Below are 113,151 nucleotides of genomic sequence, written 5' to 3'. Positions count from 1 at the left end.
TCACGGTGTTCGTATAACGAACACATGGCCAATATACGAACAGAAAAGCTCAGTCTGCAGAGCGATGTCAAGACTCCCGAGTCGCGCAATCTGCGCCCGCGTGCTCCGGAGGGCATGGCGGGGCTGGCCAAGGGGCTGGCTGTGATCGAGACGTTCGGGCAGTCGTATTCGCAGCTCACGGTCTCGGAGGCGGCCCGTGCCACGGGTCTGAGCCGGGCCACGGCGCGACGCTGCCTGCTCACGCTGACCGAACTCGGCTTTCTGGCGCACGACGGTAAGCACTTCCGGCCGACCCCCCGGATGGTGCGGCTTGGCGGCTCGTACGCACGGACCGATCCGCTGCCGCGACTCGCCCAGCCCATTCTGCTGTCGGCCCGTCAACAGCTTGGGGAGTCCGTATCGTTGGCGGTGTTCGAGGATGGCGCGGCGGTGTTCGTGGCTCGGGCGGAGACCGAGCGAATCGTGTCGGCGGGGGTGCGTGTCGGCATCCGGCTGCCCGCGTGCAGCTCGGCCACGGGTCGGGTACTGCTGGCGGCGCTGCCCGACGAGGAGCTGGACGCGTACCTGGCGGGCTGCCGGCCCGAGGCCCGTACGGAGAAGTCGCTCGTCGATATCGAGGAGATCAGCCGGCGCATCGTGGAGGCACGCACGCAGGAGGTTGCGTTCACGGACGAAGAGCTGGAACTTGGCATGCGGTCGATGGCCACACCGGTGAAGGACTCACGGGGTGCCACCCGGGCCGCGCTCAGCGTCAGTGCGTTCACCGCCCGCATCGGTCTGGAGGACATGCGCGAGCGGTTCCTGCCCGTGCTCAAGGAACACGCGGACAGGATCGGCCGCATGCTGTGAGGCCCGGGCGGGCGCGCAGGCCCGCCCGCCCGGGCACGGTGGCCGACCGGTCACGCGGTCGCGTGCCTGGCGGGCTCAAATATAGGATCCGGCCTCTGATCTGCCAATGCCGGTGACTTGAGGCGTTTCCGCAGGTAGGGGCCGGTGTTTGGTGACTCTGAACGTGTAGTGGACGTTACTGGGAGTGCGCGGCTGGTCTCGCCTCTTGATCGCGAACTTGTTCTTCGGTGGCTTCTTGACGCGTTCGCAGCGTCGGTCCCGGCGGCTGGGGAGAAGATCGTCGAGGAGTTCGGTCGCGACCTCTTCCAGCGTCCAGCGGAGTCGGGTGGATACACGCCCTAGATTATTTCGGCTCCTTAGGTTCAAGAGCTGGACCGTTAGGGCCTGACTGGAGTTGTGATCACGTGGCGGAAAAAAGGGGTGGGCGGGATCGCGGTCGGGCTGGTAGCTTTCAGTCGACCGCGACACCGTCCGAGGAGGTGAGACCCATGAACGCTGTATCCATGTGGGTGCTCTCCCTCTCGTCACGGTCAGGCGATTGACGCAGGTGTCGCCGGGAGCGCCTCGATAACAAGGCACTCCCGAAAGGCACCACCTATGCACTCTCTGCAGTACACCGCCGAGTCGTCATCGAACGGCATGCTCGAACGCGACTTCACCGTGGGCGACGTCCCCGGCGTCCTGTGGTCGCCGGCCTCCAATACGGCCGATCGCGCGCCCCTGATCCTGATGGCCCACGGCGGCGGCAACCACAAGAAGCACCCGGCGATGTCCGGCCGCGCCCAGCGCGTCGTGACCGGCTGCGGCTTCCACGTCGCCGTCATCGACGCGCCCGGTCACGGCGACCGGCCGCGCACGGCGCACGACGAGGCGGAAATCGCCGAGCTGTTCCGGGCGAGGGCGGCGGGCGAACCGGAAGGCCCGATCGTCGTGCGCTACAACGACCACCTGGCGGAGCTCGCCGTGCCCGAGTATCAGGCGACCCTGGACGCCCTCCAGGAACTCCCGGAGATCGGCACCGACGGGCTAGTTGGCTTCTGGGGCATCAACATGGGCACGGCGATCGGCGTGCCGCTTGTGGCGATCGAACCCAGGATCACCGCCGCGGTCTTCGGTCAGCACTGGCCCGATGTCCTGGCCGACAAGGCGAAGCAGATCACCATCCCGATCGAGTTCGACATGCAGTGGGACGACGAGCACATCTCGCGCGAGGAGGGTCTCGCGCTGTTCGACGCCTTCGCCTCGAAGGAGAAGTCGTTGCACGTGAACTCGGGCAAGCACAAGGAGCTGCCCCGGTTCGAGGTCGACAGCGCGGTCCGGTTCTTCGACCGGCACCTCGGCGGAGCAGTCACCGCGTCGGCCTGACCTGAGCGGTTGCGGCGCCCGGCTGGCAAGCCGGGCGCCGCAACCGCGGGTTCGGGTTGAGGCTGCGCATTGGCAAGTGCTCCACCAACTCCCGCAGCACCAGCCCGTATCCGTACCCGGTGAACAGCCACATCGTCAAAATGAAGTACACCGTCAGCCGGGACGGCAGCGACCGGGTCCGCTCCTCCCGCGCCCCCGCCTCGTCGACCACGAAGTCGACCAACTCCGGGGGAAAGGTCCGCGACAGCAGCCCCATCCGGATCCGCTCCGGGTACGTCTCACCAGCTATGTGATCCTTCGGCACAAGATCGAGATCATAGACAATCTCGGACTAGCCGAGCGACGTTGGGCCAAGGCGTACGACTGGAGAGGATCTGGACGAGCAATGTGCTCTGCCGAAGACTCGTCGAGGTCAACCGGAGTAACCCGCTTGGGGGTATCAATGTGCGGCATCCTGGGGCTTGGAATAAGAATGGGTCAGGGCTCATTTGGAGCTCGTTCCAACGGCTTTCTCGTTGTGTCGCAGCCAGCGGCAACGGTTCCCAGAACCCGTCTCTTCGGGTGTCTGAGTCTAGGCGAGTTCATGCCGCTTAGCGGACCTGCCGAACGGAAAACCCGGGGTCTGCCAGCGAGGCAGAGACGCGAGACAACGTCACTGAAAGGAAAAAGGAATGGGACGCCCTACACGCTTCGCTTCCGTCGCGATGACTGTTCTGGCAGTCGCAGGAGGAGCTGCCGGCCCCGCAGTTGCCGCTGAAACCGACGTCAGTAAAGGCGACACCACGTTCGCCCAAACCATGAACATGGTGAATCTGACGGAAATAGTCGCGGGCGAGTACGCTCAGAGCAGTGCTACCACCGAATGCATCAAGCAGGTCGGTGCGGTGCTCGTCCACGATCACAGACAGCTCGAAGCGGAGGTCAGGCCCGTCGCGTATGCTGCGCGTATCCCGCTGGCCAAGGCAGACAAGGTTGAGGCGACGGCGCAGAAGGCGATGGCCTCCCTGGCCAAGGCACACACCGCGGCGTACGACAAGGCGTGGCTGAACATGATGTTCGCCGGCCACAAGCAGGCATTGAGCCTGATCGACAAGGAGATCAAGCAGGGGATCAACACCCAAGCCAAGCAGTATGCGCAGATCGCCCGGCCGGTAATCTACAAGCACTTGCGGATGGTCTACGGGGGGAAGTGCCATGGCCAGGTAGGGACGAACAAAATCCCCGCAGGTGAGTCCGGGAAGGCGGCCGAGGCCGCGAGCGGCGGTTCGGTTCCGGCCACCGGGATGGCTCTCTCAGCCGGAGGAGCCGTACTTGCCTCAGCGGGAACCGCTGCGGGAATCGTACTCCTGAGACGGCGCCGGGCATACTCCAGGTGAGCAGAGGCAGACTCCGGTGGCGGCCGCGGCTCGCCATAGTCATCCTCGTTATGACTACGGGACTTGCAACGGCCAGCACTGGAATTTCCATGATGCTGACCCGACATCCCGGAGTTGTCACGGACGCTGGCACGCTGCCTGCACGCTATCCGACATCGAAGCGGTCCCACGCGGACGGATTTTCCATCCCGGTAGCCATTTCGGTCCGCGGCTACCTACGGGCGCCCGTGGACCCGATGGACGCGGACGGCAACGGTACGCTGCGGGTTCCGGAACCAGCTTCCCACGTAGGGTGGTGGGTGCTTGGCGCGCGTCCAGGAGCACCAACCGGAACAGTCCTGCTCACCGGGCATGTGGATTCCTGGACCAGCGGGTTGGGAGTCTTCGCCCAGTTGAGCCGGATCCCGCTGGGATCAGTAGTGGACATCGAGGACTCGAATGGCCGCGACCATTCCTATGTGATCAGGGCCCGCCGCACCTACGAAAAACAGAAACTTCCCCATGACTTGTTCACCGATTCGGGAGTTCCCCGCCTTGCACTAGTCACCTGCACAGGCCCATACGACCGTACCCGCCAAACATATACTAGAAATCTTGTTCTCTATGCAGAACCGCAGACAGGGCCGGGGTCAATGGCCAAGACTTATTGAACTGAAACTGATGGGTTTCCTACTGGATCGTGTAACGGACGCGGCCGGCGGCGAAGTAGCCGCAGAGGATGTGGGATTGGCTCTGTCTGCGCCGCAAGAACCGTCGCGTTTCGTGAGCGAGGTCGTCGACCGAGGTGGCGCGGGCCGGGTGGACGTGGGGAACCGCACCTGGGGGAAAGGACCGGGCCGGCCGCCGTTGGCGGCACGGGTGTAGGCGGCGTCGTTCGCCTTGCTGCCGGGCACGTCGAACAAGGAGCCGTCCATCGAGACCAGCCGCAGGCCGCGCCAGAACGCCCCCGGCGTGGCCGCGGTCCCGCTCGCTCCGGCGACCCGTCCTGGTCCAAGATGGCCGACTTCTACGCCCGGTACCCGGAGTGGCTGAGGGACACCTGGCCCAGCCATGACCAGCGGCCCGTCCGAACAGCCGAAGAGGCCGGGACCGGCGCCGGGCCGAGAGGTGTTGCCCGTGGTCCGTCACCCGGAAGTGTGGCAACCCAGCACTGCTGCTAAGCCCGATGCGCGGCCTGCATCCTGGCTGACCCGCGTATGACGTAACCGGTACCGCGCGCCCCAGGCGCCGGTAAGTCGGGACGGGTGGTGGATGACCAGGGACCGGCGCTCCGGGCGACACCTACCAAGGACTGTGAAGTAAGGACTAAAACCTCACCCCACCTGGCCTCTCCCCAAAGAGTCACCCATATGGGGGACTTGGGCGCGCGCGGGTGGAAGGTGGGGGTATCGTCGCGGCAAACAACCTCACACAGACGAACGGCCCCGGCAGGGACGCCAATCCCGACCGAGGCCTGACCACCCAGGAAGAGTTGACCTTCCCAATGGCTGAGCCGCAGTCTAACGCGCCCTCGCGCGCATCCGCCGAGCCTGTGACGGCCGGTGTCGTCCACGTACGACGCCGTCTCACGGCGAACTTCACCATCCTGTCCAACCGCCTCGCGCAGCGTCCCGGAAGCGCCGTGACCGTCGGCGTCGGGGCGTACCTGATGTCCGTGCCGGACGGCGTACCCGTCAGCATCGAGGCGCTGCGGACGCACTTCAGCGAAGGCGAGACCCGGCTGGCCCGGGCCCTGAACGAACTGGAGGCGGAGGGCTTCCTGGAACGGGTGCCGGTGCGCGTGGCCAACGGGCAGGTCCGTACCCGTACGTACGTCTACGACGACCCCTCCCCCGCCGCACAGGCAACCGACCGCGCCCGGCCCACCCCGCAGAGCGCACCCCGACCCGACGCCTCGCCCCCACCGGAGCCGGAGCCCCGACCGCAGCCCGAGCCGCAGCCGAAGCCCGAGCCGGAGCTGAAGCCGCAGCCCACACCCGCGCCCTCATCGGAGCCCGCGCCCCGGCCCGCCCCAAGGCCAGCACCGGCAGCGGCACCACCCGCAACCGGCCTACCGCCCGCACCCGAGGCCGTCGCCGTGCTCGCCGCGCTCCGGCTCCGGGATCCGCGACTGCTGCTCTCCGAGCGGGATATCGACCGGCTCGCGCCCGCCGTGGACGACTGGCTGCAGCGCGGGATCGGCCCCCACCAGATCGTGGAGACGGTCAGCGCCAACCTCCCCGGGCCGATCCTACGAAGGCCTGCCGGAATGATCGCGTACCGGCTGGAACACCTCAAACCGGTGAACGCGACACCGCTACGCTCCCCTCAGGCCCAGCACCCCAACGTCGCCCCCATGCAGAACTGCGACGCCTGCGACCGCGGCTACCGATCCGAACACCCGGGGCTGTGCCGAGACTGCGCCACGGCCTCCTCCGCCGCCGCCTGACCGCTCCACAAGGGGCATCACTCTGTGTGCGCGCATGACCTTATGCTGTGATGGACGGGACGCCGAGGACGCGGCGGGCCGTGGGTGAGCGAGCTGAACGGGGCGGTGGGTGTATTGGCAGGCGGTACGGGGTCGTTGTCCTCCTCCGGGGCTGGTGAGCGGCCCGAGCCGGCACCGGACGAGGAGGACGGCGGACCGGAACTCTTCCGGGCGCTGGGGCGGCAGGTGCGCGTCCTCCGGGAGCGGGCCGGGCTGACCCAGCGGGAGTTGGGCGACCGGCTGGGGTACGGGGAAGACCTGGTGTCCTCGCTGGAGCGGGGACGGCGAACCCCGCAACCGGAGTTCCTGGACGCGGCCGATGACCTCTTGGGCGCGGGTGGGGTGTTGCGGGCGGCCACGGAGGAGGTCGCCCGTGCGAAGGCCCGGGCGCGGGTCCGGCATCCGGCGTGGTTCCGCGACTACGCGCGGCTGGAGCGCGAGGCGGAAGAGATCAGCTTCTTTGGCACCCTCACCATTCCCGGCCTCCTCCAGACCGAGGAGTATGCACGCGTCACCTTCTCTGTACGGCAACCCTTGTTACCGGAGGAGACCGTCGAGCAGCGCGTCGCCGCAAGGCTCGGACGACAGGACATACTGACTCGCTGGCCCACTCCCATGGTGACCGCGGTGATCGACGAGTCGGTTCTCCGCCGTGAAATCGGGGGCCGAAGTGTCCAGCGGGGGCAGTTGAAGCACCTTCTGGAGGTCGGACGACTGCGGAGCACGACAGTCCAGGTGCTTCCTCTGGATTGCCATGAATACGCTGGCGTAGATGGCCCGTTCATCCTCCTCACTCCGAAGAGCAAGCCCCAGGTCGGCTACTTGGAGGTGCAAGGCGTTGGCCATCTGGTCACCGACCCAGTGGAGGTCCGTATGCTGGCCGCGCGCTACGGAAGCATTCGAGGCCAGGCTCTCAGTCCCCGGGAGTCCTTGGCCTTGATCGAGAAGCTGGTAGGAGAGCGATGAGCATCAAGACACCCGCGTCAGCCGAGTCGACTGGCCTCGTCTGGATCAAGAGCAGTTACAGCGGAGGCGAAGGGGGCGAGTGCGTAGAGGTGGCCCACTCTCCAGCCGCCGTCCACGTGCGCGACTCCAAGAACGTGCGGCGTCCCCACCTCGCCGTCGGGCGGGACGGCTGGGCACGGTTCGTGCGGTACGCGGCCGGGTCCTGAGCCCTCGGACTACCCCGCTCAGCAGGGCCCGTACTCGCGAAGCCGAGCAGGGACCTTCCCCGGTGGGGCGGTCAGTGAGGGGCGGGGTGGCGAGGGCCTTGGCCGGGCGGCAGGGTGAGGAAACTGGTGAAGTTCTCGCCATCGACGAGCGGGGTGTCGACGGAGACTCCGGCGGCGGCCATGCGGTCGTACTCGGTGAGGACCAGGGCCTTGGTGCGGTAGTGGCCGTATTTGGCGATCTCGTTGTTTTTGAGCCCGCCGCCCGAGTCGGACTGGAAGGTCTCCAGTATGTAGTCGGCATCCTCGCGTGAGATCCCGTAGAGGTGGAGGAAGTAGGCATCGAGCTCAGCACGGGTCTGGGCACGGCGGGCCTCGTCCCACTGGAAGGCAGTTCCGGTGTCGCCGAGGTCGCTGGCGAGGGGGGTCATGTCGTGTGCGGTGTAGACAAGTTCGAGGACGCGGGGGATGAGGAAGGGGGTGTGGGGCTCCAGCATCGCCGGGGTCGGGACAGGGAGCTGCTTCCAGATGAAAAGCTTCATATGAGCGTCGCTGACCTTCTGACGACTCACGAAGTCGAACACCAATGAACTCTGGGCGGCGATGAGGGCCGCGGTGAGGACGGGGGAGACGCGCGGCAGCATCAAGGGGTATGTGTGCCCGACTGCGGCGCGCGGGAGGAAGGCGGGGATGGCCGTGCGCTCATCGGTTGTGCGACACACGTCCCGCCAGCCGCAGAGCCAGTCCCGGTCCCAGTGCACGTCCTCCAGGCGCATCGTGACGCCTGGGATCTCGGCCGCCCTTTTCGTCCTGACCGTCGGGATAGCCCCCTCATTGGCGATCCAGTAGCGAGGGTCGGCCGCCGCTGAGGGGTCCTGCTTCTCCGCGAGGCTCAGACGGCGGCGGTCCTCGTTGCCCGTGCCGTGGTACGAGTTCCAGCGATGGTCGAAGTGGTGGGCCATCTTGCCCTCATACAGCGGCAGCATCCGCTCCCCGCCCCTCATGAACACGTTCCCGTGGAGCTCCCAACCCTCGGCCTCCAGCACCTCCCGCTTACGGAAGAGATCAGAGTCGTCGGTCATGTTGAAGAGGTTTTTGAAGCTGATGCCCCAGGGGTTGCCCTGCTTCTCGGTCTCGTTCCACAGGACCGGGATGCGGCGGTAGATCGCGGCGGTGAGGTCGGCGTCGCGGCGGGTGCGGAAGATGGGGAGGGTGCCGGTGTTGGGGTTGATGAGCGCGATCTCGCCGGGACTGAGCGCGAAGACTCGGTCGACGTCGTCGAGGTTGATGGTGTCCTCAAGGAAAAACGCGAACCTCGCGGCGTGTTCACGCAGATTCCGGCCGGTCAGAGAGAGCAGACAGAACTTGTAGCTGGAGTGCACCCCGACGAAGAGCGGCTTGCGGTTCTCAAAGTCGTACAGAGAGGAGATGACGCCGCGCCGGGTGAAGTCGCTGAAGAGGTGCTGAGCACCCGCTCCGGTCGCGATGGCGGTCGGAATGATGCACCCAAAGCGGCCCTGGGGTGCCACGACAGAAGCGAACCGCTCGGCGAAGAGCTGGTCAGTCTGGAGCGAATTGACGCCCTTGACCGTGAGGCCCTTCCCACACAGCGGGTATGCGCCAGAACTGCCCGCGAAAAGGAACGTGGACTTCACCTTGCGGCGCTCAGCCCGGTAGCGCTTGCCCGCCTCCGGGTTCTCCTCGGCCCACTCGACGATGCGGGTGCGCCGCGCCGTCCCGGAGATCTCGGCAATCGACGGTTCGACGACGCTGAAGTACTTCTTGTCCTCGAAGTCGACCTTGTCCCACGGCGGGTTGCCGACAACGCAGGAGAAGCCGCCCGCCCAGCCGGTAGCCGGATCCACGCCTGAGTCGGAGCTGTCCTCGGGCACGGTGAAAACCTCGGGGAACCGCAGGTGCCAGTGGAAGAAGTGGTACTCCTCTTCGCTCAGCCGCACGATCTCCTCGTGGACCGCCTTCGTGGCGGCTGCGGCGTCCGGGTCCTGGAGGGCGTGGAACAGCTCGTGGGTGATGGCTGGCGGGGCGTCCTTCGACTTGTGCCACATGAACGCCGCGCACCAAGCGTCGGCCACGTGCAGAGCGTGGAGGTAGGCGGCGGAGGTCTCCCAGTCGCGGTAGGCGGAGGCCTGGAGGCGGACGTCGCCGAGAGTGTCTGAGGGGGCCGCTGTGATGCGGCGCAGGCCCGACGCGAAGGCGATGTTCGCCACCTTCGTCTCCGCCACCAGGTCGAAAAGGCCGCCCTGGCCCTTGCGCTCCTCGTTGTTCTGTTTCTCCAGGAAGGCGGCGTACTTTGGGTCGTCGCCCTCGACTGCCTTGAACGCCTTGTTCGGGATGCCGTCGCGCAGCAGCACCGGCGTCGCCCCGATCAGGCCGTTGCCGAGTTTGATGTGCGCGTCGAGGAAGCCGAGCGGCTTGCCCGGCTCCAGGGCCTCCAGCCACAGGGAGACCTTGGCCAGCTCGACGGCCATCGGGTTGAGGTCGACACCGTAAACGCAGCGCGCGATAACCTCGTGCAGGGCGTGCCGGACTGCGCCGGAGGTGGGCTCCGGGTTGCTCTCCCGTACGGCCGCGACCCGTTTGGCGATCCGGCGGGCGGCGGCCACGAGGAAGTGCCCGGACCCGCATGCCGGGTCGCAGACGGTCAGGGACAGCAGCTCACCGACGATCCCCTCGGTGCTGTCGGGTTGGCCGGCCGCCGACGCCTTCTGCTCTCCGCGTTTCTGGGCGTCGTCGATGACCGGGTCGAGGGTGGAGTCGAGCAGGGTCTCGATGAGCGAGCTGGGCGTGTAGTACGAGCCGGTCTTCTTACGGTCGTTGCCGAGGCGGTTGACCAGCTCGAAGGTGCTTTCGGTGGCGCTGTGCTTGGGGACCAGCTCCAGCAACGACTCGTAGATGGAGCCGAGTTCTTCGGAACCCATGTTGCGGTAGTCGACCGGGCGCCAGCGGGCCGAGTTCTCATCGCGGATGCGGGAGAGATGGCGCACGGCCTCCAGCAGATACGCGTTGGAGAGGGATAGACCGCGCAGCGGAGCGTCCGTGTCGGTGTCATCGAAAAGACCACCGAGGCCCGGCAGACCCAGTTCCGGGCGTCCGCTCTCGTCGCCGAGGGCGTCAAGGACGATCCGCAGGGCCTGGTACAGGTCGGCATGCCCGGTGCCGCGACGGCGGCCTGCCTGGCGGCGCAGCCGGTCGGAGGAGAAGTAGGCCGCGTAACGTCGACGGGCGTCCTCCGTCGCCGTGAACGGGTGGAGAGCGTCCCGGTCCTCGGCGACGAAGAGGAAGATCAGGCGGTAGGCGAGGCGCAGCAGAGCGGTATGGAAGGCGTGGACGTCCAGGTCTTTGCGCAGGGCCGCGTTGGCCCGGTGCTTGAGGAACCCGGTGCCGAGGGTGGTGATGGCCTGCTGGACGCCGTCGCGGTGGTGGTCCAGGGCCCGTGTCCCCGAGGCGATGGCCTCCGTGCGCCACTTCTCCAGCCAGCACGCCGACTGCGTCGCGCCCTCCGCGACCTCGAAGCGCGAGACATGCAGCAGCCGGTAGAGCAGCACGAACTCGCTGAACAGCTCGCCGTCGAATATGGCCTCAAGGTCGAACTCGACGTACGAGGCGGTGGCGAGGGCGCTGGAGTCGCGCAGCAGCCGGAGCTGGCGGCCGTTGGTGAGGGCGCCCCACACGTGGGCCTCGGTGCGGTTGAGGCACTCCTGGACCATCGACTGGGGCGGGACGGTGCCCGCGCCGCCGGGGCGCTTGTCCAGGTCGGCGTTCCACGCGGTCATGTGGATGAGCGTGTGCTGCCAGCGGTGGCTGACCGGGAACGTCTTGCCGGCGTCGCCGTCGGCGGGGATGCCGGCCGGGCCCACGGAGGTGAGACGGCCGAAGCCCAGTTCGGCGAAGAGCGGCTCCAGCCACTGGGCGACGGCGAGGCCGGTGGGGTCGGCGGCGGGCGCCCCTGTCTCTTTGTCCTCGGGGAGGCGGACGCGCAGTTCGCGCCAGACCGCCTTGAGGTAGTCCCAGCGGCGTTCGGCGTCGTCCCGCACCGAGCGGGAGCCGATGACGCCGTAGTCGGCGGGCTTGGAGCCCGGGACGTCCTTGCCCTCCTTGCTCTCCGATATTCGGACGAGCATGTCGGCGGGTATGAGGCCGCCGATGGTGTGGACGGCGGAGAAGACCTGATTGCGTGCGGTGGCGGACATCAGACGGCGGTCTCTCCGGTGGTGGCGGGCAGGTAGACATAGGCGCCGAGGATGTCGGCGGGCCTCTGCGCACGCACGCGCAGGCCTCGGACGATCTCGTCTACGGACTTGCGGACGCGGCGGTGGGAGTCGTCGAGTTCGGCGGCGAGCTGGTCGCCGTGTGCTTCCAGGTGGCCGCTTATGTCAGCGAGTTGGCCGAGTATGCGGGTCATGGTGCGTTCGCCGAAGTGCGGGTCGGTGTTGCCGGAGGCCTGGGCCGCGAGCAGAGCGGCCGCCTGCTCCTGGGGCAGCCAGACGGCGTTCTTCGGGGAGCCCTGGAAGGCCAGGAGTCGGACGTCCTCGGCGACGAGCTGCTTTTCGCCGGTGCGGGAGGGCAGCGTGAGGTGGAAGCGGTAGCGGACCAGAAGGAGGGTGGTCCGGGACTGGACGGCGTCGGTTGTGATGACGCCGCAGCGGCGGGCCGGGCGGTTGCCTTGGGCCTGGGCGTCGAGGGCCGCGTTGAGGATATGGGTGGCAAGTGCGCCGACGACCGGGTCGGTGCGGACGAGGGCTGCCTCGCCGCGCGCCACCGCGGGGTCGGTGCGGAACGGGACCGGTTTGCCGGTCTCGACGGCGTCGCTGCCGACGACCGGGGCGAGGGCGTCGCGCAGGCCGGCCGGGGTGCCGCTCACCTCGGCGGTGAAGTCCCCGTCAAGGCCACCGCCGTCCCGCAGGACCGCGCCGAGGGCGTTCAGGGAGTCTCGTACGAAGGTGCGGACCTCGCCCGCGCTACCCAGGGTGTCGCGGATGGCCGCGACCTCGCGGGCGACCTCCTGCGGGTGGATGGAGCGCTGGGCGAACCGGGAGCGGGAGGCCTTCTCGCGCTCGGCGGCGGAGTTCCAGTCGCTCTCCAGCTCGGCGGCCCTGGTGTCCAGGACCTCGTCGACCGCGAAGAGGCCGTCCGGCTCTGTCCCCCCCTTGCCCCGCATCAGCAGCCACTCGACGATGGCGTCCGTCACGCCGGTGGACATCTCGTCGGGCACGGAGACGGAGATGCCGAGGTCCTTGCGGATCTGGCGGTGCTTCTTGATGAGGACTTCGAGGACCTTGCCGTCTATGCCGTTGTCTGCGCCGTACAGCGTGATGACGCGGACCTCGTCCCTCTTCTGGCCGTAGCGGTCGACGCGGCCCTCGCGCTGGTCGTGGCGGGTCGGGTTCCAGGCGAGGTCGTAGTGGACGACGGCGTCGAAGAGGTGCTGGAGGTTGACGCCCTCGGAGAGGCAGTCGGTGGCGATCAGCACCCGTCGGGCAGCCTTGTGGTCACCGGCCTCCTCGGCGAGCTGCTCGATGCGCTCGATGCGCTGCTGCGGGGAGAGCGTGCCCGTGACGGCAGCGATCTTCGTCCTGGCACCGAGCTTGCCCTGCAGCTGATCGGCCACGTACTCCGCGGTCGGGATGTAGCGGCAGAAGACGATCGGGCTGTAGCCGTCGGCGAGCAGCGCCTTCAGGTGCCTGGTGAGGTCCTTGAGCTTGAGGTCCTCCCCCGGGCCCTCAAGTGCTGTGGCGCGCTGGGCGAGTGCGGCCAGGCGGGAGCCAGCGCCGTCCGTCTCCGCGCCGGGGGCGACGTCCATGCCTTCCAGCACGTCACTGTCGGCGGAGTCGCTGTTGAGCGGCGCACCGAGCTTGTCGGCCTCCGCCGCGTTCGCGGCCACTGCCGCGGCCGAGCGGGTGGTCAGCGTCTGCGCGGCGGCGCGGGGCGAGGAGACCAGCGAGCGCAGCAGGGCGATCGCGGACCACCAGGCGATACGGGCCTCACGCTTGCCCTGCGAACCGGCGGCCTCGACGCGCTCGCTGGCGTAGCCGATGGCGTCGTCCAGCAGCGCGCGGTAGGCCGGGGACAGCTTGTATGTCTCGTCCTTGAAGAAGCGGTCCGAGGGGAACGCGGTCTTCTCGGCGAGGCTGTCGTCGGCCAGGCCGTCCTTCTTGGTGAGGTACTGGCGGATGTCGGCCCGCTTGCGCTGCACGAAGTGCTGGGCGAGGAGTACGCGGCCCGCCTCGCTGTCCAGGTCAACCTTGGCCAGCTCGGGCCTGACCAGGCCGAGCAGGTTGCGGAAGGCCGACTCCTTGCCGCTGTGCGGGGTCGCGGTCACCAGCAGCAGATGCCGCTCGGGATCTTCGGCGACGCGGCGCAGCAGCTCGTAGCGGAGCTGGTTCTGCGAGGTTTTCGAGGACACGGTGGCGTCCTCGACGGCCACGCAGGTGTGGGCCTCGTCGACGATGACCAGGCCTGGGCAGTGTCGTACGAAGTCGTCGCGGTGGCGGGGGGACTTGATGAAGTCCGTGGAGACGACGACGTTGGGGTGCTTGTCGAAGAGCGACTGGCCGAGGTCCAGGCGGCGCTCAAGGCGGGAGACGGTGGAGGCGAGGACGAGCTCCGCGTCGATGCCGAACTTGGTACGCAGTTCCCCCTGCCACTGTTCGGCCAGCGCGGGCGAGCAGAGCACGGCGAGGCCCTTCGTCTCGCCCTGGGCGAGGAGTTCGCTCGCGATCAGGCCCGCCTCGATGGTCTTGCCGATGCCGACGTCGTCGGAGATCAGCATGCGGACGGTCTTCTGGCGCAGGGCCATGAGGAGGGGGACGAGCTGGTACGCGCGCGGCTCGACGGCGATTCCGGCGAGGGAGCGGAAGGGGCCCGCGCCGGAGCGGAAGCCGATGCGCAGGGCCGAGCGGAGCAGGCCTGCGGCGCGCTGGTCGCCGAGGTCGGTGGGTGAGGGGGCGGCGAACTCGGCGCCCTTGACGTCCTCGAAGGCGGGGAAGACGGCGGCGATGTCGTCGTCGGAGCCGCCGAGGGGACGCAGCACGAGCATGTCGGGGGTGCTGTCGGGCAGCACGACCCATTCACGGTCGCGGGCGGACACCAGGGAACCGGCGGAGTAGGTGAGTGTCATCGGGGTCCTCGTCGGGTTGTTCGTCGGTTCCGTCGGTCAGCTGGTGGGGTGGGCGGTGCCGAAGTAGCCGGCGTGGCGGGCGGCGATGGCGTCCCAGTCGCCGTTGTGAGGGAACCGGACGACGTCCCAGCTGGCGTCGTACAGGCGGTCCTCGGCTTCCTCGTCGCGCAGGGTGGTCGCCTCCGTGTCGGGATGGTCGACGAAGACCGCGAGGTTCACGCCGGGCATCCGGTAGACGAAGTCGGGCATGGCGTTCGCCTCGGTGAGCAGGATCTGCGTCTGGTCGGGGAGCCGCAGGCCGTGTTCCTTGAGCCAGGCGAGGAAGTTTCGCTCCAGGGGCGTCGCCGCCCGGCCGGTCCGGTGGGCCTGGCCGCTTTCGGTGAGTTGCGTGGTCCCGGTGGCCTGCGCGGTGGGCCCGGACGGGGCGGCCGACTCGGCCTGAGCGGCGACCAGCCGCCGGAACTGCTCCGAGCGGGACTCGCCGCGCGCTGCCCGCCGCGTCGTCGCGGACGCGAGCCGCAGCAGCAGGCCACTGATCGTGTGCCGGTCGATGGCGGTGTGGTTGAGCTGGTTGCCGTAGGTCAGCAGGCACTCGTAGCAGCCGCGTCCGCACGGCCGGTCCTTGTGGGCGCCACCCAGGTCCTCGCCGTCCTCGTCGAAGTGGCAGATCGCCAGGGCCTGACGGGCGGCCTTGGCGAGCGCGTCCGGCTCGGACTGGAGGCGGCGCAGCACACCCGCGCCACCCTCGGCGGCCTCGGTGAACAACAGGCGGTCGCGGGGGCCGTCGTTCGGCGGGAGGAGTTCGCTGCTGAGCTCGGAGTCCTCCAGTTCGAAGGCGGCCTCGATGCCGCGCTCCAGGGCGTACATCAAGGAGAGCGCGACCGGCTCGGGCAGCGGCTCGTCGAGCTTGAGGACGAGGATGTTGCGGCGGTCCTCCACGTACGGGATGACACGCTTCTTGCGGCGCTTCTCGTTGCCGTCGGCGTCGACCACGGGCAGCTCGCTGGAGTCGCCGGAGGCGTCGGAGGCGTCGCGGTCGTTCATCCAGCGGCCGTCGCCGGGGTCGAGCCAGTAGCCGGCCGGGTCGTCCCTCTTGGCGCGCAGCCGGCCCACGTTGGTGATGCGGACGGTCGCCGAGTCGCCGTACGCCAGCTCCGCGAGCGGCCCGGAGCCGTCGGAGACGGCAGCGTCCAGGCGGCCCTTGCGGGTGCCGTGGTCCTGGAAGCGGTAGGAGGTCTCCAGCTTGAAGCCGGCCCTGCGCCGCTCCTCCTCGTCGGAGGAGATCCGCTCGCGGCGCTGGGTGTAGACGGTGTGCAGCTGGAGCAGGTTGTGGGTGCCCGCGCCCAGCGGCTCGTCGCACATCTCGCAGCGGTCGGCCCGGTCGCGCGGGGCGTGGTGGTAGCCGCAGTGCTCGCAGCGGCGGGCCTCGCTGGTGGTGACGTCACCGGAGGCGTCCGGCGGCAGCTGGATGCGGGTGACCTGGTAGCGGGCGCCCTCGTGGTAGATGAGCGCGCCGGGGCCGAACTCGCGGATGGCGAGGAAGCGGGGGCGCTGCAGGTAGTCGCCATTGCCCTTGCGGCGACCGGTCGTCGGGATGTACGCGGCGAGCGGCAGCCGCGGGAAGGAGTAGCCGGGCAGGAAGCCCTCGCTGGCGAGGTAGCGGTACGGGTTGAAGTCGGAGAGGACGGATTTGCTGTCCGCGCTCTCGTTCTTGAGCAGCCTGAGCTGGGTCTCGGCCTCCCACCGGCGGCCCACCGCGCGCTGGCGGTCGCCCTCGGTGAGGCTGTGGTCCAGGACGCGCTTGTTCTGGACGTACTGGTCGTCGAGGGCGTCACGGTACAGCTGGCGCCAGCGTTCGAAGGCCTCGTTGAACCGCTCCGGGGCGGTGTGCACCCGGTCCTCTATCCACCGCTCGTCCCACCAGGTGGTCTTGGCGAACTCGGGCAGCAGCGGGCCGAGCACCCGGAACACAGCCGCGATCGTCCGCGTCCGGGCATCGGCGTCCCACGAGGCGGCGTAGATGTCGGGGAGCAGTTCCAGGGCGGGGTCGGGGCGGTCGCCGGTCGCCGGGTAGGAGATGTCGAGGACCTCGGGGAGGGCCCGTCCGAGCGTCAGTCCGGCCTCGGCGATCCAGATGCCCTGGACGTGGGAGAGGACCAGGTCCTCGTTGGCGAGGTCGAGGCGCGGCGGAGTGACGGCGCCCGCGACCATGCGCTCGGAGTTGCGGAAGTAGTACTGGTCGTGGCTGTTGCCGGTCGCGCAGTACGTGGTGACGAGGGCGGGCTGGCCGCTGCGGCCCGCGCGGCCGGAACGCTGGGCGTAGTTGGCGGGCGTCGGCGGGACGTTGCGCATCATCACGGCGTTGAGCGAGGCGATGTCGACGCCCAGCTCCAGCGTCGGCGAGCAGTACAGCAGCTTCAACTCGGCCTTGCGGAATGCCTCCTCGCGCTTCTCCCGCTCGCCGGGGTCCACCTGGGCGGTGTGCTCGCGGGCGAACAGGCCGGCCAGCGCTCCGGCGGCGTTGGTGTAGAGGTCGCGGAAGAAGGTGTTGACGCGGGGGCCGTCACCGCTGGCGTAGGTGCGGGTGAGCGGGTCGTGGGCACCGCGCTCGCCCTTGCCCGCGCGCCAGATGAGGGACTGGGCGGCGACCCGGTAGCCGGTCGCGGTGGGCCCGGAGGCGTGGCGGAAGCGGCCGGAGCGCTGCGGGGCCTCGGAGACCTCCTTGACCAGGCCGGCCTTCGCCAGGACCTTGAGCAGCTCCTCGATGACGAGCTGGAGGTCGTCGTTGTCGAGCTTGTCGAACGCGTCGTCCGTGCGGCGCAGGTACTTGCCGAACTTTCCGCGCGCGGACAGGAACAGCCCGGAGCGGTCCATGCCGGGGCGGGAGGGCTGGGGATAGGCGGTGCCGACCTTAGGGCTGTCGGTCTTCGTCAGCACCCACGGGTCCATGAGGCGTTCCTCGCTGGCCCGTTGCAGGGAGTCGAAGTCGTCGCGGAAGTACTGGACGTCGACGGCGAGGGACCGGCGCATCTCGTTGAGGAGCGTCTTGACGATCTCGGCGCGCAGGGCCGGGTCCGCTTCGCGCAGCGTCCGGTGGGTGCGGTCCCAGCGCTCCTTGTGCTCGGCGACCCACTGCAGGTCCTCGTAGTCGATCTCCAGCAGGCCGGTCTGCTCCAGGTTGGGCATGGTGATGCGCCAGCCGCGCTCCAGGTCGAGGTAGAGCCGGAAGGCGATGACGTCGCGCAGCGTCTTGGCGGCGTTCCGGGCCAGGGACGGCGGCAGGTCCGCCTCGCCGGTGTAGTCGGCGGGGTCCAGCGCGAGGGCGTTCGCGACCGCGGAGGCCAGTTCCTCGTGGTGGACACCGTCCTCGCCCGCGTCGACGGCCGCCCGGTAGAGGGCGCCGCGCAGCTGGGTGATCTGGACGAAGTCGTTGAAGTGGCCGGCCTGGAGGGAGGCGTCCTGACGGTTGTCGACAAAGGTGAGGAGCTTGCGTGCCTCCTTGGCGAGGGCCTCCTCAGGCACCGACTTCAGTGAGCGGACCACAGAGGCGGAGATCAGCGAGGTCGCCGAGGACCGGCCCTCCCGGTCGAGGGTGGCGAGCTTGGCGAAGTCCTTGCCGCGGGTCTGCTCGTAGGCGACACCGCAGTGCAGGCAGAACAGGAACGGCGACGGGATGAACGCGGCCTGCAGCTCGCCCTGGCCCTCGGTGCCGAACGGGTCGACGGTGATGGCGCGCGGCACCCGGTCGCGGTAGGACTTCTTGACGACCTCCTGGCCCTTGTCGTCGATCTCCAGCCAGGACTCGGGGAGCCGGCGGTCGGCGATGGCGACTCCGGGGTTCAGCGGCCAGGGGCGGTCGTGCTCGACGTAGAGGTAGCCGTCGCCCTGGCGGCCGCCGGTGGCGGAGGTGTCGCGGCGCGCCTCGTAGCGCATCTCGCCGTCCTTCTCCGTGCGCCATACCGTCAGGTACTCCTGGCCGCACTCGCGACAGAAGGCGAGCGGCATCAGCAACTTGCCGCCGGACCCGGGCTGTTCGAGCTGGTAGGCGCGGGTGAGGTGGCGGGAGAGCTTGTCCTCCAGGGTGACGTAGACGGTGTCGCCCTTGGAGAGGAACTGGTGCAGCCGGAAGGCGAACAGGGGCCGCTCGGTGACCGGGTGGCGGGCCTGCGAGCCGGCCTCCAGGGTGGCGCGGATCGCGGCGGTGCACTGCTCGGCGGGCACGCCGCTGCGCTCGGCCAGTTCCTCGGCGGCTTCTTCGATCTTGGCGGGCCGCTGGCGGACGAGACGACCGGTGGCCTCGTCGGTGGCCAGGCCGAAGCGGGTCTCGATCCAGCGGGTAAGGGGATCGCGGACCAGATCGGCGTACGCGCGCGGGGCGGCCGGCGCCCTCAGACGCTCGGCCGAGACGGTCTGCGGGGCGTCGTCGGTGGCGCGGACCAGGGTCTCGCCGATGACGTGGTCGGGACGGACCTTCGTACCGAAGAGGGTGGAGGCGACGCCCGCGACGACCTTCTTCTGGTCCTCGAACGTGCCCTCGGTGGACATGGTCGCCGAGGTGCCCACGCACTGGAGCTTGTCCGCCTGGCAGGCCTCGCGGACGCGGCGAATGAGCAGGGCGACATCGGCGCCCTGGCGGCCGCGGTAGGTGTGCAGCTCGTCGAAGACCAGGAACTCCAGGCCCCTGGCCATCGTGATGAGGCTCCTGCGGTCGTCGGGCCGCGTCAGCATCAGCTCCAGCATCACGTAGTTGGTGAGGAGGATGTCCGGCGGGTTGTCGCGGATCTCCTTACGGCGGGCGGCGTCCTCCTGGCCGGTGTAGCGGGCGAAGGAGACGGGCTCGCGGCCCGCCCCGTAACCGTCGCGCAGGTACTTCTCCAACTCCTTGAGCTGGCTGTTGGCGAGGGCGTTCATCGGGTAGACGATGATCGCGCGGACGCGCTTGACGGGCTTGGCAGCCTTGGGGTCTTCGGCCTCGCGGTCCCTCAGGACCTTGTCGACGATCGGCACGATGTAAGCGAGGGACTTGCCGGAGCCGGTGCCGGTGGTCAGCACATACGAGTCACCCGACCGGGCGGCCTCCACAGCCTCGCGCTGGTGCTGGTGCAGGGTGAGCGGACGGCCGTCGCAGACCGTGCCGCCCTCGGTCTTGTTGGCCTGGAAGATGCGCGCGCACTCCTCGTGCAGCACACCCTGGCCGGCGAGTTCCAGGACGGTGCCGCCCCCGGCGAAGAACGGGTTCAGCGACAGCCAGGGGTCGGGCCACTGCGACTTGGCGTTCAGGTCCTCCTCGACGAACGCTGCGACGCGGTCATCACGGACGACGGTTCCGCCCTCGGTGAAGGAGCGGTAGTCCTCGATGAGCTTGCTGTGGACGCCGAACACGTCCATGCCGGTGGTGGTGGAACCGGGGCGGACCAGCTCGGCGGCGGACGGCTCGGAGGCCGCAACGGGGGCGGGCCGGGAGGTGCGCAAGGCACGCACGGGGTCGAACGCGTCCCAGACCGGGAGTCGCGGGGCGTCACCATCGAGGCCGGCCAGCGGGAGAAGGGCATCGCGGACAGCGATCGCGTCGGCGGGGCGTTCCGCCGGGTTCTTGGCCAGGAGGCGGTCAATGAGGCGGGCCAACTCGGTCGGAATGTCGGGCCGTATGAGGCGGACCGGGGTCGGAGCCTCATAGAGGTGCTTGTGCCCGAGTTCCTGGCGCACCTCGCTGACGAACGGCGGAACGCTGGTCAGCATCTCGTACAGCACGCACCCCAGCGCGTACAGGTCCGCGGCCTGTGTGACCGGCTTGGCCTCGAACTGCTCCGGCGCCATGTAGCGGGCGGTCCCGACGGCGACACCGGTGCTGGTGAGGCCCGCCTCCTCCGGGTCATCGACGATGCGGCCCATGCCGAAGTCGAGGATCTTGACGGTGCCGCCGCGGGTCAGCATCACATTGGCGGGCTTCAGATCGCGGTGCACGATGTCGGCGGCGTGCGCGGCCGACAGGCCGTCGGCGATCTGGGCACCAATGGCGGCGGCCCAGGAGAGGGGCAACTGCTGCTCCTCCGCGATGAGATCGCGAAGGGTCTCACCGTCGAGGTACTCCATCGCGAGGTAGGGCAGCCCGCCGTTGGACTCGTCCACGCCGCCGTCGATGAGACGGGTGAGGTGACGGTGATCCAGGCGCCGCATGATGCGCACCTCGCGGGCGAAGCGCTCGACGGCCTTGGTGTCGGCCCGGGTGTCCACCGGTGCACCAGAGCGGCGGCGGAGGATCGTCTTCACGGCGACGATGCGCTCAGAAGTTCCAGCAAGCGCCATAAGGTCCTCTGCCTTGCTGACTTCCCCCATGTTTCCAGCGCCGATGGCCCCCATGAGACGGAACCGATCGCCGATCAACTCCAGGCCCACTACCCCTCCTCAGCACTCCGTCCGCAGCCCGCTTTCGGACACACGGCCCCCACCCCAGGTGCCGCAGCCCCGTCCCGACGGAGCGAAAGAAGCGGCGACAGAGATCGTACACGAGAAGCTGACGATTCACCAGAGCAATTAGTCGTTGACATCGTCAACACACTATCTCTAAGGTGATCGCCTACCGCGGCGTGCAGCTCACCTGCACTGGCCACCCAAGGCCCTGACGCCTCGCCATCGCCACGTGAAAGTGGGCCGTACCGCGGCGCGACTTCCGGGAGGCAACCGACCTCGCTCGGGTGAGCGAGGTCGACCGCCTGCGGCTGGCTGAGGAGCTCGGCCGTCTGAACCTGCAGGTCGGCAAGCCTATGCACGCCAGGAAAGCTCACTCACAGGCACAGGAAAAGGTTGTGCTGCCGCGTGTGAATGTGGCTCGCGGACCTCTGGAGCGCTTCGCCGACACGGAGGGGAGGGTCACCAGCAGGGCAACGGAAGCAGTTGTCCGGCTGACGGGCCTCTCTGCGCACGAAGCAAGCGAACCGAGGGCTGCTGTGCCGGCACTGCAGTCGGCCGACACTCCGCCTCGTGACCATGAGTGCTCGGCATCATCACAACCCTGCCGCAGCGATTAGCAACCTGTGTTGACTATCTCCATTAGTCAACTATGGTTGCTTGTATGCCCGCCGCTGAGAATCCCGTTCCCCCAGAGCCCGCTGACGCCCTGGCGGCTGTCGTGGCGCTGCGACGCCTTGCTGATCAACTGGAGGACGCCGCAGTCGAGCAGGCCATGCGAGCGGGCTGGAGCTGGCCGCAGGCCGCCGAGGCGCTCGGTGTCACGCGCCAAGCCGTCCACAAGAAGCATGCCAAGCGGCTCATCACCGCCGGAGTCAAGCTGAGGAGGCGCGGCGATGACCGCGTTTGACAAGTACCTGCACGCGGTCATCGTGCGGGCGACGCACGAAGCCCGCGACGATGGGTCAGCGACGGTCGAGGCACACCATCTCCTGTTGTCGATCGCCGCCGAGCGGGAGGCCATCGCGCATCAGGTCCTGACCTCGGCCGGGCTCGATCACAGAGCTGTCCGCGACGCACTGGACCGGGAGTTCGAGCACAGCCTGCGCACAATCGGAGTGTCTCCGGCCGCCTTTGACCTTCCCCGGCCGAGCCGTGCTTCCGAGCAACCCAGGATGGGCGCGTCCGCCAGGCTCGCGCTGGAGCGGAGCTTCTCCTCCGTTGTCCGCAAGAAGGAACTGCGGCCGGCGCATCTGCTGCTCGGGATCCTGCAGGCTCAGGTCGGCACCGTGCCCCGCGCTCTCGCCCTGGCCGGCGTCGACCAGGCCGAATTGGTGGACCGCGTACGGCAGACACTCAGCAACGAGGATGAGTGACCACCGGAGACCTCTGACACCGTCTATCTCCCGAACGCCGGCCGTGGCCGCTCCCCCGCTCTGCGATGTGAGGCGAGTCCTTTATGCACGATGAATCGGCGCTGCGCTGGGCCCCGAGCGCCTGACGAGAGCTTCGACAGGCCGATGAATCTCGGCGTGAAGAGCTGGCAGCGCGGCCATGTACGGCTCACCCCACCCGACAAGGAGAGATCCACATGCACCAACGTGCCGCTCACACAGACAGCGGCCAGCCGACCGCCTCAGCGGCCAACGCTGTGGGCGCCGTGTCGACACCCGCGCCGACCTCAGCGGTTGACGGTCACGCGGCGATCCAGCACGTACTCAACCAGGCCGTGACTCAGGGCGGCCTTCCCGGCATCCTTGCCGAGATCCGCGACGGCGACCAGCGGTGGTTCGGCACGGCAGGGGTGGCCGACACCGCAACCGGCCGCAAGCGCTCACCGCAGGACCAGTTCCGCATCGGCAGCATCAGCAAGACGTTCGTGGCCACCGTGATGCTGCAACTGGCGGCCGAAGGCCGGCTGAGCCTGGACGACACAGTGGAACAGTGGCTGCCCGCAGTGGTCCGCGGCCACAACCACGACGGCGACAGGGTGGCCATCAGGATGCTGCTCAACCACACCAGCGGGATCTTCAACTACACCGATGACAAGGAAGCACTGAACCGTTACGAGACCCACACCCCCCAGTTGCTGGTGCAGATTGCCATGTCCCATCCGGTCACCTTCACACCGGGTTCGGGCTGGGCATACTCCAACACCAACTACATCCTCGCAGGCATGATCATCGAACGGGCCACCGGTCGGGCGCTTGCCGACGACATCACCGAGCGGATCACCCGCCCGCTCGACCTGACCGGGACGTACCTGCCGCACGGCAGTGACCCGACGATCCGCGGGCCACACTCCCGGCACTATACGAAGCTGTTCCAAACCGACCCCGGCGCCCCGGTCCACGACGCGACCGAGTTCGACTCATCCATGTTCTGGGCGGCCGGCGGCATGATCTCCACCGCCGAGGATCTCAACCAGTTCTTCGGCGCCCTGCTGGGCGGCCGCATACTGCCACCGGATCAGCAACGCGACATGTTCACCACGCTGCCGACCCACGGCTGGATTTCCAACGCCGCCTACGGTCTCGGCGTCTCCTCAGTGACGCTGCCCTGCGGGGAAACGGTCTGGGGCATGGGGGGTGCGCTCTTCGGTTCGTGGTCCTACACCTACGGCGCCCGCGACGGCGTACACATGGTCACCGTCAACGCCAGCGGCGACTGGGTCAACAGTGGCTGGGACGACCCCATCGGCATCTTCACTGATCTGCTCCAGACAAAGTTCGCACACCCGAGCGATACTTGAACATCGAAGTCACGGTGCCGATCGCGTGGTCCGCGCCGCGTCGTCCGCGGCCCGGCGGGGACCCGGCACGACCATGGGGAGTAGGTCCAGCCGTTTGTCCATGTCGAGATGGAAGGTGCCGTACGGGTTGATGTTCGACCAGAACATGGCGGTCAGGCCGCGCCGGTCCTCCGCGCTGAGCCTCGATGCCCAGGCCGGTTCGGCGAGGACCTGTTGCAGCAGGGTGTTGATATGTTCTCTGAACTAGCTGTTGCGGGACGTACGTTGTTGATGGGACATCACGTCTGAGTTGCGGCAGCGAGGACGGCAGTGAGCGCGGCGGTAGCGTCGAGGAGGGCATGGGAGCGAGCCGTGATGCTCGTGTCTCGGGCCGCCAGCGCGGCTCGGATGTCTTCCGATCGGTGCCCGTGCCGCAGGCCCGGCATCAGGGCCCGGAGTGGGTCGATGCGGTACCCGGCGCTGCGTAGCTGGTGGACGATCCGGGCATCCCGAGCTTGGGCCGGTGAGTATCGTCGCGTTCCTCGTGGGGGGACCCGGTCGGGAACAACGAGCCCCTCGGCGTCCCAGTGCCGCAATGTCGATGGGCGCACTCCGAGCGCGGCGGCGAGTTCGGAGACGCTCATCGAGTCCGATGGGCGTACGTCTTCGATGGGCTCGGCAGAGATCGCCTCTGCCGCCTCCTTGGCAAGCTTGAGGTCCGTACGCTCCCGGTCGAGTCGGGCGTGTGCCGCGTCGAGAAGTGCAAGTACCTCCGAGGTCGGGCACTGATGTGCGACACGGACGATCCGCTTGGCCTCAACCGGACCCGTGCCGACTGCGAGGGCTCGGTAGGCCAGCGCGGAATGCAAGTGAATCTCTCCGTAAATCCGGTAGCCCGCAGTTGTGCGCGTCGCCGGCGGCAGCACACCGTCGCGCTCGAGATTACGCACCTGCTGAACCGAGTATCCGGCACGTCGCGCGACATCGACTGTGCGCATGGCCGACGACTTGAGAGCTGACACCCGTTCCCCCTTTGTCTTTCGGCTCGAAGTCTCCACAAGCACCTTAATGAAACGCTTGAGCACATGACCATCGACGAGATCATCGACTTCATGCAGGACCTCGATGGAGTCCTGGCCATCAGGCCGGGACCCGACGACGGCTCACCAGAGATCAGCTGGGGGGATACGTTCTTCTACTACTCTCCTGACGGTGTCGCACCCAGAGCGACTCAACCGTTCGCGACGATCGTCACGAAGAACTACCCGGGCGACGAGAGATCGCGCCTGGACCGCCCGGATACGTTCCGCGTCAATATCGCCGCTGGGAAGGAAGCCTTCGTCAACCGGACCGGCCACGCGCCGCGCGAACCAGCCATCGACGACGACCCCGGCGTCACCGATGCCGTGATGGCACACCCCGTCTACGGCTCTGTCGGCTGGCTCGCGGTGGTGAATCCGGGCCCGCGGACCGATACGGCAACCTGCGAGCTGCTCCGCAATGCCTATCACCTCGCACGTTCGCGCTATGAGCGACGTACTGGGTGATGGCTGGGCGCGTTCTCTGATCTTCACTATGACCCGGTTCAAGCCCTTGGCTGCTCGCCCGCGGTGACCGTGCGGCCGGCGGCTTCGCGGAAGGTCGGCAGGCCGAGATCGACAGTGGACCGCTCGTCGACCTGGGCGAGCTTTTGCTCCGCTCCGGCGAGGCTGACCTCGAGACCCTCGACCTCGCCGCGCCAGCCCTCGCGTTCGGCTTCCGCGATTCGGTCGAGCAGGTTGTCGCGGATCTGCACGATCCGGTCGCGTTGGGCGGGGTCAGGCCGCAGGAGACTGCATCTGAGGCAACTGTGCTCATGGACGCAACCGGTCCCGTAGGCTCGGCCGCAGTCGCCCGAGGCGACCCGGCGGCGTTCGAAGTGACCGAGGAACTCTTCCCATTCCTCGTCGACCGGGGTTCGGTATTCGTCGCTGGGGCGGGTGGTGCGGCGCCGGGCGATGAACGCTCGGTGGCCGTTGATGACCTCCTCGGGATAGACCGCCTTGTATCCCATGGTGGTGTTGATGTCGCGGACTCCCCGGGCCTGCTGCGGCCGCCTGGATCGACCTCGCCGAGGCCATCCGCACCCTGCCCATGAACCCCCAGGACCGCGAACCCATCGCGGAGGCCGCCGCAGCCCTCCTTACCAGCAGCCCTGACTTCCACGCCCCTCGATTCCTCCACCACGCCCTGTCCACCGACCCCCACAACAGCACCTACACCATTGAGGTCTCCCCCCTCTGACCGCGCTGAACCTGCGCAATGCGGTGACGTGGAGTTCACCGTCGCCCTGCCCGCCGGCTGACGGAGCAGGTCGCGGTCGTCGGGCAGAGCAACCCCCAGGGAGACGATGAGGACCCCAGGTGGTCGTCCTCCATCCGGACACGACCGAGTCGTCGCCGGTGCATGACAGCAGACGCCAGGAGTCGGGAGTCCACGCGAAGACGGCGTCTTGACCGAAACGCCGGCCCAGTTCACTCGCCGCAGCATCACTGAGGCCGACCACCGCGACACTCTTCTCGATGTGCACGCCATGAGTGTCGCCTCCTGCTGCGGGCCACCAGGCCAGAGCGCGGCTGCCGATCTCGTCCAGCAGCACGGCTTGGGCACGGTCGTTGTCCTCGGCGAGAACCGTACGGCCACCGGGGTTGAATCCCGTGACCACGTGAATGGTCCTGCCGGACGGTTCCGGGAAGGAGCCCGTGGTTGTGCCCCGTGGGTCGGGCGTCACCCGCAGGGTGCGGTCTGCGAGTTGGATGTCCACCACTGCCTGCTGATAATTCGCCCACTGCTCGGGTTCGCCCAGCGTGACGTCGTCGTGCATGAGGTCTCCTACGAAGGGGACCCCCTTACCTGCTTGGCAGGGAGATCCGCGCTTACCCCCACTGGGCTGTGAGGGCCCGGTCTTCCCTGGAGGGCACCTTGCGCGGGATGCGAGGTTGCCAGCCGATGATCGTCCAGGGGCGCGATCGGCTTCGTGACCAAGTCGGATATTGACACAGTTCACAGCCAGAAGTCCAGCATGAAAATCAGCACGTTGCCGACGCCCGAACGGGGGTGCTAGCTTCGCGCCAGGTCACGAGCTCCAGCGTCAAGCCCCGGCTTGCTGGACGGCATCCCGCCCGCTGCGGGTGCCCCGGGTGACGACCAGCCCCGCACGAAGTGTGCAGGGAACCGCGGATCACCGGGCCGAGTGCCACCGGGGTCCCCAAGACTCCGAGAGGCCCTTCATGAACACTCATGTGCGAACGCACGACTGCACACGTCTCGGATCAGGGCACCACACGTTCTGGCTGCCGGTCTTTCGCTCGTCGAAGGACCCAGGACCGGTGTTCGAGGACCTCGTCCTCGATCCCGACATCGTCCAGGACGACGGCTGGATCAGCTTCTCGGTCCACGACAGTAGGGGAACGTCCACGCGCGTGCGCGGGTGGACCCACGACCCCGAGCGGGCGCTCCGACTGATCCGCGACGATCCCGCCGGTCAATGGCAGCCAAATTACCGATTCCTGTGGATCTGCCGCGAGGACAGCCGTACTCCGATCTCCCTCAACCCCGACGGACCCACGCCGTGCCAGATCCCGGGTAACCCCCAGCGCCCCTATGCACGCCCGGACCTGCGGCATCCCTCGGGGCGTCGCAAGCTCGCCACCCACCGACTTGGAGACCTCAACAACAAAGACTCGTGACCTGGCACCGAGTCAGCACCCTGTCCGGGCGTCAGCAATGTGGTGATCTTCATGCTGGACTTGCGGCTGTGAACTGTGTCAATATCCAACTTGGTCACGAAGCCGATCGCGCCCCTGGGCGATCAACGCCTGGCAACCTCGCAACCCGCGCAAGGTGCCTTCCAGGGAATACCGGGCCCCCACAGCCCAGTGCGGGTAAGCGCGGATTTCCCTGCCAGGCAGGCAAGGGGGCCCTCTTGGAGGAGCGCCCCTCGGCCCCTGGCTGGGCACCGATTACATCCCCGGGCCCACCCTCCAGCAGTACACCGCCAGACACGGCCCGCCCGTCCGAGAAGAGATGACGCCATGACCATGGGGATAGGCCGCCTCGTCAAGCAGTACCAGGTCCACGTCGCTGCCCAGCCCGAGCGGTTCCGCACGGCTGTGTCGGCATCGCTGGACGACCTGTGCGCACGACTGGGCGAGGAAGTGCACGGTACGGAACAGCTGGTGGTCGATGATCCGGACATCGTCCAGAGCGAGCTGCACCGATCGCTGAGGGAACTCGCCGACCGGCTCGCCTGGCAGGACCGGCACGACGACGAGTTGCTCGCGCGCCGCATCGTCCTCGACCTCTGCGAGACGCGCGACGAGCTGCGGCACGCACGGGCCTTGAGCGACCTCGCGGTGCCACTCACGGTGCTGGGCCGGCTGGAGGAGGCCGTCGCCGTACGCCGCCAGGCCTTCCGTGTGCTGTGCGAACTGGCCGGGAAGGACGTCAGCAAGTGGCTTGACGTCGCCTTGGAGGCCGAGCCGTGCAGCGACCTGCTGGTCCGGACCGGCGACGCGGCCCTGGCGACCGAGGTCTGCAGGCAGACAGTCCAGGGACTGGCGCCGCTCGCGGAGTCGGGCCTGTTCTGGGCGCAGGAGCCCTTCGCCCGCTGCTTGCTACGCCTTGCCGAGCGGGTGGCCGAGGACGGCGACCCGGAGGAGGGGGTCCGCCTGGCGCAGGAGTCTGCCGAGCAGTTCGGGGCTCTCGGCGGCGGCCGCAATCTCGCCCGCGTCCTCGATGCGCTGAGCGGCATCAAGGCGCACGCGGGTGACCTGCCCGGGGCCCTCGAGGCCGCCCTCGATGCCCTGGTACAGGTCAGAAGCCTCTCCGACCGGGATCGGATGGCCCTCGCGGCGGCCCTGCAGACTGTGGGCCTGCGGCACGCGGACCTCGGGCAGTGGGAGCAGGCCCACGAGAACCTGGTCGAGGCCGGGGAACTGTTCGCCGAGCTGTCCGACGAGGACCCCTCGGTGGCTCCGCGGTACGCCGCGCTGCTCACGGAACTCTCTGAGGTTCAGGCCAGGTTCGGCCGCGCCGAGGCTGCGGTGGAGAGTGCGGAGAGGGCCACGCTTCTCCACCGCGACCTCGCCCGGCAGGACCCCGCCGCCTACCAGAAGGAGCTCGCCCTCGGCCTGGTCAACCTCAGCCGCCGCCTGGCCGGGACGGGCCAGCACGCGAAGGCTGTGTACGCGCTCCGGGAGTCGGTCAAGCACTACCGCCGGCTGCGCGAGACGAGCCAGGAGTGGACCCCCGATCTCGCCCGCTCCCACCACTACCTCGGGGAGCAGCTGGCGGAGCTCGGCCGGCACGAGCCCGCGCTGGAGGAGACGCGGACGGCCGTCGGCCTCTACCGAGAGTGCGCGAGCCCCGACCTCGGCTTCGCTCTCAAGGAGCTCGGCACCCGGCTGCACAATCTGGGGCGCGCCGAGGAGTCAACGGCGGCCACTGGCGAGGCGATCGAGGTCTTCCGTGCGTCCGGAGACCTTCCTGGGCTCGCGAACGCGTTGTACAACCTGACAGTCACGCACAACGTCGCCGACCAGATCGACGACGCCGTGCGGTCGGGCACCGAGGCCGTCGAGGTGTACCAGCGCATGTACGACGAGGACAGCGACTGGGCTGCCGCACTCGCCAACGCGCTGGGCCTGCTCGGTGCCGCCCGCGAGGGCGCCGGCCAGGTCGCCCACGCGATCACTTCCGTCGAACGCGCGGTCAGCCTTCTCGAACGTCTCCACACACCCGGCGACGACGAGTTCGGTCCCGGCCTCGCGCGGGCGCTGCACAACCTGAGCCGCCACCTGGAGAAGGAGGGGCGCCTGGAGCGTTCGCTGGAGCACATGCGGCGATCGGTGGCCCTGTACGGTGAACTGACCCAGCGGGACCCCGACCGCTTCCGCCGACGGCTGGCCAGTTCCTGGCTCTCGCTCGGCATATACCTGAGCCGGCTCGGCGAGGCGGAGGAAGCACGGTCCGCCACCGCGTTGGCCGTGGACCTCAACAGGCAAGCCGGGGCACGGGAGAACCTGGCGCTCGCCCTGTTCCAGCTCAGCAGCCGGGATGCCGCTCTCGGCCGGACCGACGAATGCCTCGCGTCCCTCGTCGCGGCGACCGAGATCTACGAAGAGCTCGCCCTTGCCCAGCCCGACCCGTACCTCGCCAACCTGGCCATGTCACTGGAGAAACTCGCCGCATGCCACTCGGAGCAGGACGACCACGCGCGGGCGCTGCCCATGCTGGAGCGCGCGGCGGACATACGGGAGCCGCTGGGCGACAAGGACTCTCTCACCGGGAACCTGCGTCAGCGGCTCTTCGTCCAGTCCTGCCTCGAACACGATGTTGAGGAGACAGTGGAGCGGCTCATCGACATCCAGCACGACCTCGTGCGCACCGTCCGCACGCTGGACGGCGTCGTCCAAGAGCTGATCGGCGTCGAACTCCTCGACGTGGCGCAGCAGCTCCTGGACCGGGCCTCGGGCCTGTGGGAGATCCACCGGTTCCAGCAGCCGGACGCCGAACCGCTGCCCAACATCAGCCTGCTGGACTCCCACGCCACCATCCTGTCCCGCAACGGGCAGTACGAGGAGGCCGCCGCGGCCCAACGCCAGGCGGTGGAGCTGCTCGAGTCGCTCGCTCAGGAGGAGCCCGACGGCTACCTGGACGGGCTGGCGGTCTTCCGGGCCAGGCTGTCCCGCTACCTGCGCGCCGCCGACCGGCACGCGGAGGCCCTCGACCACCAGCGCCAGGCGGTCGAGACCTACGAGAAGCTGGCCGCCTTCGATCCCGGGACCTACCGACCGGCCCTGGTCTCCTCCCTGACCGACCTCGGCCGACTGCTGCGGGACCTGGGCAGCAGCGAGGCCGATGTGGCGCTCGCCCGCGCGGAGACCCTCCGTCTCACCCTCCCGGACGACGAGTGAGAGGTTGGTTGATGCTTAACACCGCTCACCTCGGCTCGGCTGTACGCGAACCCAGCGGGCCATCACCCGGCAGACTCTGCTCGGCGACTCCGACCGCACCGAGTTGCAGCGCATCGCCGACCTGACCGGCGGACGGCTCTTCGACGCGGTCACCGGGTCGCTGGACGGCGCCTTCGAGGAGATCCGTGGCTACCAGTAGGCCCAATCGGCGCGGCTTCACGGGGTTCCTCGAGTCGCGCAAGAACCTGACCGGCAGCGCACTGGCGATCGGCGGCCTGGCGCTGCACTTCGCCGGACTGGCCGGCTCGTACTGGCCGGTGGTCGTCGGCGGCCTCTACGGTGCGGGCGCGCTCATCGCACCGCCCGAGCGGCCCGCGGCCCCGGACTTCCCGGCCCCCGAGGAGCAGCTCTCGGCACTGCGCGCCGACCTGACCGCGCTGCGGAGCTACCTCGCGGAGGCGGGCGCGGACGCCCGGCTCGGCGGCCTGATGGAACTGCTGACCGCGCTGCTCGACCCCGCCCAGGGCGACGAAGTCCTGGCCGCCGACCCGGAGGCCCTTTACGCCCTGTCGCGAATCGTCCGGCAGGACGTGCCCGAAACCGTCGGCACGTATCTGCGTACCCGGTGGTGGAACCGGCTCACGCCGGGCGCCGAGGCACCCGAGCGGCATCTGGACCGACAGGCGGCGCTGCTGACCGATGAGGCCGCACAGCTCGTCGCCGCGCTCCACGACGCGGAAGCGCGCCGCCAGCACACCCACACCCACTACCTGGAGCAGCGCCGTCCGGGGACCGCTCAGGACACGCCAGCTTGGGGTACTTACCCTTCCGGGCGTCACGAGGGCCGCCAGCCGGCGGGCGGCGAGCAGGCCGCCGATGCCGGGCAGCAGGGCGACGGGTTTCGCCGCCCTCGCGGCACCTTCGGCACCGAGGGTGGTGATGACGACGAAGGCAGCGGGGGTGCCGCGGTGGGCCTCCGGTGGTCCGGAGCAGCGCTACTCCGGTGTGACGGCGCCGGAGGCGAGTACGTCGAAGAGTGACCGCAGCAGTTGCTCGCCGGTGTCTGCGGCCCGGGTGAGGGAGTGTTCGAATGCGTCGAGGCGGCGGAAGGTCTCGGCGTAGCGTTGCTGCTCGGTGAGGGGCAGGCGTGGGACCTGTACGCGGCGGATGTCGATGCGGGAGGTGGTGGAGGCGTGCGTACCGGCCTGGCGGGCGTTGGCGGAGCTGCGCAGGCAGCCGGCCAGGAACCACGGGTCAAGGGCTTCCGGGTCCGGGCGCAGCAGGTGCACCTGGGGTCCGATGACGGCGGGGGTGTCGCCGGCGACCTGCGCGGTCGCGCTGTGCGGTGCGGTGGCGACGATGACATCCCCGGGGCGGGTGAGGGTCCAGGTGAGATCGAGTTCCGCTGTGGGGATCCAGCCCGAGGGGTGACCGCCGCTGAACATGTCGGTGGAGGTCAGGACTACGGCCGCGTCGGGCGGGGCCTCGCCGTCGCGGGTGACGGTTTGGTGGCTGCTCGAGCCCGAGTGGAGGGTGAGGTGGCCGCTGCGCAGCAGGTCGCCGATGGCCACCGTGGGGCGTTCGGCAGCAGGTTCACGGTGCGGTGCCGCGCCGAGGTCGCGGAGCAGTGGTGAGAGTTCGTCGATCTGCCGGAGGGCGGTTGCGAGGTCGTCCCAGCGTTCGGCGAGGTCAGTACCGAGCGCGGCACTGGTGCCTTGGGGGATGTAGCGGGCGGGGGTGAGGTCGACCTCGTCGTCGAGCAGGTCCATGATCCGTACGGCTCGGCACAGGCCGGGGCGGTCCTCGACGGCTGCGCCTTGGCGCTCGAAGTCGCGCCAGGATTGGAGCGCGGCCTGGTGCACGGCCGGCCAGTCGATGCCGGACTTGGTGTCGGCGGGGTTCTGGGCGGAGGCGGAGGCGGCATCGACGAGGAGCAGCGCGTCGGCCGGTGTGCCTGCCTCCGGAGCGCGCAGGATCCACAGGTGCAGCGCCACGCCGTGCGGTGGGGCCGCGCCCGGCGGCAGGGCGACGACCGCGCGCAGCGCGCCGTTTTTGAGCAGGTTGCTGCGGATGCGGCGGCCGGCTCGGCGGGACGCGACGGCGGGGGGCATGAGCAGGACGGCGGTGCCGCCGGGGCGCAGCCGTGCGACGGCGTGCAGGATCCAGGCGAGCTCGGATTCAGTGCGCGGCGGAGTGCCGTACTGCCAGCGGGAGTCGTCCCACGCGAGGTCGTCGTGGCCCCAGTTGCGTTCGTTGAAGGGTGGGTTGCAGATCACCGCGTCGGCCCGGGTGTCCGGGTAGGCGTCGTGCAACAGGGTGTCACCGGTATGGATGCGGGGTGCGGCGTCGCGGGACTCGAAGGCGAGGCGTACGGCGGCGAGTACGGCGAGGGTGGGATCGATCTCCTGGCCGAGGAGGGTGGAGGGGGTGGCGGCTGCGGGTTGCCGGCGCAGCGCCGCGGACAGCAGGCTGCCGATACCGCAGGCTGGGTCGAGCACGGTGAGGTGTTCGGCAGCCCCGCGCCCCGGGGCGGGGAGGGCGAGCGCGACCATGAGGTCGGCGAGTGGCGGAGGAGTGGCGCTGATCTGCCGTACGTGTGTGTCCAGCCAGCGGCTGCGTAGGAACTCGTATGTCTCGTAGGCCCCTGCGGCCTCGGCGATCTGTACAGCGCGGGCGACCAGAGCGGCGTCGGCGGGATCGGCCGGTACGTCGGGGAGGTCTGGGGCCGGAGTCCCGGTCTTGCGTGAGCGCGACAGGCAGGTGGCGCCCACGGCGGCGATCGCGCGTCCCATCCGGTCGCGCTCGCCGACGGCTTCGAAGTGCGGCCACAGCCAGTCGCGCTGCGAAGTCTCGCCGAGTTTGCCCTGCTTGCGCAGCCAGTCCTCTACCTCGGCCAGGTCGAAGAGCGGGCTGGCATCGCTGCCGCCCGCTGGGGCGGGGAAGTCGTCGTGTCGGCGCCGCCAGTTGCTGACCGCGGCCCGGCCGACACCGGCAAGCCGAGAGATCTCGGCAGCGCTCACGGTGACTCTCTGGGACACGGGGCTCTCCGTCGCTCGGGGTGGCCTGTCTGTGAATATACCGACTCCACCGAGAAATGTTGACCGAGCTCACAACACCCATGCGAGATCCACGCAGCGATCTCACTTGTCCGCAAATATGCTAGCTTGACTCAGTTCACAGACTCATTGCATGGTTTCGTTGCAGCTGCTCGCGGCGGCCGCCCCTGGCCGCGATGCCGGCCAGGGCGGGCACGGCGTCCACCACTTGCCGAGCTCCGTGTGGTGCACATTGCACATTGCCGCTGTTGTGCCGCAGAAAGCGGGCCCGTTCCGCGGCCGACCGGCCGGAGAGCACGCCCTGAGCGGTTCCTTCCCTGCGAGCCTTCGGAGGGAGTCATAAGCTGCAGCCATGGGCGTAGGAGCAGGTGAGTACAGGGTCGGGTCGGATACCGGCCGGCTGGTGGTGCGGACCTACCGCCAGGGGGTGGCCTCCAAGGCAGGACACGACCTGGTGATCGAGGCGACCGAGTGGGAAGGGCGCGTCACCGTGCCTGCGGACGCCTGCGAGCAGCCGAGCGTGTCGGTGCGCGTGAATCTGCGCGGGCTCACGGTCGTGGAAGGCACCGGCGGGATCAGGCCGCTCAACGCCGGCGACAAACACCAGATCCAGCAGACCATGCGCGAGGCGCTCCAGGTCGACCGCCACCCGCAGGCGACCTTTACATCCACGGCCGCCGGTGTCCAGGGCGACAGCGCGACCGTGGAGGGCGAGCTGACGCTGGCCGGACAGATGCACCCGCTGCGCCTGCGGGTCCGGCGGCAGGACGACGCCACCGTCGCCGGCGCGACGAGCGTGGTCCAATCCCAGTGGGGCATCAAGCCGTACTCGGGCCTCTTCGGGGCGCTCAAGCTGCGCGATGCGGTGGACGTGGAGTTCACCGTCGCCCTGCCCGCCCGCTGACCGGCGGCGCGGCCTCTGACTGCCTTTACTGGGGTAGCTCGATGCCGTACTCGCGGATCTTCCGGTAGATCGTGGCGCGGGAGACGCCGAGCGCTCGCGCGGCTTCGTTCTTGTTGCCCTGGGCGTCGAGCAGGCTCCCGACGATCGCGTCGCGTTCCATGGACTCCAGCGGGTTGAGCACCCGGCGGGCGACCGAGCGGCATTCCGGGGGGAGGTCGCCGGGCTCGATCACGCCGCTTCTGCGGCGCCGCACCACCTTGCGCAGGACCTCGCGCAGCTGCGCGATGTTGCCGGGCCATGTTGCGCGCGTCAGCAGCCGCATCGCGGCGGGAGAGCAGGTCAGCGTTCCCGCCGAGGCCAGCTTCACCAGGAGGTGCGGGACGAGTTCGCGGACGTCCTCGATGTGGTGGCGCAGCGGTGGGACCTCCACCGATCCGGGGAAGTTTCGCAGCAGACCGGCGAGGTTGTCGTCGTGGTCGAGGGGGCGGTGGGTCGCCACGACCCACCGGCGCCGCCCGGTCCGGCCGGCCGTCTTGCGTTGCTGGTGCAGCAGGACGGCCAGGGCCTGGGCGCTCGCCGGAGGCAGCCGGTCGATGTGCCTGAGCACCAGAGTGCCGTCGTTGTCCTCGGCCAGCTCCTGGCGGACGCGGTCGAGAAACCCGGCGGAGCCGGAGCCGGAGTCGGCCGGTTCGGCCGCTTCGGCCGCTTCGGCCGGTTCGGCCGGTTCGGCCGGTTCGGCCGCGTCCAGGACGTGGAAGTGGCCGGCGGGGTCGTGGCGGCGGTGCACGGCGTGCAGCAGCGCCACCTTCCCGGTGCCGTCCTCACCCCGTACGGTGATCCACTCGCCGGCCTGGTAGTGCGCGTGGACCTCGTCGCACGCACGCTGCCACAGTGCGCCCGAGCCGGCGATGCCGGGCAGCAGGGGGTGGGAGGCCGGCCTGTCGGGCAGCAGCCCTTGGGGCGATTCGACGATCCGTGCCCGGACCACGCCGCCGGCCGGACCGGAGTCGGTGTGCACCGGGGCGCAGAAGATCCGGGCTTTCGCACCGCTGGGCAGGTCCACGTCCAGGGCGGTGCGCTTGCTGCCGGACATCGCCTCGGCCGCGGCGCCGAGCAAGGCGGACTGGTCCTGGGGCGCGAGGGCCTGGCGGGCGTGGTCGTTCATCATGACGATGTCGTTGTTGAGCGCGAACACGATGCCGTTGCTGTGCCGGCAGGCCCGTACGTACTCCTGGAACAGCGCGAACTCGCGCAGCCCGCTCAGCGTCGTCAGTTCGCGCTCGATGTGCCCGGCCGTGGTCTTGGCCAGCGCGAGCAGCAGGGGGCCGGCGTCGCGGCTCCAGCAGGTCAGGTTGAGCACACCGAGCAGGTGGCCGGAGACGGGGTGGTGCACCGGCACTGCGGCGCAGCCGAGGTCTTCGAGGTCCTCCGCGTAGTGTTCGTGTCCGAACACACCGGTAGCCCGGCCTCCCTCCAGAGCCGTGCCGATGCCGTTGGTTCCCACGAATCGCTCCGCGTAGCTGAAGCCGGGGGCGAGCTGCACCTGGTCGAGGCGGCGCTCGAACCGGCGGTCGCCGGTGCGCCGGTCCAGGACCACGCCGGCCGCGTCGGTGAGGATGATGCTCACCGCGTCGTCGCTCATCTGCTCACGCAGCCGCTGGAGGACCGGTGCGGCGCCGTTCACCAGCGGCGACTCGAGGTTCGGGTTCTTGTCGTAGGCGAGCTCGACGTGATTGGTCCGGACGTTCCAGGTCCTCGACCTCCGCCACGAGGCCGCGATCGTCTCGCGCACCGTGTCCGAGTCGACGGTGCCGGCCGTGAGGAATCGCTCCCGCGCGGCCGCGAGCGCATTTGGCCGTACCGAGCGCACGTGCGGAACGTCGGAGTCTGTCAACGGTGCTACGTCTTCCTGGCGTGGCTGGCTCGTGATGGCACGTTTCCATGATGCTGCGCGCAGGGTGAGTCTGCGAGTCGTCTCATATTGAGACGGCAGCAGTCTGCCGCATGCCTTGTGATTCGTCATATCAGGGATACGAGGAATACCAGGACGTCATCGCGGGAGCCCCGGCGACCGCGACGGGTAGATCCGGCGCGCACGGACGGTCCGGGGATTGCGAGCACGGGGCCGGCCGCCACGCAGCATTCCCCGGACCGGAAATTCCCGCGCCTGTGCTCATCAGGAATCGAGATAGGCATGTACACCAAGGACGGCGAGAGCTACTACATCGTCGACAGCCATGTGGCTCTCTGGGACGGCAGCCCGGAAAACCAGGCCAACCGGTACGGCAAGGGCTTTATCGAGTGCTTCTACGACTACCACCGCAATCTCAGCCCCCAGGAGTGGGTGTGGCCGCTGGACAAGTTCTCGAAGTACTCGGAGGCCGACCTGCTCCATGACCTCTTCGAGATCGGCTACGTGGACCGGGCGATCTTCCAGCCCGCGTACCTGGGCGACTTCTACACCCGCGGATTCCACCGCAGGGACGCGGCGGTCGCGCTGCGCGAGCAGCACCCGGACAAGCTCGTACTCAACGAGGCATGGGACCCGCGCGACGGTCAGGCCGGACTGGACAGGCTGGAGGATCTGGCCGAGGCCGGGAACATCCAGGGCGCCAAGCTCTACACCGCCGAATGGAAGGGCGACTCCAAGGGCTGGAAGCTCACCGACGACTGGTCCTACCGGTATCTGGCCAAGTGCGAGCAGCTGGGGATAAGGAACATCCACATCCACAAGGGTCCGACGGTCTACCCGCTCAACCGGGACGCCTTCGACGTGGCCGATGTGGACGAGGTGGCGACCGAGTTCCCCCAGCTGAACTTCATCGTCGAGCACCTCGGGCTTCCCCGGCTGGAGGACTTCTGCTGGATCGCCACGCAGGAGCCCAACGTCTACGGCGGGCTCGCCGTGGCGATCCCGCTCATGCACACCAGGCCGCGCTACTTCGCCCAGATCATCGGCGAGCTGCTGTACTGGCTGGACGAGAACCGGATCCTGTTCGGCAGCGACTATGCCATCTGGCACCCGAAGTGGCTGGTGGAGCAGTTCGTCGACTTCCAGATCCCGCAGGACATGCAATCCGAGTACGGCGTGCTGACCCCGGACATCAAGCGCAAGATCCTCGGCCTGAACGCCGCGAAGCTCTACGGCCTCGAGGTGCCGGCACCGGTCCCGGCGCAGGGGCCGGTGCCGTCGGTGGCGAACAGCGCGGTGCCGGCATGACGACCGCTACACGGACCCCGCTGGAAGCGCGCGTGTGGGACGCACTGGGCACGGTGTGCGACCCGGAGCTGGACCAGCCGATCACCGATCTGGGCTTCGTGGCCGAGGCGAGTGTGCGCGGGGAGGGCTCGCCGGAATGCACCGTCCTGGTCCGGCTCCGGCTGCCGACGTACTTCTGCGCGCCGAATTTCGCCTACCTGATGGTGGCCGACGCGCACGACGCGGTCCGCGCGGCTCCGGGGGTGTCCGCGGTCGAGGTCAGGCTGGAGGACCATTTCGCCGCCGAGGAGATCAACGCCGGGGTGTCGTCGCAGGCGGGCTTCGCGGGGGCGTTTCCGCGGCACGCCGGCGGGGAGCTCGCCGAGCTGCGGCTGATCTTCCGGCGCAAGGCGCATCTCGCCTGCCTGGAACGGGCCTGCCGCCGTCTCCTCGTGGACGGCTGGCAGATCGAGGCCCTGGCGCAGGCGCAGCTGTCCGACCTCCCCGACTCGCCTGAGCGGGAGAGCCTGCTGCGCCGCCGTTCCGGCCTCGGCCTGCCGACGGACCCCGGCGCCCATCTGTTCGTGGACGACCACGGCGAGCCGGTGCCCGCAGAGGATCTGCCCGCCCGCCTGCGCTTCGCCCAGGCCGTCCGCGTGAGCGTGGACGGCAACGCGCACTACTGCCGGGGTCTGCTGGAGACCCGCTACGGAACACGAATCCCCGAGAAGGACGGACCATGAAGGCAGTTCGACTCAGCAAGTACAACACCACGCCGGAACTGGTCGAGGTGCCCGACCCGGAAGCCACCTCCCCGCTGGACGTGGTCGTCCGGATCGGCGGAGCCGGGGTGTGCCGCACCGACCTGCACATCATCGAAGGGCAGTGGCAGGAGAAGTCCGGGGTCGAACTGCCCTACACCCTCGGGCACGAGAACGCCGGCTGGGTGCACCAGGTGGGATCCGCGGTCACCGGCGTCGCGGTCGGCGACCCCGTCATCCTGCATCCGCTGGCCACCTGCGGCCTGTGCCGAGCCTGCCGGGACGGCGACGACGTGCACTGCGTCCAATCGACGTTCCCCGGGATCGACACCGACGGCGGATACGCCGAGCTGCTCAAGACCAATGTGCGCGCGGTGGTCAAGCTCGACGCGTCGCTGCAGCCTGCCGGCGTGGCAGCGCTGGCCGACGCGGGACTGACCGCCTACCACGCCGTCCGCAAAGCGGCCAAGCTACTGCGGCCGGGCGAGAAGGTCGTCGTCATCGGTGCCGGCGGCCTCGGCCACATCGGCGTCCAGGTGCTGCGCGCGCTGAGCTCCGCCGAGATCATCGTCGTCGACCGGTCCCCGGACGCGCTCGCCCTGGCCGAGGAGCTGGGCGCAGAGCACATCGTCCGTGCGGACGGTACGCAGGTGCACGCGGTGCTCGACCTCACCGGCGGCCACGGTGCCGAGGCGGTCATCGACTTCGTCGGCGAGGGCGGCGCGGTCCAGGACGGTGTCTCGATGCTGCGCCGGGCGGGCAACTACTACGTGGTCGGCTACGGCGGCACGCTGCAGGTGCCCACGATCGACATGGTCACCGCCGAGATCAATTTCGTCGGCAACCTGGTCGGCTCCTACAACGACCTCGCCGAGCTCATGGTCCTGGCCGCGCAGGGCAAGGTCGCCCTGCACACCACGACGTATCCGCTCGGCGAATTCGCCGAGGCGCTGGAAGACCTCGACCAGGGGAACGTCCGCGGCCGGGCGATCCTCGTCCCCTGACCCGGCGACCTGCGCCCCCGGCCGGGTGTGACTGAGGCCACAGAGAGCGCGGGAACGTATGGCCCGGCTCGTACGACTAACGAATCACGGAAATGGGCGGGTCTGCCCCGTCCCGCACCCTGTGTGACTACCGGAAGTCCAGGAGCAACCCCATGACCCACCGCTACCTCCGCCCTCGCCTGATGCAGCCGGTCCCGTGGAGGATCTGACCAGGTTCGCCGTGGCCGCCCGGCGCGGCGACCCGCAGGCGATGAGGGAGTTCATCCAAGCCAGCCAGCAGGAGGTGTGGGCGCTCTGCGCGCACCTGGTGGACCCCCAGTCCGCCGACGACCTGGCACAGGAGACCTACCTGCGGGTCTTCCGTGCGCTGAAATCCTTCAGACGGGAGTCCTCCGCACGGACCTGGCTGCTGTCCATCGCCCGGCGCGCCTGCATGGACGAGTTGCGTTCACGCATACGGCAGCGACGTCGCGACGCTCAGCTGGTGGACCTGCACCGCGAACAGGCCGTGGCACACGACGTCGCCGAACAGGTCGAGGCCGAGGCACTGCTTTCCCACCTCGACACCGATCGGCGCAGCTCGTTCGTCCTCACGCAGTTGCTCGGCCTGTCCTACGAGGAGGCGGCGCAGGTGTGTGGCTGCCCCGTCGGGACGATCCGGTCCCGTGTCGCGCGGGCACGAGCCGAGCTCATTGAGGCGCTGGGTGCGGATCCTGCGGCTCCGCCCAGGCCGGCGCGGGCCTCTGCCGGACGCGCCACGTCCGGTGATGTGGTACGCCTGACCTATCCCGAACATCCGTCCAATTCTGCCTCCCGGGGCCGGACGCCAAAGAAGTGGTGAAAGATATGGCGACGAAGGGACCCAGCACCGGGGACCGGAATGGTTCCGCCGGAATGGACTGCGGCACCGCCCGGGAGGCGCTGTCCGCCCTCCTCGACGGCGAGGCGGCCCCGTGCACCCGGGAGCACTTGCACACCCATCTGGCCACCTGCCGCGAGTGCCGGCAGTGGCGGGAAGCCGCCCACCTGGTGACCCGTCGTGCCCGGCTCACCGCAGCGCCGTCGGTGCCCGACAGCACCGAGCGCATCCTGACGGCCGTCCTGGCGGACCGGTCTCCCGGAAGAGGCAGCCGCTCTGTGCGGCTGATCCGGTCCGGCCTGGCGGCGGTGGCGCTCGCACACAGTGCGATCATCGTCCCCGCGTTGGCCGGCTGGGGAGGCGCCGGGCTTCCGATGCAGGCATCACGGGAACTCGGAACCTTCAACCTCACGCTCGCGGTAGCACTGCTGGCCGCGGCGGTGCGTCCGGCCCGGGCCCGGGCGATGCTGCCCGTGGTGGGGGTGGCCGTCGGGTTCCTGACGGTGCTCGCCTTCGTCGGCACCGCGAGCGGCTACACCACCCTGCGCGCCGAAGCGCCGCACCTGATCACCGTCGTGGGGGCCGTGCTCCTGGCGATGCTGACCAGGGCCTTCGACGGGGACACCGATGACCCGGCTCGGCCGCCGCTACGCTGGCAGGCCCTGTTGCGCACGTTCCGGCAGCGCCGTCTGCCGGCGGGCCTGGCCGCGTTCGTACGGTCTCCGGCACGCGGGGTGGCCCGGGCGGCCGCCCACCGCTCGGCGCCGGTGCACACGGCGGCCACGCCTGCGGACTCCGGCGCGGTCAGCACCGAGGACGGCGGCCCCGGCCTCCGCGTCGCCTGAATCCGTGATGCCGCCGCGGCGGCATCACGACAACCAGGAGCCCCGCGCTCGCGCGGGGCTCCTCGTTGTCGTCGATGTCGTCGATCGCCGTCCACGACAACGAGCGCATCCCGGCGCTGCCGCCCTGATTGGCCTCGTCCACACACACGAGGTCCACACACACGAGGTCCACACACATGACGTCGGATCACACGAGGGGCTGGGTCCCGAACAGCCCCGCACACCGTGCCGTGACGCACGTCACAACAACTGGCCGGGAACTGGGGGCCCATGACGGACGACTACCTGGGGTGTACGCCGCCAACCCGGATAAACCGGGCAAGCAGGCTGCGAATAGCCATGGAAACGGAAGGAATTGAGATGTCCGTCACCGCCCAAGACGCCAGGCAGTTCGTCACCCCCCAGGAAACCCCGAAGGTCGTCACTGCCCCCCGGGCAGGTAAGAAGTACGCCGTCGAGCTGATCGGTACGTTCTTCCTCGTCTTCACCGTCGGCGCCAGCGTATACAGCGGCAGTCCGCTTGCCCCGCTGGCCATCGGCTCATCCCTCATGGTCATGGTCTACGCCGGTGGGCACGTCTCCGGCGGCCACTACAACCCCGCCGTGACCATGGCGGCGCTGGTGCGGGGCCGGATCGGCACACGGGATGCGGTCGGGTACTGGATCACACAGCTCGCTGCCGGCGCGCTCGCCGCGGGGGTCGTCCGGGGCGTTGTCACCCCGGCGGCGGCGGTCAAGACCGTGGCCCCCGCCGGTCACGCTCTGATGGCCGCCGTCGTGGTCGAGATGCTGTTCACCTTCGCCCTGTGCTACGTCGTGCTCAACGTCGCCACCAGCAAGGACCACCCCAACAACTCCTTCTACGGTCTGGCGATCGGTTTCACCGTCATGACGGGCGCCTTCGCGGTCGGCGGGATCTCCGGTGGGGCGTTCAACCCGGCTGTTGCCTTCGGTGGCGCTGTGATGCGCGTGTTCGCCTGGCAGACGCTGTGGGTCTACCTGTTGGCCGAGCTCGTCGCCGCCGCCGTCGCCGGATTCACCTTCCGCGCGCTCAACCCCGACGACAAGTGATCCGGCCGGTAGAGGCGAGCGCCGTGGTCGCGCTCCATATCGCGCCTGAAGTAATGCAGCTCCCGTTAACACTGCCGTTGCGTTGAGCGCCTTCTCACGCAACACATGGCTTGTACATACAGCCCTGAAGACGTCTTCGGCGGCCCGCCCTTTCCGGCGGGCCGCCGACCATGGAAAGAGCTGTATGCAGCACCTGGTACTCCTGAACGCGCGCACCGCCGATGACAGCGGACTCGTCGACATCGTGGTGCGCGGCGGACTGATCGCCTCCATCGCCCCTGCCCCTGCCCCCGCCGAGGTGACTGCGGGCGCCGAAGTGCTCGACTGCGGCGGGCGCGTGGTCATCCCCGGTCTGATCGAATCTCATCTCCACTTGGACAAGGCCCTGCTCGACCGGGAGAAACCCAACCTGGAAGGCTCCCTCGCCGGAGCGATCGCCGTCACAGGGGAGCTGAAACGCTCCTTCACCCCGAAGGCGGTACGCGAACGGGCCCGCGCCGTGCTGGAGTCCGCGGTCGTCAACGGGACGACCGTCATCCGGGCGCACCCGGACGTCGACCCGATCATCGGGCTGTTGGCGCTGGACGTCATGCTGGAACTCAAGGAGGAGTACCGGGAGGTCGTCGAACTCCAGGTCGTCGCCTTCCCCCAGGAAGGCATCATCAAGGCGCCGGGAACGCTCGACCTGCTGCGCGAGGGGCTGCGGCGCGGCGCCGACGTCATCGGCGGCTGCTCCTACAACGAGGCGGACCTGGACGACTGCCGGCGCCACGTGGACCTGGTCTTCGAACTGGCCGCGGAGTTCGGCGTCCCCGCCGACCTGCACGCCGACTTCGGCGACGACGCCGCCGACCCGCGCTTCGCGATGGCCGAGTACATCGCCGAGACCACCGCGCACTACGGGATGGGCGGCCGGGTCGCCCTGGGCCATATGACCTCGCTGGCCGGCCGACCGCCGGCCGAGCGGCGCGCCGTGCTGGCGAAGCTCGCCGCAGCGGGCGTCGCCGTCGTCCCGCTGCCGGCCACCGACATGCACCTGGGCGGGCGGCGCGACGAGGTGAACACCCGGCGCGGCATCGCTCCGGTGCGCGAACTGTGGGACGCGGGAGTGACCACCGCCTTCTCGTCCAACAACGTACGCAACGCCTTCACCCCGTACGGCAACGCCGACCTGCTCGACATCGGGCTCTTCCTCGCCCAGACCGGCCATCTGTCCAGCCCCGAAGACCTCGCCCGGGTCCTGGCGATGGCCACGACCGAGGCCGCCCGGGTGGTCGGCGTCGCGGAGCGCTACGGACTGCGGCCCGGCGCCCAGGCGGACCTGGTCGTGCTGGACACCTTGCGCGTCGCCGACGCACTGCTGGACCGGCCGGTGCGTACCGCTGTCATCAAGGCCGGGCGTGTCGTCGCCCGTACCACGCGCCACACCGAGCTGCGCTTCCTCGCCAACTGATGAGCGGTGGGGGCTGGGCTCGGCGGTGAGCGCTCCGCAGCCCGGGACGACTGGATCCATCTGCCCGACGTGGGCAGCCCGCGTCGGCAAGGACGGCCTTAAAAAGGGGCCTTCCCGTTCCCAGGCCGTGTCCGGCCGGTCATGAGCGGCACCTGCGCCGTGTCCGGCCTGGCATGACCTGACACGGCTTGGATCGAATTCAGGATCCCCGTTTCCCCGCGCCGCTGGCAGATCCTCTCCGCCATCGAGCACGCGCTGGACGCGATCGACCTGCAGGACGTCGGCGGCACCGCCGCGGCCGCCCGCGCCGCGCTCACCGGCGTACTGGCCGCGCCCGCGCACGCCAGCGCGCACCGGATCTCCGCGGTCGGCCACGCCCACATCGACACCGCCTGGCTGTGGCCGCTGCGCGAGACCGTGCGCAAGGTGGCCCGTACGGTCTCCAACGTCACCCAGCTCATGGATGAGCACCCTGAGTTTCAATTCGTGATGTCCCAGGCGCAACAGCTCGCCTGGCTCAAGGAGCACCGCCCCGAGGTCTACGCCCGGGCCCAGGAGAAGGCGAAGACCGGCCAGTTCCTGCCGACCGGCAGCCTGTGGGTGGAGCCGGACACCAACATCACCGGCGGCGAGTCGCTGGCCCGGCAGTTCGTCCACGGCAAGCGCTTCTATCTTGAGGAGTTCGGCGTCGAGACAGAGGAGATGTGGCTGCCGGACACCTTCGGGTACAACGCGGCGCTGCCGCAGCTGATGAAGCTGGCCGGGGTGAAGTGGTTCCTGACGCAGAAGATGTCCTGGAACACCACCAACAAGTTCCCGCACCACACCTTCTGGTGGGAGGGCATCGACGGCACCCGGATCTTCAGCCACTTCCCGCCCGTCGACACCTACAACAGCGACATGTCCGGCGCCGACGTCGCCCGCAGCGTACGGAACTTCCAGGACAAGGCCGCCGCCAACCGCTCGTTGATCCCGTTCGGTTACGGCGACGGCGGTGGCGGCCCCACCCGCGAGATGATCGCCCGGGCCGCCCGTCTGGCGGACCTGGAGGGCTCGGCGAAGGTCGTCGTCGAGCCGCCCGCGGCCTTCTTCGAGCAGGCGCGCTCCGAGTACGCCGACGCCCCGGTCTGGGTCGGCGAGCTGTATCTGGAGTTCCACCGCGGCACGCTGACCAGCCAGCTCGCCACCAAGCAGGGCAACCGGCGCAGCGAGCACCTGCTGCGTGAGGCCGAGCTGTGGGCTGCCACGGCAGCGGTGCGGCACGGCGCGCCGTATCCGTACGAGGAGCTGGACCGGCTGTGGAAGACGGTGCTGCTGCACCAGTTCCACGACATCCTGCCGGGCTCCTCGATCGGCTGGGTGCACCGGGAGGCGGAGGAGACGTACGCGGAGGTGGCGCGCGAGCTGAACGGCCTCGTCGGCACCGCGCTCACCGCGCTGGCTGGGCCGGCATCCGGCAGCACGGTGGTCTTCAACGCGGCCCCGCACGCCCGCGACGGCGTCCCCGCGTTCGGCGCCGCGCCCGCGCGCGAGACCCCCGCCCCGGCAGGGGCCGTGGTCGCCGGCGACAGCTTCGTCCTGGACAACGGTCTGCTGCGGGTCACCGTCGATGCCCGGGGCCTGATCACCTCGGCGTACGACCTGTCGGCCGGCCGCGAGGCGCTGGCCCCCGGCAGTACCGCCAACCTCCTCCAGCTGCACCAGGACTTCCCCAACGAGTGGGACGCCTGGGACATCGAGGCCTTCTACCGCAACACGGTCCGGGACCTCACGGAACCCGACGAGGTGGCGCTCGCCGAAGGTGGCGTACGCGTCGTCCGTACCTTCGGCGCGTCGCGGATCGAGCAGCTGCTCACGCTGCCGGCGGGCGTCGCCCGTATCGACATCGACACCAAGGTCGACTGGCACGAGCGGGAGAAGCTGCTCAAGGCGGCCTTCCCGCTCGATGTACGGGCCGAGTACACCTCCGCCGAGGTGCCGTACGGCCACGTCAACCGGCCCACTCACACCAACACCAGCTGGGACGCGGCCAAGTTCGAGGTCTGCGCCCATCGCTTCCTGCATATCGGTGAGCGCGGCTGGGGAGCGGCGCTGGTCAACGACTCCACGTACGGCCACGATGTGACGCGCGACGTCCGCGAGGACGGCGGCACCACCACCACGGTCCGCCTCTCGCTGCTGCGCGCCCCGCGCTTCCCCGACCCCGAGGCCGACCAGGGCAGCCACCGGCTGCGCTACTCGCTGGTCGTCGGTGCGGACATCGCCGACGCCGTACGGGAGGGCTACCGCCTCAATCTGCCCGAGCGGTCGGTAGCCGGCTCGGCGGAGGTCGCCCCGCTGGTGACCGCCGACCACCCGGCGGTCGTCATCGAGGCGGTCAAGCTGGCGGACGACCGCTCCGGCGACGTCGTGGTCCGCCTCTACGAGTCCCACGGCGGCCGCGCCGAAGCGGTGCTGACGGCGGGCTTCCCGCTGGCGGCCGTCGAGGAGACCGACCTCCTTGAGCGGCGCCTGCCGGAGGCGGGCGAGCACGTGGTGGCAGATGACGGGGTGCGGCTCACCCTCCGCCCCTTCCAGATCCTGACTCTCCGCCTGTCCCGCTAGCCCCGCGGACCGGGGCGGCCGACTGAGGCCGCTTTCGCCGACTGGACCGGCGAGAGCGGCCTCAACGGAAGCAGAGGGTCCGTTTTCGCCCAGGCATGGGCGTCGGCTGACGGTTTTCTGTCGGGAGACGATCGACAATTCCCCGGAAATTCAGGCAGGCTGAGGCCTGTTCCGGCATTTGGCAGGCCGGCGGACAAAGGGGAACCCATGGTCAGCGGTCAGCAGACGCCCCGGGCGGAAGAGCTCGACTTCCACAGCGCCCAGAGCGTTTTCAGCGCCCCGGGCGACGGCTCATTCTTCGCGGGCCTTCCGACCGAACCACGCGAACTCGCCTCCATCGTACGGAGCCTCCTCATCCACCGGGAGGAAACAGAGCTCTTCGGCTATCGGCTCCCCGAGGACCGGAGGAATGAAGCCGAGACGCGCTACGTCTGCGACATCCTCGACGCCGTCCGTGCCATGAACGACGCGCCGCTCACGGCCGTGCGCCACCCTCAGGAACAATTCGCGGGGACCTGCCGGGACTTCGCGTTGCTGCTGTGCGCCCTGTTACGGAACTCGGGCGTGCCGGCCCGGATCCGGTGCGGCTTTGCCACGTACTTCGTGCCGGGCTTTCATGAGGACCACTGGGTGACCGAGTACTGGCAGCCGGGCCCCGGGTGGAAACTCATCGATGCCCAGATGCTGGCCCCTGAGACAATGGAGGCGTACAAGATCTCCTTTGACCCGACGGATGTCCCCCGGGACCGATTCCTCGTGGCGGGCGACGCCTGGCAGGCGTGCCGGACCGGACGGGCCGATCGTGAGAGCTTTGGGGTGGGCGTCATCAACTTCACGGGGATGTGGGCCGTCCAGGGCAATGTCGTGCGGGATCTGGCGGCGCTGAACAGGGTCGAGGCGTTGCCTTGGGACGGCTGGGGGTTGGTGGAGACACCGTACGAGGAGCTGAGCGGCAGTGAGACGGAGTTGCTGGACACCGTTGCCGCGGCGACAGTCCGCGGTGGCCCGTTCACGGAACTCCGCCGCCTCTTCCGGGAGAACCCGGGACTGCGGACACCCACCTCGATCCGGTCGCACACCACATACGGCGGCGAGCGCACAGTCACCCTCCAACTGGCTGAAAGCGGCAGGGGAGCGCGGCTGGAGGGCGGCTGTGCGCGACCGGTCGGCGGCCACTGATGCCGGTCGGCCACCGGCGGATGCGTCAGTCGCTGCCTGTGGCCGAGGCGGGGGACAGCGCCGCCGTGGCGGGCGGCGCGGCGGAGCGCCTGGCGTCGAGGCGGTCCCAGAGCGTCAGCAGGGGCGTGGTCATCAGGGTGGTCACCAGGGCGACGAGGACCAGTACGGTGAACATGGGCGTCGATACGATGCCCGCCGCGAGGCCGATGTTGATCGCGATGAGCTGCATCAAGCCGCGCGCGTTCATCAACGTACCCACCCGGAGGGCGGCTTCGGGCGTTTCGCCGATGAACCGGGCGGCCGCCCAGCAGGCGCCGAGCTTGCCGATGACGGCCGCGACCACACAGGCGGCCGCGAAGAGCAGCAGTGCGGGGTCCGACAGCAGGCCGAAATCGGTGTTGAGGCCGGAGTAGGTGAAGAACAGCGGCAGGAGGACGATCCGGCTGAACGGGGTGAACCGTTCGACCGCCTGGTCCACCGGCGCCGAGCGCGGGAGGCATACGCCCAGGGCGAAGGCACCGAAGACCGAGTAGAGGCCGATGCGGTCGGTGTACCAGGACGCCAGGAACAGCATGCCCGCCGTGAGCAGCAGCAGATGGTCGGCGGAGACCCGCTCGGCCAGGGCCTGGACCCGCTCGCGCGCCCGGGGCAGCAGGATCAGGGCGACCGCCATCGCCGCCGCGCCGCCCAGCGCGCGTGCGAACGGCCCGCCACTGCCCCCGGCCAGGCTGAGCACCCCGGCCAGCAGCACCCAGGCGGTGGCGTCGTCGAGGGCGCCGGAGGCGAGCGAGATGGACCCGAAGCGGCTGCCGGTCAGGCCGCGTTCGGTGATGATGCGGGCCATCATCGGGAAGGCGGTCACCGACAGGGTCACCCCGACGAACAGTGCGGACACCGTCGTCGAGGTGCCCGCCGGGGAGATGTCGATCGAGCCGTGCGCGGCCCAGGTGAGCCCGGCGCCCAGAGCGAGCGGTGCCAGGATCCCGGCGCCGGAGATCGCGGCGGCCGGTCCGGCGACCTGCCGGATCCGGTCGGTACGGAACTCGTATCCGGCCTGGAACATGAACACCACCAGGCCGATCTGCCCGACGACGTACAGCACCGGCCGCAGCTCCTGCGGAAAGACGGCATGCTCCAGCGACGGCGAGAGCGCGCCGAGGACGGAGGGGCCGAGCACCACCCCGGCGACCATCTCGCCCACCACGGGCAGCTGTCCGATGGCCCGTAATGCCGAGCCGGTGAGCCGGCAGACAAGCAGGATGACGGCGACGGCGAGGAAGAAGACGGGGCCGAGTTCGGTAGCGGTCATGGGGGGATGTGCCTTTCGACTCGGGGACCAGCTCGGGGCCAGGTAGTCAACCGGTGTACGGGCAGCGCGGGGTGGCGGGCAGCGGTCGGCCCTCGGTGTCGTGGGTGGCGAAGTAGGCCGAGGCCATGCGCCGGCGGCGGGCGTCCAGCACCATCCAGGTGCCGAAGCCCAGCTGGACGGGGGCCCGCCAGACGTCCTCCCAGCGGTCGCGGATCCGCAGGAACGCCCGGACGGTGGCCACTTCGTGCCGGGGCAGCGACTGTGCACGGCGTACGAGCAGGCAGGGGCCGCGGCTGGGGAGGGACCGGGTGTGCGCGACCGCCGACTCCAGGGTGAAGCGGCGCAGCACCTCGCGGGTGGCGGCGCGCATGACCAGCGGTGCCAGCCGCCAGGCGGGGCAGGGGCGGTTGGCGGCGATGCCGAACGGGATGTGGTGGGCGTCCTTGGCGTGGAGGCGGTCCCATCGTCCGGGGTCGAAGGACTTCGGGTGGCTATACCCGGTGGCGTGGTAGTCGGGGTAGCTGAAGAGCAGTACGGATCCGCGCGGGTACCGCGTGCCGTCGCCGAGCGCGATGTCGTCGGTGGCGATCCGGTGCGCGACGCCGAACAGCGGGTACAGGCGCAGCGTTTCGTTCAGGACGTTGTCCAGGTAGCGGTCGTCCCCCGGGCCTGCGGTTGCCAACCGGCGCTGTACGTCGCGGTGTTCGGCCAGCACCAGCAGCAGGTGCGCCATGGCCTCGGACATCTGCACCACGGCGGTGTTGAAGAAGGTGCCCTGGAGGTAGTAGGCCTGCTCCTGCGGGGAAAGGACGCCCGGCAGTTCGTGCGGTACGTGGCCGGCGGTGATCCGGCGCAGGAGGTAGCGGGTCAGGCGGTCGCGTCTGCCCATGTGCCGCAGGCGGGTGCCCTTGAGCGCGCTCACGACGTCGTCGGCGTTGTCGGTGATGAGCCGGCGGGCGTGCGGTGGGCACTTCTCCTGGAAGACGAGTTCGTAGAAGAACTCCGCCCAGACCGGCATCATCAGGTCGCGCAACCGGACCAGGGTGGCGCGTCCGGTGACCAGTTCGTCGAGCACCGAGCCGGTGCACCGGGCGGCGGCGGCCGTCAGGTCCTGGCTGGTGCCGGCGAGGACGGCCGTGGTGGTGCGGGCCACCTCGGCGTAGCGCGGGCCCGGCTCCAGGTGCTCCTGGTGGACCTCCGGGCCGGGGGCGAGCCAGTACCAGAACAGGTCGGACAGGGCGGCGCCGCGGCTGCGGCCGGTGGCGGCGGGGTGGGCGTACGTTTCCTCGAAGTGGTCGGTGGCTACGGGTACGCCTGCGTCGCCGTTGATCGCGGCGAAGGCTTTTTGTCGCAGGGCGACGACGGTACGGGGGAGCCAGTACGGGGTGGACAGCGCCAGGCAGGCGGCGGCGAGCCGGGCTTTCGTTGTCCAGCGCGGGCCGGTGGGTGGGTTGTGCCCACCCTCCCCCATAGCCTTGAGGGCATGGGAGGTGCCCCCATCGCCCTGCGGAACGCCTGCCCACAACGAGGTCATACGGCCCCCCTCGGCGTTACCAGGTCCTGGGTCAGGTCGGCCGGTCTGCGGGCGCCGCACAGGGCCAGTGCGTGGTCGAACTCCGCGCCGAGCACTTGTAGTACTTGCCTTACGCCTGCCTCGCCGTCCGCCGCCAGGCCCCAGAGCACCGGTCGGCCGACGCCGACGGCGGTGGCTCCGAGCGCCAGCGCGATCGCGGCGTCGGAGCCCCGGCGTACGCCGCCGTCCAGCAGTACGGGTACGCGACCGGCGACGGCCTCGGCGATGCGGGGCAGCGCCTCGATGGTGGCGGGCGCGGCGTCGAGTTGGCGCCCGCCGTGGTTGGACACCATCAGGGCGTCCACTCCCTCGGCGACGGCGATCCGGGCGTCCTCGGGGTGCAGGACGCCCTTGAGGATGATGGGCAGGGCGGTGGCGTCGCGCAGCCGCCATAGGTCGGGCCAGGTCAGAGCGGGTGACATGGCGATGTCGAGGGTGCCGCCGGGCGGTGCGCCGGGCAGGTCGCGCATGTTCTCGGCGGCGAGTCCCGGTGGCAGGTCGTGGAAGTCGTTGCGCTCGTCGCGTTCCCGGCGGCCGAAGACCGGGGAGTCCACGGTGACCACCAGGGCGGTGCAGCCGGCCTTCTCGGCCCGGCGGACCAGTTCGGTGGTGACGGCGTGGTCGGGCTGGAGGTAGAGCTGGAACCAGACCGCCGCGTCGGGGTGTATCTCCCGGGCGGCGGCGGTGATCTCCCCGACGGCCGTTGTCGATGCCATGCTGGCGATCAGGATTGTGCCGGCCGCCGCGGTGGCGCGGGCGGTGGCGAGTTCGCCGTCGGGGTGGGCGAGACGGTGGAAGGCGGTGGGCGAGACGATCACCGGCGTGGCGGCCCGGTCGCCGAGCAGGGTGACGGCGGTGTCGCGTGGTTCGTTACCGCGCAAAACCCTCGGCAGCAGCGCCAGCCGGCGGAAGGCCCCCCTGTTCTCGCCCAGTGCCATCTCGTCGCCCGCGCCGCCTGCGAAGAAGTCGTAGTGGACAGGGTCGAGGAGTTCACGGGCCCTGGCGTGCAGTGCGGACAGGGCGGAGGTCATGGCCGGCTCGCCGGGGCCGGGTTGAGGTGATCGCTCAGGAACCGCAGCAGGGGGGAGCGGTGGACGTCCTCCCTGTTCCATTCGTTTTCGAGGTTCTCGGTGAGGTGGTGTTCGGCCACCGGTCCGCCCGCCGCTTCGCCGCTGCGGAACCGGCGTACGACCGGGTGCAGATAGCGGGTGTCGAGACCGCTGGTGTCGTTCTGCGCGAGGCGGTTCACGGAGATGTCGAAGGGGTCCACCTGGTCGTGGTCGGCGCCGTACTCCAGCGTGACGGTGAAGTAGCTGTCGGCCTTGCCGAAGGCGCCCTCCGCGACCGCCCGGTGCAGGTGCTCGACCGGGACTTCCTCGTGGTACCGGACGCTGCCGTCCTCGCCGACGACGATGGCGTCGCCGAGGAAGCCGAACTGCTGCCAGAGCGCCGAGCTGCGGTTGACGCGTTCGATTACGGCGTCGGTGAGGGCCTCGGCGGTGGCGGGCAGCTCCCGGGCCGGCCAGGGGCGGTCGTGGTAGCGCTGTTCGAGAATGCGGTGCAGTGCCCGCACTCCGTACCGGAATCCGTGAATGAATCCGCTGGTCGATTTCTTGAAGTCGCGCACCTGGGTGATGGTGCCGGCGAAATACAGGTCGGGGACGTTCGTGGACTCCCAGGCGTCGGTCTGCGCCGGGAACCTGTCGTTGATCGTCAGTTCCGGGCGGCATTCCTCGGCGAAGATTTCGGTGTCGAAACGGAATCCGGTGGCCAGGATGACCCGGTCGTATCGTATTTCCTTGACCACGTCGTTCACCCGGGAGAAGCTCACCGCGACCAGGTAGGAGGAGTCCTCCTGTCGGCGGATCCGCTTGATGTGACCGTCGAGCAGTGCGTTCTGGGATTTGAGCTGGTATGTGTCGAGGAAGTTGTTGTTGACGGCGCGGAGGTGGCCGACGAAATGCGTCTGCCAGGCCATGGGCATCGACCCGGGACCCGCGACATGGATGACCGCTGCCGTCTCGATGAGATTGTCCGCGGTCTCGAACGCGGAATTTCCGCGGCCGATGATCAGCACCCGCTGGTTGGTGAAGTCGGCCGGGTCCACCGAGACCGAGCCGTAGGGCTCCGCCGTCCCGACGCCCTCGATGTCGGGCACATACGGCTTGGACACACCGGTCGCCATGATCAGCCGCTTGGCGCGGAAGACGTTCCCGTGCTGGTCACGAGCGACGAAGTCGTCACCGGGGCGGGTGACTTCGGTGATCCGGGTGTCGTACCGGACGTTCAGCCGGTGGGTGGCCGCGAAGTCCGCGAGGTAGCGGACCAGGTCGTCGGCGCCCGGGAAGTAACGCGGGGTGTAGCCGGTGAAGAGGGGGGCTCCCTCCTCGGACAACAGCGAGTTCCAGTCCGTGCGCAGCTTGAGTTCGGGATCGTCCCAGCCGGTGTGGACCTTGTTGATCGATATCAGTTTGCGATGTCTGGGGAATGTGGCGAAGAAGGTTCCGGGCGCGTTTCCCGATTCTACGACGAGATAGCTGCGGCCGGATCTGCCGAGGAAATATCCGGCCTGGAGTCCAGCGGGGCCGGCCCCCACGATAAGATATTCGATTGAAACGTCCGATATACCCGACACGTCTGGTACGTCGCTCGGCACTTTTAATCTCCTGCCCTCTTGCGAGTGGAGAATTGAACGCTACTTGATTCTTCAACCGGTATGACACCCCGTCATCACGTGAGGTGCGTCACAATCGCCCCTGAGCGCCTGGCGCCGAATCGGGCGATACCGTGATGCCGATAAAACACGCACCCCGCCGGATTTCCCGCGTGGCTCGAACGCGACCCCGGTGGCCCGCCGAGAGCTCACCGAGAGTGGAGACGAAATGGAAATATCGGCCGAGTCGCCTTTCCCGCAACGACTGCTCGACTCGCTCCGTGACAATCAGGACACCCCCGCGTTCGAATTCCGGTCACATGAGATCTCGCGCGGTGAGGTGCTGGCCCTGATCGGCCGGTGCGCCGCGGGCCTGCGGGCGGCGGGCCTGGGCCGCGGGTCGTCCGTCGCGGTGACCACCGCAGTTACCCCGGAGGGCTTCGCGGCGCAGATCGCGGCCCATGTCCTGGGGTGCCGGGTGACCGGCCTGCGTCCCGGGCTGCCCCTGGGCCAGCTGGCCCATGTGCTGTCCCTCGGCGTGGACGCCGTACTGGCCGATGAGTCCACCGCCCTGCCCGACCTGCTGGCCGCCGCGGGCGGCACCCCGGTGCTCCGTCTCCGTACCGATCTGCTGGACCCGCACCCGGAGCCCGCCGGACTCACCGTACGGGGCCGCCCGGACGACATCGCCCTAGTCAACCTGACCAGCGGCAGCACCGCAGCGCCCAAGGGCTGTGCGCAGACCTACCGTTCGCTGACCGCCCACTGGTCCTGGCAGCCGGCCCGCTGGACCGAGGAGACCAGCCGGCTGGCGGCCGGCTACCGGCGCTATCTGCTGTTCGGGACGCTGACCAGCGCCGTGATCTTCGAGAACCTCGGGCTGTGCCTGATCGGGGGCGGTACCGCTGTCATCCCCGACCTCCCCCTGGAGTTCCCGCAAGTCTTCGAGCGGTACGGCATCACCGCCTGCCTCATGACCGTCCCCCGCCTCTACCAGGTGCTCGACGTACTGCGCAGCACCGACATCGACGTCAGCACCCTGCGCGCCCTCACCGTCGCCGGATCGCCGCTGGCACCGCACCGGCTCGCCGAGGCCCGCGACCGCCTCGGCCCAGTGGTGTACCAGGCGTACGGCCAGACCGAGACCGGCGTCCTCACCCGGCTCGCCCCCGACGACAAGGCACTCGACTCCGTCGGCCGCCCCTGCGACGGCGTACGGATCGAGATCCGGGACGACGATAACCGGCCACTGCCCGTCGGGCGGACCGGCGAGATCTGGGCCCGTACCGACTACGCCATGGCGGGCTACTGGCAGGACGAGGACCAGACCCGCGATGTCCTGCGCGACGGCTGGGTCCGCACCCAAGACCTCGGCCACCTCGACCGCGACGGCTACCTCCACCTCACCGGACGCGCCCGGGACGTCATCATCGTCAACGCCATCGTCCACTACGCCGGGCCCATCGAACGGGCCCTCGCCGCCCACCCCGACGTCGACCAGGCCTATGTGGTCGGCGCCCCCGACGACCATACCGGCGAGGCCGCCCACGCCTTCGTCGTCCCCCGCACACTCGGCCACATCCCCGACCCCGACGCCCTCCGCGCCCGCGTGGCCGCCGTCCTGGGCGCCGCCGCCGTCCCGGCCACGATCACCGTCATCCACTCCGTCCCCACGGCCCCCGGCGGCAAGCCCGACAAGCGCGCCCTCATCCCGCACGCCCGCTGACTGTGTGCGGTTCCTGTCCTGGGGCCAGGAGCTTCAGCGTGATCTGGCGAGGAACCCCGGGCGTTTCACGACTCCGTTGGGAAATCCGCGAACTGGCTTCGCGGGCCCTCTGCGGTTGCCATGATCGTTCTGTTCGTCGGAGCGAAGGGTGTGGCTGGGTGTCGCTGGAGTCTCGGGACGATGGTGTCAGGCCTCACCGACACAGGAGGTGCGCGGCGCCCCGGCCTGCGCCGTCGACCCCGTGCCTCGCCGGATTCACCTCCGGCGGCGAGTATCCGTCTGCTTCGGATGCCCGGCACCGGCGCGGGTGATCCATAAAGTACGGCGCGCGTCGTCGATCGCGTACCCAGACGCGGCCACCTCCGGTGATCTCATACTGCCACTGCTCAAGTGCGGCACCACTCACTTTTACGACCCCGAGAGCTCCCTTAAGGGGATGTTGACGCTGATCCACGTGGCGCGGTTCGCCAGTGATGGCGACCCAAGCACGGTCCAGGTTCTCCGGTACCTGATTCAGCAACAGTTGCCAGCCGTTGAAGGCCTGTCGGTCGGCTGCGCGCACGGTCCAGGGACGCGGCCGGGAGATCTCCTGCCCGCGGCCGCTCATCCGGCATCCTCTTGTGGTCGGGCAAGGTCCGGGCCATCACCGGGGAACGGCCCCTGCAGGTCACGGGCCAGCTCGGGATCGGTCCAGACCTCGGCGGTCGCCCGCCAGGATGCGAGGTTGCGGGCGAACGGGAGCAGGAGCCCCGTGTCCGCGCCCGCGACCAGGTCTGCCAGAAGCTCTCGTACACACTGTGTGCGCTCCGTCTCGGGGAGCCAGTGCAGCCAGGGCAGCTCTTCGGCGAGAAGTTCCTCGGCCAAGTCCGGGTGCCGACGAGCCAGGACAGAGAGCGAGCGCGCGGCGATCCCGAGACCGGCAGCCGTCGCTTCGAAACGCTCGGCCCGCATCAGTACGAGGTTTTCCTCGTCCCGACGCTCAAGTATCACGTCGGCGTCGTCGAGCGAGGGCAGGACCTGCGTGGGACCCCGCAGGAACACACTGTAGGAGAAGGTCTGGACAGCCATGCCTCCAGGATATCTGAACTACTTCAGATCCGCTCGCTCCCGGAGTGTCGTACACCTGCCCCGTCGCGCCGGGACAGAGCCGATACCCGGACGACGGCGACCAACAAGGCCGCGGAGCCAGGCCCGGTCCACCCGGTGCACCACGACGGTCTCCTCAGGCACCGGCGTCCCGGGTGAACGCGCCATTGGTGACCACGACCGCATGGTCCGCCCCGTGGACGGCTCACGCGTGGAGGACGTGGCCCACGACATGTCAAACCGACCGTGTCCGGCGCATGAAGGCTCGCGTCAGCGGGCTGACGTACAGCGCGAGCAGAGGTTCACGAGCCGGCCGGCGCGTCGGTCGCGGTGACCGGGCGCCAGCCCAGGTGTGTGGACAGGACCATGGTGCTGGACGGCTGGCCGAAGGGTGCGAGCCGGTCGATTACCGCCTCGAAACCCGCCATGGAGCCGGCCGCGACCTTCAGGAGACAACACGCGTCCCCGGTGACACGGTGAATCTCCCGCACCTCCGGCCACTGCGCCACCGCCGGGTCGCGCAGCACACACCGCGCCCCGTAGCAGGACATCCGGATGAACGCCACGACCACCCAGCCCGCCCGCGTCAGGTCCACCCGGGCGTGGTAGCCGCTGATCACACCCGACTCCTCGAGACGGCGCACCCGCTCCGCCACCGCGGGCGGCGACAGATGCACCCTGCGGGACAGCTCGCTGAAGGAGAGCCGCGCATTCGCCTGGAGCTCCGCCAGCAGCTCCCAGTCCATGTCGTCCATGTAAACCTTCCGAGTGAAAGGCGATCCTGCCATACACCGCCGGGATCAACGGCAATTGGACTCCAGGACCGTCGGACCGGCATTCCGCTCACCGGCTTCCCACGGAATCATGAAGTGACTCGGCATGCACAGCCGACACGGAGGACCGAAGAGAGCCGCAAGGCCACGGAGAGGGGAAGCCGGTGGACGCCTCAGATCTCCGGCCGACAGCGCGACCGTCGTCCGAACGAGAACGCTCCGAGCACAGCGAGGGAAGCGGGGGCACGCCGACCCTGGAGTTCGCCGAGGGGGTTCCTTACGACAGGTACGTGCACGCCAGCACACTGCACAGCCTCCAGCAGACGCTGAGCGACGACACCGGCGAGATGTCCTTCCTGATGATCAGCCAGGTGATGGAGCTGTACTTCGGGCTCACCCGCTACGAGCTGCGCGAAGTACAGCGGCTGCTGCGCGAGGACGACGTCTGGGGCACACTCCTTCCGCTGCGCAGGGCCGCGCTGCACATCGAGGCGCTCAACGCGGGATGGCACGGGCTGCGCTGGATGACGCCCGCCGACTTCAACCGCTTCCGCGACCTGCTCGGCGACGCCTCGGGCTTCCAGTCCGCGATGTACCGGCAGCTGGAATTCCTGCTGGGCCTGAAGACGGCCTCGCTCATCCGGCCGTTCAGACGGCAGCCCGACGTGCACGCCGAGCTGGCCGGGGCACTGCGCTCCCCCAGCCTCTGGGACGACGTCATCGCCCTGCTGGCCCGGCAGGGCCACGACATCCCCGCCGATCTGCTCCACCGGGACTTCACCGAAGAGCACCGGTCCCATCCCGTGGTCGAGGCCGCCTGGGTGGAGATCTACCGCGACGCGGGACCGGACAACCATCTGCGGCTCCTCGGCGAGGCGCTGACCGAGGTGGCCGAGCAGTTCGGTGACTGGCGCTACCAGCACCTGAAGTCCGTGCAGCGGGCCATGGGAGCCAAGGCCGGCTCGGGCGGCTCCGAGGGCCTCGGCTGGCTCCAGCGCAGTATGGCCCGGGTGGTCTTCCCCGAACTCTGGTCGGCCCGCACCTTCATGTAGGGGAGCCCGAAAGCGATGACCACCACGCTGACAACCGAAGGAGCGGGCGCGGAAGAGGCGCAGGCGCGGCGGCTGGACAGAGCCGACCCGGGCAGCCGTGACCTCTTCCACATCCCGCCCGCCGACGGCGGCCGGTATCCCGAGGCCGCCTACTTCGCGGGCAACTCCCTGGGCCTGCAGCCCAGGGCCACCCGTGGCGAACTGCTCGACGACCTGGACGACTGGGCGCGCCTGGGTGTCGAAGGCCACCTGGAGGGGCGCCGCCCCTGGCTGCCCTACCACGAACTCCTCACCGGACCCGCCGCCCGCCTGGTCGGCGCCCTGCCCGCCGAGACCGTCGTCATGAACTCCCTGACGGTCAATCTGCACCTGCTGATGGTGTCGTTCTACCGGCCGCGCGGGGCGCGGGTCCGGATCGTCGTCGAGGACAGTGCCTTCCCGTCCGACAGCTACGCCGTGCGCAGCCAGGCCCGCTTCCACGGCCTCGACCCGGACCAGGCCGTGGTGCGGCTGCGGCCACGTCCCGGCGAGGACGTCCTCCGGGCCGAGGACGTCACCGGCTTCCTGGCGGACCAGGGGCACACCGTCGCCCTCGTCATGCTCGGCGGTGTCAACTACCTCACGGGACAGTTCATGGACATCCCCGCGATCACGGCCGCGGGCCGGGCGGCGGGGGCGGTCGTCGGCTGGGACCTCGCCCACGCCGTGGGGAACGTACCGCTGCGGCTGCACGACTGGGGCGTGGATTTCGCAGCCTGGTGCTCGTACAAGTACCTCAACTCCGGGCCCGGCGCCCTCGCCGGGGCGTACGTCCACGAACGGCATCTCGGCGATCGGGGTATCCCGCGCTTCGAGGGCTGGTGGAGCACCGAGCCCGCCACCCGCTTCCTGATGGACCCGGTCTCCCGGCCCCCGGCCACAGCCGACGCATGGCAGATATCCAACCCGCCGATCTTCTCGATGGCCCCGGTACGCACTTCCCTCGACCTGTTCGACAAGGCCGGGATGGACACGCTGCGCGAGCGCAGCCTCCGGCTCACCGGCCATCTGGAGACCCTGCTCGGCCGGATCACCCCCACCACCCGGCCGGTCACCGCGATCACCCCGCGCGATCCGCGGCAGCGCGGCTGCCAGCTCTCCCTGCGCGTCGCGGGGGCGAGTGAGATCGCGCGGCGGCTGCGCCACCGGCACGGCGTCATCGCCGACGTCCGCGAGCCGGACGTCATCCGGCTCGCCCCCGTACCGCTGTACTCGACGTACCACGACTGCTGGCGCGCCGCCGACGCGCTGGCCCGGGAAGTGGCGGAGGACGCATGACCGACCCTACGACGGAGAACGAACAAGAGGTCGCCGTGGTCGGTGCCGGTCTGGCCGGCTGCCTCCTGGCCTGCTTCCTCGCCCGCCGCGGCCACCGGGTCGCGCTCTACGAGCGCAGGCCCGACCCGCGCACCGGTGCCGCCGAGCGCGGCCGGTCCATCAACCTCGCGCTGTCCGAACGCGGCCTGGACGCGCTGCGCCGGATCGACCTGGAGGAACGCGCCATGGCGGACGCCCTGCCGATGCGCGGCCGCATGATCCACCCCGTGGCCGGCCCCCTGGACTTCCAGCCGTACAGCAGGGACGGCGACCGGGCGATCAACTCGATCAGCCGGGCCGCGCTCAACGACGCGCTGCTCGACGCCGCCGAGTCCGCCCCCGGCGTGAAGATCTTCTTCAACCACCGGCTGACCGGGCTCGACCCGGACACCGGCGAGATGCGCCACGAGACACCCGAGGGCACGGTACGCGTCACCGCGCCGGTGATCATCGGGGCGGACGGCGCGGGGTCCGTCGTACGCGGCCAGTTGCTCGCGGCAGGCGTCCTGGAGGAGAACCTGGACTTCCTCGACTACGGCTACAAGGAACTGGCCATCCCGGCCGCGCACGGGGATTTCGCCCTCGACCCCGGCGCCCTGCACATCTGGCCGCGCGGGACATCGATGATGATCGCGCTGCCCAACCCCGACAGGTCCTTCACCTGCACCCTGTTCTGGCCGGCCGGCGGCCCGGCGGGCTTTGCCTCGCTCACCAGCCCGGCCGCCGTCGAACGGCACTTCCGCGAGCACTATCCCGACCTGCCACCGCTCGCCCCCGCCCTGGTCGAGGACTACCTGAGCAACCCGGTCGGCCGGCTCGGCACCGTGCGCTGCGGGCCCTGGCAGGTGAACGGCACCGTCGCGCTGCTAGGGGACGCCGCGCACGCGATCGTGCCGTTCTACGGGCAGGGTGCGAACTGCGCGTTCGAGGATGTCGCCGAACTCGACCGGTGTCTGGCGGAGACCGGCGACAGCTGGCGGCTCGCGCTGCCCCTGTTCGAGCAGCGGCGCCGGGAGAACACCGAGGCGATCGCGCGGATGGCGCTGGCCAACTTCGTGGAGATGCGGGACCGGGTCGCCTCGCCGTGGTTCCAGCTCGGCAGGCGGGCCGAGCACGCGCTGGAACGGGCGTTGCCCGGGGTTTGGCTCTCGCGCTACGAGCTGGTGTCCTTCTCGACGATGCCGTACGCGCGGGTCGCGCGGCGGGTACGGCGGCAGCGGCTCGCCCTGGCGGGCGTGGCGGCGGCGTTGGCCGCGGTCGCGGTGGGGCGGGTGCGGGCCGGTGGCCGGGTTGTGCCCACCCTCCCCCATGGCCTCAAGGGCATGGGAGGTGCCCCCGTCGCCTTGCGGAACGCCTGCCCACAACCAGGTGACATCCCGGCCCGTCCGGCGTTCGAGGACCTGGGGGTCCCCCCACGCCCGCAGGGCGTCGGGGGCGGGTCCGGGGGCGGAGCCCCCAGTTTCGGGAAGATGGGGGCACCTCCTGGGGGCACCTCCTGGGGGCACCTCCCGGCCGAAGGCCGGGGGAGGTAGCTGGGGGAGAGTCAGGGGAAAGGAAAACGCATGAGCGGCAGCACACTGTGGCACCCGAACCTGCTCGCCGGGCAGCCGGCCCCCGAAGGGCCCGGAGCACTGCGCAACTACATCGGCGGCGCCTTCACCGGCGGAACGCAGACGTTCGCCAAGACCAGCCCCGTCACCGGCGAGGTCATCGCCGAAGTCGCGGAGGCCGGCGCCGCCACCGTCGACGCCGCCGTATCGGCGGCCCGCACCGCACTGCGCGGCCCCTGGGGCCGGATGAGCGAGCAGGAGCGGGCGGTCGTGCTGCGCCGCGTGGCCGACGCCCTGGAACGCCGCTTCGACGACATGGTCGCCGCCGAGGTGGGAGACACCGGTAAGCCGGTCGGCCAGGCCCGCACGCTGGACGTGCCGCGCGGGGCCGCGAACTTCCGGGCGTTCGCCGACATGGTGACCAGCGCGCCGACGGAATCCTTCACCACGGCCACCGCCGGCGGCGGCCGGGCGCTGAACTACGCGGTTCGCAAACCGGTCGGCGTGGTCGCGGTCATCGTGCCCTGGAACCTGCCGCTGCTGCTGCTCACCTGGAAGGTCGCCCCGGCTCTCGCCTGCGGCAACACCGTTGTCGTCAAACCGTCGGAGGAGACGCCGTCCTCGGCGACGCTGCTCGCCGAGGTGATGGCGGAGGCAGGAGTGCCCGACGGGGTGTTCAACCTCGTGCACGGCTTCGGCCCCGGCTCCGCCGGAGAGTTCCTGACCCGGCATCCCGGCGTGGACGCGATCACCTTCACCGGTGAGTCGGCCACCGGCAGCGCCATCGCCAAGGCCGCCGCCGACGGGGTGAAGGCGGTCTCCTTCGAGCTGGGCGGCAAGAACGCGGGGCTGGTCTTCGCCGACGCCGACCTCGATGCGGCGGTGGAAGGCTCGGTCCGTTCCTCCTTCACCAACGGCGGCCAGGTGTGCCTGTGCACCGAGCGGCTCTACGTGCAGCGGCCGCTCTTCGAGGAGTTCGCCCGGCGGCTCGCCAAGCGGGCCGGGGAGCTGCCGTTCGGCTGGCCCGCCGAGGAGACCACCGGCACCATGCCGCTGATCTCCCGCGGCCACCGGGAGAAGGTGCTCGGGTACTACGACCTGGCCCGTGCCGAGGGCGCGACCGTCCTGGCCGGCGGCGGTGTGCCCGTCTTCGGCGATGCCCGCGACCAAGGCGCGTACATCCGGCCGACGGTACTCACCGGGCTCGGCCCGCAGGCCCGCACCAACCGGGAGGAGATCTTCGGCCCGGTCTGCCACATCGCCCCGTTCGACGACGAGGACGAGGCGTTCGCTCGTGCCAACGACAGCCCGTACGGCCTGGCGGCGACCGTGTGGACCCGGGATGTGGGCCGGGCACACCGGGCGGGGGCGGCGCTGGACGCGGGTCTGGTCTGGGTCAACACCTGGTTCCTGCGGGACCTGCGCACCCCGTTCGGCGGGATGAAGGCATCGGGGGTGGGCCGCGAGGGCGGTGTCCACTCGCTCGCGTTCTACACCGAACTCACCAACGTCTGCGTGGAGATGTCATGACGGGCGCGAGGAAGACGGGCGCGAGGACCGTCGCCGGCAAAGCGGCGACGCGGGGCCGCTTCCCGCATGTCAGGGTCGCTGGCGGCTTCGCCTTCGTCTCGGGCACGAGCAGCCGCCGCCCCGACAACACGATCGCGGGCGCCGAGGCCGACGCCATGGGCACCACAGCCCTCGACATCCGCGTACAGACCCGGGCGGTCATCGAGAACATCCGCGACATCCTGCACGAGGTCGGCGCCGGCCTCGCCGATGTCGTGTCGCTCACGGCCTACCTCACCACCATGAACGACTTCGGCGGCTACAACGAGGTCTACGGCGAGTACTTCGACGAGTCGGGCCCCGCCCGCACGACCGTGGCCGTCCACCAGCTTCCGCACCCCCACCTGCTGATCGAGATCCAGGCCGTAGCCGTACTGCCCGTATCGGAAGGAGCGACACGATGACCGCAGAACCGATCAGTTTCCCCGGCTGGCTCGCCGCCAACGAGCACCTGCTCAAGCCACCCGTCAACAACAAGCAGATGTTCCCCACGGGCTCGGACTTCATCGTCATGGTCGTGGGCGGCCCGAACCAGCGCACGGACTTCCACGTCGACCCGTACGAGGAGTTCTTCTACCAGGTCAAGGGCAACATGCACATCAATGTGGTGACGGAGGAGGGGCCGGGCACCGTCCACATCCGCGAGGGCGAGATGTGGGTCCTGCCGGGCAACACACCGCACTCACCGCAGCGGCCCGAGCCCGGTTCCATCGGGGTCGTCCTCGAGCGGGTCCGGGAGGAGGGCACCCTGGAGAAGTTCCAGTGGTACTGCCAGGAATGCGGGCACCTGCTGCACGAGGCGGAGTTGCAGGTACGCGACATCGTCAGCGACCTGCCGCCGGTCTTCGAGGCGTTCTACAACGACGAGGCGGCCCGCGACTGCGGCGCCTGTGGCGCGCTCCACCCGGGCAAGGGCTGATGGGCACCCCGGCCGCCCCGGCCACCCCGGCCACCCCGGTCATCGATGTGCACACGCACGTCGTCCCCAAGGGGTGGCCCGATCTGTCGGCCGCGTGCGGCGGCTCGGACTGGCCTTGGCTGCGGGTCGACTCCGAACGCGAAGCCATGATCATGATCGGCGAGAGCGAGTTCCGTCCGGTCGGGGCCGAGTGCTGGGACGCGCGGACCCGGCTCGACGACATGGCCAAGGACGGGGTCGATCTCCAGGTCGTCTCCCCCACCCCGGTCTTCTTCTCCTACGAGCGCCCCGCCGGCCAAGCGGTCAAGATGGCCCGCATCTTCAATGACCTGACCCTGGAATGCGTGGCGGACGGAGGCGACCGGCTCATCTCCTTCTGCCAGGTGCCGTTGCAGGACCCGGACGCCGCCTGCGCCGAGCTGGACCGCTGCCTCGCGGCCGGCCACGCCGGGGTGGAGATCGGCAACCACGTCGGCGACCGCGATCTGGATGACGCCGGCGTCGTCACCTTCCTCCAGCACTGCGCCCAGGTCGGCGCACCGGTCTTCGTCCATCCCTGGGACATGCCGGCCTCGCCCCGGCTCGACCGCTGGATGGCCCGCTGGCTGACCGGTATGCCCGCGGAGACGCATCTGTCGGTGCTCGCCCTCATCCTCGGCGGCGTCCTGGACCGGGTACCCGAATCGCTGCGACTGTGTTTCGCGCACGGCGGAGGCAGCTTCCCGTTCTGGCTCGGCCGTGCCGACAACGCCTGGCACCGGCGCGGCGACATCGTACGCGGCCGCTCCGAACACCCGCCCAGTCACTACATGAACCGGTTCTTCGTCGACTCGGTGGTCTTCGACCCGGCCGCGCTGCGCCTGCTCGTGGACGTGTGCGGCGAGGACCAGGTGGTCCTGGGCAGCGACTACCCGTACCCTCTCGGCGAACGCCCGGCCGGTCAGGTGATCCGCGCCGCCGATCACCTGACCGGCAGCCAGCGGACGAAGCTGCTGTCGGGCAACGCGCTGCGTTTCCTGGACAGGCCGTTGTACGACCCGTCGCACAAATGACCTTGCCTCTTGACGCCACGACGCGGGCTGCCCGACACTCTCGGCCCGGTGACACCGGCGCCGTCACCCGGCCCGCCAGGAAGGAAGGGCACCGTGAACTGGACCGGCGGCGCAGATGCCGCGCCGGGCCCTGAAGCCGGTGGAATTGCGGGCTCGTAGAGGTATTTTCTTCCGCAACGCGGCTAGGCGTCCCAACATGACGGATTCCACAGCATCTCAGAAGGAAATCGACTTGGTCGGCGGGCGGCCGCGAGCCGACGTCGAGCAGGCGTACGGCGCACTGGAAGCCTCGGCGGGGGCAGCGCAGAGTCAGACCCAGTTCTCCCGCGGCGCCCTGACCGGATACGTGTGGGCGCTCGGGCGCGCCACCGCCGCGCCGGTCACCGGCGCGGACTCCCATGGCGCGCCCGACCTGTGCTGCTCACCTCGGAGGTGGACGCCGCCCTGGTGCAGTTGGCGGACCAGAGTCTGCGGACGGTCCCGCGCGACTACATCCGCGGCGTCCACGACGCCATCGCCTGGGTCTGCGGATACAGCGACGACCTGCCCTCCGGGGAGACGACCGCGGGAACGACATGATCGAGCGGGACGGGGCCCGGATTCGGCGAGGTCTTCGGGGACCAGCCGTATGGAGAACCCGAGCCCGGACTACGGGGGCTGCGCCTGGGCAGAGGTGTGCACGCCGTCACTCGTTTCTGGTGGTTTCGGGGCCGGTGATCCGCTCTGCGTCTGTACACCCAGCATTTACGGCGTCGGCACGACTGAGGAGCAGGTCCGGTTACGGACCCGTACTCGTAGGGGGAAAAGACGACGATACGGGTGAACGAATCCGTTCCGGGCCCCGTACCACTGTGCGCACCCTGGCAGCCCGCCCGGCCCCGTGCCGTGTTCCAGCACTGCCGCAGCCCGCTACCGTGAGGATCACCCGATGAGCGATCAGAACAGCTTCACCCTGCAGGCCCTGCCCGACGGCGCGGCAGGAGTCCAACTGGTGCTCCGACTGAGCTGGGAAGACCTCGGCGCCCTGGGCCGGGAGGCCGGCCGCCTGGCGGCTCAGCGGCACCGTCCCGTCAGCCTCGACGAGGCCGCGGTCCACGCCCTGCGCAGCTGGTCCACCCCCACCGCACCTCCCGTGCCCGCGCCCGCCGCCGTGGCCCCGCCCGCGGAGCCCCAGGCGAAATCCTGGAGCGAGGCGACCATCGCACCGTCCCCCAGGCCTCTCACCATCAGCCCGCCCTCCGACCAGGTCCGGCAGCCGGTCCAGAACACAGGCGGATCAGCCCCCGCCTCCGCTACGGCCGCCAACTCATGGCCGAGCGCGGCCGTCAGCGATGAACGCGCACGCCACGCCGCGTCACCCATGGAACATTCGACGCCCCCTGTCACATCCCTGGCCGGACGGTCGGCGGGGACGGCCGGCTGAGGCGGAGTCCGGCCGTTCACCGATGTTGCATACGCCACGCGTTGTACGGCCGGGCCGGAGCGTCTCCGCGGACAAGACCTGTTCTACTTGGGGTTTGGCCCCGACGGACAACTTGATCGCTGGAGGCGGACATGGCAGGAGTACGACCGCAGGAGTTGATCACTCGTCTCCTGCAGAAAGTGGTTGATGCCGAGGTAGCGACGGAGAGTTGCCCGCAGTGGCTGCTGCGCCCGGGCAAGGCCGAGTGCGCAGGGGCGTGGTCGGCGATCAGCCGAATCTACGCGGCCCTGACCGACCTTGAGCTGCCCGAACTCTCCCCACCGCGCGAACGCCGGCGCCTGGACGTGGTCCTGGCGTACGCCGACGGCAGTCACCAGGTGCTGGAAGTCGACGAACGGCAGCACTTCACCACCGCCAGAGCGATCAGCCTGGCCCACTACCCGGAAACCACGCCCCTGGGCTACAACCGCAAGGCATGGGCGGGCCGCTGTCAGGCGCTGGCCGGACGTGAGCCCGGTGGAAAATTCGCGGCGGCCTGCCCGCCCTTGTTCCCCGGCGGTGGCGGGCGTCATCGCCAGCGTGCGTTTCGTGACGCCCTGGCCGACCTGCTTCCTCCCGAGCACGGCTGGCACCCCACTGTGCGCATCAGCGACTCCGAGGCCACGGGCGTGGCCTACGGCGGAGATCCGGCCGGCGGGCTGCGTACGTTGCTGGCGGACCGGGGGGTTCCCACCGCGGCGCTGGCCGGCTGAACAGGCCCGGTACATATTCAGGTTCCCCTCCGGGACCGTGCCCGCGGTGTCGGCGATCATCGCCGGGCTGAAGAAGCGCGGCTACACCATCGTCACCGTGTCCCAGCTGCTGGCGCCGGCCAAGACCGAGCCCGGAATGGTCTACCGGCCCTGACCGGCCCGCTCAGATGGCCTTGCCGGGGTTGAGGATGTTGTGCGGGTCGAGGGCGGACTTGACGCGGTGGTGGAGCGCCAGGGTGTCGGGGCCCAGTTCGTCGGCGAGCCACTGGCGTTTGAGGGTGCCGACGCCGTGCTCGCCGGTGAGGGTGCCACCGAGGCGGAGAGCGGTGGCGAAGATGTCGGAGGCGGCGGCCCAGGCGGCTTCCGGGATGTCGGGGAGGGCTGGGTCGATGACGAGGATGGGGTGGAGGTTGCCGTCGGCTGCGTGGGCGAGGGTGAAGACGGGGACGCCGTGGGCGGCGGAGATGGCTTCGATGGAGCGGACCGCTTCAGCGAGTTGTGAGCGGGGTACGGCGATGTCCTCGATGAGCGGGCGGCCGAGGCGTTCGAGGGAGGGGAGAGCGAGGCGCCGGGCGGCGAGGAGAGCCTCGGCCTCGACCGGGTCGCCGGTGATGTCGAGGGAGGCGGCGCGGCCTTCCAGGACCCGGGCGACGTGCGCGGCCTCTTCCGCCGCGCCCGCGCCGTCGCACTGGACGAGGAGGAGCGCGGCGCCCCGGGCACGCAGGTTCGAATCCTGGGCCCCGTCGATGGCGGCGAGGACGGGCCCGTCCAGGAGTTCGGCCATGGCGGGCTCGATACGGGCGGCGGTGATGGCGGTCGCGGCGGCGGCAGCGGCGGCGAAGCTGGAGAAGTAGGCAGCCAGCGTGGCGGTCGCGACGGGGATCGGGCGGAGCCGGACGGTCGCGGCGGTGATGACGGCGAGGGTGCCCTCCGATCCGGTGAGCAGGGCCGTGAGGTCGTAGCCGGTGACGCCCTTGACGGTCCGCCGGCCGGTGCGGATGACGGTGCCGTCGGCGAGGACGGCGTCGAGGCCGAGGACGCTGTCGCGGGTGACACCGTACTTGGCGCAGCGCAGACCGCCCGCGTTGGTGGCGATGTTGCCGCCGATGGTGGAGATGGCGGCGCTGGCCGGGTCGGGGGCGTAGCGCAGGCCGTGCGCGGCGGCGGCGCGGTCGAGGTCGGCGGTGATGACGCCGGGCTCCACGACGGCGAGTTGGTCGTCCGGGGAGAGCTCGACGATGCGGTTCATCCGGGCGAGGTCGAGGACGAGGGTGCCCTCGGGGGCGGTGGCCGCGCCGGAGAGGCCGGTGCCGGCGCCGCGTGGGACGACCGGCACACGGAGGGCGTGGGCGTGCCGGAGGGTGGTCCTCACGTCGTCGGGGTGTTCGGCGTGGACGACGGCGAGGGGCTGGCCGTCGGGGCGGGCGCCGGAGCGGTCGGTGGCGTACGGGGCGGTGGCGGCCGGGTCGGTGGTGAGGCGGTCGGGGGCGAGGTCGCGGGCGAGAAGGCCGAGGAGCCGGGCGGCGGCGGTGGCTTGTCCGGTGGGCTGGTGGGTGATGCTCACGCGGGCTCCTGGGCTTGCGCCCACGCGCGGAGCGCGGAGGTGCCGATGACGAGCAGGGCGGTGTCCTCCTGGGGCGCGTGGACGGGGGCGCACTGGATGTCGCGGAAGTGGCGCTCCAGGGGGTTGTCGCGGGTGAGGCCGGGGTTGCCGAGGAGGCGGAGGGCGGTCTGGACGGCGGTGGTGGCGTGCCGGGTCGCGAGGATCTTGGCGGCGAGGGCCTGCTCGGGGGCGTAGGTGGGGTCGCCGAGGTCGGCGCGCTGGGCGCCGCCGTGAATGAGCTGGTCGGCGCTGTCGAGCAGGAGCTGGATCTCGCCGGCGGCCTGGCGGAAGCGTTCGGTGCGGGCGACGGGGTGGCCGAGGTTGGCGGGCACCCGTTCGTGGGCGAAGCGGTGGAAATACTGCTGGGCGGCCCGGGCGACACCGAGGTAGAGGGCGGCGAGGGGGAGGTGGAGCAGGGCGCCGGCGCGGTTGTCCTGTTCGGCGGCGGGGCCTTGGGCCGCGACGTTGATGATGCTGTCGGCGGGGATCTCGACGTCGTGGAACGCGATGTCGTGGCTGCCGCTGGCCCGCAGGCCGAGGTGGTCCCAGCGGCGGGTGATCTCGATGCCGGGGGCGTCGCCGGGGACGGCGAAGGTGCCGACACGGGGTTCGGGCTCATCGGTGGTGGCCCACACCAGGTACCAGGCCAGGCCCTCCGAACCGGTGACGAAGCGCTTGGCGCCGCTGATGGCCCAGCCGTCCGCGGTGCGGCGGGCGGTGGTGGCGGGGAGGCCGCCCCGGGCCGGGGACCCCAGGTCGGGCTCTACGCGGGCGTGGTTGAGCAGCGCGGGACCCACGGCGGAGCGGGCCAGCACCTCCGAGTAGAGGCGGTCGGGCCAGTGCGGCCGGCGGCCCTGCATGTTGTGGACGTTGAGCGTCATGGCGACGATCAGGGCGGTGGACGGGTCGCCTTCGCCGAGGGCGGCGAAGATTCGGGCGGTGTCGCTGATGCCCAGGCCGGGGCCGCCGTACTGGCTGCCGACGGTGGCGGTGAGCAGCCCGGCGTCGTAGGCCGCCTGGATGCCGGCGGCGGGGAAGGCGGCGGTGCGGTCGTAGGTCTCGGCGGTGGCGGCGAGTTGGCTGGTGACCTCGGGGAGGCGCCTGAGGTCGGGAACGGGGAACTTCACCGCTACGGGAGTTGTCGTCATGAGGCGAGGGCCTTGCGGAGGTCGGAGTTGAGAACGTCGGTCCAGAAAGTGGAGACGTCCAGGTGCTTGGGGAGCGCGCCGAGCGCATCGAAGGCGTCGGCGACCTGCTGCTCGGAGACGATGGCGGCCTTGGTGGTGAGGCCGATCGTGGTCGGCCGCTGCTGCTCGCCCGCCTTGTACTGGCTGAGCGCCTCGCTCACCGACTGGTGGGTGGTGGTTGCGGTCACCTTGGCGTAGTCCGTCTCGTGGCCGTTGCGGATGTACGCGTAGCCCTTGTTGACCCGGGCGAGGAGGTCGGCGAGGGCGGCGCGCTTGGCGGCGCTCGCGATGGTCTTGTCCGAGGCCTCCCAGTTGAAGTTGCCGGAGAGGATGTCCGCGCCGGAGCCGATGGTGGTGGCGCCCTGCCCGTGTGCGGCGATGATCGAGTTGCCGTAGGAGGCGAGGGCGTCGATGGAACCGCCGTTCAGGGCGGCGAGCCCGGCGTCCGGGAGGAGCGGGACGGCCTTGATGTCGGACCACTTGAGACCCGCCTGCTTCAGCAGCTCGTAGAGGAAGTACTCGGCGGTGGTGTTCTTGACGTAGCCGACCTTCTTGCCCTTGAGCTGGGCCATGCTGGTGATCTTCGAGCCCTTGGGTGCGACGACCTCCTGCTGCAGGGTGGTGCCCTTCTGCACGGCCACCACCTTGAAGTTGGCGTTGCCGTCGGCGGCGGCGAAGACCGGCGGGATCTCGCTGGAGGAGGCCACGTCGAGGGCGCCGGCCCGTACGGCCTGCAGTTGCAGGTCACCGCCCTGGAAGACGCTCCACTTCACCTTGTACGGCGTCTTGTCCAGGCCCGCCAGCTTCAGTACGGCCTGGGCGCGGGCCCAGCCGGTGTCCCCGACGGCGAGGGTGACCGAGGACAGGTCCGAGCTTCCGGAGGAGGCCGAGGATTTGGCGCCGGCCGAACCGCCGCAGGCAGTGAGCGCGAGAAGCAGGGTGGCGGCGGTGGCCGCCGACAGGGCCGGTCTGCGGACGCGGAACATGGCAGGTCTCCCGAGGGTAGGTGTGCGGGCGGTGCGAAGGCGGGTCAGGCGGCGGTCTTCGCCTCGCGTGCGGCGAGCTCCTGGCGGACCAGGGGCAGCACGTAGCGGGCGTAGTCGATGGCGTCGTTGAGCGGGTCGAAGCCACGGATGGACAGCAGCTCGCAGCCGATGTCGACGTAGTCGAGCAGGGCGGCGGCCACCGTCTCCGGGGAGCCGACGAGCGCGGTGGTGCTGCCGGCCGCATTGGTGGCGGTGGCCAGCGGCGTCCACAGGGCACGGTCGTGCAGGTCACCGCGGGCGGCGACCTCCAGCAGCCGCTGGGAGCCGACGTTGGCGGGGCGGCCCTGGCCGGGAGCGGGGTAGTGGTGACCGTGGTTGTTCTGGGCGCGCTGCGCGCTCTTCTGCGTTATCTCTCCGAGGATGCGGTGAGCCTTCTCCCAGGCCAGTTCGTCGGTGGGGGCCACGATGGGCCGGAACGACACCCAGATACGGGGCCGGGGGCGCCCGGCGGCGTCCGCGTGGGCGTTGACGGAGGCGATCTGCTCGGCGGTCTCCTTCAGCGGCTCGCCCCACAGGCCGAAGATGTCGCCCTGCTGCCCGCCGACCCGGTAGGCGTCGGCGGAGGAGCCGCCGACCGAGATCGGGATGGTCCCGTGGACGGGTGCCACGTCGGAGGCGAAGTCCTCGAAACGGTAGTGCTTGCCCTCGTGGGAGACGGGCCCGTCGGCGGACCAGACCTTGCGGAGGATCTGGATGTACTCGTCCGACCGCTCGTAGCGCTCGCTCTTGTTCAGGTAGTCGCCCTCGCGGCGCTGCTCCTGGTCGCTGCCGCCGGAGATGATGTGCACGGACAGCCGGCCGTTGCTGATCCGGTCGAGGGTCGCGAAGGCGCGGGCGGCGTGGGTCGGGAAGATCACGCCGGGGCGGTGGGCGAGCATCGGCTTGAGACGTTCGGTGTTGGCGGCCACGAACTGGGCGAGCTGGAGCGCGTCGGCGGACGAGGAGTGGTAGGCGACGAGCGTGTAGTCGAAGCCTCCGTCGTCCAGGGCGCGGGCGAAGCGGCGGGCGAAATCGGGTTCGATGCCCACCCCGAAGGTCGAGGTGCCGTCGGCGGCGCGGTTGGGGTGGATGGCGCTGATGAACTCAACAGGCATGGCGGGGTTCTCCTAAGCGGCGGCGTTGCCGTCGACGTTGGGTGCGGCGTTGGTTGCGGCGTCGTGCACGCCGAGCCAGGCGAGCAACTGGGTGCGCATGGCGACGAATTCGGGCGAGCCGATGTCGCGGGGCCGGGGCAGGTCGACGGTCACTTCGTGGGCGATGCCGCCCGCGTCCATGACCAGCACCCGGTCGGCGAGCAGCAGGGACTCCTCGACGTCGTGCGTGACCAGCAGGATCGAGCAGCCGTGCCGCTGCCACAGCTCCCCCACCAGCCGCTGGGCCTTGACCCGGGTCAGCGCGTCCAGGGCGCCGAACGGCTCGTCCAGGAGAAGCAGCTCGGGCTCGCGGACCAGCGCCCTGGCGAGGGAGACACGCTGCGCCTCGCCGCCGGAGAGGGTCTTGGGCCACACCCCGGCCCGCTGATCGATACCGACCTCGGCGAGGTAGCGGGTGGCCAGCGCCCGGTCGGGCTTGCCGGGCAGGCCGAGTACGACATTGCGCCACACCTTCAGCCAGGGCATGAGGCGGGGTGACTGGAACGCCGCCGAGCGGCGGCTCGGCACGGTGACCTGGCCGCTGATCTCGTCGTCGAGCCCGGCGAGGATCCGCAGCAGGGTGCTCTTGCCGCAGCCGCTCTGGCCGAGCAGCGCCACGAACTCGCCCTGCTCGATGGTGAGGTCGAGCGCGTCGATGACGGTCCGGCCGTCGAAGGCCCTGCTCAGGCCGTGGATCTCCACACTGGCGTTCTTGGTCTCGGTCAGGGTGGTCTTGCTGAGGGTCTGCTCACTCATGTGCGTCGTCACGCCCCGTCGCCGTCGAAGGAGGCCCGCCAGGTCAGCAGGCGTTTGGAGAGCAGCCGGACCACGAAGTCGCAGAGCAGCCCGAGGATCGCGTAGACCGCGAGGCAGAGCACGATCACATCGGTGCGGAAGTACTGCTGGGCGTTGCTCATCAGGTAGCCGATGCCGTTGCTGGCGTTGACCTGCTCCGCGAAGACCAGGGCCAGCCAGGCGGTGGAGAGGGCGTAGCGCAGTCCGATGAGCGCACCGGGGAGCGCGGAAGGCAGGATCACGTAGCGGATCAGCCCGATCCGGCCGAGCCCCAGCATCCGGGCGGCCTCGATGAGCTGGGAGTCGGCGGAGCGGATGCCGCCGTAGATGTTGAAGTACAGGGGGTACGTGACTCCCAGCGCCACCAGGGCGATCTTCGGGGTCTCGTCGATGCCGAACCAGACGATGAACAGCGGGATCAGGCCGACCCAGGGGATCGCCCGGAACATGCCCATGGAGGAGTCGACGACATCCTCGCCCAGCCGGAACAGCCCTGCGGTGAGGGCGAGGACGAGGGCGATCACGGCGCCGATCGCGAAGCCGGTCGCGGCCCGCTTCCCGGAGGCGACGATGGCGCTCGGGAGCTGTCCGTTGGCGGTGAGGTCCCATGCCTGGCGCAGGACGTCGACGGGCGAGGCCAGGACGCTCGTGGGCAGTAGCCCGCTCACGCCGGCGAGGTACCAGACGAGCAGCACCCCGACGGGGCCGCTGGCGCGCCGCACCGACCTGGGCACGCGGAAGCCGCGGCGGGCCTGCCGCGCGGGGCGGATGGTGAGCCGGGGGGCGGCGGTGGGCGCCGCACCGCTCGTGGCCGCGCCGGCACCCGCGGCACCGGCCCGCGTCCCCGCCGTCCCCGCGACGGCCTCCTGCGGCCCGGCACCCGGCTCCGGCCCGGCGGCGGGCTCGCCGGCGTTGCCCGGCGGTGCGGCGCCGGGGGTGACGTGCTCCTGGACTGACATCGGGGGTCCTCTCGGTCGGGGTGCGGCGGGCCGTCGGTCAGCCCGGCTGGTGGCCGGTGGCGGCGGGGCGGGCGGCGTCGGCGGACCAGGCGGACCAGGAGCCGGGGAAGAGGGCGGCGTCGGTGCCGGCGATGGCGAGGGCGGCGACCTGGTGGGCGGCGGTCACACCGGAGCCGCAGTAGACGCCGACCGGGGCGGAGCCGTCGGCGCCCAGGGCGGCGAAGCGGGCGCGGAGTTCGGCGGGCGGCAGGAAGGTGCCGTCGGGGGCGAGGTTGTCGCCGGTCGGGGCGGAGAGGGCGCCGGGGATGTGGCCGGCGCGGGGGTCGACGGGCTCGGTCTCACCCCGGTAGCGCTCGGCGGCGCGGGCGTCGAGCAGGGTGCCCTTGCGGGCCAGTTCGGCCGCCTCGTCGGCGTCGAGGGTGGGCAGCCGGCCGCCGGTGAGGGTGACGTCCCCGGGGCCGGCGGGCACGCTCTCGCCGGTCTCCAGCGGCAGCCCCGCCGTTCGCCAGGCGGCGAGCGCGCCGTCGAGCAGCGTTACGTCCTCGACGCCGGCCCAGCGCAGCAGCCACCAGGCACGGGCGGCGGCGGTGTTGCCGTTGTTGTCGTAGACCACGACCGGCCGTCCGGCGCTGATGCCCCAGCGGCGGGCCGCCGCCTGCAGCGATGCGACGCCGGGCAGCGGATGGCGGCCGCCTTCCGGCGTGGGCGGGGCGGCGAGCTCGGTGTCGAGGTCGGCGTACACGGCGGCCGGGATGTGTCCGGCGCGGTAGTGGTCGCGGCCGTGCGGGTCACCGAGGGCCCACCGTACGTCGAGGACCACGGGCGGGGCGGCGGAGCGCAGCAGGCTGTCCAGTTCGAGGGCGGTGGTGGTGATCCGGGTGGTCATTCGGTGGTCTCCGGGGTAGCGATGGCGGGGAGCGCGGGCGACAGCCGCAGCCGTTCCAGGAAGAGGACGACGGTGGCGGCGACCGTGCGGTGTGTGACGTCGTTGAGTACGTCGTGCCGTCCCCCCGCGATGCTCACCAGCTGGACGTCGGGGAAGCCGTTGTACGTGCGGCGGGCCGCGTTCAGCGGGCTGACGGCGTCGTCGCTGCCGTGCAGGGCCAGCACGGGAACGGTGACGCGGTCGAGGGCGGCGGCGGGCAGCGCGTCCGGCAGCGGTGCGGTGAGGTCGCCGCGGTGGACGCCGGGGTCGGCGTCGAGGCGGCCGCGGTGGGTCGGGCAGGCGGTGCGCAGATCGAGCTCGGCCGCCCAGTCCGCGGCAGCGACGACGGGCGCGGAGGCCGTCGCCGTGGGCAGTCCGGCCAGGATCACCGCGTCGAGGCCGGGCGCGCCCTGGGAGGCGAGGGCAGCGGCGTAGAGGGCGCCGGTGTCGGATCCGACCAGGACCTTCGGGCCGGCCAGCGCCTCGTCGAGGAGCAGTTTGGCGGCGAGTTCGGGTACCGCGGGGTCGCGGACGGCGTCGCCGAGGACCCGTACCCGGTAGGCGTCGAAAGCGAGCCGGCGGCCGAGCCGCTCGTAGACACCGCCGTGCTCGCCGCGCCCGGGCAGCACGATCACCGTCCCCCGTGGGGCCAGTCCTTCGGGTTCGTCCCAGGCGTGGACGGCAGGGTCGGAGGAGGTCATGGATCCTCTTCTCGGGAAGCAGGAAGCGACTGCCGGGCCGCGGGCACGGGTGGCACGCAGCGGTCGGCGTCGGGGGTGGGGAAGGGAGAGCGGGGCACGGCCCGATGGCGGCATGCCCGGCCGGGCTCGTGTCAGAGGCCCCGGAGGTCGCAGGGGCGTCGGCGCGGTGTGCCCGGCGGCAGCGGGGTCAGCGACAACAGGCGCTGTTGACGAGGCCGAAGTCGACCACGCGGCGTTGCGTGAGCAGCGCGCCCGCGGCGTCACGCCGCTGGGCGTCGATGGGATTCGGCGCGACCGCCGTCCCGTGCACTGTTCGCAACATGGCCCCAGGATGACTGACGCGCACCTCACACGTCCAACAACGATTCGCACTCAAAACCGATCACGATTTCTGATTGATCGGTGTTAACGTTCGGCCATGGCACACGTACTGGACATTGTGGCGCTGCGCAGCCTCATCGCGGTCGCGGACTGCGGCGGTTTCCACCGTGCCGCCGAGGCGCTGGCGCTGAGCCAGTCCGCGGTCAGCCAGCATGTGCGGCGGCTGGAGAAGACCCTGGGCCGCCCGGTGGTCGAGCGCGAGGGCCGCCGGACCCGGTTCACCTCCGACGGGGCGCTGCTGCTGGAGCAGGCCCGGCGCGTCATCGCCGTACATGACGAGGCGGTCCGCACCCTGCTCGGCGATGACGGCGACACTGTCGTCATCGGCTCGACCGAACACGCCGCCGACCAGATCCTGCCCCGGCTCACCGCCGCCGTACGCGAAGTGCGCCCGCAGTGCCGGGTACGGTTCCGGATCGACCGCTCGGCGCGGCTGGTGGAGGCGGTGGACCGGGGCACGGTGGATCTGGCGGTCTACGTCACCGAAGCCGCCGGCACCGAGGGGACACCTGTCGGCGGGCTCCCCCTGAACTGGTACGCCGCGCCGGGCTGGGCCCCGCCGGGGGCGCCCACGCCGCTTCCGCTGGTGGCCATCGAGGACCCGTGCGCGATCCGCCGCCGCGCCCTGAGCGTCCTGGCCGAACGCGGCATCGCCGCCACCGTCGTATGCGACGCCGGCTATCTCGCCGGCGTCCTGGACGCCGCCCGCGCCGGGCTGGGCGCCGCGCTGCTGGCCACGGTCGGCGGCCAGCGCCCCGACGGCCTGACCGAGCGCGGCGACCTGCCCCCCGTACCGGCGATCCGGATGAGCGCCCACGCCCGGCGGGGAGCCGACCCCGTCATGGTGGCCACCGCGATCGACGCCGTCCGGACGCTGCTCGCCGAGCCGGCGGCGCCGCGGGCAGCTGCCTGAGGGGCCGCCCGACAGCCATCGATCACTGATCGTGATCGATTCCGATCGCGAATCGTCGTTGGACGTACAAGACCGGGTCGGTCACGCTGGGCCCATGTTGCGAACCGTCGTCGTCGAGGCCTGGGTGCCGCCCGCCATGGGCCGACGACTGACGCAGCGACGCGTGGTCGACTTCGGCCTGGCCGGCGCCATGCGCTGTCGCTGCCTCTGAGCCTCTTCCCCGCTTCACATCCGGCGCGCCGCCTTCCGTTCCCCCGCCGCGTTCTCTGTGCCTGACGAGCCGTCACCCATGCGTGCCCTCACCCTCAAGGACTGCCCCATGAAGCCCAGCCGTGCCCTGCTGTCCGCCGCCTCTGTGCTCACCGCCACTGCGCTGCTGACGGCCTGCGGCAGCTCCGACGGCACCGCGAAGACCACCACCGCGGGCAAGGCCGCCGCCACCGACCTCTCCGGGATAACCCTGACCCTGGGTGACCAGGCCAACAGCCTGAAGACGCTGTTCAGCGCCGCCGGGGTCCTCAAGGGCACGCCGTACAAGGTGAAGTTCGCCGAGTTCGAGGGAGCCGCCCCGCTGTTTCAGGCCATGCAGAGCGGCGATGTGGACACCGGGTACGCGGCCGACCTGCCCTCGCTGGCCGCGATCTCCGGCGGGCTGAAGATCAAACTCGTGGAGGCGCTGAAGTCCAGCGGCGCGTCCACCGGCATCCTGACCCAGAAGGGGTCGTCCGTGAAGACCGTCGCCGACCTCAAGGGCAAGAACGTGGTTGTCTCCTCGGCGCGCGGCAGCATCGCGGAGTATCTGCTGGCGAACGCCCTGCAGCAGGCCGGGCTGAAGTACTCCGATGTGAAGGTGCAGTACGTGCTGCCCACGGCGGCGCAGGCCGCGTTCAGCTCGCAGAAGATCCAGAACTGGGCGACCTTCGGCGTCTACCAGGCCACCGCCCTGGCGGGCGGCGGACGTCAGATCGTCGACGGCCAGAACGGCCGCACCAGCGGGCTCGGCTTTGTCTCCGCCGCGAGTTCGTCGATCGCCGATCCCTCGAAGAAGGCCGCCATCGCGGACGTCCTGAAGCGCCTGGACCGCGCGGTGCGGTGGAGCGTGGCCAACAAGGACGCGTACGTGACCGCGTTCACCAAGGCAACCGGAGTCGCCCCCGCAGTGGCCGACACCGTGGTGTCGCAGGGCGCCACCACGGCGTTGCCGGTCTCGTCCGCCGTCGTGACCAAGGTGCAGGCGGTCGCCGACCTCATGCACGGCATCGGTTCCCTGCCGACCGATGTCAAGGTCGCCGACCAGGTCGACGCGAGCCTCTTCACGGGGTGAGCCCCGGGGTCGCCTGTGGCGGACTCTTTCCCCTGGCCCTCCCCCAGCTACCTCCCCCAGCCTTCGGCCGGGAGGTGCCCCCAGGAGGTGCCCCCATCGCCCTGCGGCACGCCTGCCCACAACCTGGGACAGGGGGTCTGGGGGCGGAGCCCCCAGTTTCGGGAAGGGGCGGGGAGGGGACAGCACCGCAGGCGACACCGGGCTACCGCATCGCCAGCACCGTCTCGACCGTGTCGGCCTCCCCCGCCGTCTTGTCCTCGCGGTAGCGGAGCACCCGCGCGAACCGCAGGGTCACCCCCGCCGGGTAGCGGGAGGAACGCTGGAGGCCGTCGAAGGCGACCTCGACCACCAGCTCGGGCCGGACACGCACCAGCCAGCCGTCATCGCTGACCGCGAGCTCCCGCAGCCGCTCGGTCTGCCAGGCCAGCAGCGAGTCCGTGAGGCCCTTGAAGGTCTTGCCGAGCATGGCGAACGTACCGTCGGGGCGCCGGGCGCCGAGGTGGAGGTTGGAAAGCTTGCCGGTGCGGCGGCCGTGGCCCCATTCGGCGGCGAGTACGACAAGGTCGAGGGTGTGAACCGGCTTGACCTTGATCCAGGAGGCGCCGCGCCGGCCGGCGCCGTAGGGAGCGTCCAGGCTCTTGACCACGACGCCTTCGTGGCCCCGGGCCAGCACGTCGGCGGCGAACTCCCGCACCGCCCGGCGGGTCTCCGGGTCGTTGGGGTCGTCGGCGACGAGTCGGCGTACCCGCCGGGGCTCGGGCGTGACCCGGGCGAGCTCGGCGTGACGCTCGCGCGTGGAGAGGGCGAGCAGGTCCCGGCCGTCGACGGCGAGCAGGTCGAAGAAGACCGGGAAGAGCGGCAGTGTCTGCTGCGCGCCCGCGATGTCGAGCCTGGAGCCGACCCGGGAGGAGATCTCCTGGAAGGAGCGGGGGCGCCCCTCTGTGTCGAGGGCGATGACCTCGCCGTCCAGGACCGCGCTCTCGACGGAGAGCTCGCGGGCGGCCGCGAGGACTTCCGGCAGCCGGTCGGTGATGTCGTCGAGGGTGCGGGTGTAGATCCGTACGTCGTCGCCGTCCCGGTGCACCTGCACCCGGATCCCGTCGAGCTTCTCCTCGACCGCGACAGCGCCGGGCCCGAGCTGGTCCAGGGCCTCGTCCACATCCTTGGCGCTCTGCGCGAGCATGGGCAGCACCGGCCTTCCCACCTCCAGCCGGAAGCCGGTCAGCGCCTCAGGCCCGTAGCTGAGCAGCGCCTCCGCGACGGCCCCGAGCGAACCGCCCAGCATGACGGCCCGCCGCACATCCTCGGGGGCGGCGCCGGTCGCGGCTGCCAGCCCCTCGATGGCGAGCGCGTCCAGCGCCCCCTGCCGCAGCTCCCCGGCGATGAGCCCGAAGAGGAAACGCTGCTCCTCCTCCGTGGCCGCGGTCATCAGCCCGTCCACCAGCCGGGTCCGCTCGGTGGCCGCGCCCTTGCCGGATACAGCCGCGATACGGTCCAGGGTCTCGTGAACCTCGAGGACCGTGAGCCCGGGCTCGGCCGCCGGCTCACGGTGCTCGCGCAGGGTGCTCCAACCGACACCGGTACGGCGCTGTGGCAGGCGCCCCGCCAGGTAGGTGATCACCACGGGTGCTTCGTGGGGCTCCGTCCGACGGAAGAGCAGAGCGAGCGCGGCGATCTTCTCCGAACGGGCAGGGGTGGCCGCGACCTCGCGGGAGGTCCGGGCGATATCAGCCAGCAGCATGAGTCCATGGTCACCCGGATCGGCCGGCAGTGCGGTGTTCTGTTGCGCCTGCCGATCATCCGGCCGGTCCGGGGCGGCGCCGCCGGGTTTGGCCGTCGCACCCCGGTAAACGTAAAATCCGCCGGGAACCCCCGGCAGCATAGGCGCACAGACCACCAGGAATCGGCAGCACAGTGACCGCGACAGCGAGCGAAAACAGCACGGCTATCACCTCAGGCATCGACCCGGCGCGGCTGGAGGTCTGCCTGAGCGTGATCGCCGAGCTCGACGATCTGCCGCTGGACCACCCGGACGCGATCGCGGTGCGCCGCGCCACCGCCGGAATCTACCGGGAGGTCAAGCACCGCCGCCGCCAGGAGCGCCGGGCCGCCAAGACCGCCAACGACCGGGCGGTGACCGCGGCCACCGCGACCGGGGCACCGGACCGGATCGACGACGAGACCATGGGCGTCCAGCTCGCGGCGACCGTGGCGACGGAGATCGCCGGGATCCTGGAGCGGCCGCGGTCGTGCTACACGTGCAAGACGCGGTATGTGGAGGTGGACGCGTTCTACCACCAGCTGTGCCCGCCGTGCGCCAAGGAGAACCGGGGCCGCCGCGACGCGCGGACCGATCTCACCGGGAGGCGTGCGCTGCTCACCGGCGGGCGGGCGAAGATCGGCATGTACATCGCGCTTCGGCTGCTGCGGGACGGGGCGCATACGACGATCACCACCCGCTTCCCCAATGACGCGGTCCGCCGGTTCACCGCGATGCCGGACAGCGTGGAATGGCTGCACCGGCTGAAGATCATCGGGATGGATCTGCGCGATCCGGCGCAGGTGATCGCCCTGGCGGACTCGGTGAGCGCAGAGGGACCGCTGGACGTCCTGATCAACAACGCCGCGCAGACCGTACGCCGCAGCCCCCAGGCCTACAGCGAGCTGGTCGCCGCCGAGTCCGCCCCGCTGCCCGCCGGGGAACTGCCCGCCTCCCTCGTACTCGGCCACTTCGGCAGCGGCGTCCCGGCGGTGCTCCCGGCCCCCGCGTCGGGACGGCACGACGCGCTCACCCCGGAGGCCGTCACCGCCCTGGCGCTGACCAGCGGCTCCGCCACCCCGGCCCGGATCGAGGCGGGGACGGCGATCGACGCGGGCGGGCTGGTCCCGGACCTGGACCCGGTCAACAGCTGGATCCAGAAGGTCGACCAGGTCGATCCGGTCGAGCTGCTCGAAGTGCAGCTGTGCAACATGACAGCGCCGTTCATCCTGATCAGCCGGTTGCGCCCGGCGATGGCGGCGGCTGCGGCCCGCCGTAAGTACATCGTCAACGTATCGGCCATGGAAGGCCAGTTCAGCCGTGGCTACAAGGGCCCCGGCCATCCGCACACCAACATGGCCAAGGCCGCGCTGAACATGCTGACCCGCACCAGCGCCCAGGAGATGCTGGAGACCGACGGCATCCTCATGACCGCCGTCGACACCGGCTGGATCACCGACGAGCGCCCGCACCCCGACAAGATGCGGCTCGCCGAGGAGGGGTTCCACGCCCCGCTGGACCTGGTTGACGGGGCGGCGCGGGTGTACGACCCGATTGTGCGCGGCGAGCTGGGCGAGGACCTCTTCGGCTGCTTCCTGAAGGACTACGCGCCCGCGGCCTGGTAGGCGGCGGGGCGCGGGCGCGCCGCCCCCAGCCTTCGGCCGGGAGGTGCCCCCAGGAGGTGCCCCCATCTCGCTCCGCTCGGCCCTGCGGAACGCCTGCCCACAACTCAGGGGAGAAACCCCGCCGCCAGCACCCCGGCAGGGTCACGCTCGGGCGGCCCGCAGGGCGACCACTCGCCGCCGTCCTGCTCGTACGGGTACCACCGCGCATCGCGGCCGTAGCGGAGCTGAAGGCCGAGGGCGGGGAAGGTCCACCGGTTGCGCCACTGCTTGAACGGCGGGGGCTCCTCACCCTCCCAGGCGGTGGCGAGAGCGGCGCGGGCCCGCGCCAGGTCGGCGGGCGGGACAGTCCAGGGGGCTTCGAGCACGGAGAGCGCCGCCAGGCCGCCATGGCCCCAGGCGCGGACAGCGCGCGCCAGGTCGCGGGGCCTGCGTCCGCAGGCGGTGCAGAGGCGGGCGAAGAGGTCCGGGGCGGGGTGGGCGGCTGCCAGGCGCACGGTGTCCTGCCAGAGGTCGAGTTCCGGGGCCGGCTCCGTCGTGCCGGCCGTCAGCGCTTCGTACGCCCGCAGCACGGCGTCGGCGGCCAGCAGCTCGACGTCGTCGGCCTCGATGCCCCGGGCCGGAGGCAGCACGGGCGGGGTGCCGGGACGGTCGACGGGCGGCGGCGGAGCCGGGAGGGGGCGTGGTTCCCGGGCATAGGCGTCGTGGGCCGGGACGCCTCTCGCGGGTCCGGACGCGGGGGCGGGGGCCTCACGGGCGGCATGGCGGGCGTTGCGGGCCTGGAGGTCGTCGAGGAGTTCGCGTTCGTCCCGGCCGCGCAGCAGAAGCAGCACGAAGGGGTCCTGGTCCAGCAGGCGGGCCGTCTGGTAGCAGAGCGCGGCGGCGTGCTTGCAGGGGTGTCCCCAGTCCGGGCAGCTGCAGGACGGGTCCAGGTCGTCCGTTCCCGGCAGCAGCCGGACGCCGACGGCGGCGGCATCCTCGGCCAGCCCGGTCGGCAGGTCGCGGTCCAGCAGGGCCGCGATGTGACCGGCGTTGGCGGCGGCAGCGTCCAGCAGCCGGTCCCATTCCTCGTCGGTGAACCGCCGGACCGTCATCGTGGTGCGGTACGGGCGCGGCCGGCTGCCGTGGACGGGGGCGGAGACCCGGCCCGGCACCACCGTCATCATGTCGACATACCCGCCGCGCGCGTAGGTACGGCCCCGGGCGAGCCGGCCGGCGTCCATGGAGGTCTGTTCCAGCGCCTGGACCCAGGCCCGCCCCCACCACGACTCGGCGAACGGCCCCCGGCTGCCGGGGCGCGGCTCGAAGGGCGGGAAGGTGAGGCTCATCGCGGACGCCGCAGAGAGACGAGGTCCGCCAGTTCGGCGTCGGTCAGCTCGGTGAGTGCCGCCTCGCCGGAGCCGAGTACCGCGTCCGCCAGGTCCTTCTTGGACTTCAGCATGGTGGCGATACGGTCCTCGACCGTGCCCTCGGCGATCAGGCGGTGGACCTGCACCGGCTGGGTCTGGCCGATCCGGTAGGCACGGTCGGTGGCCTGGTCCTCCACCGCCGGGTTCCACCAGCGGTCGTAGTGCACGACATGTCCGGCGCGGGTGAGGTTCAGGCCCGTACCGGCCGCCTTGAGCGACAGCAGGAAGACGGGGGCCTCGCCGTCCTGGAAGCGGCGGACCATCTCCTCGCGGCGCCGGACCGGGGTGCCGCCGTGCAGAAGCTGGGTGCCGATGCCGCGGGCGGTGAGGTGGCGGTCGATCAGTTTCGCCATCTCGACGTACTGGGTGAAGACCAGCATCGCGCCGTCCTCGGCGACGACCGTGTCGACCAGCTCGTCCAGCAGCTCCAGCTTGCCGGAGCGGCCGGTGAGGCGGGCCGTACCGGCCTCCTTGATGTACTGGGCGGGATGGTTGCAGATCTGCTTCAACGCGGTCAGCAGCTTCATCACCAGGCCGCGCCGGGCGATGCCCTCCGCCTGCTCGATCTGCGCCATGGTCTCGCGCACCACCGCCTCGTAGAGCCCGGCTTGTTCCCTGGTGAGGGGAACGGGCTGGTCGGTCTCGGTCTTGGGCGGCAGCTCGGGGGCGATACCGGGGTCGGATTTGCGGCGGCGGAGGAGGAAGGGGCGTACGAGGCGGGCGAGGCGTTCGGCCGCCGCTTCCCTCTCGTCGGCCTCGGCTGCCTCGACGGCCTTGGCATAGCGGGTGCGGAAGACCTTGAGGGTGCCGAGGAGCCCGGGGGTCGTCCAGTCCAGGATGGCCCACAGCTCGGAGAGGTTGTTCTCCACCGGGGTGCCGGTGAGGGCGACTCTGGCGGCGGAGGGGATGGTGCGCAGGGCGCGGGCGGTCTGCGCGTACGGGTTCTTGACGTGCTGCGCCTCGTCCGCGACGAGCAGGCCCCAGCCCGGTTCGGCCGCGGTGAGCGTTGCCGCGTCCAGGCGCATGGTGCCGTACGTGGTGAGGACGAAGGCGTCCCGCTCCAGGGCGTCGAGGGAACGGCCCTGGCCGTGGAAACGGCGTACGGGGGTGCCGGGCGCGAAGCGCTCGATCTCGCGCTCCCAGTTGCCGAGGAGGGACGCCGGGCAGACGACGAGGGTCGGCGCGGCGGTCGCCGGCTGCCGCTGGCGGTGCAGATGGAGCGAGATCAGGGTGATGGTCTTGCCGAGGCCCATGTCGTCCGCGAGGCAGCCGCCGAGGCCGAGCGAGGTCATCCGGTCGAGCCAGCGCAGACCACGCAGCTGGTAGTCGCGGAGCGTCGCCCTCAGCGCGGCCGGCTGCTCCGCCCGGGCGTGTCCCCCGTCCGGATCGGCGATCCGCTCACGCAGCTCCGCCAGCCAGCCGGTCGCGGCGACCTCGACCGTCTCGCCGTCGACCTCGGCGGTGCCGGTGAGGGCCACGCCGAGGGCATCGATGGGTGTAAGGGGCGCCATCTCCCGGCGGCGGGCCTTACGCACCAGTTCCGGGTCGACCACCACCCACTGGTCGCGGAGCCGGACGACGGGGCGGTGGGCCGTGGCCAGGCGGTCCATCTCCTCCTTGGTCAGCGCACGGTCACCGAGGGCCAGCTGCCAGTCGAAGCGGAGCACTTCGGCCGAGGAGAAGAAGGACGGGGCGTCGGAGACGGGGCGCTCCGTGGGGGTGATCACAGCGGCGGCCGTCAGCTCGCGCGCCAGCTCCTTCGGCCAGTGCAGCGCGATTCCGGCTGCCGCGAGCCGCGCCAGGGTCCGGCCGGCGCCGAGCAGGTCCTGCACCTCGTCGTCGAGCAGTGTCAGTCCGTCCGGCACGGCCGACTCCAGCAGCCGGGCCAGCGGCGGCCATACGCGGGCGCCGCGCCGGAGGCCGAGCAGTACGTCGATCCTGGTGCGCGGTCCGAACGCCCCCGCCCTGTCCTCCCCGGCCCACAGGTCGGCGGCGTCCACAATCGCTGTCGGGTCGGCGAGGCTGTGGAGCTGCACGACCGCCCGGAACGGGTCGTCGTCCTCGATCCCGGCGGGCAGCTCGAGCCGCAAGGACACCCGCACCCCCGCGTCCAGTCCCGCCGCCACATCGGCGGCCCAGCCGCGCTGCTCGGGCACCTGCTGCGGCTCCCGCGCCGCGAACGCCGGGCTCCGCACCGCCGCGCGGGCGGCGGCGCTGCGCGGCAGGCCGTCCGCCACTGCGTCCAGGAAGGCCCGCAGCAACGGCTCCGGGTCCGGAAGCTCGGTCCCGGTCGTAAGGCCGGGCAGCGGTGCCGCGTGCGCGTGCGGCGGCATCGCGGCCGCCAGCTCTTTGACGCGTACGGTGTCGGCGGGATCCAGCGGGCCGACCCGCCACGCGTCGAAGCCGCCGGCAGACACCCCCGGCAGCAGCCTCCCCCGGGCCACGAGCTGGAGCGCCACCTGCACTGCCGCGCCCCAGAACACCGCGGCCGGGTGCGCGCCGCCCTGCCCCGCCCTTGACAGCACGGGCAGCGCCGCGCCCACCGGGAGCCATACCGCCGGGACCGTCCGCTGCCGGACCGACGCGCCGTCCGGCACCACCACGGTCAGCTCGTCCAGTTCCCCCGCCCCGGCGGGCAGTGGGCCGCCCTCCGGATCCCAGAACGCGACACGCCCGGTGCGCGGCGGATCGCCCGGCAAGAATATTGCGGCGCATCGCCGCAGCTGCCGCCCCGTCGCCATGTCCGGCGGGGACGACCGGTCATCCAGCGCCATGCCTTTGTGCCGTTCTGTCGCCCGCATCATGCCCACGCGATCTTATCGCGCCGTCCTCAGGCCCCAAGCGGCCTTTCTGCTTCGCAGACCGGGAAACGGGTACGGATCCAAAAGAGGAGATATGTCACTATGCGCACCGGAAACGAACCGATACAGGCTCGCAGCCCCTTGCGGCTGCGCTTCGCCCTGACCCTGTGGGGGCTGGTCTGGGCGGTCGGCGGCACCGTGGCCTTCGCGGAGGTGGGGCGCAGCGGCTGGGCGATCGCCTGCGGGGTGTTGGCGACGGTGGCGGCCGTGGATCTGGCGATAATCGTGCACCACATCCACCAGGGGCCGCACTGGCAGCCGGGGCGCGACATTCCGCCGTACCGGCCGCTCCACGGCGGCCGGCGCTGAGGAGCACCGTACGCTTGCCCGGCTCGCACAACGCAGCAGGCCCGGCGCTGATGCGCCGGGCCTGCTGGGCGAGTAGCGGGGACAGGATTTGAACCTGCGACCTCTGGGTTATGAGCCCAGCGAGCTACCGAGCTGCTCCACCCCGCGTCGTTGAACCCAACCTTACGGGGCGGAGTCGGCAGAACCAAATCGCCGGCATCACGGACCCCGGAACGAGTCCGCAGACCCGGGAGGTCGTGCGTGTGCGATCACCGTCCGGGGGATGTGTCACGCGCCGACAGTCGGTACGGGGGCCGTCGATCCCGATGGGTCGGTCCCGCAGCGGAGTTCCTCGGCGACGGTCCGTAACGGTGGCCTTCAGCATCCCCGGGACAGGCCATGATTTCGGGATTTTTCGACGCCCTGGGGTGACGGTGACGGTTTGCCCGAGAAGCTGATTTGGTGTTGCCGCCCGCACTCCGTAAGGTGGTGTTCACCGACGCGGGGTGGAGCAGCTCGGTAGCTCGCTGGGCTCATAACCCAGAGGTCGCAGGTTCAAATCCTGTCCCCGCTACTTCCCAGCAGGCCCGGCGCAGCAGCGCCGGGCCTGCTGCATTTGCCCATGACCCGCATCGCCGCCCCCGCGACGGCGATCGACAGGGTCAGCTGAGCTGCTTGACGGCGGTCTGGTACTCGGCGGCCTGCGCCGGGGTGAGGTAGTGGGAGACGCGGACGAGAATTGCGCCCTTGACATAGTCGTACTCGAACAGCGCGGTCCCGCCCTTGGTGCCGTCATCCTTGAGCTGCTGGAGACGGGCCCTCAGATCGGCGGCGTCGGCGAAGACTTCGATGAGGCCGCCGACCTCGACGTCCCCCTTCGAGAAGATCGCTGTGTCGGACTTGGGGATACGACCGTCGGAGAAGGCGACCTTGCTGGTGTAGCCGTGGGGCTGACCGAGCAGGCCCTCCGGGTCGCTGTCCTTATCGTACGTGATCGTGACGTCGAGCCGCAGGATGTGTATCGCCAGTTGGCTGGCGATCTGTTCGGCTGTCAGCGCGGCTCCGGCATCCTGCGCCGTTGCGCTGGCATTCGAAACTACTGTGCCGGCGTTGTTGCCGATGGAGCCGCACGCAGTGAGCAGGGCCGCAGCGAAAAGCGCGGTGACGGTAACGCGGGTGCGCATGGTTCCCCCAGGAGTGACGTGATAGTCGCACACAGTAGCGACCAGTGGGGAAGAAGTGAAGCGGTAGTGACCATTCCGTAACCCACGTGTTGCGCATTATGCGCTTTCGGTGCTCACCGCTGGTGGTTCATGGGAGAAACCGATGGCTCTACGCAAGGCGACCTACCTCCGCGCCACAGACCCGCTACTGAGGGGCGGTCAGCTCCGCCTCGACCAGGCGGTAGAGGTGGCGGCGGGCAGCCTCGGTGGTGAGCGACGGGGCCTGGCGGAGGCGCTGGAGGGCGAGGCCGTCGACCAAGGCGGAGAAGCACCCGGCGAAGCCCTGGGGGTCGGAGCAGGTAAAGTCGCCCTCGGCGCAGCCGCGTTCGACCAGGACACGGATTTCGCTGTGCCAGGCCTCGTAACGTTCCGCCTGGCCACGGGCGAACGCCTGGTCGCGTTCGCCTGCGTTCCAGTAGTCGAACCACATGCGCCAGTGACGGTCGGTGTCGTCCGTGAAGAGGGCGTCGATGAGCAGCCGCAGGCCTTCGGCGCCGGTCGGCGCGTGCTCGGCGGCCTCGCTCAGCGCGTCGTAGTAGCGCTCGATGTGCAACACCATGGCCTCGGAAAGGATCTCCTGGACGCTGCTGAAGTGGTACGTGACCGTGCCGACCGACACCCCGGCCGCGGCAGCGACGTCCCGCACACCGACAGAGGCCGAACCGCGCTCGGCGATGAGCGGCACCGCCGCCTCCACGATGAGGCGGCGGCGCACCTCGGTGGGCTGCCGGGTGCGGTCGGAGGCGGCGACGGCGCGGCGCGGGGCTTTGCGCTCGGGCGCCGACGTCATGCGGACGTCCTCGGCGTAGTGCGGTGCCATGCGCGCTTGGCCACTGTTTCTCCGTTCGACCGTGCTTCTATGCGACTGTCCATGATGAACTCTGCGGCGGTGGCGCGCAGCTCGGTACTGGTGATGATCTCCGCGTCCCAGTCACCGCGCCGTAGCCGGATGGTCCACTGGGAGCCTGCCGTCGCGGACAGCGGGTCGTCGGCGCGGATTTGATACCGCTCCAGCGCGCTCTCCTCGTAACTCAGCCCATCGGGATAAGTACGCGAGCCGCCGTAGTTGGGGTCGACCTCCAGGGTCCACTCTCCCGTCGCCACGTCGTGCGTGACACTGCGTTCGGCGCGGCCGCGGGCCGGCGGCTCGACGGTCACCGCCAGCGGTTCAGCCTGCTCGGGCTCGTCGAAACGGATGGGCTCGCGCCCGGCGTCGGCTCCCGGGTCCCGCACGGGGAGCAGCACGGCGCTGTCCGCCGGGTGGAGGGTGAGCGCGCCGCGTGTGCCGTGCGGCCACACCCACGGCCAGTACGCGTCGGAGACGGCGACGCGGATGCGGTGGCCGGGCGGGAAGGCGTAGCCGGTCGCGTTGAGCTCGAACTCGACGTCCTCGAAGGTGCCCGGCTGCCACTCGACGGCCCGGTCGCGGCCGTGGCGGCTCAGGAGGTTGAGCACGCCACGGGTGACGAGCGTGGACGAGCCGTCCGGCGCGACATCGCAGACCCGGGCAATGACGTTGGCCCGGGGCGTGGCACTGTCCAGGCGCAGCCGGACGCGGGGGCGGCCCAGGATCTCCACCCGGTCGGTCAGCGGCACCGAGTCGAAGCAGACCGAACGACCGTCCTCCTCCCGCTGGTCCGGCGGCAGGTCGGTACGGTTGCCGAACGGGAAGAAGCGGCCGGCGTCGATGCCGGTGTGGTGCGGCGACCTGACGATCACCGGGTCCGCGCCACCCAGGGGACGTTCGTCCCATGTGACCGACGGGGACGGCCACATGTCGTCGCCGACCCAGCGGCCGGGCATGGTGTCGTAGAAAGTGGCAGGCGGGACGGGGTCGTTGATCCAGGCGCGGAGCAGCGGCTCGTCCATCACGTTGGTGTCGTCCACCTTGGTGTCGTCGTCCTTGAGCCACTGGTCCCACCAGCGCAGCGTCTCCTGCAGGAAGCCGATCGCCGGGCCCGGCGGCAGGCCCCGGTCGGGGTACTGGTGCGACCAGGGGCCGATCAGGCCGCGTACGGGGCCCGGCAGGTGCTCGACCAGTCGCAGGACCGTGTCCCGGTACGGGTCGGCCCAGCCGCCGACCGCGAGGACGGCCGCGTCGATGGCGGCGTAGTCCTCGCAGACGCTGCCGTGCCGCCAGTACGCGTCCCGCTGCTGGTGCGCCAACCAGGTGTGCAGATACGGCTCCAGAGCGTCCAGGCGCTCGCGCCACATCGGCAGCCACTTTGTGTCTCCGACGGTGGCGGGGTCCGGCGGCCGCGCGGTGAACGCCAGCATGGTGCCGGCCCAGGCCAGCATGTCGATGCCGAGGACGGCGCCGCCGGTGTAGTGGACGTCGTTGTCATAGCGGTCGTCGGTGGAGCACACCGTAACGATCGCCTTCAGCGGCTCCGGGCGCAGGGCGGCGATCTGGAGAGCGTTGAAGCCGCCCCAGGAAATGCCGAACATACCGACGCGGCCGGTGCACCACGGCTGTGCCGCGAGCCAGTTGATGACGTCCACTCCGTCGGCCAACTCGGTCTCGGTGTACTCGTCGAGCATGACGCCCTCGGAGTCGCCGCTGCCGCGCAGGTCGACGCGGACGGACGCGTAGCCGTGTCCGGCGTACCAGGGGTGACGCTGGGCGTCACGGGGCGCGGTCCAGTCGCTCTTGCGGTACGGGAGGTACTCCAGCAGGGCCGGCACGGGGTGCGCTTCCGCGTCGGTGGGGCGCCAGATGCGGGCGTGCAGTTTCGTCCCGTCCCGGGTCGGAATCCAGACGTCCTCGGCGCGGACCTGGCGGTCGAATTGCTTGCGGTACTTCAACGGTCTCCCTCTGTCGGGGTTGCCGATCCGTCCTCAAACGCCGGACGGGCTGGGTTTTGGTGCCCTGCGCCGGGGGGCGGGGTGCGCTTTGTTCGGTGGTTGGGTCGGTGGCGCCTCCGGGGTGACTCTCCCCCAACCTTCGGCCGGGGAGGTGCCCCCACGACTGTGTGCCAGGACCCGGCGTTCTATGCGCCATCGCCACCGGCGCTTGGGCGACACAGTCTGCGGGGACACCCCTGCACCGCCCCCTCCGGCCGCCACAGCGCGTTGCGGTGCGTGTTCCTTGGGGACAGAACCCCCGGGGTGCGGGGTGTTGGTTCCACGGCCTCCGCCCCGGCGAGACCGTCACGCGCCCATGCGGCTGGGCGGGGACGCGCCGGGGTGTCCCCGCAGGGGACGAGCGCATACACCCCGGGCAAGCATGTTGCGGACCCGCACGCGCGAGCCCCGAGGAGATCACCCCACAGCGGCCCCGACCCCCACCACCACATCGCGTGCCGGCACGCACGACCACCCAGCCCGTCCGGCGCTTGAGGACGGAGCGGCAACCCCGGCAGAGGAAGCGGAACCGGCACCCCGGCAGACGGGCAACCTGCCGCGCCGGTCCGGCCGGACAAACCCAGCCCGTCCGGCGTTTGTGGGGGCACCTCCCGGCCGAAGGCTGGGGGAGGATCGGTGCCCACTGCGGGCCGGGCGGGGCCGGGCCGCGCCGGGGGCGTCCGGTACAGCCGGTCATGCCGCGCGCCAAGCGCGTACGCGGTGGCCGTCGCCAAGGTCGGTCCAGGCCGTCGCGCCGGGCTCCATGTCCTGCCAGCCGTCGTCCACCGCGGCAGCGGGCACCGCGTCGGGGTCGGGTTCGAGGACGGCGGCCAGGAGGCGGCGGGTGTAGGGGTGGCCGGGGGCGGCGAAGACGGAGTCGGTGGGGCCCTCTTCGACGACGACGCCGTGTCGCAGGACCATGACACGGTCGGCGATGCCGCGGACTACGGCGAGGTCGTGGCTGATGAAGAGGCAGGCGAGCCGGCGCTCCCGGCGGAGGTCGTCGAGGAGGCGGAGCACCTCGGCCTGGACGGAGACGTCGAGGGCGGTGGTGATCTCGTCGGCGATGAGGACGTCGGGTTCGCCGGCCAGTGCGCGGGCGATGCCGATGCGCTGGCGCTGGCCGCCGGAGAGCTGGGCGGGGAGGCGGTCGGCGAGGTCGGGGTCGAGGTGTACGTCGGCGATGAGCTGTCGGGCGCGGGCGGCCGCGCCATCGCGCGGGATGGCGCCGAAGAGGCGCAGGGGGCGGCGGACGGCGTCGCCGACTGAGCGGCGGGGGTTGAGGGAGGTGTCGGCGTTCTGGAAGACGAGCTGGACCTTGCGCCGCAGGCCGGGCGGCCGCTTGTGGGAGGGGCGGGTGAGGTCGCCGGTGCCGTCGCCGTCCTCGTGGGTCATCGTGCCGCCGGAGGGGACGCGCAGCCCGGCCAGGGACCAGGCCAGCGTGGATTTGCCGCTGCCGGACTCGCCGACGAGGGCAAGGACTTCGCCGCGCCGGACCTGGAAGGAGACCCCGTCGACGGCGCGGCTGGCGCCGTAGTCGATGGTGACGTCGCGCACGGTGAGCGTACCGGCGGCGTCGGCGGGCACGGTGGCTTTGGGCCGTACCTCACGGGTACCGTCCTCGCCGATGACGGCCAGACCGGAGTCCGCGAGCCGGGGGATGCTGGCCAGCAGCCGGCGGGTGTAGCTCTCGGCGGGAGCGGCGAAGAGCTGCCGGGTGGGGGCGCTTTCGATGACGCGCCCGGCTCGCAGCACCATGATCTCGTCGGCCATCCGCGCGACGACGCCGAGGTCGTGGCTGACCAGGACGGCGGCCAGGCCGAGTTCGTCGCGCAAGGCGCTGATCAGGTCGAGGACGCTGCGCTGGGTGACGACGTCGAGTCCGGTGGTGGGCTCGTCCAGGACCAGGACCTGGGGGCGGGCGGCGATGGCCATGGCGATGGCGACGCGTTGCTGCTGGCCGCCGGAGAGCTCGTGCGGGTAGCGGCGGGCGAGTTCGGCGGGGTTCGGCAGGCGGACCTGTTCCAGGAGGTCGGTCACGGCCGCACCGTCGCGTATCGCCTCGGCGATCTGGCGGCCGATCCGCATGGACGGGGTGAGGGTGTGCCCGGCGTTCTGGGCGACCATGGCGACGGTGCCGCCGCGCAGCCGCCGTAGTTCGCGGGGCGGGAGCGTGAAGACGTCCTGCCCGGCGACGTGTACGGTCCCGGCGGTGAGCCGCGATCCGTGCCGGAGATGGCCCAGGAGCGTCGCGGCGATGGTGGATTTGCCGCTGCCGGACTCGCCGACGAGGGCGAGGGTCTGTCCCGGGAGCACCTTGAGGCTGACGTCCTGGACGACGGGGATGTCGTGTCCGCCGGAGCGGTAGGCGACGCCCAGGGCGTCGATGGAGACGATCGGCTCGGTCATCAGGAGCCCTCCCGGATCCGGTCCACGCCCCAGGCCTTGGAAAGGCCGTCGGCTGCGAGGTTGAGCCCGACCACGAGGGTGGCGAGGGCGATGATGGGGGCGAGGCTGGCCATGGGGACGACGGTGATCGCGGTGCGGTTCTCCGAGACCATCAGCCCCCAGTCGGGGGTCGGCGGGTTGGCGCCGAAGCCGAGGAAGGACAGCGAGCTGATGAGGAGGACGACCCAGGAGGCGCGCATCGCGAACTCGACGCACACCACGTCGGTGATGTTCGGCAGCACCTCGCGCCAGAGGATGGTCCAGGTGCGCTCCCCCCGGGCGCGGGCGGCGGTGACGTAGTCGTTGGGGACGACGGCCAGGGCCGCGCCGCGTACGACCCGGACCACCTGGGGTGCGAAGACGACGGTGGCGGCGAGGACGATGACGCTGAATCCCGCGCCGAGGACACCGACGATCACCAGCAGGGCGAGGATCGACGGTACGGCGAGTACCGCGTCCAGCACCCGGCCCAGCACCTCGTCCAGCCAGCCGCCGCGCAGCGCGGCGACACAGCCGAGCACGGTGCCGACGGCGAGGGCGAGCACGGTCGCGGTGATCGAGACGCCGAGTGCGTACCGGCCGCCGTACAGCACGCGGGTGAGGACGTCGCGGCCGTACATGTCGGTGCCGGCCCAGTGCGACCAGCTCGGGCCGACAAGCGCGTGCGAGGCGTCGTTGGCGGTCGGCGAGTAGGACGTGAGCAGTGGCGCGAGCAGGGCGACGACTATGTGGATGGCGACGATCGCGAGCCCGATGGAGGCGGCCCGCGAGGAGCGTACGGTGCGCCAGGTGCGGGCCGCGAGGCCTGTGCGGCCCGGTGTGGCCGGGGCGGGCGCCGGCACGGCCTCGGCGGGGGTGTCGAGAGTGCTCATCGGGTCCTCCTCCCTCCTCGGGTGCGGAGCTTCGGGTTGAGGGCCATGGACCCCAGGTCGGCGGCGAGGTTGCAGACGACGTAGACAACAGCGCTGATCAGGGCGATGGCCTGGAGTACGGGCAGATCGCGGTTCTGGACGGAGGAGAGCATCAGCTTGCCGATTCCCGGGTAGTTGAAGACGTTCTCGACGACGGCGACCCCGCCGACCAGCCAGGCGACATTGAGCGCTATGACATGCAGGGTGGGCAGCAGTGCGCTGGGCAGCGCGTGCCGGGTGACGACCCGCCAGCCGCTGACGCCCTTGAGCCGGGCCGTGGTGACGTATTCGCTGGCCATGACGTCGATGACCGAGGTACGGGCCATCCGGATGATGTATGCGGCCATGACGACGGCGAGCGCGATGGCGGGCAGCCAGATGGCGGGCAGGAGCTGGCTGACGGTGGCATCGGGACCGTAGAGCACCACCGCGGGCAGAACGGGCACGGTGACCGAGAAGACGAGGACGAGCAGGGTCGCCACCACGAACTCGGGGATGCTCATGCCGACCAGGCTGACGGTGGAGATGAGGGTGTCCGGCCAGCGGTCCCGGTACAGCCCGGCGACGATGCCGAGCACCAGAGATCCAGTGACGGCGAAGAGCACGGTGACAATGGCGATCAGCAGGGAGTTGCGCAGGTACGTGCCGACTTCACTGCCGACGGGCTGGCTGGAGACGAGCGAGGTGCCGAAGTCGCCGTGCAGGGCGCCGCCGACCCAGTGCAGATAGCGCTCCCAGGCGGGCTGGTCGAGGTGGAGGGTCTTGCGCAGGGCCGCGACGGCGTCCGGGGTGGCGTCCTTGCCGAGGATCTGGGTGGCGACGTCGCCGGGCAGGGCCTGGACGGCGAGGAAGACCAGGACTGAGGAGAGGACCAGGGTGCCGATGGCGGACAGGACGCGGCGTGCGATGAAGGTCAGCATCTCAGGCCCCCTTCAGGCCGATGCCGAGGTAGTCGAACTCGAATCCGCGCTCCGCGTAGCCGCGAACCTTCCGGGAGATGCCGACGAGCCGGTCGGCGAACATCGGGGTGATCTCGCCGCCGTCGGTCATGATCTTCTGCTGTGCCTCGGCGTAGAGGTCACGGCGGCGGGTGTCGTCGGTCTCCCGGCGGGCGCGGTCGATGAGCGCGTCGAAGCTCTTGTCCGACCAGGCGGTCTCGTTGTAGGAACTGCCGCTGCGGAAGATCTGGTTGAGCAGCTGGTCGACGGGCCGGCCGGTGTACCAGTAGCTGGTCATGAGCGGCTTCTTCATCCAGATCTGGGTGTAGTAGGAGTCCGCGGATGCGGTCTTGACGCGGATGTTGATGCCGGCCCGCTTGGCGGAGTCCTGGTAGGCCAGCGCCATTGGGGTGAGGATCGGGTCGTACGAGGAGGTGTAGAGGTCGACCGCCAGACCCTCGTGGCCGGCCTGTTTGAGCAGGCTGCGGGCCTTGTCGGGGTCGTGGGTGGGGTGCTGGGCGACGTAGTACGGGTCGTTGGGCGGGACGGGGTTGTCCCAGCCCGCGGAACCGGCGTCCTGGAGGGCGACCTTGAGGACGTACTCGGGGTCGTAGGCGAGCTTCATGGCCTGCCGGACCCGTACGTCGTTGAACGGCTTGTCGGTGGTGAGCATCGGCAGCACGTACCACTGGGCGTTCTTCACGCGGGCGATGGTGGCCCGGTCGGAGGCTGCGACAACGCGGGCGGTGGCGAAGTCCAGGTTGGTCTGGGAGATCAGATGGACCTGGCCGGCGAGCAGTGCGTTGGAGCGGGCCTGGGTGTCGGCGACCGAGTAGAAATCGATGGCGTCGAGCACCGGCCGGCCCTGCCAGTGGTCGGCGTACGCGGTGACGCGGCCGGCGCCCGCCGGGGTGAAGGAGACCAGCTTGAAGGGGCCGGTGCCGATTCCGGTGCGGCCGATGGAGGTGCCGCTGCCATTGGGGATGACGTAGCAGTTGTAGTGCGTGAGCAGGCTCGGGAATTCGGCGTTGGGGGTCTTCAGCGGGACGACGAGGGTGTGCGCGTCGGGGGTGCGGAGAGTCTTGGGGTCCACGAGCGGGGCGAGCACGGCGGCCTGTGGGGACGCGGTCTTGGCATCGAGGATGTGGCGCAGGGTGTAGGCGGCGTCGGCGGAGGTGAAGGCCCGTCCGTCGTGGAAAGTGACGCCGCGCCGGAGGTGGAAGGTCCAGGTGATGGCCTTCGCGTCGGGTTCCCAGGACTCGGCGAGGTCGGCGGCGAGGTTTCCGTCGGAGCCGACCCGCACCAGCCGGTTGTAGAGCGCGCCCAGGTATTCGTACGCGGACAGTGAGCTCGCCGAGTCGAGGTTCTCGGCGTCCGAGGCCGGCGGGCGGGCGATCTTCAGGGTGCCGCCGCTGCTGGGCTTTCCGGCGAGCGCCACTGTCGGGATCGCGTTGGCGGCGGTGCCGCCGTTCGTACCCGAGCAGCCGGTGAGCAGCCAGGAGGCGCCGAGTGCGCCGCCGCCGGCTGCCGTGGCGGCCAGGAGCGACCGCCGTGGGATCCCGCCGGGGTGTCTCCGGTGGGAGGTGTCGGACATGTCCGGCCGCCCTTCTCGCTATTCGTTCAGCGGAACGATTGAGTGAAGTGCGTGAACGATAGCTAAGCGCCGAGTGGGCGCCAACCCCCCGACAACGGAAATTAACCCGCGAAACGCAGTCGTTACCGCGGCGGCCGAACGCCGAGAGGGCTCCACCCGGCTGGGTGGAGCCCTCTCGGCGGTTACATATGACTACATGCCGAACGGCCAGAGGACGCCCTTGTTGAGGGTCATCAGTGCGACAAGGACCAGCAGGTCGGCCACGCCCAGGACGATACCCAGGACCGCGCGGGCGGGGCGGTCGGTGTCCCGGATGAGCGAAACGAAGCCCAGGCCCAGGGCGAACGGCCCGAGGACGACATTGAAGACAAGCAGGCCGAGGAGGCCGAGGATGAAGGAGGCGACAGCCATGCCGTCGGCGCCGTCCGGGCGGGCCGTCGACTGCGCGCGGTCACTGGTGGATGCGTGGATGGTCATGGTTCGGGCTCTCCTGTGCGGTGGTGGGGTCAGCGATTCCGGGTACGGGAGACGCGCTCGCGGACGGAGAAGGCGATCAGCCAGCCGCAGACGACAACGACGGCGACGAGGAAGAACGGGGATCCGGAGTACGAGGCGGCACCGAGGAGGGTGGCCAGGCCTACGAGAAGGACCAGGAGGCTCATGTGAGGCCTTTCGGGACGGGCCTGCGGGACGAGTTGAGTGAACAACTGTAGGAACAGTCGTTCACTGACTCCGTCATCCTAACGTTCGCGCGTTTCAGCGAACGGCTGTTTACTGGATGACATGAGTCACACCCTCGGAGCACGCCAGGCCCAGAAGCAACAGACCCGCCAAGCCCTTCTGAACGCCGGTCTGGCCCTGCTCGAAGACCAGAGTCTGAGCAGCCTGGGCCTGCGCGAGGTCACCCGGGCGGTGGGCGTGGCCCCGGCCGGCTTCTACCGGCACTTCCGCGACATGGGGGATCTCGGTGTCGCGCTGGTCGAGGAGTCCCTGGGGAGCCTGCACTCGATGATCAAGGCCGTCCTGGCCGAGCAGGACGGCGCCGAGCGGATGATCGACCGCACAATCCAGCTGATCGCCCGCCATGTGAGCGAGCACCGTGCGCACTTCCGCTTCATCGCACGGGAACGGCACGGTGGTGTGCGGGTGGTACGTGACTCGATAGCCGCCGAATTCGGGCTGTTCGCCCAGGAGGTGGCCGCCGCCCTCGGCGCCCAGCCCGTATCGGAGGGCTGGAGCCCTGAGGACATGAGGATGCTCGCCGAGACATATGTCGACCTCATGGTCACGACGGCCACGGCCTTCATGGAGGCCGCGGCGGACGACCCCGGCACCGAGGACCGGATCGCACACCGGGCCCGCAGTCAGCTACGGCTGATATACCTCGGCCGGCTTCAGTGGCTTGCCGCCTCAGGCCCTTCCGGCGATTGACGAGAGCTGCTGAGTGAGGGTGTCGGTGTTCTGGAACGTCAGCCCTGCCAGGGCGACATGCTTCCAGCTCACGGATCCGTCGGCGTCGAGAATGAAGACCGAACGCCGCAGTCCGAGGCCCATGATGGCGATGCCGTACGCCTTCGCCACCGCACGGTCGGTGTCGGCGAGCAGCGGGAATCCGAGGTCGTACTTGCGGGCGAAGGCCTCGTGGCTGTCGAGGTCCTGCGGGCTGATGCCCCAGACTGTGGCGCCGAGATCCTTGAAACGGTCCAGGTCAGAGGTGTATGAGCAGAGCTGCTTGGTGCACACGGCGGTGTCGTCACCGGGGTAGAAGACCAGGACCAGCGGATTGCCTCGCTGCTCGGAGAGCGTGTAACTGCCTCGTGTGACTTCGCCGTCGGAGCCGAGGACCAGACCGGGCAGTGTGAAGTCGGGGGCTGTGGTGCCGGCCTCGGGAGTCTTGGCCATGAGCAATTCCTTGGATCGGGGGCTGAGCAGGAAGGGCAGCAGTCGTTCCGCGGATCGGCCCCGGCGCCCGTGTCGGAGGCTTCACAGTTGACGTACTCCCCAGTCTAAGGGCCGGGGACTCCTGCCACGGTCTTGTGACCGTCTGGGCGGCTTCCTGCTTCAACGCGCTGTGCCGGGACTTTCGTCCTGGTCTTACCTGCGCTCTGTGAGGCGTTTAGCCTGTCCGCCCGTCCGGCGGCCAGGACGCGCCCAGCGAGCAGACCATCTTCCAGCGCTGCATGGCCCGCGCCCGACACCTCGCGGCCCGCACCGGCGCGGTCGCCGTGATCGTCTCGCACCGCTTTTCGGCCGTGCCGGACGCCGACTTGATCCTCGTCCTGGACAAGGGACGGATTGTCGAGTCGGGCAGCCACAGCGCGCTGTTGGCCTCCGGCGGGCGGTACGCGGATCTGTACGGCATCCAGGCCACGGCGTACGGAGCGGCTACGCCGAGCGGTTGATCGCGTAAATGGTGATGGGGTTGCCGAAGAGCACGTCCTCGCGGCGCGGCGCGAAGCCGAGGCGTTCGGCGACTTGCACCGACGGGGTGTTCCCGGGCCGGATCATGGCCGTGATGTAACCGAGGTCCAGATTCGCGAAACCCCAGGCGACGGCTGCGCGGCCGGCCTCGGTGGCGTAGCCGTGCCCCCAGCTCTCCGCGCGGAAGGTCCAGCCGGTCTCGACCTCACCGAACTGCTCCCAGTACTTCAGACCTGAACGGCCGATGAATTCTCCGGTCGACTTCAGCTCCACGGCGCACAGGCCGTGGCCCCGGGTCTTCCACTGCTCCTCGATCGCGTCGAGCCGCTCCAGGGTCTCGGCGCGGGTGGGGGAACCGACGAAGCGGTTCACCCGTTCGTCCTGGTGGAGTTCGTAGAGCGCGTCCGCGTCGTCCAGCGTGAGCGGGCGCAGCCGGAGGCGTTCGGTCTCGATGACTGTCACGGATCCGAGGGTAGCCGGGGTCGTGGCGCGGCGGCCCGGTCTGGCCGGACGACAGAACCATGCGGGCCCGGCTGCCCACGGATTGACCGCGACTGGCGGCTGTACGACACAACCATCTAGGCTACTGAATCAAATATTCCTCTTTCGCAACTGGACAAAGGTGAGCGGCAATGGGTTTCGCGCTACTGCGGCGCAGTCGGTCGAAGAGCAGCGGCATCGACGGAGCGATGGTGCCACCTATCGTCCCCGGTGCGGGCCTTGTGAGCTGCCAGGTCGTGGACCCCATCGGCCACCCAATGGGCGGCGCCGAGATCACGGTGACCGAAATGGGCAGCGCCCGCACCTTGGTGAAGTGCACCAGCGACCCGTACGGCACCTTCCTGGCAACCCTTCCGCCCGGCCAGTACACCGTACTGATCACCGCTGACAGCCTCCAGCCCTATCGCGGCACCGTCGAGATAGCGGAGGGGCTCCAGTCCCCCATTGGCCGGGTGCAGTTGGCCCCGTCCCCGCAGCAGCAGCTGCCCGCACCCGGGACCTGGCTCTTCGACCCGCCGCACACCGCGATCCGGTTCATCGCCAAGCATGTCGGGATGGCCAATGTGCACGGCCGGTTCGAGAAGTTCAACGGCGGTATCTTCATCGCCGAGCGTATGGAGGACTCGCATGTCGAGGTCACCATCGACGCAGCCAGCATCACCACCGGCAACAAGACGCGTGACAACCACCTGCGTTCCGCAGACTTCCTCGATGTCGACAACTACCCCTTCGTCCGCTTCGCCAGCGACCGCTTTGTGCATCGCAACGGCTCCAAGTGGGCCGTCCAGGGCCACCTGACCATGCACGGCGTCAGCCGTTCCGTCGCGCTGGACACCACCTATCTCGGGATCGCCAACGGCGGTTACGAGGAGGAGCTGCGGTGCGCGGCGCTGGCCAAGACCGAGCTGCACCGCGAGGACTACACGCTGAACTGGCGGAACATGCTGGCCCGCGGCATAGCCATCGTCGGTCCGACGATCCAGCTGGAGATCGACATCCAGGCGATGTTCCAGAACCACGACACGCCGACTCCCCCGGAATAGACCTTCCTCGGCCCGCCAGTGACTGCGTGCCAGTTGATCCCGGATCAGTGGTCAGCCCCCCGTTGGGCTCCGTCCGGGCGGGGTCTTCCCTCGGTGTTACGACGCCGCTGCCGCTTTCGCCTCGTGCGGGTGCCGCACACCTTCTTGCAGCGTCCCGTCCTGCTGCTCGAACCGGGAGAGCGCCAGCCCGAGCACGAAGAGGGTGGGGCCCATTCGCCGACGAAGATGCCCCATCGGTCGGCGCGGGCGACTGCGGCGTTCTGTTCGGCGTTGAGCGATGCTCAGCCCGGTGTGGGCAGTTCGAGGAGTCCTCGGATGTGGGCGTACTTGGCTGTCAGCCGGTCCCGGGCGGCCGGGGACAGGAGGGCCAGGCGGCGGGGGTCCGACTGGTGGGCGAGGTCGGACTCCTTGACCAGCAGCGCACCGGGGGTGGCCAGTATGCGGGCGGCGTACTCCTCCAGCGGCTCCCCCGGGCGCTCGATCAGGGCCCGGATCATGTCCTTGACGGACTGGGGCAGGGCGGCGCCCGCGAGCCACTGCTCGGAGAGCACACCGTCCTCGACGGCTTCATGCAGCCATGCGGCGGCGATCTGCTCGTAGGATCCGCCGCGATCGGCCACTCCCATGACGACCGCGCCCAGATGCTCGGTGTAGGGCCGGCCCGCCTCGTCGACCTGTGCGGCGTGGGCGAGGCGGGCCAGCGCCTCCACCTGAACCAAGGTCATCCCGTGCATATCCGCAGCCTACGGTCTGTACGGGAGGTGTCCCCAACACCGGACCGGCCCTTCGGCCCCGATCGCCGGACGGGCCCGGGGAGCCCCCGGCGGCTGAGCGCGGCCGTCAGGGCACGGCAGGGTGGAGAACCGCGAATACCGCTCCCTGTGAGTCCGCGAGCTGGGCGAGGCGGCCGACGCCTTCCAGATCGTCGGCGGGGAAGATGACGGAGCCGCCGAGCTGCCGCGTCTTCTCAACGACCGCGTCGACGTCGGTCACGGCGAAGTACGGGTGCCAGTGCACGGTCGCACCGGCGGCGATGTGCTCGTCATTGAGCTGGACCATGCCGCCGAAGGAGCCTTCCTGCCCGCCGCCGGACGTCGACAACACGATGTAGGTGCCGCCGGGGAAGGACGCATCCTCGGCGTCCCAGTCGAAGACCGACTTGTAGAAGCCGCGGGCCCTGGTGACGTCCGTGGTGTGGAGCTCGGTCCAGCACAGCGAGCCCGGTTCGCCGACCTTCTCCAGGCCCTTGTTGTCACCGGGCTGCCACACCGCGAACTCCGCGCCGGCCGGGTCGGTGAAACCGGCCATCCGGCCGGCGGTGAAGACGTCGAACGGCTCCATGCGCACGGTGCCGCCTGCCCGTTCGACGAGTTTGACGGTGGTATCAGCGTCGGGCGTGTGGAAGTAGATCGTCCAGGCCGGGCGCGTGCCCTCCTGCGTCAGCGGGCCGACGGCGGCGACAGTCTTCCCATCGAGTTGGAACATGCCGTAGCCCCCCGCCTCGGGACCGGCCGACTGGAAGTCCCAGCCGAACAGCCCCGAGTAGAAGGCCACGGACACATCGATGTCACGGCTTCCCAGATCAAGCCAGTCGGGAGCGCCGGGGGCGTACTGAGTGGTGAGCATGACGGTCTCCTTTGACACATCTCTCGCGGTCATCCTCAGTCTTGCACCGGCCACTGACAGCCGCCGTTCGTCAGCTCACGGTGAGGTCGTAGACGGTCGTGCTGCCCACCGTCTTCTCGGTGTAGTGCGCGGCGACCCACGTGGTGATCTGGGCCGCGGTACCGCTGCCGCTTTTCGAACCCGAGGAGATGAAGTAGTGGATCCTGCCTTCCGTCACGTACTTCTCGAACTGTGCGAGGGTCGGGGCCGGGTCCGTGCCGTTGAAGCCGCCGATGGCCATGACCGGCTCGTCGGCCGCGAGCTGGTAGCTGGCGGCGGTGGTCGAACCCACGGTCGCGGCGGCCCAGGTGTAGTTCCCGGCGTCCGCCTGGAGCAGCTTGGTCATCGCGGAGCTGACGGTGACTCCGTTGAGCAGGGCCGCGGTGTTGCCGCCGCGTCCGACGCCTGCGCTGTTGTCACTCATGCCACCGGACGGGGGCTGCCCCGTCGTCGCCGTGCCGCCGCCCTGCGGGCGGGTCTGCTGGGACTGCTGGGACTGGCCCTGCGTCCTGCCCGGCGCATTGCCCTGCGAGGGTGCGCCGCCCGGGCCCCCGGCCCCGCCCCGGCCGCCTCCGCCGCCCATGCCGCCCATGCCGCCCCTGGTACTCGGGCCTGCTGTCGGCAGTGCGCCGCCGTGTGCGGTGGTCACGGTGGAGAGCGTGTACGCGAACGGCCCGGCGAGTGAGGCGGTCACCGCCAGCGCGACCGCCGCCAGCCGGAGCCGCCGGTCCAGACGCCCTGCCCCCGCGATCCCCGCGGCGGCGACCAGCCCTGCGACCAGCACGGCCCAGCGCAGCCACGGGTAGTACCCCGAGACCCGGCCCAGCAGGACGTACGACCAGATCGCGGTCACCGCGACCGCGCCGCCCAGCACCGAGGAGGCGGCGATGCTGCCCCTGCGCTGCCAGAGGGCACCGGCGCCCATGCCGACGACCGCCGCGATATAGGGGGCGATCGCGATGGTGTAGTACGCGTGGAAGATCCCGCTCATGAAGTCGAACACAGCCAGCGTGCAGAACAGCGAACCGCCCCACACAAGCAGCGCCGAACGCTCGCCCTTGCGGGTCAGCCAGACTCCGGCGGCCAGCAGAACCACCGCGGCGGGCAGCAGCCAGGAAATCTCGCCGCCCATCTCGGTGGTGAACATCCGGAAGATCCCGGTCGGGCTGGAGTTGCCGGTGGCGCCCAGGCTGCCGGTCTCATTGCCGGTGAGCCGCCCGAAGCCGTTGTAGCCGAAGGTCAGCGACAGGAAGCTGTTGTCCTGCGAGCCGCCGATGTAAGGGCGGGACGACGCCGGCCACAGCTCGACGATCGCGACCCACCAGCCGCCGGAGACGATGATCGTGCCCAGCGCGGCGGCGAGCTGCCACAGCCTGCGGCGCACCGTGGTCGGCGCGCACAGACCGTAGACCAGTGTGAGCGCCGGAAGGATCAGGAACGCCTGGAAGGTCTTGGTCAGGAAGCCGAAGCCGATGCAAGCACCGGCCAGCAGCAGCCACTTGGTGCGGGCCTGCTCCAGGGCGCGCTGCACGCAATACAGCGAGCACACCATGAGCAGTGTCAAGAGCGCCTCGGGGTTGTTGTAGCGGAACATCAGCGCCGCCACCGGGGTGAGCGCCAGTGCCGCCCCCGCGATCAGCCCGGCCCCCGGGCCGAAGCGGCGCCGTACCGCCTTGTACAGGACGCCCACCGCGGCGACGCCCATCAGCGCCTCCGGGATCAGCATCGCCCAGGAGTTCAGGCCGAAGACGCGCACCGAGAGGCCCATCGGCCAGAGCGAGGCCGGCGGCTTGTCCACGGTGATGAAGTTCGAGGAGTCGGAGGAGCCGAAGAAGAACGCCTTCCAGCTCTCGCTGCCCGCCTGCACTGCGGCTGAGTAGAAGGAGTTGGCCCAGCCCGAGGCGCTGAGATCCCAGAGGTAGAGGGCCAGAGTGCCGAGCAGCAGGCCGAGCACCGCCGGACGCACCCAGCGCGGGTCCCGGTCCGTCGTGGGCCGCGAAGGTGCCCCGGTGTCGCTACGCGGCGGGAGCGTCAGAGTTGTCATGCCGCCCACGGTGCCGGGCGGCCCTGTACGGACCGTGTGCTGCGGTTGTACACCGCCTGTGAGCGGTGATAAGCGGGCGGTAAAGGATGGCCGGGGTCAGACCTGGATCAGGGCGTGGGTGCCCGCGGTGCGCCAGGACTGTCCGCCCGCGTCCAGGGCGGCCACGGTCGCCTCGTCGAGGCCGACGACCACCTCGGACTTGAGGGTGCGCAGCGCGGCGACCGGCCCCGGGAAGTAGCCGGTGACGGTCGCGTAGGGCGTGGTGGCGGCCCAGTGGCGGTCGCAGACCAGACGACGGTAGTTGAGATCACCCTTCATGATCGTGAGCGTGGCCGAGCCGAAGTCCGCGCGCAGGTCGTCGGGCATGTCCTGGTACGGCAGCGGCGCACAGGAGAAGGGGTGGGCCCGGACGATGAAGCGGCCGTCGGCCATCGCCTGCCACAGCCGCTTGCCCGCCTCTCCCGCCCGCCTCAGACAAGCGATGACATCGGCGGGCGTGGCGTCGGACACGTAGTACGGATACGGCTTCACATGGAGCAGCACCTCCGACACCCGGTGCGCGGCCAGCAGTTGGTCGGCGAGCAGCAGGTCCGGCAGCAGTTCCGGTCCGGCGTTGTCCGCCACCACGCACAGCCTCCCCGGCGCGCCCCGGTCCAGGACCGCCCACAGGCCGGCGCTGTCGTCCGCGACCAGGCCCGTCACCCGCTCGCCGAGCCCCGCCTCCCCGGCGGAGATCCGGAAGCCCAGGTCCGCCCGGTTGCCCCACAGTGAGGCGTGCAGCAGCGCCTGCTCCTCGAGACCGGCCACCGGCGGGGCCAGCCCGTCCAGCTCGGCCGCCTTGAAGGGCGCGAAAGGATCGATGCCGCGCCACGGGCCCGGCCCGAAGTACCCGACCGCGTCGAGCAGCCTGCGGTAGAAGTAGCTCTCCGCCCACAGGAACGGCACCTCGTCCCACGGCCGGCCGACGTACTTCTCGCTGCCCCAGGCCTCCCACACTCCCCGGTCGGCGGCCCCCGGCGCCAGCGGCCCTATCGCCCCGTCAATCTCCCCGAGCAGAGCGTCCAGCGCTCCCCGCCGCCCGGGACCGTAGGGAGTGGCATCACGCACTCGTGCGATCAGGGCCGGATGCCGTTCGTGCAGCACACCCCAGGGGAACGAGCCGGGCACATTGCTCACGATGACGTCGGCCATGCCGGGGGCTCCTTACTGGACGCGGGCAGCGGCTCCATTATGTACAGGCATAGAGTTCGGTGAGGCCGAAGATCATCGATCCGCGGAGGAAGTGGGCGGCATGGACCTGGAACTCAAGGACAAGGTGGTGCTCGTCACCGGCGGCTCCGACGGGCTCGGAGCAGCGCTGGTCCGGCGGCTGGGCGCCGAAGGCGCGCGGGTGGCGCTGTGCGGGCGCCGCGCGGAGCGGGTCGAGGCGGTGGCGAAGGAACTGGCCGCGTCGGGCGCCGATGTCATCGGGGTCGCCGCTGATGTCACCAGGACCGCCGACCTGGAGCGGTTCATCGGCGCCGCCGTCGAGCGGTGGGGCCGGATCGACGCGCTCGTCAACAACGCGGGCCGCAGTGCGGCCGGACCCTTCGAGGCGCAGAGCGACGAGGTCTGGGAGGAGGACCTCCAGCTGAAGCTCCACGCCGCAGTGCGCGCGACCCGGCTCGTGCTGCCCCACCTGCGTGCCGCGGGCGGCGGTAGCGTCGTCAACACCCTTGCCGTATCGGCGAAGGCCCCGTCCGGTGGTTCCACCCCCACCTCCGTGTCGCGGGCGGCCGGGCTGGCGCTCACCAAGGCGCTCTCCAATGAGCTGGGCCCCGACAACATCCGCGTCAACGCCGTGCTCATCGGTCTCATCGAGAGCGGCCAGTGGGTCCGCAAGGCCGAGCAGCAGGGCATCGCCCTTGATGAGCTGTACGCTTCCCTGTCCTCCGGTGTCCCGCTCGGCCGCGTGGGGCGGGCGGAGGAGTTCGCCGACCTCGTCGCTTTCCTCCTCTCCGCGCGCGGCGCCTACCTCACCGGTACCGGCATCAACCTCGACGGCGGCATGTGCCCGGTCGTCTGACCGCCCGTGCCGGACAGGCCCTGGACCGCCCCATGAAGAGGCCGGTCCTCCGCCTAGCGATCGCACGCACCAGCCGCCGCGGGGCCCGCCCCTCCGGGCGGCCGGCGCTACTTGTCAGACAGGGCGCCTAGGGCAGCCTCGGCAGCTTCGTCTCGTACAGCCACGCCGTGAAGAGCCCGTCGAGCGGTCGCGGGCTGTGGCGCTGTGCGAGCGCCGTGAAGTCCTCGGTGGTCACCGTGCGGTGCTGGTGTGTCGCCGTCCACTCCCGCAGTACGGCGATGAAGGCGGCGTGCCCGATGACCGTACGCAGCGCGTGCAGGGTGAGCGCGCCTCGCTCGTAGACCCGGTCGTCGAAGATGCGCCGGACCCCCGGGTCGGCGACGCGGAGGTCCTGGCGGAGCAGGGCGAGCCGGGACCGTGACTTGGCGGCGAGGGAGGCGGCCGAGAGCCCGCCGGAGGCCTCGGACCAGAGCCATTCGGCGTATTTGGCGAAGCCCTCGTTGAGCCAGATGTGCCGCCAGTCGGCGACGGTCAGACTGTTGCCGAACCACTGGTGGGCCAGTTCGTGGGCGACCAGCCGCTCGGAGCCGCGGCGCCCGTCGACATGGTTGGCGCCGAAGACCGAGAGGCCGTGCGCCTCGACGGGCACCTCCAGGTCCTCGTCCACGACGACCACTCCGTACTCGTCGAAGGGGTAGGGGCCGAAGAAGTCCTGGAAGACGGTGAGCATCTGCGGCTGGCGGGCGAAGTCGTGGCGGAATCGGGCGAGCAGCCGTTGCGGGACGGCCGCCGGCTGGGGCACCGGGCCGCTGCTGCCCGCCTCGGTGAGCTCGTACGAGCCGATCTGGACGGTGGCGAGATAGCTGGGCATCGGCGCGCGCTGTTCGTACACCCAGGTCGTGGCGCCGGCACCGAAGGTGCGCGACTCCAGGGTGCCGTTGGCGACCACCGTGTAGGCAGAGGGCGCGGTCACCGAGATGCGGTAGGCGGCCTTGTCGGAGGGGTGGTCGTTGCAGGGGAACCAGGAGGGCGCGCCGATCGGCTGGCCGGCCACGAACGAGCCGTCCGTCAGCTCCTCCCAGCCGAGGTCGCCCCAGTCGCGGGTGCGGACCGGGTGCGGCGGGCCGACGTAGTGCACCTCGACGGTGAATTCCGCGCCGGCGGCCGGCGGCCGGGCCGGACGGATGTGCAGCTTGCCGTCGCGGTGGGTGTAGCGAGCGGCACGGACGCCGTCCACCAGGACGCGGTTGATCTTGAATGGGCCGAGGTCGAGGCTGAAGCCGGAGAGCGGCTGCTCGGCGACGGCGAAGAGCTTCGCCCGTCCGGTGAGCCGTCCGCTGTGCGGGCGGTAGTCAAGCTCGAGGTCGTACTGGACCGTCCGGTAACCGCCGTTGCCGTGCGCGGGCAGGTAGGAGTCGGCGGACGTGACCGCGCCCGGGGCGGCTACGCCCGCCGTGGACGCCGCCGCCCGGCCGCGCTTCGCACTGCTCACCCTGTTATGTCCTCCGTCCGCCACGCCGTGATGGGGTTGCCGAGCCAGCGGGTGCCGGCGGGCACACTCTCGCCGCGCATCACCAGCGACGCGGGGCCCACTGTGGTCCGGTCCCCGATCGTCGCGCCGGGCAGCACGATTCCGTGCGGACCCAGCGTAGATCCCTCCCCAAGGGTCACCGTGTCCATCCGCAGGATGCGGTCGTGGAAGAGGTGGGTCTGGACGACGCAGCCGCGGTTGACGCTCGCCCCGTCCCCGACCGTCACGAGGTCGGCCTCCGGCAGCCAGTACGTCTCGCACCACACGCCGCGCCCGATCCGTGCGCCCAGGCCGCGCAGCCACAGGCTCATCAGCGGGGTGCCCGCGGTGGCCCCGGCCAGCCAGGGCACCGCGAGCACCTCGACAAAGGTGTCCGCGAGCTCGTTGCGCCACACGAACGATGACCACAGCGGATGCTCGACGGCCCGGAAGCGGCCGACGAGCAGCCACTTGGCGACAATCGTGAGTCCGCACGCCGGCACCCCGCCCGCGAGCAGCAGCGACCCGCCGCACAATACGGCCACGCCGGTGCCCAGCCGTCCGGCGAGCACCACGAAAGCGGCCAGCGCCAGCACCGCGAGGGCCGCGCCGCACATCACGGGCACGATCCGGCACAGCTCGACGGCCGCCCGCACCCACATCAGGCGCTTCGGCGGATCGAAGGTGCGGCTCTGGTCGCCCACCGCCACGGCCCGGGGCAGTTTCATCGGCGGCATGCCTAGGTAGGAACTGCCCGCCTTGGCGCCCTTGGGAGTGGCCGAGAGCACCCCGACCAGGCCGTTCTTCGGCACCGAACGGCCCGCGGCCGTCATCCCGGAGTTGCCGAGGAAGGCCCGCTTGCCGACCCGTGCGGCGGCGATCCGCAGCCAGCCGCCGCCCAGCTCGTACGACGCGATCATGGTGTCGTCGGCGAGGAACGCCCCGTCGCCGACGGTGGTCATCTTCGGCAGCGCCAGCACCGTCGACGCCTCCACCCGGCGGCCGACCTTCATGCCCAGCGCCCGCAGCCAGACGGGCGTGAAGAGGCTCGCGTACAGCGGGAAGAGGTGCACCCGCGCCATGTCCATCAGCCGCTCGGTCGCCCAGGCCTGCCAGGCGATCCGCCCGTGCACCGGGTGGTAGCCCTCGCGCAGGCCGATGCTGAGGAGCCGTACGCCGCACAGCACCAGCACGGCGTACGTCAGCATCGCCGCCAGTGTCGCGAACGGCACCGCCGTCAATGCGGCGGTCAGGGGTCCGGCCTCGCCCCGCACTGCCAGTGCCAGGACGAACAGCCCCGGCAGCATCGCCACCACGGGCAGCATGCTCAGCAGCAGCGAGGCGAGGCCGTAGGCCGCCGTCCACCGCTTCGTCACCGCCGGCCGGGCGTCCGGCCAGCGGTGCGCCGCTTTGCCGGCCCGCACAGCGGGGACCCCGGACCAGCGCTGGCCCGCCGGGACCGCGCCGGTGACGCCGGAGCCGGGGGCGATCTCGGCGCGCTTGCCGATCCGGGCGCCGGGGAAGAGGGTGCTGCGGGAGCCGACCGTGGCACCGGCCCCGATCCGGATGGTGCCGATGTGCAGCCGGTCGCCGTCGAGCCAGTGCCCGGAGAGGTCTACTTCCGGCTCGACCGCGCTGCCCTTGCCGAGCCTGAGCATGCCGGTCACCGGCGGCAGTGAGTGCAGGTCCACCCCGTCGCCGATGCGCACGCCGAGCGCCCGGGCGTAGTAGGTGAGCCAGACGCCGGCGAGGCTGGTCGCGCCGCTGAGCGCGGCCAGCTGCTCCACCGTCCACAGTCGCAGGTGGACGCCGCCGCCGCGCGGATACGTTCCCGGCCTGACGCCCCGCAGCAGCAGTCGTGCGCCGCCGGCCGCGATGGCGATCCGTCCGGCCGGGCTGGCGACGAACAGCCAGCCGGCCAGTACCCACCACCAGGACACGGCCGGCGCCCATGGGAACGTGGCTCCGAAGCCGCCCAGCACATTGCTGAGCGCTGCGGCCGCCACTCCCCAGCGCAGCCCGGCCACGGTGAGCAGCGGCAGCATCAGCAGGATCTGCGCGGCGCCGGTGCGGCGCGGGACCGGCCGGACCGTGCGCGCCTCGGCCGTGCCGCCGCTGAGCTCGTCGAGGCGGCGGGCGAGCGCGCCCAGCGTCTTGTGCCGGTAGACGTCGCTGACCGAGCCGCCGGCGAAGCGCCCGCGGATCAGGGTGAGGAGGTGTGCGGCGGCGAGGCTGCCGCCGCCGCTGGCGAAGAAGTCGGCGTCCGGGGAGGCGGCCGGGGTGCCGAGGATCTCGCCCCACCGCTCGGCGAGCCAGGCCTCGGTGGGGGTCAGTCCGGAAGCGGGGGCCTCGTGGGTGGGCAGCGGCCAGGGCAGCGCGGCCCGGTCGACCTTGCCGGAGGTGCGGGTGGGCAGCGTGTCGACCACGGCGAGCAATGGCACCAGCGCGGCTGGCAGCTCTTCGCGGAGCCGCTCCAGCGCGGCGTTCCGGTCGAAGGTTCCGTCATGGTCGGAGGTTCCTTCGCCCGGCACTATGTACCCGACGAGGATCTGGTTGCCGCCCCTGGTGGTGCGTACCGCCGCTGCCGCGCCTGCGACCTGCGGCAGTGCCCGCAGTGCGGCGTCGACCTCGCCGAGTTCGATCCGGCGGCCTCCCAGCTTGATCTGCTCGTCGGCGCGTCCGACGAAGAGCAGGCCCTCCGCCTCGGCCCGGACCAGGTCGCCGCTGCGGTAGGCGCGGGCCCAGCCCAGGGACGGCAGCGGCGCGTACTTCTCGGCGTCCTTGCCGGCGTCGAGGTAGCGGGCGAGGCCGACCCCGCCGATGACCAGCTCGCCGACCTCGCCGAAGGGCACCGTTTCGCCCCGGGTGTCGACGACGGCCAGGTCCCAGCCGTGCAGGGGCAGCCCGATCCGCACCGGGCCGTCGCCGGTCAGCCGGGCGGCGCAGGCGACGACGGTGGCCTCGGTGGGGCCGTAGGTGTTCCACACCTCGCGGCCGTCGACGGCCATCCGCTCGGCGAGCTCCGGCGGGCAGGCCTCGCCGCCGAAGATCAGCAGGCGTACGTCCTCCAGCGCCTCGGCGGGCCAGAGCGCGGCCAGCGTCGGCACCGTCGACACGACGGTGATCTTCCGCTCGACCAGCCAGGGGCCCAGGTCCGTACGGACCAGCGAGCGCGGCGCCGGAACGAGGCAGGCCCCGTACCGCCAGGCCAGCCACATCTCCTCGCAGGAGGCGTCGAAGGCGACCGAGAGCCCGGCCAGCACCCGGTCGCCGGGGCCGATCGGCTCCCCGGTGAGGAAGAGCCGGGCCTCGGCGTCCACGAATGCCGCCGCCGAGCGGTGGGTGACGGCCACGCCCTTGGGCTTGCCCGTCGATCCGGAGGTGAAGATGATCCACGCGTCGTCACCAGGCCCGGGCCGTCCGGGGGTACCCCGCGGTGTGCCGCACATGGTCAGCTCGCGCCCGGCGCCGAGCACCGCGCTCACCTGGGCCTCGGAGAAGACCAGCTCGGCCCGCTCGTCCGGGTCCTCTGCGTCGACGGGTACGTAGGCCGCGCCCGCCGCCAGTACCGCGAGGACCGCCACATAGAGGTCGGCGGTCCCGGACGGCACCCGTACGCCGACCCGGTCGCCGACGCCGACCCCGGCGGCGGCGAGCCGCTGCCGCAGCGCGTCGACCTCGGCCGTCAGCGCCTGGTAGCTCAGCCGCACGGTGCCGTCGTCGACGGCGGGTGCGTCCGGGTGACAGAGCGCCGTCGCGTCCAGGATGTCCAGCAGCGTCCGCTCGGGCGGCGCGCCCGGCGTCCGGAACAGGGCCGGCGGTCCGGCACGGAGCTCGACGGTCTCCAGCAGCGCGGTCATTCGCCGCTCCGCGCCTCGGAATGTTCATGGCCGGCCTGGAACGAACGCATCTGACATCCTCCGATGGTTGTGAACTGCACTCACCGGCTCCGTTGCCGCCGCATACGCGAACTGGGAGTTTACCCAGCGTTAACCGGCGGCGCCTGCTGACGGCAGAATTCCGTGCTCCCGGAACGCCGTCATGCCCGGTGAACGGGATGCCGGGGCACCCTCCCCCACCGGGGCCCGCGGGTTCCTGCACATGCGGGCCGCCGTCATCGCAGGCCGCGCCTCCAACGCGGACGCCGCGACCCTCCACCTCGCCGCCGCACGCCGGTTCGGCGACCGCGTACCGGAAGGCATCTACCGCGGAACCGCCTTCGGCCCGTCATCAGTGCGTATCCACGAAGTGTCGGTGACGGTCAGTCTCGGCAACGACCACCTGGGGCGCGCCCTGGACATCGCCCGGGGGTGGAAGCCGGACGACAACCTCCCCGCCGAGCGTCGCTCCGGCTTCTACATCGAACTGGCCCGCGCGCAGGTCTGGTCAGGCCGCGCCGATGACGCCTACGAGTCCTTGAAGGTCGCGCGCCGGATTGCCCCACAGCACACCCGCGGGCACCGGTGGGTTCGGGACGACATCGCCACGATCCGCCGACTGAAGCGTGCCGACCGTGAGGACCTGACGAACTTCGCCGAGTGGTGCCACGCCGGATAGTCCACACCGGCGAGTGACCCAGGTGACCCACGGTGGGTCACTTGTAGCCGTTGCGCGGGGCCACCATCTGGTTGTCCGCACCAACCAGACAGATGGGAACGGCGATGGCTGACGCAGCGCCCACGATCGAGGCCCCACCCCGAGACCCGGAGATCAGCATCGTCCGGCTCCACGGCGAGGCATGCTTCTGGTGTGGCGCTGCTTTGGGTGAGATGTTCCCGGCCGGCGCAGTCAAGACGCCGGTCTCCGGCGGGGAGCGCGTATGGCCGGTTGTCGCCTGCGTTCAGCACCAGGGCAGGAGCGTCTCGTGACTGCTGCCTACAGAGCTGGCGAACGCGTCCCATGCCACCCAACGGAAGCCCGCGCTATGACCACCACATCGACCAGTAACGCCGCCGCCGATTGGCTGGCTCAGGCTCAGCCCGACCCGGGCAGCATCCGTCAGCAGTGGGCGGCCTGCGGGCAGAGCCTGATCCTCCCCGGCCGCAACTGGGACGCCGTCGAACTCCCCGGCTTCGGAGCGGACTCCGCCCGGGCTGCCGCCGACCTCGGTATCACTGGCCCCGTCGCGCACCTCCCAGGTGCCGAGACCTTGTGGGTGTTCGTACCGCCCGGCACCGCCGCCTGGTGGCTCCCCGTGCCCGGCATCACCGCCTCCGGCAGCGGCTGGCATGTCCGCTCCCTGCTCCTCCCCGTCCCGGACCGTGTCGTGTCACCCGGGACCTACTGGATCACCCCGCCCGACGGCACCGGGCACCTCACCGACCCCATGCACTTGCACCGCGCCCTGGCCGCCCCCGGCGTGGCGGCGACCGGGTGAGCGCCTTCGAGGGGACCGTGTGGTCCGAGGGCGTGCCGCCGGTCGGGACATGGGTGCGGGACGCCAGACGGGAGTGCGACGCCGTCGTCATGGCGGCCGTCGGCACCTACGTCCAACTGCGCCCCGTCAAGGGCGGCACCGAATGGGACGCCAAGCCCAAGGACATCCGGCCCCTGACCGCGCGGGAAGAACTGAGCTCACGCATGTCGCTACGGGACACGGCTACGCGGCTGCGGGTGAATGGCCAGTGACCCGAGCACTGCTGCGGTTCGTGCCGTGGACGATCTCCCCCAACAGGGAGCCGGACGCCGAGCCGATCACCCACGCCATGCAGTGCACGGCGTGCGGAGAGAAGTCTCTGCCGTTCAAGGAGATCGAGCCCGCACAGTTATGGGCTCTCAAGCATGCCGGGCGCACCCGCCACCACACCTACCGGGAGATCATCACCCGGCCCTGGCGGGCCGTGCCGGCGGAAGGGGCCGCGCTATGACGTCCCACCGCGACTGGTGCCGCCGCCCCATGGCGGCGCCTTCGCTGTCCGCCCCGACGGTCGGTGGGTGTTCTTTGAGTGCAACCCGGCCGGCTCGTGGCAATTCATCTCGGCCGGAGGAGTCCACCGTGACCCCGGCGGGCCAGCGCGCATGGTACGGGGCACCAGACGGACCCGGATGGAACCTGCCCTCGAGGTCAGCTCCCCCGCCCCGGCCCTGGACCGCCGCCGCCCGCCCGCCCGCCCAGCGGCAAGGCCCGACGGCGGAAAAGGGCCGCAGAAAAAACGGGAGCGTCCTCCGCCGCGTCGGTGCGAGACTCGGGCGATGACCAAGTCATGGGTGATCAACGAACTGGCTTACGCGGGCCCCGAGCATCTCGATCCCGACTTCGTCGCCGGGTACGACAGGAAGCAGGGTGCCCCAGATCCAGCCGAGGATTTCGCCGTGCTCGAAGAACTCGGCCTGGACGAGTCAGCGACCGTCGTGGATCTCGCCGCCGGGACAGGGCAGTTCACGCTGGCCGCCGCACAGCGGTTCCGGCGAGTCGTGGCGGTGGATGTCTCCCCGGCGATGCAGTCCTTTCTCCGTGACAGGGCCGCGCAATCGGGGCTGGCGAACATCGAGTTCGTACGGGCCGGGTTCCTCAGCTACGAGCACACCGGGCAGCCGGCGGACGTGGTCCACACCCGGAACGCGCTCCACCAACTGCCCGACCTGTTCAAGGCGATCGCACTCGACCGCATCGCCCGGATCCTGCGCCCGCACGGCGTGCTGCGTCTGCGCGACCTGGTCTTCGACTTCCAACCGGCAGAGGCCGATGACGTCTTCGGCCGCTGGTTCGACGGCGCCGCCAAGGAGTCGGGTAGGTGCGGCGCATTACTGCGCCGCACCCCCCTCAGAACCGTACGGGCACGTTTCCGCGCATACGGCTCAAGCAAGTCCTGAAGGCATTCAGGCATACAGATTTACTGGCCCTCAGTCGC

Annotated in this window: 91 protein-coding genes, 2 tRNA genes, 5 pseudogenes and 3 riboswitches; of the genes and pseudogenes, 51 read left to right on the top strand and 47 right to left on the bottom strand. The window is 70.4% G+C overall.

The features are described from left to right. The first annotated feature begins 114 nt into the window (after window positions 1-114). Complete coding sequence (locus FCI23_RS08760; RefSeq protein ID WP_136722904.1) at window positions 115-849, top strand: IclR family transcriptional regulator domain-containing protein; 735 nt, start codon at window positions 115-117, stop codon at window positions 847-849. Between the two features lie 597 nt (window positions 850-1,446). After that, entirely contained in the window at window positions 1,447-2,214 is a 768-nt protein-coding gene (locus FCI23_RS08755; RefSeq protein WP_136722903.1) for an alpha/beta hydrolase family protein, read from the top strand. Here the strand turns inward: FCI23_RS08755 and FCI23_RS08750 are convergent. Continuing rightward, window positions 2,198-2,518, bottom strand: coding sequence for a transposase domain-containing protein (locus tag FCI23_RS08750; protein ID WP_136722902.1), 321 nt, complete (start codon window positions 2,516-2,518; stop codon window positions 2,198-2,200). The two genes, FCI23_RS08755 and FCI23_RS08750, sit on opposite strands and share 17 nt — an antisense overlap. Before the next feature lie 367 nt (window positions 2,519-2,885). Here FCI23_RS08750 and FCI23_RS08745 point away from each other — a divergent pair, with 367 nt between their 5' ends. From FCI23_RS08745 to FCI23_RS08725, 5 genes are all read left to right on the top strand, one after another. Continuing rightward, the gene (locus FCI23_RS08745; protein WP_136722901.1) at window positions 2,886-3,590 is read left to right on the top strand and encodes a DUF4142 domain-containing protein; all 705 of its coding nucleotides are present in this window, start codon (window positions 2,886-2,888) and stop codon (window positions 3,588-3,590) included. Between the two features lie 50 nt (window positions 3,591-3,640). Continuing rightward, window positions 3,641-4,240: a class F sortase gene (locus FCI23_RS63630; protein ID WP_136722900.1), complete on the top strand. Its 600-nt coding sequence runs from the start codon at window positions 3,641-3,643 to the stop codon at window positions 4,238-4,240. 833 nt (window positions 4,241-5,073) lie between these two features. Next, the gene (locus tag FCI23_RS08735; protein ID WP_136722899.1) at window positions 5,074-6,018 is read left to right on the top strand and encodes a hypothetical protein; all 945 of its coding nucleotides are present in this window, start codon (window positions 5,074-5,076) and stop codon (window positions 6,016-6,018) included. A gap of 135 nt (window positions 6,019-6,153) precedes the next feature. Continuing rightward, window positions 6,154-7,023: a helix-turn-helix domain-containing protein gene (locus FCI23_RS08730; protein ID WP_136723028.1), complete on the top strand. Its 870-nt coding sequence runs from the start codon at window positions 6,154-6,156 to the stop codon at window positions 7,021-7,023. After that, window positions 7,020-7,229 (top strand): DUF397 domain-containing protein, encoded by a 210-nt coding sequence (locus FCI23_RS08725; RefSeq protein WP_136722898.1) that lies wholly within the window; start codon window positions 7,020-7,022, stop codon window positions 7,227-7,229. Before FCI23_RS08730 ends, FCI23_RS08725 begins: the two co-directional genes overlap by 4 nt. 71 nt (window positions 7,230-7,300) lie before the next feature. Here FCI23_RS08725 and FCI23_RS08720 read toward each other — a convergent pair whose 3' ends face one another. Genes FCI23_RS08720 through FCI23_RS08710 form a run of 3 tightly spaced genes read right to left on the bottom strand, consistent with a single transcriptional unit; the run spans window position 7,301 to window position 20,724 of the window. Then, the gene (locus FCI23_RS08720; RefSeq protein ID WP_136722897.1) at window positions 7,301-11,437 is read right to left on the bottom strand and encodes an Eco57I restriction-modification methylase domain-containing protein; all 4,137 of its coding nucleotides are present in this window, start codon (window positions 11,435-11,437) and stop codon (window positions 7,301-7,303) included. Continuing rightward, window positions 11,437-14,364, bottom strand: a complete 2,928-nt coding sequence (locus FCI23_RS08715; protein WP_136722896.1) for a DEAD/DEAH box helicase — start codon at window positions 14,362-14,364, stop codon at window positions 11,437-11,439. The genes FCI23_RS08720 and FCI23_RS08715 overlap by 1 nt, the downstream gene beginning before the upstream one ends. A gap of 36 nt (window positions 14,365-14,400) precedes the next feature. Next, on the bottom strand, window positions 14,401-20,724 hold the full coding sequence (locus FCI23_RS08710) for a protein kinase domain-containing protein (protein ID WP_136723027.1): 6,324 nt from the start codon (window positions 20,722-20,724) through the stop codon (window positions 14,401-14,403). A gap of 712 nt (window positions 20,725-21,436) precedes the next feature. Between FCI23_RS08710 and FCI23_RS08705 the strand changes: the two genes are divergently transcribed. The 3 genes from FCI23_RS08705 to FCI23_RS08695 all read left to right on the top strand — a co-directional run bounded on the left by FCI23_RS08705 (window position 21,437) and on the right by FCI23_RS08695 (window position 23,524). Beyond that, complete coding sequence (locus FCI23_RS08705) at window positions 21,437-21,682, top strand: hypothetical protein (protein ID WP_136722895.1); 246 nt, start codon at window positions 21,437-21,439, stop codon at window positions 21,680-21,682. Beyond that, window positions 21,669-22,148: a Clp protease N-terminal domain-containing protein gene (locus FCI23_RS08700; protein ID WP_136722894.1), complete on the top strand. Its 480-nt coding sequence runs from the start codon at window positions 21,669-21,671 to the stop codon at window positions 22,146-22,148. Before FCI23_RS08705 ends, FCI23_RS08700 begins: the two co-directional genes overlap by 14 nt. A gap of 215 nt (window positions 22,149-22,363) precedes the next feature. Then, a complete protein-coding gene (locus FCI23_RS08695; protein ID WP_136722893.1) occupies window positions 22,364-23,524 on the top strand; it encodes a serine hydrolase domain-containing protein in 1,161 nt (386 codons plus the stop codon). A 9-nt stretch (window positions 23,525-23,533) separates the two neighbouring features. Here the strand turns inward: FCI23_RS08695 and FCI23_RS58180 are convergent, their stop codons facing one another. Then, window positions 23,534-23,671 (bottom strand): hypothetical protein, encoded by a 138-nt coding sequence (locus FCI23_RS58180; RefSeq protein WP_211265250.1) that lies wholly within the window; start codon window positions 23,669-23,671, stop codon window positions 23,534-23,536. Between the two features lie 131 nt (window positions 23,672-23,802). Beyond that, window positions 23,803-24,525 carry a MerR family transcriptional regulator gene (locus FCI23_RS08685; RefSeq protein ID WP_136722892.1) on the bottom strand — a complete coding sequence of 241 codons (723 nt, stop codon included), beginning with the start codon at window positions 24,523-24,525 and terminating at the stop codon, window positions 23,803-23,805. Between the two features lie 63 nt (window positions 24,526-24,588). Between FCI23_RS08685 and FCI23_RS08680 the strand changes: the two genes are divergently transcribed. After that, window positions 24,589-25,050, top strand: coding sequence for a DUF6194 family protein (locus FCI23_RS08680; RefSeq protein ID WP_136722891.1), 462 nt, complete (start codon window positions 24,589-24,591; stop codon window positions 25,048-25,050). Between the two features lie 38 nt (window positions 25,051-25,088). Here the strand turns inward: FCI23_RS08680 and FCI23_RS59380 are convergent, their stop codons facing one another. Further along, window positions 25,089-25,556 (bottom strand): hypothetical protein, encoded by a 468-nt coding sequence (locus FCI23_RS59380; protein ID WP_169316722.1) that lies wholly within the window; start codon window positions 25,554-25,556, stop codon window positions 25,089-25,091. 80 nt (window positions 25,557-25,636) lie between these two features. On the opposite strand from FCI23_RS59380, the gene FCI23_RS59375 reads away from it, so the two are divergent. Beyond that, window positions 25,637-25,786, top strand: a complete 150-nt coding sequence (locus FCI23_RS59375) for a hypothetical protein (protein ID WP_246143556.1) — start codon at window positions 25,637-25,639, stop codon at window positions 25,784-25,786. 259 nt (window positions 25,787-26,045) lie between these two features. Here FCI23_RS59375 and FCI23_RS63625 read toward each other — a convergent pair. Then, window positions 26,046-26,366, bottom strand: a pseudogene (locus tag FCI23_RS63625) (DUF3293 domain-containing protein); the annotation flags it as partial. A gap of 43 nt (window positions 26,367-26,409) precedes the next feature. Beyond that, window positions 26,410-26,525, bottom strand: a riboswitch (SAM riboswitch). Between the two features lie 91 nt (window positions 26,526-26,616). Next, window positions 26,617-26,725, top strand: a riboswitch (SAM riboswitch). A 146-nt stretch (window positions 26,726-26,871) separates the two neighbouring features. Between FCI23_RS63625 and FCI23_RS08665 the strand changes: the two are divergent. The 3 genes from FCI23_RS08665 (at window position 26,872) to FCI23_RS08655 (ending at window position 31,499) form a co-directional block, all read left to right on the top strand. Next, complete coding sequence (locus FCI23_RS08665) at window positions 26,872-27,231, top strand: hypothetical protein (RefSeq protein WP_136722889.1); 360 nt, start codon at window positions 26,872-26,874, stop codon at window positions 27,229-27,231. 92 nt (window positions 27,232-27,323) lie between these two features. Next, window positions 27,324-27,439: riboswitch (SAM riboswitch) on the top strand. A gap of 137 nt (window positions 27,440-27,576) precedes the next feature. Then, window positions 27,577-30,459: a tetratricopeptide repeat protein gene (locus FCI23_RS08660; protein ID WP_136722888.1), complete on the top strand. Its 2,883-nt coding sequence runs from the start codon at window positions 27,577-27,579 to the stop codon at window positions 30,457-30,459. Between the two features lie 185 nt (window positions 30,460-30,644). Continuing rightward, window positions 30,645-31,499, top strand: coding sequence for a hypothetical protein (locus tag FCI23_RS08655; protein WP_322973813.1), 855 nt, complete (start codon window positions 30,645-30,647; stop codon window positions 31,497-31,499). Here the strand turns inward: FCI23_RS08655 and FCI23_RS08650 are convergent. Further along, window positions 31,455-33,497: an N-6 DNA methylase gene (locus FCI23_RS08650; RefSeq protein WP_246143552.1), complete on the bottom strand. Its 2,043-nt coding sequence runs from the start codon at window positions 33,495-33,497 to the stop codon at window positions 31,455-31,457. The genes FCI23_RS08655 and FCI23_RS08650 overlap by 45 nt on opposite strands. Before the next feature lie 370 nt (window positions 33,498-33,867). Here FCI23_RS08650 and FCI23_RS08645 point away from each other — a divergent pair, with 370 nt between their 5' ends. After that, a complete protein-coding gene (locus FCI23_RS08645) occupies window positions 33,868-34,419 on the top strand; it encodes a YceI family protein (RefSeq protein ID WP_136722887.1) in 552 nt (183 codons plus the stop codon). A gap of 25 nt (window positions 34,420-34,444) precedes the next feature. Here the strand turns inward: FCI23_RS08645 and FCI23_RS08640 are convergent, their stop codons facing one another. Further along, window positions 34,445-36,313 (bottom strand): sigma-54-dependent Fis family transcriptional regulator, encoded by a 1,869-nt coding sequence (locus tag FCI23_RS08640; RefSeq protein ID WP_211265249.1) that lies wholly within the window; start codon window positions 36,311-36,313, stop codon window positions 34,445-34,447. A gap of 300 nt (window positions 36,314-36,613) precedes the next feature. Here FCI23_RS08640 and FCI23_RS08635 point away from each other — a divergent pair, with 300 nt between their 5' ends. From FCI23_RS08635 to FCI23_RS08595, 9 genes and pseudogenes are all read left to right on the top strand, one after another. Beyond that, the gene (locus tag FCI23_RS08635; protein WP_136722885.1) at window positions 36,614-37,639 is read left to right on the top strand and encodes an amidohydrolase family protein; all 1,026 of its coding nucleotides are present in this window, start codon (window positions 36,614-36,616) and stop codon (window positions 37,637-37,639) included. Then, a complete protein-coding gene (locus tag FCI23_RS08630) occupies window positions 37,636-38,361 on the top strand; it encodes a metal-sulfur cluster assembly factor (RefSeq protein WP_136722884.1) in 726 nt (241 codons plus the stop codon). The genes FCI23_RS08635 and FCI23_RS08630 overlap by 4 nt, the downstream gene beginning before the upstream one ends. Continuing rightward, a complete protein-coding gene (locus FCI23_RS08625) occupies window positions 38,358-39,383 on the top strand; it encodes an NAD(P)-dependent alcohol dehydrogenase (protein ID WP_136722883.1) in 1,026 nt (341 codons plus the stop codon). The genes FCI23_RS08630 and FCI23_RS08625 overlap by 4 nt, the downstream gene beginning before the upstream one ends. 196 nt (window positions 39,384-39,579) lie before the next feature. Further along, window positions 39,580-40,224, top strand: coding sequence for a sigma-70 family RNA polymerase sigma factor (locus FCI23_RS08620; RefSeq protein WP_136722882.1), 645 nt, complete (start codon window positions 39,580-39,582; stop codon window positions 40,222-40,224). 5 nt (window positions 40,225-40,229) lie between these two features. Next, window positions 40,230-41,087, top strand: a complete 858-nt coding sequence (locus FCI23_RS08615) for a hypothetical protein (protein ID WP_136722881.1) — start codon at window positions 40,230-40,232, stop codon at window positions 41,085-41,087. A gap of 360 nt (window positions 41,088-41,447) precedes the next feature. Then, complete coding sequence (locus FCI23_RS08610) at window positions 41,448-42,158, top strand: MIP/aquaporin family protein (RefSeq protein WP_136722880.1); 711 nt, start codon at window positions 41,448-41,450, stop codon at window positions 42,156-42,158. Window positions 42,159-42,342: 184 nt separating this feature from the next. Further along, window positions 42,343-43,611 carry an amidohydrolase family protein gene (locus FCI23_RS08605; protein WP_136722879.1) on the top strand — a complete coding sequence of 423 codons (1,269 nt, stop codon included), beginning with the start codon at window positions 42,343-42,345 and terminating at the stop codon, window positions 43,609-43,611. A gap of 213 nt (window positions 43,612-43,824) precedes the next feature. Continuing rightward, window positions 43,825-46,215: pseudogene (locus FCI23_RS08600) on the top strand (alpha-mannosidase); the annotation flags it as partial. Between the two features lie 207 nt (window positions 46,216-46,422). Further along, window positions 46,423-47,394 carry a transglutaminase-like domain-containing protein gene (locus FCI23_RS08595; RefSeq protein WP_136722877.1) on the top strand — a complete coding sequence of 324 codons (972 nt, stop codon included), beginning with the start codon at window positions 46,423-46,425 and terminating at the stop codon, window positions 47,392-47,394. Between the two features lie 25 nt (window positions 47,395-47,419). Here the strand turns inward: FCI23_RS08595 and FCI23_RS08590 are convergent, their stop codons facing one another. The 4 genes from FCI23_RS08590 to FCI23_RS08575 are packed head-to-tail and all read right to left on the bottom strand — an operon-like array spanning window position 47,420 to window position 52,872. Continuing rightward, a complete protein-coding gene (locus FCI23_RS08590) occupies window positions 47,420-48,703 on the bottom strand; it encodes a cation:proton antiporter (protein ID WP_136722876.1) in 1,284 nt (427 codons plus the stop codon). Between the two features lie 46 nt (window positions 48,704-48,749). Continuing rightward, window positions 48,750-50,174 (bottom strand): cytochrome P450, encoded by a 1,425-nt coding sequence (locus FCI23_RS08585; RefSeq protein ID WP_136723025.1) that lies wholly within the window; start codon window positions 50,172-50,174, stop codon window positions 48,750-48,752. A 59-nt stretch (window positions 50,175-50,233) separates the two neighbouring features. Then, window positions 50,234-51,307, bottom strand: coding sequence for an alpha-hydroxy acid oxidase (locus FCI23_RS08580; RefSeq protein ID WP_136722875.1), 1,074 nt, complete (start codon window positions 51,305-51,307; stop codon window positions 50,234-50,236). Then, window positions 51,304-52,872, bottom strand: a complete 1,569-nt coding sequence (locus FCI23_RS08575; protein ID WP_246143539.1) for an NAD(P)-binding domain-containing protein — start codon at window positions 52,870-52,872, stop codon at window positions 51,304-51,306. Before FCI23_RS08575 ends, FCI23_RS08580 begins: the two co-directional genes overlap by 4 nt. Window positions 52,873-53,158: 286 nt before the next feature. On the opposite strand from FCI23_RS08575, the gene FCI23_RS08570 reads away from it, so the two are divergent. Next, entirely contained in the window at window positions 53,159-54,655 is a 1,497-nt protein-coding gene (locus FCI23_RS08570; protein WP_136722874.1) for a class I adenylate-forming enzyme family protein, read from the top strand. 603 nt (window positions 54,656-55,258) lie between these two features. Here the strand turns inward: FCI23_RS08570 and FCI23_RS08565 are convergent. Both FCI23_RS08565 and FCI23_RS08555 read right to left on the bottom strand, forming a co-directional pair. Then, window positions 55,259-55,723: a hypothetical protein gene (locus tag FCI23_RS08565; protein WP_136722873.1), complete on the bottom strand. Its 465-nt coding sequence runs from the start codon at window positions 55,721-55,723 to the stop codon at window positions 55,259-55,261. A 320-nt stretch (window positions 55,724-56,043) separates the two neighbouring features. After that, the gene (locus FCI23_RS08555; protein WP_136722872.1) at window positions 56,044-56,496 is read right to left on the bottom strand and encodes an Lrp/AsnC family transcriptional regulator; all 453 of its coding nucleotides are present in this window, start codon (window positions 56,494-56,496) and stop codon (window positions 56,044-56,046) included. Between the two features lie 182 nt (window positions 56,497-56,678). Here FCI23_RS08555 and FCI23_RS08550 point away from each other — a divergent pair, with 182 nt between their 5' ends. From FCI23_RS08550 to FCI23_RS08505, 11 genes and pseudogenes are all read left to right on the top strand, one after another. Then, window positions 56,679-57,566, top strand: a complete 888-nt coding sequence (locus FCI23_RS08550) for a tryptophan 2,3-dioxygenase (protein ID WP_136722871.1) — start codon at window positions 56,679-56,681, stop codon at window positions 57,564-57,566. A gap of 15 nt (window positions 57,567-57,581) precedes the next feature. Next, on the top strand, window positions 57,582-58,883 hold the full coding sequence (kynU, locus tag FCI23_RS08545) for a kynureninase (RefSeq protein WP_136722870.1): 1,302 nt from the start codon (window positions 57,582-57,584) through the stop codon (window positions 58,881-58,883). After that, entirely contained in the window at window positions 58,880-60,454 is a 1,575-nt protein-coding gene (locus tag FCI23_RS08540; protein WP_136722869.1) for an FAD-dependent oxidoreductase, read from the top strand. The genes kynU and FCI23_RS08540 overlap by 4 nt, the downstream gene beginning before the upstream one ends. A 30-nt stretch (window positions 60,455-60,484) precedes the next feature. Next, window positions 60,485-62,002, top strand: a complete 1,518-nt coding sequence (locus tag FCI23_RS08535; RefSeq protein ID WP_136722868.1) for a 2-hydroxymuconic semialdehyde dehydrogenase — start codon at window positions 60,485-60,487, stop codon at window positions 62,000-62,002. Further along, window positions 61,999-62,445 carry a RidA family protein gene (locus tag FCI23_RS08530; RefSeq protein ID WP_136722867.1) on the top strand — a complete coding sequence of 149 codons (447 nt, stop codon included), beginning with the start codon at window positions 61,999-62,001 and terminating at the stop codon, window positions 62,443-62,445. The genes FCI23_RS08535 and FCI23_RS08530 overlap by 4 nt, the downstream gene beginning before the upstream one ends. Continuing rightward, complete coding sequence (locus tag FCI23_RS08525; protein ID WP_136722866.1) at window positions 62,442-62,960, top strand: 3-hydroxyanthranilate 3,4-dioxygenase; 519 nt, start codon at window positions 62,442-62,444, stop codon at window positions 62,958-62,960. Before FCI23_RS08530 ends, FCI23_RS08525 begins: the two co-directional genes overlap by 4 nt. Then, window positions 62,960-64,012: an amidohydrolase family protein gene (locus tag FCI23_RS08520; protein ID WP_136722865.1), complete on the top strand. Its 1,053-nt coding sequence runs from the start codon at window positions 62,960-62,962 to the stop codon at window positions 64,010-64,012. Before FCI23_RS08525 ends, FCI23_RS08520 begins: the two co-directional genes overlap by 1 nt. A 414-nt stretch (window positions 64,013-64,426) precedes the next feature. Further along, a complete protein-coding gene (locus FCI23_RS56230; protein WP_169316721.1) occupies window positions 64,427-64,591 on the top strand; it encodes a hypothetical protein in 165 nt (54 codons plus the stop codon). Between the two features lie 349 nt (window positions 64,592-64,940). Continuing rightward, on the top strand, window positions 64,941-65,435 hold the full coding sequence (locus FCI23_RS08515) for a hypothetical protein (protein WP_136722864.1): 495 nt from the start codon (window positions 64,941-64,943) through the stop codon (window positions 65,433-65,435). A 131-nt stretch (window positions 65,436-65,566) separates the two neighbouring features. Next, complete coding sequence (locus FCI23_RS08510; RefSeq protein ID WP_136722863.1) at window positions 65,567-66,187, top strand: hypothetical protein; 621 nt, start codon at window positions 65,567-65,569, stop codon at window positions 66,185-66,187. A gap of 31 nt (window positions 66,188-66,218) precedes the next feature. After that, window positions 66,219-66,341: pseudogene (locus FCI23_RS08505) on the top strand (polysaccharide deacetylase family protein); the annotation flags it as partial. A 9-nt stretch (window positions 66,342-66,350) separates the two neighbouring features. Here FCI23_RS08505 and FCI23_RS08500 read toward each other — a convergent pair. The 9 genes from FCI23_RS08500 to FCI23_RS62310 all read right to left on the bottom strand — a co-directional run bounded on the left by FCI23_RS08500 (window position 66,351) and on the right by FCI23_RS62310 (window position 74,858). Continuing rightward, complete coding sequence (locus FCI23_RS08500) at window positions 66,351-67,745, bottom strand: FAD-binding oxidoreductase (protein WP_136723023.1); 1,395 nt, start codon at window positions 67,743-67,745, stop codon at window positions 66,351-66,353. Window positions 67,746-67,747: 2 nt separating this feature from the next. Continuing rightward, window positions 67,748-68,938 (bottom strand): acyl-CoA dehydrogenase family protein, encoded by a 1,191-nt coding sequence (locus tag FCI23_RS08495; protein ID WP_136722862.1) that lies wholly within the window; start codon window positions 68,936-68,938, stop codon window positions 67,748-67,750. Then, window positions 68,935-69,963, bottom strand: coding sequence for an ABC transporter substrate-binding protein (locus FCI23_RS08490; protein ID WP_136722861.1), 1,029 nt, complete (start codon window positions 69,961-69,963; stop codon window positions 68,935-68,937). The genes FCI23_RS08495 and FCI23_RS08490 overlap by 4 nt, the downstream gene beginning before the upstream one ends. A 44-nt stretch (window positions 69,964-70,007) precedes the next feature. Next, on the bottom strand, window positions 70,008-71,117 hold the full coding sequence (locus tag FCI23_RS08485; protein ID WP_136722860.1) for an LLM class flavin-dependent oxidoreductase: 1,110 nt from the start codon (window positions 71,115-71,117) through the stop codon (window positions 70,008-70,010). Between the two features lie 12 nt (window positions 71,118-71,129). Continuing rightward, window positions 71,130-71,912, bottom strand: coding sequence for an ABC transporter ATP-binding protein (locus FCI23_RS08480; RefSeq protein WP_136722859.1), 783 nt, complete (start codon window positions 71,910-71,912; stop codon window positions 71,130-71,132). Between the two features lie 8 nt (window positions 71,913-71,920). Then, window positions 71,921-72,910 (bottom strand): ABC transporter permease, encoded by a 990-nt coding sequence (locus FCI23_RS08475; RefSeq protein WP_136722858.1) that lies wholly within the window; start codon window positions 72,908-72,910, stop codon window positions 71,921-71,923. A 37-nt stretch (window positions 72,911-72,947) separates the two neighbouring features. After that, on the bottom strand, window positions 72,948-73,796 hold the full coding sequence (locus FCI23_RS08470) for a sulfurtransferase (RefSeq protein WP_136722857.1): 849 nt from the start codon (window positions 73,794-73,796) through the stop codon (window positions 72,948-72,950). Further along, on the bottom strand, window positions 73,793-74,536 hold the full coding sequence (locus FCI23_RS08465) for an alpha/beta hydrolase (protein WP_136722856.1): 744 nt from the start codon (window positions 74,534-74,536) through the stop codon (window positions 73,793-73,795). Before FCI23_RS08465 ends, FCI23_RS08470 begins: the two co-directional genes overlap by 4 nt. 187 nt (window positions 74,537-74,723) lie before the next feature. Beyond that, window positions 74,724-74,858: a hypothetical protein gene (locus tag FCI23_RS62310; RefSeq protein WP_265737729.1), complete on the bottom strand. Its 135-nt coding sequence runs from the start codon at window positions 74,856-74,858 to the stop codon at window positions 74,724-74,726. A gap of 96 nt (window positions 74,859-74,954) precedes the next feature. Here FCI23_RS62310 and FCI23_RS08460 point away from each other — a divergent pair, with 96 nt between their 5' ends. Together FCI23_RS08460 and FCI23_RS08455 are read left to right on the top strand one after the other, a co-directional pair. Further along, window positions 74,955-75,830, top strand: a complete 876-nt coding sequence (locus FCI23_RS08460) for a LysR substrate-binding domain-containing protein (RefSeq protein WP_136722855.1) — start codon at window positions 74,955-74,957, stop codon at window positions 75,828-75,830. Window positions 75,831-76,149: 319 nt separating this feature from the next. After that, entirely contained in the window at window positions 76,150-77,154 is a 1,005-nt protein-coding gene (locus FCI23_RS08455; protein WP_136722854.1) for an ABC transporter substrate-binding protein, read from the top strand. Window positions 77,155-77,356: 202 nt separating this feature from the next. Here FCI23_RS08455 and FCI23_RS08450 read toward each other — a convergent pair whose 3' ends face one another. Then, a complete protein-coding gene (locus tag FCI23_RS08450; RefSeq protein WP_136722853.1) occupies window positions 77,357-78,895 on the bottom strand; it encodes an ATP-dependent DNA ligase in 1,539 nt (512 codons plus the stop codon). 173 nt (window positions 78,896-79,068) lie between these two features. Between FCI23_RS08450 and FCI23_RS08445 the strand changes: the two genes are divergently transcribed. Beyond that, window positions 79,069-80,538 carry an SDR family NAD(P)-dependent oxidoreductase gene (locus tag FCI23_RS08445; RefSeq protein ID WP_211265248.1) on the top strand — a complete coding sequence of 490 codons (1,470 nt, stop codon included), beginning with the start codon at window positions 79,069-79,071 and terminating at the stop codon, window positions 80,536-80,538. Between the two features lie 104 nt (window positions 80,539-80,642). Here the strand turns inward: FCI23_RS08445 and FCI23_RS08440 are convergent, their stop codons facing one another. Next, entirely contained in the window at window positions 80,643-81,863 is a 1,221-nt protein-coding gene (locus FCI23_RS08440; RefSeq protein WP_136722851.1) for an SWIM zinc finger family protein, read from the bottom strand. After that, a complete protein-coding gene (locus FCI23_RS08435) occupies window positions 81,860-84,718 on the bottom strand; it encodes a DEAD/DEAH box helicase (RefSeq protein WP_211265257.1) in 2,859 nt (952 codons plus the stop codon). The genes FCI23_RS08440 and FCI23_RS08435 overlap by 4 nt, the downstream gene beginning before the upstream one ends. 129 nt (window positions 84,719-84,847) lie before the next feature. On the opposite strand from FCI23_RS08435, the gene FCI23_RS08430 reads away from it, so the two are divergent. Beyond that, window positions 84,848-85,114, top strand: coding sequence for a DUF6343 family protein (locus tag FCI23_RS08430; RefSeq protein ID WP_136722850.1), 267 nt, complete (start codon window positions 84,848-84,850; stop codon window positions 85,112-85,114). Window positions 85,115-85,187: 73 nt separating this feature from the next. Here FCI23_RS08430 and FCI23_RS08425 read toward each other — a convergent pair. Beyond that, a tRNA-Met gene (locus tag FCI23_RS08425) sits at window positions 85,188-85,261 on the bottom strand. 332 nt (window positions 85,262-85,593) lie between these two features. Here FCI23_RS08425 and FCI23_RS08420 point away from each other — a divergent pair. Beyond that, a tRNA-Met gene (locus FCI23_RS08420) sits at window positions 85,594-85,667 on the top strand. An 88-nt stretch (window positions 85,668-85,755) separates the two neighbouring features. Here the strand turns inward: FCI23_RS08420 and FCI23_RS08415 are convergent. The 9 genes from FCI23_RS08415 to FCI23_RS56225 form a co-directional block, all read right to left on the bottom strand. Further along, window positions 85,756-86,277 carry a hypothetical protein gene (locus tag FCI23_RS08415; protein ID WP_136722849.1) on the bottom strand — a complete coding sequence of 174 codons (522 nt, stop codon included), beginning with the start codon at window positions 86,275-86,277 and terminating at the stop codon, window positions 85,756-85,758. A gap of 184 nt (window positions 86,278-86,461) precedes the next feature. Further along, window positions 86,462-87,106 (bottom strand): TetR/AcrR family transcriptional regulator, encoded by a 645-nt coding sequence (locus FCI23_RS08410; protein ID WP_246143533.1) that lies wholly within the window; start codon window positions 87,104-87,106, stop codon window positions 86,462-86,464. Beyond that, the gene (locus tag FCI23_RS08405; protein WP_136722847.1) at window positions 87,103-89,121 is read right to left on the bottom strand and encodes a CocE/NonD family hydrolase; all 2,019 of its coding nucleotides are present in this window, start codon (window positions 89,119-89,121) and stop codon (window positions 87,103-87,105) included. Before FCI23_RS08405 ends, FCI23_RS08410 begins: the two co-directional genes overlap by 4 nt. A gap of 732 nt (window positions 89,122-89,853) precedes the next feature. Beyond that, complete coding sequence (locus FCI23_RS08400) at window positions 89,854-91,569, bottom strand: dipeptide ABC transporter ATP-binding protein (protein ID WP_136722846.1); 1,716 nt, start codon at window positions 91,567-91,569, stop codon at window positions 89,854-89,856. Continuing rightward, entirely contained in the window at window positions 91,569-92,480 is a 912-nt protein-coding gene (locus FCI23_RS08395; RefSeq protein WP_136722845.1) for an ABC transporter permease, read from the bottom strand. Before FCI23_RS08395 ends, FCI23_RS08400 begins: the two co-directional genes overlap by 1 nt. Further along, entirely contained in the window at window positions 92,477-93,439 is a 963-nt protein-coding gene (locus FCI23_RS08390; protein WP_136722844.1) for an ABC transporter permease, read from the bottom strand. Before FCI23_RS08390 ends, FCI23_RS08395 begins: the two co-directional genes overlap by 4 nt. 1 nt (window position 93,440) lies before the next feature. Next, window positions 93,441-95,051, bottom strand: coding sequence for an ABC transporter substrate-binding protein (locus FCI23_RS08385; RefSeq protein WP_136722843.1), 1,611 nt, complete (start codon window positions 95,049-95,051; stop codon window positions 93,441-93,443). 192 nt (window positions 95,052-95,243) lie between these two features. Then, the gene (locus FCI23_RS08380) at window positions 95,244-95,528 is read right to left on the bottom strand and encodes a DUF4190 domain-containing protein (RefSeq protein WP_136722842.1); all 285 of its coding nucleotides are present in this window, start codon (window positions 95,526-95,528) and stop codon (window positions 95,244-95,246) included. Window positions 95,529-95,557: 29 nt separating this feature from the next. Beyond that, window positions 95,558-95,713, bottom strand: a complete 156-nt coding sequence (locus tag FCI23_RS56225; RefSeq protein WP_169316720.1) for a hypothetical protein — start codon at window positions 95,711-95,713, stop codon at window positions 95,558-95,560. A gap of 121 nt (window positions 95,714-95,834) precedes the next feature. Between FCI23_RS56225 and FCI23_RS08375 the strand changes: the two genes are divergently transcribed. Beyond that, window positions 95,835-96,482, top strand: coding sequence for a TetR family transcriptional regulator (locus FCI23_RS08375; RefSeq protein ID WP_136722841.1), 648 nt, complete (start codon window positions 95,835-95,837; stop codon window positions 96,480-96,482). Here FCI23_RS08375 and FCI23_RS08370 read toward each other — a convergent pair. After that, window positions 96,462-96,953, bottom strand: coding sequence for a peroxiredoxin (locus FCI23_RS08370; RefSeq protein WP_136722840.1), 492 nt, complete (start codon window positions 96,951-96,953; stop codon window positions 96,462-96,464). The genes FCI23_RS08375 and FCI23_RS08370 overlap by 21 nt on opposite strands. A 278-nt stretch (window positions 96,954-97,231) precedes the next feature. Between FCI23_RS08370 and FCI23_RS08360 the strand changes: the two genes are divergently transcribed. Next, on the top strand, window positions 97,232-97,453 hold the full coding sequence (locus FCI23_RS08360; protein WP_246143591.1) for a hypothetical protein: 222 nt from the start codon (window positions 97,232-97,234) through the stop codon (window positions 97,451-97,453). Here FCI23_RS08360 and FCI23_RS08355 read toward each other — a convergent pair. Next, window positions 97,437-97,934: a GNAT family N-acetyltransferase gene (locus FCI23_RS08355; RefSeq protein ID WP_136722839.1), complete on the bottom strand. Its 498-nt coding sequence runs from the start codon at window positions 97,932-97,934 to the stop codon at window positions 97,437-97,439. The two genes, FCI23_RS08360 and FCI23_RS08355, sit on opposite strands and share 17 nt — an antisense overlap. Window positions 97,935-98,104: 170 nt before the next feature. On the opposite strand from FCI23_RS08355, the gene FCI23_RS08350 reads away from it, so the two are divergent. After that, window positions 98,105-99,016: a YceI family protein gene (locus tag FCI23_RS08350; RefSeq protein ID WP_136722838.1), complete on the top strand. Its 912-nt coding sequence runs from the start codon at window positions 98,105-98,107 to the stop codon at window positions 99,014-99,016. A gap of 96 nt (window positions 99,017-99,112) precedes the next feature. Here FCI23_RS08350 and FCI23_RS63620 read toward each other — a convergent pair. The 5 genes and pseudogenes from FCI23_RS63620 to FCI23_RS08330 form a co-directional block, all read right to left on the bottom strand. Beyond that, window positions 99,113-99,294, bottom strand: a pseudogene (locus FCI23_RS63620) (hypothetical protein); the annotation flags it as partial. A 3-nt stretch (window positions 99,295-99,297) separates the two neighbouring features. Continuing rightward, window positions 99,298-99,750, bottom strand: a complete 453-nt coding sequence (locus FCI23_RS08345; protein ID WP_136722837.1) for an HD domain-containing protein — start codon at window positions 99,748-99,750, stop codon at window positions 99,298-99,300. A 106-nt stretch (window positions 99,751-99,856) separates the two neighbouring features. Further along, window positions 99,857-100,642: a VOC family protein gene (locus tag FCI23_RS08340; protein ID WP_136722836.1), complete on the bottom strand. Its 786-nt coding sequence runs from the start codon at window positions 100,640-100,642 to the stop codon at window positions 99,857-99,859. Between the two features lie 70 nt (window positions 100,643-100,712). Continuing rightward, on the bottom strand, window positions 100,713-102,725 hold the full coding sequence (locus tag FCI23_RS08335) for an ArnT family glycosyltransferase (protein ID WP_136722835.1): 2,013 nt from the start codon (window positions 102,723-102,725) through the stop codon (window positions 100,713-100,715). Window positions 102,726-102,821: 96 nt separating this feature from the next. Then, window positions 102,822-103,916: a damage-control phosphatase ARMT1 family protein gene (locus tag FCI23_RS08330; RefSeq protein WP_136722834.1), complete on the bottom strand. Its 1,095-nt coding sequence runs from the start codon at window positions 103,914-103,916 to the stop codon at window positions 102,822-102,824. Window positions 103,917-104,016: 100 nt separating this feature from the next. Between FCI23_RS08330 and FCI23_RS08325 the strand changes: the two genes are divergently transcribed. Continuing rightward, a complete protein-coding gene (locus FCI23_RS08325) occupies window positions 104,017-104,790 on the top strand; it encodes an SDR family oxidoreductase (RefSeq protein WP_136722833.1) in 774 nt (257 codons plus the stop codon). Window positions 104,791-104,917: 127 nt separating this feature from the next. Here the strand turns inward: FCI23_RS08325 and FCI23_RS08320 are convergent, their stop codons facing one another. Then, entirely contained in the window at window positions 104,918-106,282 is a 1,365-nt protein-coding gene (locus FCI23_RS08320) for a M1 family metallopeptidase (protein ID WP_136722832.1), read from the bottom strand. Then, the gene (locus FCI23_RS08315; protein WP_136722831.1) at window positions 106,279-110,160 is read right to left on the bottom strand and encodes a Pls/PosA family non-ribosomal peptide synthetase; all 3,882 of its coding nucleotides are present in this window, start codon (window positions 110,158-110,160) and stop codon (window positions 106,279-106,281) included. The genes FCI23_RS08320 and FCI23_RS08315 overlap by 4 nt, the downstream gene beginning before the upstream one ends. 208 nt (window positions 110,161-110,368) lie before the next feature. Between FCI23_RS08315 and FCI23_RS08310 the strand changes: the two are divergent. From FCI23_RS08310 to FCI23_RS08290, 5 genes and pseudogenes are all read left to right on the top strand, one after another. Beyond that, a pseudogene (locus FCI23_RS08310) lies at window positions 110,369-110,857 on the top strand (transcriptional regulator); the annotation flags it as partial. A gap of 367 nt (window positions 110,858-111,224) precedes the next feature. Next, window positions 111,225-111,677: a hypothetical protein gene (locus FCI23_RS08305; protein WP_136722830.1), complete on the top strand. Its 453-nt coding sequence runs from the start codon at window positions 111,225-111,227 to the stop codon at window positions 111,675-111,677. After that, window positions 111,674-111,928: a hypothetical protein gene (locus FCI23_RS08300; RefSeq protein WP_246143531.1), complete on the top strand. Its 255-nt coding sequence runs from the start codon at window positions 111,674-111,676 to the stop codon at window positions 111,926-111,928. Before FCI23_RS08305 ends, FCI23_RS08300 begins: the two co-directional genes overlap by 4 nt. Continuing rightward, a complete protein-coding gene (locus tag FCI23_RS08295) occupies window positions 111,925-112,167 on the top strand; it encodes a DUF7848 domain-containing protein (RefSeq protein WP_136722829.1) in 243 nt (80 codons plus the stop codon). The genes FCI23_RS08300 and FCI23_RS08295 overlap by 4 nt, the downstream gene beginning before the upstream one ends. Window positions 112,168-112,492: 325 nt before the next feature. Beyond that, entirely contained in the window at window positions 112,493-113,113 is a 621-nt protein-coding gene (locus FCI23_RS08290) for a class I SAM-dependent methyltransferase (RefSeq protein ID WP_136722828.1), read from the top strand. Window positions 113,114-113,151 lie beyond the last annotated feature (38 nt).

Origin of the sequence: Actinacidiphila oryziradicis, assembly GCF_005047355.1 — a bacterium.
Taxonomy (GTDB): Bacteria; Actinomycetota; Actinomycetes; order Streptomycetales; family Streptomycetaceae; genus Actinacidiphila; species Actinacidiphila oryziradicis.
This window is presented reverse-complemented; position numbering and strand designations above follow the sequence as displayed.

What these genes read in the sequence shown, in the direction of transcription:
- FCI23_RS08760 (WP_136722904.1), top strand. Translation starts at nt 115, where the DNA reads ATGGCGGGGCTGGCCAAGGGGCTGGCTGTGATCGAGACGTTCGGGCAG.
- FCI23_RS08755 (WP_136722903.1), top strand. Translation starts at nt 1,447, where the DNA reads ATGCACTCTCTGCAGTACACCGCCGAGTCGTCATCGAACGGCATGCTC.
- FCI23_RS08745 (WP_136722901.1), top strand. Translation starts at nt 2,886, where the DNA reads ATGGGACGCCCTACACGCTTCGCTTCCGTCGCGATGACTGTTCTGGCA.
- FCI23_RS63630 (WP_136722900.1), top strand. Translation starts at nt 3,641, where the DNA reads ATGACTACGGGACTTGCAACGGCCAGCACTGGAATTTCCATGATGCTG.
- FCI23_RS08735 (WP_136722899.1), top strand. Translation starts at nt 5,074, where the DNA reads ATGGCTGAGCCGCAGTCTAACGCGCCCTCGCGCGCATCCGCCGAGCCT.
- FCI23_RS08725 (WP_136722898.1), top strand. Translation starts at nt 7,020, where the DNA reads ATGAGCATCAAGACACCCGCGTCAGCCGAGTCGACTGGCCTCGTCTGG.
- FCI23_RS08720 (WP_136722897.1), bottom strand. Translation starts at nt 11,437, where the DNA reads ATGTCCGCCACCGCACGCAATCAGGTCTTCTCCGCCGTCCACACCATC.
- FCI23_RS08715 (WP_136722896.1), bottom strand. Translation starts at nt 14,364, where the DNA reads ATGACACTCACCTACTCCGCCGGTTCCCTGGTGTCCGCCCGCGACCGT.
- FCI23_RS08710 (WP_136723027.1), bottom strand. Translation starts at nt 20,724, where the DNA reads ATGGGGGCCATCGGCGCTGGAAACATGGGGGAAGTCAGCAAGGCAGAG.
- FCI23_RS08705 (WP_136722895.1), top strand. Translation starts at nt 21,437, where the DNA reads ATGCCCGCCGCTGAGAATCCCGTTCCCCCAGAGCCCGCTGACGCCCTG.
- FCI23_RS08700 (WP_136722894.1), top strand. Translation starts at nt 21,669, where the DNA reads ATGACCGCGTTTGACAAGTACCTGCACGCGGTCATCGTGCGGGCGACG.
- FCI23_RS08695 (WP_136722893.1), top strand. Translation starts at nt 22,364, where the DNA reads ATGCACCAACGTGCCGCTCACACAGACAGCGGCCAGCCGACCGCCTCA.
- FCI23_RS58180 (WP_211265250.1), bottom strand. Translation starts at nt 23,671, where the DNA reads ATGTTCTGGTCGAACATCAACCCGTACGGCACCTTCCATCTCGACATG.
- FCI23_RS08680 (WP_136722891.1), top strand. Translation starts at nt 24,589, where the DNA reads ATGACCATCGACGAGATCATCGACTTCATGCAGGACCTCGATGGAGTC.
- FCI23_RS59380 (WP_169316722.1), bottom strand. Translation starts at nt 25,556, where the DNA reads ATGGGATACAAGGCGGTCTATCCCGAGGAGGTCATCAACGGCCACCGA.
- FCI23_RS59375 (WP_246143556.1), top strand. Translation starts at nt 25,637, where the DNA reads ATGAACCCCCAGGACCGCGAACCCATCGCGGAGGCCGCCGCAGCCCTC.
- FCI23_RS08660 (WP_136722888.1), top strand. Translation starts at nt 27,577, where the DNA reads ATGACCATGGGGATAGGCCGCCTCGTCAAGCAGTACCAGGTCCACGTC.
- FCI23_RS08645 (WP_136722887.1), top strand. Translation starts at nt 33,868, where the DNA reads ATGGGCGTAGGAGCAGGTGAGTACAGGGTCGGGTCGGATACCGGCCGG.
- FCI23_RS08635 (WP_136722885.1), top strand. Translation starts at nt 36,614, where the DNA reads ATGTACACCAAGGACGGCGAGAGCTACTACATCGTCGACAGCCATGTG.
- FCI23_RS08630 (WP_136722884.1), top strand. Translation starts at nt 37,636, where the DNA reads ATGACGACCGCTACACGGACCCCGCTGGAAGCGCGCGTGTGGGACGCA.
- FCI23_RS08625 (WP_136722883.1), top strand. Translation starts at nt 38,358, where the DNA reads ATGAAGGCAGTTCGACTCAGCAAGTACAACACCACGCCGGAACTGGTC.
- FCI23_RS08615 (WP_136722881.1), top strand. Translation starts at nt 40,230, where the DNA reads ATGGCGACGAAGGGACCCAGCACCGGGGACCGGAATGGTTCCGCCGGA.
- FCI23_RS08610 (WP_136722880.1), top strand. Translation starts at nt 41,448, where the DNA reads ATGTCCGTCACCGCCCAAGACGCCAGGCAGTTCGTCACCCCCCAGGAA.
- FCI23_RS08605 (WP_136722879.1), top strand. Translation starts at nt 42,343, where the DNA reads ATGCAGCACCTGGTACTCCTGAACGCGCGCACCGCCGATGACAGCGGA.
- FCI23_RS08595 (WP_136722877.1), top strand. Translation starts at nt 46,423, where the DNA reads ATGGTCAGCGGTCAGCAGACGCCCCGGGCGGAAGAGCTCGACTTCCAC.
- FCI23_RS08590 (WP_136722876.1), bottom strand. Translation starts at nt 48,703, where the DNA reads ATGACCGCTACCGAACTCGGCCCCGTCTTCTTCCTCGCCGTCGCCGTC.
- FCI23_RS08585 (WP_136723025.1), bottom strand. Translation starts at nt 50,174, where the DNA reads ATGGGGGAGGGTGGGCACAACCCACCCACCGGCCCGCGCTGGACAACG.
- FCI23_RS08580 (WP_136722875.1), bottom strand. Translation starts at nt 51,307, where the DNA reads ATGACCTCCGCCCTGTCCGCACTGCACGCCAGGGCCCGTGAACTCCTC.
- FCI23_RS08570 (WP_136722874.1), top strand. Translation starts at nt 53,159, where the DNA reads ATGGAAATATCGGCCGAGTCGCCTTTCCCGCAACGACTGCTCGACTCG.
- FCI23_RS08565 (WP_136722873.1), bottom strand. Translation starts at nt 55,723, where the DNA reads ATGGCTGTCCAGACCTTCTCCTACAGTGTGTTCCTGCGGGGTCCCACG.
- FCI23_RS08555 (WP_136722872.1), bottom strand. Translation starts at nt 56,496, where the DNA reads ATGGACGACATGGACTGGGAGCTGCTGGCGGAGCTCCAGGCGAATGCG.
- kynU (WP_136722870.1), top strand. Translation starts at nt 57,582, where the DNA reads ATGACCACCACGCTGACAACCGAAGGAGCGGGCGCGGAAGAGGCGCAG.
- FCI23_RS08540 (WP_136722869.1), top strand. Translation starts at nt 58,880, where the DNA reads ATGACCGACCCTACGACGGAGAACGAACAAGAGGTCGCCGTGGTCGGT.
- FCI23_RS08535 (WP_136722868.1), top strand. Translation starts at nt 60,485, where the DNA reads ATGAGCGGCAGCACACTGTGGCACCCGAACCTGCTCGCCGGGCAGCCG.
- FCI23_RS08530 (WP_136722867.1), top strand. Translation starts at nt 61,999, where the DNA reads ATGACGGGCGCGAGGAAGACGGGCGCGAGGACCGTCGCCGGCAAAGCG.
- FCI23_RS08525 (WP_136722866.1), top strand. Translation starts at nt 62,442, where the DNA reads ATGACCGCAGAACCGATCAGTTTCCCCGGCTGGCTCGCCGCCAACGAG.
- FCI23_RS08520 (WP_136722865.1), top strand. Translation starts at nt 62,960, where the DNA reads ATGGGCACCCCGGCCGCCCCGGCCACCCCGGCCACCCCGGTCATCGAT.
- FCI23_RS08515 (WP_136722864.1), top strand. Translation starts at nt 64,941, where the DNA reads ATGAGCGATCAGAACAGCTTCACCCTGCAGGCCCTGCCCGACGGCGCG.
- FCI23_RS08510 (WP_136722863.1), top strand. Translation starts at nt 65,567, where the DNA reads ATGGCAGGAGTACGACCGCAGGAGTTGATCACTCGTCTCCTGCAGAAA.
- FCI23_RS08495 (WP_136722862.1), bottom strand. Translation starts at nt 68,938, where the DNA reads ATGACGACAACTCCCGTAGCGGTGAAGTTCCCCGTTCCCGACCTCAGG.
- FCI23_RS08490 (WP_136722861.1), bottom strand. Translation starts at nt 69,963, where the DNA reads ATGTTCCGCGTCCGCAGACCGGCCCTGTCGGCGGCCACCGCCGCCACC.
- FCI23_RS08485 (WP_136722860.1), bottom strand. Translation starts at nt 71,117, where the DNA reads ATGCCTGTTGAGTTCATCAGCGCCATCCACCCCAACCGCGCCGCCGAC.
- FCI23_RS08480 (WP_136722859.1), bottom strand. Translation starts at nt 71,912, where the DNA reads ATGAGTGAGCAGACCCTCAGCAAGACCACCCTGACCGAGACCAAGAAC.
- FCI23_RS08475 (WP_136722858.1), bottom strand. Translation starts at nt 72,910, where the DNA reads ATGTCAGTCCAGGAGCACGTCACCCCCGGCGCCGCACCGCCGGGCAAC.
- FCI23_RS08470 (WP_136722857.1), bottom strand. Translation starts at nt 73,796, where the DNA reads ATGACCACCCGGATCACCACCACCGCCCTCGAACTGGACAGCCTGCTG.
- FCI23_RS08465 (WP_136722856.1), bottom strand. Translation starts at nt 74,536, where the DNA reads ATGACCTCCTCCGACCCTGCCGTCCACGCCTGGGACGAACCCGAAGGA.
- FCI23_RS62310 (WP_265737729.1), bottom strand. Translation starts at nt 74,858, where the DNA reads ATGTTGCGAACAGTGCACGGGACGGCGGTCGCGCCGAATCCCATCGAC.
- FCI23_RS08460 (WP_136722855.1), top strand. Translation starts at nt 74,955, where the DNA reads ATGGCACACGTACTGGACATTGTGGCGCTGCGCAGCCTCATCGCGGTC.
- FCI23_RS08455 (WP_136722854.1), top strand. Translation starts at nt 76,150, where the DNA reads ATGAAGCCCAGCCGTGCCCTGCTGTCCGCCGCCTCTGTGCTCACCGCC.
- FCI23_RS08450 (WP_136722853.1), bottom strand. Translation starts at nt 78,895, where the DNA reads ATGCTGCTGGCTGATATCGCCCGGACCTCCCGCGAGGTCGCGGCCACC.
- FCI23_RS08440 (WP_136722851.1), bottom strand. Translation starts at nt 81,863, where the DNA reads ATGAGCCTCACCTTCCCGCCCTTCGAGCCGCGCCCCGGCAGCCGGGGG.
- FCI23_RS08435 (WP_211265257.1), bottom strand. Translation starts at nt 84,718, where the DNA reads ATGGCGCTGGATGACCGGTCGTCCCCGCCGGACATGGCGACGGGGCGG.
- FCI23_RS08430 (WP_136722850.1), top strand. Translation starts at nt 84,848, where the DNA reads ATGCGCACCGGAAACGAACCGATACAGGCTCGCAGCCCCTTGCGGCTG.
- FCI23_RS08415 (WP_136722849.1), bottom strand. Translation starts at nt 86,277, where the DNA reads ATGCGCACCCGCGTTACCGTCACCGCGCTTTTCGCTGCGGCCCTGCTC.
- FCI23_RS08410 (WP_246143533.1), bottom strand. Translation starts at nt 87,106, where the DNA reads ATGACGTCGGCGCCCGAGCGCAAAGCCCCGCGCCGCGCCGTCGCCGCC.
- FCI23_RS08400 (WP_136722846.1), bottom strand. Translation starts at nt 91,569, where the DNA reads ATGACCGAGCCGATCGTCTCCATCGACGCCCTGGGCGTCGCCTACCGC.
- FCI23_RS08395 (WP_136722845.1), bottom strand. Translation starts at nt 92,480, where the DNA reads ATGAGCACTCTCGACACCCCCGCCGAGGCCGTGCCGGCGCCCGCCCCG.
- FCI23_RS08390 (WP_136722844.1), bottom strand. Translation starts at nt 93,439, where the DNA reads ATGCTGACCTTCATCGCACGCCGCGTCCTGTCCGCCATCGGCACCCTG.
- FCI23_RS08385 (WP_136722843.1), bottom strand. Translation starts at nt 95,051, where the DNA reads ATGTCCGACACCTCCCACCGGAGACACCCCGGCGGGATCCCACGGCGG.
- FCI23_RS08380 (WP_136722842.1), bottom strand. Translation starts at nt 95,528, where the DNA reads ATGACCATCCACGCATCCACCAGTGACCGCGCGCAGTCGACGGCCCGC.
- FCI23_RS56225 (WP_169316720.1), bottom strand. Translation starts at nt 95,713, where the DNA reads ATGAGCCTCCTGGTCCTTCTCGTAGGCCTGGCCACCCTCCTCGGTGCC.
- FCI23_RS08375 (WP_136722841.1), top strand. Translation starts at nt 95,835, where the DNA reads ATGAGTCACACCCTCGGAGCACGCCAGGCCCAGAAGCAACAGACCCGC.
- FCI23_RS08370 (WP_136722840.1), bottom strand. Translation starts at nt 96,953, where the DNA reads ATGGCCAAGACTCCCGAGGCCGGCACCACAGCCCCCGACTTCACACTG.
- FCI23_RS08360 (WP_246143591.1), top strand. Translation starts at nt 97,232, where the DNA reads ATGGCCCGCGCCCGACACCTCGCGGCCCGCACCGGCGCGGTCGCCGTG.
- FCI23_RS08350 (WP_136722838.1), top strand. Translation starts at nt 98,105, where the DNA reads ATGGGTTTCGCGCTACTGCGGCGCAGTCGGTCGAAGAGCAGCGGCATC.
- FCI23_RS08345 (WP_136722837.1), bottom strand. Translation starts at nt 99,750, where the DNA reads ATGCACGGGATGACCTTGGTTCAGGTGGAGGCGCTGGCCCGCCTCGCC.
- FCI23_RS08340 (WP_136722836.1), bottom strand. Translation starts at nt 100,642, where the DNA reads ATGCTCACCACTCAGTACGCCCCCGGCGCTCCCGACTGGCTTGATCTG.
- FCI23_RS08335 (WP_136722835.1), bottom strand. Translation starts at nt 102,725, where the DNA reads ATGACAACTCTGACGCTCCCGCCGCGTAGCGACACCGGGGCACCTTCG.
- FCI23_RS08330 (WP_136722834.1), bottom strand. Translation starts at nt 103,916, where the DNA reads ATGGCCGACGTCATCGTGAGCAATGTGCCCGGCTCGTTCCCCTGGGGT.
- FCI23_RS08325 (WP_136722833.1), top strand. Translation starts at nt 104,017, where the DNA reads ATGGACCTGGAACTCAAGGACAAGGTGGTGCTCGTCACCGGCGGCTCC.
- FCI23_RS08315 (WP_136722831.1), bottom strand. Translation starts at nt 110,160, where the DNA reads ATGACCGCGCTGCTGGAGACCGTCGAGCTCCGTGCCGGACCGCCGGCC.
- FCI23_RS08305 (WP_136722830.1), top strand. Translation starts at nt 111,225, where the DNA reads ATGACCACCACATCGACCAGTAACGCCGCCGCCGATTGGCTGGCTCAG.
- FCI23_RS08290 (WP_136722828.1), top strand. Translation starts at nt 112,493, where the DNA reads ATGACCAAGTCATGGGTGATCAACGAACTGGCTTACGCGGGCCCCGAG.